This window comes from Paenimyroides ummariense, assembly GCF_900115115.1.
GTDB classification, from domain to species: domain Bacteria; phylum Bacteroidota; class Bacteroidia; order Flavobacteriales; family Flavobacteriaceae; genus Flavobacterium; species Flavobacterium ummariense.
Map to the genome: position 1 here is coordinate 1 of NZ_FOVI01000011.1, position 106,496 is coordinate 106,496.

General features: G+C 34.3%; 91 protein-coding genes and 6 tRNA genes. 47 read left to right on the forward strand and 50 right to left on the reverse strand.

Features of this window, described 5'->3' with window-relative positions:
- Positions 1 to 120 precede the first annotated feature (120 nt).
- Positions 121 to 468, forward strand: coding sequence for an FEKKY domain-containing protein (locus tag BM253_RS09340; RefSeq protein WP_091522815.1), 348 nt, complete (start codon positions 121 to 123; stop codon positions 466 to 468).
- Between the two features lie 50 nt (positions 469 to 518).
- On the opposite strand, the gene BM253_RS09345 is transcribed toward BM253_RS09340, so the two are convergent.
- The 4 genes from BM253_RS09345 to BM253_RS09360 all read right to left on the reverse strand — a co-directional run bounded on the left by BM253_RS09345 (position 519) and on the right by BM253_RS09360 (position 4,708).
- A complete protein-coding gene (locus BM253_RS09345) occupies positions 519 to 2,663 on the reverse strand; it encodes a M3 family metallopeptidase (RefSeq protein ID WP_091522818.1) in 2,145 nt (714 codons plus the stop codon).
- 99 nt (positions 2,664 to 2,762) lie between these two features.
- Complete coding sequence (locus tag BM253_RS09350; protein ID WP_091522822.1) at positions 2,763 to 3,284, reverse strand: YceI family protein; 522 nt, start codon at positions 3,282 to 3,284, stop codon at positions 2,763 to 2,765.
- 17 nt (positions 3,285 to 3,301) lie between these two features.
- A complete protein-coding gene (locus BM253_RS09355; protein WP_091522826.1) occupies positions 3,302 to 4,018 on the reverse strand; it encodes a pirin family protein in 717 nt (238 codons plus the stop codon).
- 108 nt (positions 4,019 to 4,126) lie between these two features.
- Positions 4,127 to 4,708, reverse strand: coding sequence for a Crp/Fnr family transcriptional regulator (locus BM253_RS09360; RefSeq protein WP_091522830.1), 582 nt, complete (start codon positions 4,706 to 4,708; stop codon positions 4,127 to 4,129).
- 93 nt (positions 4,709 to 4,801) lie between these two features.
- Between BM253_RS09360 and BM253_RS09365 the strand changes: the two genes are divergently transcribed.
- Positions 4,802 to 5,251: a GNAT family N-acetyltransferase gene (locus tag BM253_RS09365; RefSeq protein WP_091522833.1), complete on the forward strand. Its 450-nt coding sequence runs from the start codon at positions 4,802 to 4,804 to the stop codon at positions 5,249 to 5,251.
- Between the two features lie 13 nt (positions 5,252 to 5,264).
- Entirely contained in the window at positions 5,265 to 6,608 is a 1,344-nt protein-coding gene (locus BM253_RS09370) for a L,D-transpeptidase scaffold domain-containing protein (protein ID WP_091522836.1), read from the forward strand.
- Here BM253_RS09370 and BM253_RS09375 read toward each other — a convergent pair.
- A complete protein-coding gene (locus BM253_RS09375) occupies positions 6,597 to 7,406 on the reverse strand; it encodes a murein L,D-transpeptidase catalytic domain family protein (RefSeq protein ID WP_245758483.1) in 810 nt (269 codons plus the stop codon). The two genes, BM253_RS09370 and BM253_RS09375, sit on opposite strands and share 12 nt — an antisense overlap.
- A gap of 181 nt (positions 7,407 to 7,587) precedes the next feature.
- Between BM253_RS09375 and gpmI the strand changes: the two genes are divergently transcribed.
- From gpmI to BM253_RS09405, 6 genes are all read left to right on the forward strand, one after another.
- The gene (gpmI, locus tag BM253_RS09380; RefSeq protein WP_091522839.1) at positions 7,588 to 9,105 is read left to right on the forward strand and encodes a 2,3-bisphosphoglycerate-independent phosphoglycerate mutase; all 1,518 of its coding nucleotides are present in this window, start codon (positions 7,588 to 7,590) and stop codon (positions 9,103 to 9,105) included.
- An 87-nt stretch (positions 9,106 to 9,192) separates the two neighbouring features.
- On the forward strand, positions 9,193 to 10,233 hold the full coding sequence (locus tag BM253_RS09385; RefSeq protein WP_091522842.1) for a T9SS type A sorting domain-containing protein: 1,041 nt from the start codon (positions 9,193 to 9,195) through the stop codon (positions 10,231 to 10,233).
- 130 nt (positions 10,234 to 10,363) lie between these two features.
- Positions 10,364 to 11,104 carry a hypothetical protein gene (locus tag BM253_RS09390; RefSeq protein WP_091522845.1) on the forward strand — a complete coding sequence of 247 codons (741 nt, stop codon included), beginning with the start codon at positions 10,364 to 10,366 and terminating at the stop codon, positions 11,102 to 11,104.
- Between the two features lie 17 nt (positions 11,105 to 11,121).
- On the forward strand, positions 11,122 to 12,786 hold the full coding sequence (locus BM253_RS09395) for a T9SS type A sorting domain-containing protein (protein ID WP_091522848.1): 1,665 nt from the start codon (positions 11,122 to 11,124) through the stop codon (positions 12,784 to 12,786).
- Positions 12,787 to 12,897: 111 nt separating this feature from the next.
- Complete coding sequence (gene map / locus BM253_RS09400; protein WP_091522852.1) at positions 12,898 to 13,719, forward strand: type I methionyl aminopeptidase; 822 nt, start codon at positions 12,898 to 12,900, stop codon at positions 13,717 to 13,719.
- 3 nt (positions 13,720 to 13,722) lie between these two features.
- Positions 13,723 to 14,487: a class I SAM-dependent methyltransferase gene (locus BM253_RS09405; protein ID WP_091523097.1), complete on the forward strand. Its 765-nt coding sequence runs from the start codon at positions 13,723 to 13,725 to the stop codon at positions 14,485 to 14,487.
- 44 nt (positions 14,488 to 14,531) lie between these two features.
- Here the strand turns inward: BM253_RS09405 and BM253_RS09410 are convergent, their stop codons facing one another.
- From BM253_RS09410 to BM253_RS09430, 5 genes are all read right to left on the reverse strand, one after another.
- Entirely contained in the window at positions 14,532 to 15,401 is an 870-nt protein-coding gene (locus BM253_RS09410; RefSeq protein WP_091522857.1) for a YitT family protein, read from the reverse strand.
- Between the two features lie 12 nt (positions 15,402 to 15,413).
- Positions 15,414 to 18,074: an adenylate/guanylate cyclase domain-containing protein gene (locus BM253_RS09415; RefSeq protein ID WP_091522860.1), complete on the reverse strand. Its 2,661-nt coding sequence runs from the start codon at positions 18,072 to 18,074 to the stop codon at positions 15,414 to 15,416.
- Position 18,075: 1 nt separating this feature from the next.
- A complete protein-coding gene (locus BM253_RS09420; RefSeq protein ID WP_177205758.1) occupies positions 18,076 to 20,076 on the reverse strand; it encodes an adenylate/guanylate cyclase domain-containing protein in 2,001 nt (666 codons plus the stop codon).
- A gap of 177 nt (positions 20,077 to 20,253) precedes the next feature.
- Entirely contained in the window at positions 20,254 to 23,067 is a 2,814-nt protein-coding gene (locus tag BM253_RS09425; RefSeq protein ID WP_091522866.1) for a M16 family metallopeptidase, read from the reverse strand.
- Positions 23,068 to 23,188: 121 nt separating this feature from the next.
- Entirely contained in the window at positions 23,189 to 24,922 is a 1,734-nt protein-coding gene (locus BM253_RS09430) for an aromatic amino acid hydroxylase (protein WP_091522870.1), read from the reverse strand.
- Positions 24,923 to 25,110: 188 nt separating this feature from the next.
- Between BM253_RS09430 and BM253_RS09435 the strand changes: the two genes are divergently transcribed.
- On the forward strand, positions 25,111 to 25,818 hold the full coding sequence (locus BM253_RS09435) for a hypothetical protein (RefSeq protein WP_091522873.1): 708 nt from the start codon (positions 25,111 to 25,113) through the stop codon (positions 25,816 to 25,818).
- A 403-nt stretch (positions 25,819 to 26,221) separates the two neighbouring features.
- Here BM253_RS09435 and BM253_RS09440 read toward each other — a convergent pair whose 3' ends face one another.
- Positions 26,222 to 26,740 carry a hypothetical protein gene (locus BM253_RS09440; RefSeq protein WP_091522876.1) on the reverse strand — a complete coding sequence of 173 codons (519 nt, stop codon included), beginning with the start codon at positions 26,738 to 26,740 and terminating at the stop codon, positions 26,222 to 26,224.
- Between the two features lie 137 nt (positions 26,741 to 26,877).
- Between BM253_RS09440 and BM253_RS09445 the strand changes: the two genes are divergently transcribed.
- The 4 genes from BM253_RS09445 (at position 26,878) to BM253_RS09460 (ending at position 30,742) form a co-directional block, all read left to right on the forward strand.
- The gene (locus BM253_RS09445; RefSeq protein ID WP_177205759.1) at positions 26,878 to 28,113 is read left to right on the forward strand and encodes a type IX secretion system plug protein; all 1,236 of its coding nucleotides are present in this window, start codon (positions 26,878 to 26,880) and stop codon (positions 28,111 to 28,113) included.
- Positions 28,114 to 28,147: 34 nt separating this feature from the next.
- Entirely contained in the window at positions 28,148 to 28,534 is a 387-nt protein-coding gene (apaG, locus tag BM253_RS09450; protein ID WP_091522883.1) for a Co2+/Mg2+ efflux protein ApaG, read from the forward strand.
- Between the two features lie 14 nt (positions 28,535 to 28,548).
- On the forward strand, positions 28,549 to 30,174 hold the full coding sequence (gene pruA, locus BM253_RS09455; RefSeq protein ID WP_091522886.1) for an L-glutamate gamma-semialdehyde dehydrogenase: 1,626 nt from the start codon (positions 28,549 to 28,551) through the stop codon (positions 30,172 to 30,174).
- A gap of 127 nt (positions 30,175 to 30,301) precedes the next feature.
- The gene (locus tag BM253_RS09460; protein ID WP_091522889.1) at positions 30,302 to 30,742 is read left to right on the forward strand and encodes a hypothetical protein; all 441 of its coding nucleotides are present in this window, start codon (positions 30,302 to 30,304) and stop codon (positions 30,740 to 30,742) included.
- A 44-nt stretch (positions 30,743 to 30,786) separates the two neighbouring features.
- Here BM253_RS09460 and BM253_RS09465 read toward each other — a convergent pair whose 3' ends face one another.
- From BM253_RS09465 to BM253_RS09490, 6 genes are all read right to left on the reverse strand, one after another.
- The gene (locus tag BM253_RS09465) at positions 30,787 to 31,479 is read right to left on the reverse strand and encodes an AIM24 family protein (protein ID WP_091522892.1); all 693 of its coding nucleotides are present in this window, start codon (positions 31,477 to 31,479) and stop codon (positions 30,787 to 30,789) included.
- A 111-nt stretch (positions 31,480 to 31,590) separates the two neighbouring features.
- Entirely contained in the window at positions 31,591 to 31,797 is a 207-nt protein-coding gene (locus tag BM253_RS09470; RefSeq protein WP_091522896.1) for a CsbD family protein, read from the reverse strand.
- Positions 31,798 to 31,916: 119 nt separating this feature from the next.
- Positions 31,917 to 35,123: an efflux RND transporter permease subunit gene (locus BM253_RS09475; protein ID WP_091522899.1), complete on the reverse strand. Its 3,207-nt coding sequence runs from the start codon at positions 35,121 to 35,123 to the stop codon at positions 31,917 to 31,919.
- A 73-nt stretch (positions 35,124 to 35,196) separates the two neighbouring features.
- Positions 35,197 to 36,255: an efflux RND transporter periplasmic adaptor subunit gene (locus BM253_RS09480; protein ID WP_091522902.1), complete on the reverse strand. Its 1,059-nt coding sequence runs from the start codon at positions 36,253 to 36,255 to the stop codon at positions 35,197 to 35,199.
- Between the two features lie 19 nt (positions 36,256 to 36,274).
- On the reverse strand, positions 36,275 to 37,597 hold the full coding sequence (locus tag BM253_RS09485) for a TolC family protein (RefSeq protein ID WP_091522905.1): 1,323 nt from the start codon (positions 37,595 to 37,597) through the stop codon (positions 36,275 to 36,277).
- Between the two features lie 6 nt (positions 37,598 to 37,603).
- Positions 37,604 to 38,212, reverse strand: a complete 609-nt coding sequence (locus BM253_RS09490) for a TetR/AcrR family transcriptional regulator (protein WP_091522909.1) — start codon at positions 38,210 to 38,212, stop codon at positions 37,604 to 37,606.
- A gap of 134 nt (positions 38,213 to 38,346) precedes the next feature.
- On the opposite strand from BM253_RS09490, the gene BM253_RS09495 reads away from it, so the two are divergent.
- The gene (locus BM253_RS09495) at positions 38,347 to 39,318 is read left to right on the forward strand and encodes a polyprenyl synthetase family protein (RefSeq protein ID WP_091522911.1); all 972 of its coding nucleotides are present in this window, start codon (positions 38,347 to 38,349) and stop codon (positions 39,316 to 39,318) included.
- Between the two features lie 51 nt (positions 39,319 to 39,369).
- On the opposite strand, the gene BM253_RS09500 is transcribed toward BM253_RS09495, so the two are convergent.
- Positions 39,370 to 39,915: a hypothetical protein gene (locus tag BM253_RS09500; protein WP_091522914.1), complete on the reverse strand. Its 546-nt coding sequence runs from the start codon at positions 39,913 to 39,915 to the stop codon at positions 39,370 to 39,372.
- 332 nt (positions 39,916 to 40,247) lie between these two features.
- Here BM253_RS09500 and BM253_RS09505 point away from each other — a divergent pair, with 332 nt between their 5' ends.
- Together BM253_RS09505 and odhB are read left to right on the forward strand one after the other, a co-directional pair.
- On the forward strand, positions 40,248 to 43,013 hold the full coding sequence (locus BM253_RS09505; RefSeq protein ID WP_091522918.1) for a 2-oxoglutarate dehydrogenase E1 component: 2,766 nt from the start codon (positions 40,248 to 40,250) through the stop codon (positions 43,011 to 43,013).
- A 47-nt stretch (positions 43,014 to 43,060) separates the two neighbouring features.
- Positions 43,061 to 44,284 (forward strand): 2-oxoglutarate dehydrogenase complex dihydrolipoyllysine-residue succinyltransferase, encoded by a 1,224-nt coding sequence (odhB, locus tag BM253_RS09510; protein WP_091522921.1) that lies wholly within the window; start codon positions 43,061 to 43,063, stop codon positions 44,282 to 44,284.
- Between the two features lie 224 nt (positions 44,285 to 44,508).
- Here the strand turns inward: odhB and BM253_RS09515 are convergent, their stop codons facing one another.
- A complete protein-coding gene (locus BM253_RS09515) occupies positions 44,509 to 44,778 on the reverse strand; it encodes a hypothetical protein (protein WP_143095614.1) in 270 nt (89 codons plus the stop codon).
- A 104-nt stretch (positions 44,779 to 44,882) separates the two neighbouring features.
- Between BM253_RS09515 and BM253_RS09520 the strand changes: the two genes are divergently transcribed.
- The 3 genes from BM253_RS09520 to dgt are packed head-to-tail and all read left to right on the forward strand — an operon-like array spanning position 44,883 to position 48,146.
- Positions 44,883 to 46,100 (forward strand): TCR/Tet family MFS transporter, encoded by a 1,218-nt coding sequence (locus BM253_RS09520; protein ID WP_091522928.1) that lies wholly within the window; start codon positions 44,883 to 44,885, stop codon positions 46,098 to 46,100.
- A gap of 1 nt (position 46,101) precedes the next feature.
- Positions 46,102 to 46,797, forward strand: coding sequence for an AAA family ATPase (locus BM253_RS09525; protein ID WP_091522930.1), 696 nt, complete (start codon positions 46,102 to 46,104; stop codon positions 46,795 to 46,797).
- A gap of 17 nt (positions 46,798 to 46,814) precedes the next feature.
- Complete coding sequence (dgt, locus tag BM253_RS09530; RefSeq protein ID WP_177205761.1) at positions 46,815 to 48,146, forward strand: dGTP triphosphohydrolase; 1,332 nt, start codon at positions 46,815 to 46,817, stop codon at positions 48,144 to 48,146.
- Positions 48,147 to 48,214: 68 nt separating this feature from the next.
- Here the strand turns inward: dgt and rpmA are convergent, their stop codons facing one another.
- Together rpmA and rplU are read right to left on the reverse strand one after the other, a co-directional pair.
- Positions 48,215 to 48,475, reverse strand: coding sequence for a 50S ribosomal protein L27 (rpmA, locus tag BM253_RS09535; protein WP_091522933.1), 261 nt, complete (start codon positions 48,473 to 48,475; stop codon positions 48,215 to 48,217).
- A 42-nt stretch (positions 48,476 to 48,517) separates the two neighbouring features.
- Positions 48,518 to 48,829 carry a 50S ribosomal protein L21 gene (gene rplU, locus BM253_RS09540; protein WP_091522936.1) on the reverse strand — a complete coding sequence of 104 codons (312 nt, stop codon included), beginning with the start codon at positions 48,827 to 48,829 and terminating at the stop codon, positions 48,518 to 48,520.
- A gap of 189 nt (positions 48,830 to 49,018) precedes the next feature.
- On the opposite strand from rplU, the gene BM253_RS09545 reads away from it, so the two are divergent.
- Together BM253_RS09545 and BM253_RS09550 are read left to right on the forward strand one after the other, a co-directional pair.
- Complete coding sequence (locus BM253_RS09545) at positions 49,019 to 50,344, forward strand: M16 family metallopeptidase (protein WP_091522940.1); 1,326 nt, start codon at positions 49,019 to 49,021, stop codon at positions 50,342 to 50,344.
- Between the two features lie 13 nt (positions 50,345 to 50,357).
- Positions 50,358 to 52,406 carry an insulinase family protein gene (locus tag BM253_RS09550; protein ID WP_091522943.1) on the forward strand — a complete coding sequence of 683 codons (2,049 nt, stop codon included), beginning with the start codon at positions 50,358 to 50,360 and terminating at the stop codon, positions 52,404 to 52,406.
- A 129-nt stretch (positions 52,407 to 52,535) separates the two neighbouring features.
- Here BM253_RS09550 and BM253_RS09555 read toward each other — a convergent pair.
- The 3 genes from BM253_RS09555 to mce form a co-directional block, all read right to left on the reverse strand.
- A tRNA-Ile gene (locus BM253_RS09555) sits at positions 52,536 to 52,609 on the reverse strand.
- A gap of 26 nt (positions 52,610 to 52,635) precedes the next feature.
- Positions 52,636 to 52,709, reverse strand: a tRNA-Ile gene (locus BM253_RS09560).
- A 67-nt stretch (positions 52,710 to 52,776) separates the two neighbouring features.
- The gene (gene mce, locus BM253_RS09565; protein ID WP_091523104.1) at positions 52,777 to 53,178 is read right to left on the reverse strand and encodes a methylmalonyl-CoA epimerase; all 402 of its coding nucleotides are present in this window, start codon (positions 53,176 to 53,178) and stop codon (positions 52,777 to 52,779) included.
- Positions 53,179 to 53,245: 67 nt separating this feature from the next.
- Between mce and rbfA the strand changes: the two genes are divergently transcribed.
- The 5 genes from rbfA to BM253_RS09590 all read left to right on the forward strand — a co-directional run bounded on the left by rbfA (position 53,246) and on the right by BM253_RS09590 (position 57,685).
- Positions 53,246 to 53,638, forward strand: a complete 393-nt coding sequence (rbfA, locus tag BM253_RS09570; protein ID WP_091522947.1) for a 30S ribosome-binding factor RbfA — start codon at positions 53,246 to 53,248, stop codon at positions 53,636 to 53,638.
- A 2-nt stretch (positions 53,639 to 53,640) separates the two neighbouring features.
- Positions 53,641 to 54,840, forward strand: a complete 1,200-nt coding sequence (locus BM253_RS09575) for an FtsX-like permease family protein (protein ID WP_091522951.1) — start codon at positions 53,641 to 53,643, stop codon at positions 54,838 to 54,840.
- A gap of 52 nt (positions 54,841 to 54,892) precedes the next feature.
- Entirely contained in the window at positions 54,893 to 55,276 is a 384-nt protein-coding gene (locus BM253_RS09580) for a hypothetical protein (RefSeq protein ID WP_143095615.1), read from the forward strand.
- Positions 55,277 to 55,363: 87 nt separating this feature from the next.
- Positions 55,364 to 57,124 (forward strand): MutS-related protein, encoded by a 1,761-nt coding sequence (locus BM253_RS09585; RefSeq protein ID WP_091522957.1) that lies wholly within the window; start codon positions 55,364 to 55,366, stop codon positions 57,122 to 57,124.
- 12 nt (positions 57,125 to 57,136) lie between these two features.
- Complete coding sequence (locus BM253_RS09590) at positions 57,137 to 57,685, forward strand: HutD family protein (RefSeq protein ID WP_091522960.1); 549 nt, start codon at positions 57,137 to 57,139, stop codon at positions 57,683 to 57,685.
- Positions 57,686 to 57,757: 72 nt separating this feature from the next.
- Here the strand turns inward: BM253_RS09590 and BM253_RS09595 are convergent, their stop codons facing one another.
- Both BM253_RS09595 and BM253_RS09600 read right to left on the reverse strand, forming a co-directional pair.
- On the reverse strand, positions 57,758 to 59,347 hold the full coding sequence (locus tag BM253_RS09595) for an ABC-F family ATP-binding cassette domain-containing protein (RefSeq protein WP_091523107.1): 1,590 nt from the start codon (positions 59,345 to 59,347) through the stop codon (positions 57,758 to 57,760).
- A gap of 125 nt (positions 59,348 to 59,472) precedes the next feature.
- On the reverse strand, positions 59,473 to 59,973 hold the full coding sequence (locus BM253_RS09600) for a MepB family protein (RefSeq protein ID WP_091522965.1): 501 nt from the start codon (positions 59,971 to 59,973) through the stop codon (positions 59,473 to 59,475).
- A 107-nt stretch (positions 59,974 to 60,080) separates the two neighbouring features.
- On the opposite strand from BM253_RS09600, the gene BM253_RS09605 reads away from it, so the two are divergent.
- Positions 60,081 to 62,963, forward strand: coding sequence for a serine hydrolase domain-containing protein (locus tag BM253_RS09605; RefSeq protein WP_091522967.1), 2,883 nt, complete (start codon positions 60,081 to 60,083; stop codon positions 62,961 to 62,963).
- A gap of 20 nt (positions 62,964 to 62,983) precedes the next feature.
- Positions 62,984 to 64,111, forward strand: a complete 1,128-nt coding sequence (bshA, locus tag BM253_RS09610; RefSeq protein ID WP_091522971.1) for an N-acetyl-alpha-D-glucosaminyl L-malate synthase BshA — start codon at positions 62,984 to 62,986, stop codon at positions 64,109 to 64,111.
- Positions 64,112 to 64,125: 14 nt separating this feature from the next.
- On the opposite strand, the gene BM253_RS09615 is transcribed toward bshA, so the two are convergent.
- From BM253_RS09615 to BM253_RS09640, 6 genes are all read right to left on the reverse strand, one after another.
- Entirely contained in the window at positions 64,126 to 65,679 is a 1,554-nt protein-coding gene (locus BM253_RS09615) for a M28 family peptidase (RefSeq protein ID WP_091522974.1), read from the reverse strand.
- 61 nt (positions 65,680 to 65,740) lie between these two features.
- Positions 65,741 to 66,787, reverse strand: coding sequence for a peptidylprolyl isomerase (locus BM253_RS09620; RefSeq protein WP_091522977.1), 1,047 nt, complete (start codon positions 66,785 to 66,787; stop codon positions 65,741 to 65,743).
- 10 nt (positions 66,788 to 66,797) lie between these two features.
- Entirely contained in the window at positions 66,798 to 67,859 is a 1,062-nt protein-coding gene (locus tag BM253_RS09625; protein WP_091522980.1) for a peptidylprolyl isomerase, read from the reverse strand.
- Positions 67,860 to 67,862: 3 nt separating this feature from the next.
- Positions 67,863 to 68,399: a gliding motility-associated peptidyl-prolyl isomerase GldI gene (gldI, locus tag BM253_RS09630; protein WP_091522984.1), complete on the reverse strand. Its 537-nt coding sequence runs from the start codon at positions 68,397 to 68,399 to the stop codon at positions 67,863 to 67,865.
- A gap of 1 nt (position 68,400) precedes the next feature.
- Positions 68,401 to 69,414, reverse strand: coding sequence for a DHH family phosphoesterase (locus BM253_RS09635; protein ID WP_091522988.1), 1,014 nt, complete (start codon positions 69,412 to 69,414; stop codon positions 68,401 to 68,403).
- A gap of 48 nt (positions 69,415 to 69,462) precedes the next feature.
- Positions 69,463 to 70,143, reverse strand: coding sequence for a Crp/Fnr family transcriptional regulator (locus BM253_RS09640; RefSeq protein WP_091522992.1), 681 nt, complete (start codon positions 70,141 to 70,143; stop codon positions 69,463 to 69,465).
- Between the two features lie 97 nt (positions 70,144 to 70,240).
- Between BM253_RS09640 and BM253_RS09645 the strand changes: the two genes are divergently transcribed.
- Positions 70,241 to 72,613, forward strand: coding sequence for a heavy metal translocating P-type ATPase (locus BM253_RS09645; protein ID WP_091522995.1), 2,373 nt, complete (start codon positions 70,241 to 70,243; stop codon positions 72,611 to 72,613).
- Between the two features lie 29 nt (positions 72,614 to 72,642).
- On the opposite strand, the gene BM253_RS09650 is transcribed toward BM253_RS09645, so the two are convergent.
- Entirely contained in the window at positions 72,643 to 73,440 is a 798-nt protein-coding gene (locus tag BM253_RS09650; RefSeq protein ID WP_091523110.1) for a DUF2797 domain-containing protein, read from the reverse strand.
- A gap of 80 nt (positions 73,441 to 73,520) precedes the next feature.
- On the opposite strand from BM253_RS09650, the gene BM253_RS09655 reads away from it, so the two are divergent.
- Together BM253_RS09655 and BM253_RS09660 are read left to right on the forward strand one after the other, a co-directional pair.
- The gene (locus BM253_RS09655) at positions 73,521 to 75,035 is read left to right on the forward strand and encodes a GH3 auxin-responsive promoter family protein (RefSeq protein ID WP_091522999.1); all 1,515 of its coding nucleotides are present in this window, start codon (positions 73,521 to 73,523) and stop codon (positions 75,033 to 75,035) included.
- Positions 75,036 to 75,051: 16 nt separating this feature from the next.
- Positions 75,052 to 75,495, forward strand: coding sequence for a hypothetical protein (locus BM253_RS09660; RefSeq protein WP_091523003.1), 444 nt, complete (start codon positions 75,052 to 75,054; stop codon positions 75,493 to 75,495).
- Positions 75,496 to 75,740: 245 nt separating this feature from the next.
- On the opposite strand, the gene BM253_RS09665 is transcribed toward BM253_RS09660, so the two are convergent.
- Positions 75,741 to 75,977 carry a hypothetical protein gene (locus BM253_RS09665; protein ID WP_091523006.1) on the reverse strand — a complete coding sequence of 79 codons (237 nt, stop codon included), beginning with the start codon at positions 75,975 to 75,977 and terminating at the stop codon, positions 75,741 to 75,743.
- Between the two features lie 117 nt (positions 75,978 to 76,094).
- Entirely contained in the window at positions 76,095 to 78,257 is a 2,163-nt protein-coding gene (locus BM253_RS09670; protein WP_091523009.1) for a S46 family peptidase, read from the reverse strand.
- A gap of 94 nt (positions 78,258 to 78,351) precedes the next feature.
- Between BM253_RS09670 and BM253_RS09675 the strand changes: the two genes are divergently transcribed.
- The gene (locus BM253_RS09675; RefSeq protein ID WP_177205760.1) at positions 78,352 to 78,732 is read left to right on the forward strand and encodes a ribosomal maturation YjgA family protein; all 381 of its coding nucleotides are present in this window, start codon (positions 78,352 to 78,354) and stop codon (positions 78,730 to 78,732) included.
- Here BM253_RS09675 and BM253_RS09680 read toward each other — a convergent pair.
- Both BM253_RS09680 and BM253_RS09685 read right to left on the reverse strand, forming a co-directional pair.
- The gene (locus tag BM253_RS09680; RefSeq protein WP_091523013.1) at positions 78,715 to 79,155 is read right to left on the reverse strand and encodes a GNAT family N-acetyltransferase; all 441 of its coding nucleotides are present in this window, start codon (positions 79,153 to 79,155) and stop codon (positions 78,715 to 78,717) included. The genes BM253_RS09675 and BM253_RS09680 overlap by 18 nt on opposite strands.
- A 12-nt stretch (positions 79,156 to 79,167) precedes the next feature.
- Complete coding sequence (locus tag BM253_RS09685; RefSeq protein WP_091523017.1) at positions 79,168 to 80,406, reverse strand: 3-deoxy-D-manno-octulosonic acid transferase; 1,239 nt, start codon at positions 80,404 to 80,406, stop codon at positions 79,168 to 79,170.
- A gap of 126 nt (positions 80,407 to 80,532) precedes the next feature.
- Here BM253_RS09685 and BM253_RS09690 point away from each other — a divergent pair, with 126 nt between their 5' ends.
- Positions 80,533 to 80,994 (forward strand): SRPBCC family protein, encoded by a 462-nt coding sequence (locus tag BM253_RS09690; RefSeq protein WP_091523020.1) that lies wholly within the window; start codon positions 80,533 to 80,535, stop codon positions 80,992 to 80,994.
- A 52-nt stretch (positions 80,995 to 81,046) separates the two neighbouring features.
- Positions 81,047 to 82,177, forward strand: coding sequence for a DegT/DnrJ/EryC1/StrS family aminotransferase (locus BM253_RS09695; RefSeq protein WP_091523024.1), 1,131 nt, complete (start codon positions 81,047 to 81,049; stop codon positions 82,175 to 82,177).
- Between the two features lie 75 nt (positions 82,178 to 82,252).
- On the opposite strand, the gene BM253_RS09700 is transcribed toward BM253_RS09695, so the two are convergent.
- The 11 genes from BM253_RS09700 to BM253_RS09750 form a co-directional block, all read right to left on the reverse strand.
- The gene (locus BM253_RS09700) at positions 82,253 to 82,591 is read right to left on the reverse strand and encodes a GIY-YIG nuclease family protein (RefSeq protein WP_317040947.1); all 339 of its coding nucleotides are present in this window, start codon (positions 82,589 to 82,591) and stop codon (positions 82,253 to 82,255) included.
- A gap of 21 nt (positions 82,592 to 82,612) precedes the next feature.
- On the reverse strand, positions 82,613 to 82,996 hold the full coding sequence (locus BM253_RS09705) for a DUF3037 domain-containing protein (RefSeq protein ID WP_091523030.1): 384 nt from the start codon (positions 82,994 to 82,996) through the stop codon (positions 82,613 to 82,615).
- The gene (locus BM253_RS09710; RefSeq protein ID WP_091523033.1) at positions 82,986 to 83,759 is read right to left on the reverse strand and encodes a HipA family kinase; all 774 of its coding nucleotides are present in this window, start codon (positions 83,757 to 83,759) and stop codon (positions 82,986 to 82,988) included. The genes BM253_RS09705 and BM253_RS09710 overlap by 11 nt, the downstream gene beginning before the upstream one ends.
- A 20-nt stretch (positions 83,760 to 83,779) precedes the next feature.
- A complete protein-coding gene (locus tag BM253_RS09715; protein WP_091523036.1) occupies positions 83,780 to 84,319 on the reverse strand; it encodes a hypothetical protein in 540 nt (179 codons plus the stop codon).
- A 59-nt stretch (positions 84,320 to 84,378) separates the two neighbouring features.
- The gene (gene fabD, locus BM253_RS09720; RefSeq protein WP_091523040.1) at positions 84,379 to 85,251 is read right to left on the reverse strand and encodes an ACP S-malonyltransferase; all 873 of its coding nucleotides are present in this window, start codon (positions 85,249 to 85,251) and stop codon (positions 84,379 to 84,381) included.
- 93 nt (positions 85,252 to 85,344) lie between these two features.
- Positions 85,345 to 87,462, reverse strand: a complete 2,118-nt coding sequence (locus BM253_RS09725; protein WP_091523044.1) for a peptidylprolyl isomerase — start codon at positions 87,460 to 87,462, stop codon at positions 85,345 to 85,347.
- Between the two features lie 94 nt (positions 87,463 to 87,556).
- Positions 87,557 to 88,783, reverse strand: a complete 1,227-nt coding sequence (locus BM253_RS09730; protein WP_091523047.1) for a transporter associated domain-containing protein — start codon at positions 88,781 to 88,783, stop codon at positions 87,557 to 87,559.
- A 4-nt stretch (positions 88,784 to 88,787) separates the two neighbouring features.
- A complete protein-coding gene (locus BM253_RS09735; protein ID WP_091523050.1) occupies positions 88,788 to 88,973 on the reverse strand; it encodes a hypothetical protein in 186 nt (61 codons plus the stop codon).
- Positions 88,960 to 89,511 carry an LPS export ABC transporter periplasmic protein LptC gene (gene lptC / locus BM253_RS09740; protein ID WP_091523053.1) on the reverse strand — a complete coding sequence of 184 codons (552 nt, stop codon included), beginning with the start codon at positions 89,509 to 89,511 and terminating at the stop codon, positions 88,960 to 88,962. Before lptC ends, BM253_RS09735 begins: the two co-directional genes overlap by 14 nt.
- Positions 89,512 to 90,795: a BamG family beta-barrel-assembly machinery protein gene (locus BM253_RS09745; RefSeq protein WP_091523056.1), complete on the reverse strand. Its 1,284-nt coding sequence runs from the start codon at positions 90,793 to 90,795 to the stop codon at positions 89,512 to 89,514.
- Positions 90,788 to 91,522: a type III pantothenate kinase gene (locus tag BM253_RS09750; protein ID WP_091523060.1), complete on the reverse strand. Its 735-nt coding sequence runs from the start codon at positions 91,520 to 91,522 to the stop codon at positions 90,788 to 90,790. The genes BM253_RS09745 and BM253_RS09750 overlap by 8 nt, the downstream gene beginning before the upstream one ends.
- Positions 91,523 to 91,641: 119 nt before the next feature.
- On the opposite strand from BM253_RS09750, the gene BM253_RS09755 reads away from it, so the two are divergent.
- The 3 genes from BM253_RS09755 to BM253_RS09765 all read left to right on the forward strand — a co-directional run bounded on the left by BM253_RS09755 (position 91,642) and on the right by BM253_RS09765 (position 91,908).
- Positions 91,642 to 91,714, forward strand: a tRNA-Phe gene (locus BM253_RS09755).
- A 24-nt stretch (positions 91,715 to 91,738) separates the two neighbouring features.
- A tRNA-Phe gene (locus BM253_RS09760) sits at positions 91,739 to 91,811 on the forward strand.
- 24 nt (positions 91,812 to 91,835) lie between these two features.
- Positions 91,836 to 91,908 (forward strand) — tRNA-Phe (locus tag BM253_RS09765).
- Positions 91,909 to 91,980: 72 nt separating this feature from the next.
- Here the strand turns inward: BM253_RS09765 and BM253_RS09770 are convergent.
- Positions 91,981 to 92,715 (reverse strand): CDP-alcohol phosphatidyltransferase family protein, encoded by a 735-nt coding sequence (locus BM253_RS09770; RefSeq protein WP_091523115.1) that lies wholly within the window; start codon positions 92,713 to 92,715, stop codon positions 91,981 to 91,983.
- 156 nt (positions 92,716 to 92,871) lie between these two features.
- Between BM253_RS09770 and BM253_RS09775 the strand changes: the two genes are divergently transcribed.
- The 4 genes from BM253_RS09775 (at position 92,872) to BM253_RS09790 (ending at position 96,590) form a co-directional block, all read left to right on the forward strand.
- Positions 92,872 to 93,906 (forward strand): putative type IX sorting system protein PorV2, encoded by a 1,035-nt coding sequence (locus BM253_RS09775; RefSeq protein WP_091523119.1) that lies wholly within the window; start codon positions 92,872 to 92,874, stop codon positions 93,904 to 93,906.
- Entirely contained in the window at positions 93,899 to 95,011 is a 1,113-nt protein-coding gene (locus BM253_RS09780; protein ID WP_091523065.1) for a lipoprotein N-acyltransferase Lnb domain-containing protein, read from the forward strand. Before BM253_RS09775 ends, BM253_RS09780 begins: the two co-directional genes overlap by 8 nt.
- Positions 95,012 to 95,021: 10 nt before the next feature.
- Positions 95,022 to 95,753, forward strand: a complete 732-nt coding sequence (locus tag BM253_RS09785; RefSeq protein ID WP_091523069.1) for a tyrosine-protein phosphatase — start codon at positions 95,022 to 95,024, stop codon at positions 95,751 to 95,753.
- A 180-nt stretch (positions 95,754 to 95,933) separates the two neighbouring features.
- On the forward strand, positions 95,934 to 96,590 hold the full coding sequence (locus tag BM253_RS09790; protein ID WP_091523072.1) for a hypothetical protein: 657 nt from the start codon (positions 95,934 to 95,936) through the stop codon (positions 96,588 to 96,590).
- 94 nt (positions 96,591 to 96,684) lie between these two features.
- Here BM253_RS09790 and gldJ read toward each other — a convergent pair whose 3' ends face one another.
- Positions 96,685 to 98,307, reverse strand: a complete 1,623-nt coding sequence (gldJ, locus tag BM253_RS09795) for a gliding motility lipoprotein GldJ (protein ID WP_091523076.1) — start codon at positions 98,305 to 98,307, stop codon at positions 96,685 to 96,687.
- Between the two features lie 190 nt (positions 98,308 to 98,497).
- Between gldJ and porU the strand changes: the two genes are divergently transcribed.
- The 5 genes from porU (at position 98,498) to BM253_RS09820 (ending at position 106,485) form a co-directional block, all read left to right on the forward strand.
- A complete protein-coding gene (gene porU / locus BM253_RS09800) occupies positions 98,498 to 102,322 on the forward strand; it encodes a type IX secretion system sortase PorU (RefSeq protein ID WP_091523079.1) in 3,825 nt (1,274 codons plus the stop codon).
- Positions 102,323 to 102,379: 57 nt separating this feature from the next.
- Entirely contained in the window at positions 102,380 to 103,594 is a 1,215-nt protein-coding gene (porV, locus tag BM253_RS09805) for a type IX secretion system outer membrane channel protein PorV (RefSeq protein WP_091523083.1), read from the forward strand.
- Positions 103,595 to 103,653: 59 nt separating this feature from the next.
- Positions 103,654 to 104,136, forward strand: a complete 483-nt coding sequence (gene cdd / locus BM253_RS09810; protein ID WP_091523086.1) for a cytidine deaminase — start codon at positions 103,654 to 103,656, stop codon at positions 104,134 to 104,136.
- 70 nt (positions 104,137 to 104,206) lie between these two features.
- A complete protein-coding gene (locus BM253_RS09815; protein ID WP_091523089.1) occupies positions 104,207 to 105,598 on the forward strand; it encodes a nucleotide sugar dehydrogenase in 1,392 nt (463 codons plus the stop codon).
- An 812-nt stretch (positions 105,599 to 106,410) separates the two neighbouring features.
- Positions 106,411 to 106,485, forward strand: a tRNA-Val gene (locus BM253_RS09820).
- The last annotated feature ends 11 nt before the right edge of the window (positions 106,486 to 106,496 follow it).

Sequence of the window (106,496 nt, forward strand, 5' to 3'; positions counted from 1 at the left end):
CCTCAAGTTAACAAAATTTGAGGACAATAAAAAAAATCCCCGACAAAAAACATGTCGGGGATTATACCAAAGACCTTTTTAGACAGCCTCTTTTTGTTATATTGCAGAAAATTTAAACTTATGAATAAATATGTTTTAATTATCGCTTTGCTGACTTTGCAGTTAAGTTATGGTCAAAATCAAGAACAGCAAGCAACGCAACAAAATATCGAAAACACAAAACCAAAAGCATTAGCAAGCTTTATTGTTTTTAGCATTACCGATCAAAGTAATGCAGAAGAATATCTCAAGTTTAAAGAAAAATATAACGTGAATATTAAGTTTGAAAGTTGTGCTGTTGATGTTTCTTTATTTAGTAAAGCTAAAAAAAATAATAAAGAATTAGCTAATCTTTTAACCGAACAATATGGCACAGCTTGGATGGAAGAACTTCCTTGTGGTTTAGTTGGTGTAGATTTGGAAAAATAAAAACCTTAAAGAATAAAAAAGCTCGATTGCAAAATCGAGCTTTTTGTTTATTAATTCAATCCGCGTTTTTTTAACAACGGTTCAATTTTAGGGTCAGCACCACGGAATTTTCTGTATAACTCTGCTGGATCTTCCGTTCCGCCTTTTTCCAAAACATATTTACGGAACATTAATGCTTTTTCAGAATTGAATAAGCCGGCTGTTTTAAATGCTTCAAACGCATCGGTATCTAAAACGGCACTCCAAATGTAGCTGTAATATCCTGCTGAATATCCGCCTGCAAAAATATGACTGAAATAGGTGCTTCTGTAACGCGGAATAATTGCATCAATCAATCCTGCTTCTTTCATTGCGTTTATTTCAAACGTATTTACATCGTCTTTAATTTCTTCGGTTGCTGTGTGGTATTTCATATCTAAAAACGATGCTGCTAAATATTCTGTTGTAGCAAAACCTTGATCAAAAGTTCCGGCTTTTTTCATTTTTTCGATTAATGCATCAGGAATAACTTCACCCGTTTTGTAATGTTTTGCATACATTTTCAATACTTCAGGTTCGGCAGCCCAGTTTTCCATAATTTGCGATGGAAGTTCAACAAAATCTCTTGGAACGTTTGTTCCTGCCAAACTTCTGTAATTTACGTTCGATAGTAATCCGTGTAACGCATGACCAAACTCGTGAAAAAATGTAGTTGTTTCATCAAACGTTAGTAAAGACGGAGTTGTAGCTGTTGGTTTTGTGAAGTTACAAACGATTGAAATTACCGGCATTTTGCGTTTACCGTTTTCCATTTGCTGGTCGCGGTACGATGTCATCCAGGCACCACCACGTTTTGATTCGCGCGGATGCATATCCATATACAATAATCCCAATGTTTTTTTATTGGCATCGAACACTTCCCAAACCGTAACATCGGCATGATATTTAGGCACGTTCGTTAATTCTTTATAAGTTAATCCCCACAATTTGTTGGTTACATCGAAAATTCCTTTACGAACATTTTCTAAACTTAAATAAGGTTTTAATTCCTGTTCATCTAAATTGTAACGCTCCTTACGAATTTTCTCTGCATAATAACGCCAGTCTGCAGGTGCCACATCTTCATTAATTCCTTCTTTACGCATTAAAGCCTGAATGTCTGTAGCCTCTTGCTTAGCTTTATTTACAGCCGGTGTCCATAATTTCATTAGCAAAGTATTCACAGCTTCAGGATTCTTCGCCATACATTCTTCCAACACATATTCTGCGTGGTTTTTATAACCTAACAACTGTGCTTTCTGCATACGCAAATTGGCAATTTTAAGAACGTTTTCTTTATTGTCGTTTCCGTTGTTTTGATTTCCACGGACCTGATACGCATTCCAGATTGTTTTACGCAGCTCGCGATTATCAGCATACTGCAAAAACGGCATTACACTTGAATTGCTTAAAGTGAAAACATATTTACCTTCTTTATTTTTTGCTTTGGCTTCTTCGGCAGCAGCTTCGATTAATTCGGCTGGTAAACCTGCCAAGTTTTCTTTTTTATCGATAACCAGTTCGTAATTGTTGGTTTCGTTCAATAAATTATCACCGTATTTTAATGATAAAACCGATAATTCGCTATTCAATTTTTTAAGTTGGTCTTTATTTTCTGCCGAAAGATTTGCACCACTGCGAACAAAACGCTTGTAAGTTTCATCTAACAACATTTGTTGTTCAGCACTTAATTTTAAAGTTTCTGGTTTTGTGATTTGATATTGATTATAAACGGTTTTTACTTTCTGGAAAAGCGCATCGTTTAAATAGATGTTGTCATTATGTTCGGAAAGGGCAGGAGCCATTTCTTGCGACAATTTCTGCAACTCGTCATTCGTATTGGCGCTTGTTAAATTGTAAAGTACGGTGGTAACTTTGCTTAATGTTTCGCCCGAATTATCAATAGCCACAATAACATTTTCAAATGTTGGTTGTTCTTTGCTATCAACAATTGCCTGAATGTCTTTTTGGTGGTCTTTAATTCCTTCTAAAATAGCAGGTTTAAAATGACTGTTCTGTATTTTATCGAACGGAGGAACTTCAAACGGAGTGTTCCATTCTGCCAATAAAGGGTTTTCTTGTCCTGAAGTCATTGCGGTATTTTCCTTTTTGTTACACGATTGTTGTGCAGCTGCGCCAACTAATAAGCACAGCATAATGATTGTTTTACGATTCATTACTTATGTTTTGTTGCAATTTACTAAAACTATCGGCATAAAAAAAGTACAATCTGTTGAAAGATTGTACTTTACAAAAAACAATTAATAACGAACTCTTTATTTTTGTTCAACAAGCTGAATTTCTGCGTTTAACTTAACATCTTCGCCTACTAAAACACCACCGGTTTCTAACGCTGCGTTGTACGTTAAGCCAAAATCTTTACGGTTAATTTTACCGTCTAAATTTAAACCTACTTTGGTATTTCCCCACGGATCGGTCATTAAACCGCTAAATTCTGCATTTAAAGTAACCGGTTTTGTAATACCTTTTATAGTTAAATCGCCAGTGATTTCGTACTCGCTTCCGTTTCCTTGAATATTTGTTGATTTAAAATTTAAGGTAGGATATTGTTCTGCATCAAAGAAATCGGCACTTTTTAAGTGGTTGTCTCTGTCTGCATTGTTTGTAAAAATCGAATTGATTTTTGCTTCAAACTGTAAATTTGCCTCCTTTAAATCATCGTTAAAATCGATATCAGCCGAATAATCGTTGAATAATCCTTTAACGTTAGTAAACATCATGTGTTTTACTTTAAAACCCACTTCGCTGTGCGTTGGGTCAATTGTCCATTTTTTCATATTATAAATTTTTTAAATTAATTTTGATTCATTGGAACTTCAATAACAAGAAATTCGCTTTTATTGTTTGTTTTGATTGTTACATTTTCGGCTTCCCAGATTCCGATTGCATCGCGGGTTTCTAATTGATTTCCATCAACTTCGATCGATCCATTCAAAAGAAAAATATAAATTCCGTTGTTTTTAGGATCTTCCACAGTAATCGTAGTTTCTTTACCAGCATCGAATTTTGCCATTTTAAACCAAGCATTTTGCTGTAATCTTAAAGTGCCTTCGGCTGTTTCTGGCTGAATCAACGTTTTAATTTCATTATCGTTTACGGCATATTCCATTTGTCCGTAACGTGGAGTAATGTTCATTTTGTTTGGAATGATCCATATTTGAAGGAATTTTACAGCTTCGGTTGCACTGCCGTTCATTTCGCTGTGAGTTACACCTGTGCCGGCACTCATAAACTGAATTTCGCCTTTTTGAATGATACCTTCAGATCCGGTACTGTCTTTATGAGCCAGTTTTCCTTCTAAGGGAATAGAAACAATTTCCATGTTTTGGTGCGGATGTGCGCCAAAGCCTCTGCCTGCTGCTACATAATCATCGTTCAGAACCCGTAAAGCTCCAAAATGAACGCGCTCCGGATTAAAATATCCTGCAAATGAAAAAGTATGATAAGATTTTAACCAATCGTGATCGGCATATCCTCTTGATGCTGCTTTATGAACTGTATATTTTGCCATTGTTGTGCGTTTTTTTAATTTTATAATGTAAAGGTACATTACCCAGATTAATTGGCTGTTAATCTATATTAAGAAATAAAAAAAACGCTGATTTCCAAAGGTTTATTTTTACTTTTTACGCAGCAGGTTGCTTTTCATTTTACTGAAAAACTCGGGCGTAACACCAATAAACGACGCTATGTATTTTTGTGGCAGGCAATTAATAATATCGGGATATTTTTGCAGAAATTTTTCGTAACGTTCTTCGGCAGTTAATGCCATTTTATCTAAAATGCGCTGTTGGTTGGCAATTAAATTGTTTTCGGTAAGTATTCTAAAAAAACGTTCTAATTTAGGAACTTCGGTAAATAATCGTTCTGCATCGCAACGTTGTAAAATAAGTACATCGCAATCTTCCATTACATCAACATATAGTACGGCAGGTTTTCCCGTTAGGTAACTGTACATATCAGCAACCCACCAACCCGGCGTGGCAAAACTTAAAATGTGTATGGTTCCATTATCGTCAATAGTGTAACTGCGTAAAATTCCCTTTAAAACAAAATAGGTAAAATGCGCTTCGTCGCCTGGTTTTATTACAATTGTTTTAGCTTTAAAACTGGCCTTTTCAAAAGCATTAAAAATAATATCTTCTTCTTCTGAAGTTAGCGAAACGTGTTTGGATATATTTTGAAGCAGTAAATTTTTCATTTGTGCGACTTGTTTATTTTACGATCATAAAAATAGCGATTAATTATGAAATCATCTATTTTATTTAGTATCTTGTTGCAAATATAAATTTACATGTTAACATTTAAACAGATAAAAGCAGACGATGTTATCAACATTCGTCATACCGTATTAAAAGAAGGACAACCCATTGAAGTTTGTCATTTTGAAGGCGATTTAGATGAAGGTACCAAGCACTTTGGCGCATTTTTAAATAATGAATTGATTGGTGCAGTAACCATGATGTTTAAAAAAACAAACAATTATAAAGTATATCCGGTGTATCGATTAACGGGCTTGTCTATTTTGCCGGAACATCAGCACAAAAATATTGGCAAACGCCTGCTGCATTTCGCCGAAGAAAACATTTCTCGCAAAGGATCTGTTATGATTTGGTGTTTTGCTCGTGATTATGCCGTAAATTTTTACAAAAAAAATGGTTATAGGTTAAATGTTCAGCAAGTGGTAATTCCGTACATTGGTTCTCACAGAATTATGTTTAAATTTGTAGCGAAAGAAGATTAACCGTTTTTATAGAATGAATATTAGAAAAATTATTGTTGGGGCACTTATTTTTTCTGCATGTACAAGTAACAATTCTAACAAGAATTTATCAAACGCAGAAAAAACAGTAAGGGTTGAGAAGATTATGCTGTTTGGGAAAGATGAAAATGTGGTACAATTTTATACCGACAATAATTTTGAAACAATTTGGCAAGACAGTTTAAGCAGAAATCAACTGATTTCGGCTATTATTGATAGCAGATACGATGGCGTTTTGCCCGAAAAATATCCTTTAAAAAAATTAATTGCTGCGCATTTTAACTATAACGTTTTGAGTATTGCTGAACTTCAAAAAGCCGATGTTGCTTTTAGCGAAAACTTTTTTCGTATCGCAAAACAATTGGCTACGGGTAAGGTAAATCCTAAAAAAATGTATGGCGATTGGGAACCTTACATCCCGGAAAATGATTACATAGCATTATTGAACAAATCGTTGGCAGATCAAAACGTGTATGCTGTTTTAGAGGATATTAAGCCTAAAAGCGAATTATACAAGAAATACAAAAAAGCATTTGCTAAATATGTACCTGTAACTTCAAAGGATACATTGTCTGCCGAAGGATTACTGCGTAAAAAAGTGTGGGTGAATTTTGAACGAACCAAGTGGTTAGAACCCGATTTAGGTGAAAATTATGTTTGGATTAATTTGCCGCAATATGATTTACAGGTGGTTGAAAATGGATCGATTACCGATTCGTACAAAGTGATTATTGGCAAGAAGGATCGAAGAACACCAATACTTTCGTCAGCTTTCAACGGAATCATCGTAAATCCTAAATGGACGGTTCCTCCAACAATTCTTAAGAATGATGTAGTGCCAAAAGCATCTGCTAACCGAGGTTATTTTGCATCGAACCGTTTAACTATTTTCGATAAAAAAACAGGGAAACAAGTAAGTCCTGATAATTGGAATCCGGCTAATTATTCATCGTATCGTTATGTACAACAAACCGGTCGCTTAAATTCGTTAGGTCAGATAAAATTCGATTTCCCCAACAAACACATGGTTTATTTGCACGATACCAATAACAGAACACGTTTTGTAGAAAGCAATCGTGCGTTGAGTTCGGGCTGCGTTCGTGTGGAAGATCCTTTTAGACTGGCAGAAAAAATATTTAAGATCGAAGGAAAAAATATATCAAAAAGCGAAATTGATACCTTGGCGGTAAAAGAGAAGACTAAAAACTTTAAATTAAACAAAAAAGTAAACGTCCATCAAGTGTATTTTACAGCCGTAATCAACGATGCCGGCGATGTAAAAATTCTTAACGACGTTTACTCTTTAGATAATAAACTTTATAAAAGATTAATTCAATAAATTAGATGTTGTAAGATAACCTTTTTGGTCTGCATGGTAAATAAACAAACAACTTTCGTTTTTAATAAGGTTAATAATATCATGCGCAACTTCGTAAGGTAAAGCCGGGCAGCCTAAGCTACGTCCTAAATATCCTTGGTTTTTTCCTAAGTTTTCGTTGGCATAATCGGCAGCATGTATTACAATATCGCGCTCTCGAGCATTGTTGTTAATACCTGCTTCTAAACCATCTAATCGTAACGATAAACCGTGTTTTCCCATATAGGTTTCGGCAGTGGTATAAAAACCAAGGCTGCTTTTGTACGATTCACGTGCATTAGAAAAATCATTCGCATATTCTTTTCCGCTGTTTCTTCCATGAGAAACCACTGTTTGGTAAAGAATTTCATGCGATTTCATATCAATAACCCACATTCTGCGTTCGGTTGATGATTTGGTAAAATCAATAATTGTAAGGATTTCTTTATTTAGTTTTCCTTGGTCTTTTAGTTTGTAATAACCTTTAAAAGCCGCTTTAAAGCTTTCCATTTCAGGTTTTTCAAACTTTTTTTCGTCTAAATCTAAATATTCCGATAAAACCAGTTTATCAAAAGCACTTAAATTACTTGTTGTATTAGATTTTAAATTTGTTTTTGTTACAGCGGCAATTTCTTTCGATTTTATAGTAGAAGATTTTGTAACTACTGTAACTTTTTTACCATTTCCATTCCCATTGTTATCTCCGTTCGGGTCGTTAATTGTCATTGGTTTGAACGATAACAGACCCACCATCATTATAGGCAATAATTTAAAATTCATTTGTTCTTATATTAATGTTGTTTAAACTTCTGAACGTAAATATAATAACTTTATTACAAACCAAACCGTTAATTTAATGTTTAATAAACATATTTAACATTTAATTTTAGTAAAATGTTAAAAAAACAGTCCGAAATCTAAAATTCTATGAGTAAATTTGAACTATATTTTTAATTGAAAAATGAACAAAAAAGTCCTTTTAATGATATTAGATGGGTGGGGAAATTCACCCGATCCAAAAGTATCTGCCATAGATCATGCAAATACCCCTTTTATAGATAGTTTATACAAAAAATATCCTTTTGCACAGTTACGAACCGATGGTTTAAATGTTGGTTTGCCCGAAGGACAGATGGGAAATTCTGAAGTTGGACACATGAATTTGGGTGCCGGTAGAATTGTATATCAAGATTTGGCAAAGATTAATCTGGCGGTTCAAAACAAAACATTAAATGTAGAGCCTGTTTTGCAAGAAGCATTTACTTTTGCTAAAGTTCATAACAAAAAGGTGCATTTTTTAGGTTTGGTTTCCGATGGCGGTGTGCATTCACACATTAATCATTTATGTGGCTTGTTAGATGTTGCTAAAGAATTCGATTTACAAAATGTTTTTGTGCATGCGTTTACCGATGGGCGAGATGTAGATCCTAAATCAGGTGCCGATCATATTGCTTCATTGGTCAAATACATGGATCAATCTACAGGAAAATTAGCCTCGGTTATAGGTAGATACTACGCAATGGATCGCGATAAACGTTGGGAACGCGTTAAAAAAGCCTACGATTTATTGGTTAAAGGTGTGGGAATGCCATCGCATAATGCCGTTTTAAGCATAGCGGATAGCTATATTAACGATGTTACTGATGAGTTTATTGAACCAATTGTAATGATGAATGAGGATAATACACCCGTTGCAACAATTAGCGAAGGTGATGTAGTTGTTTTCTTTAACTTTAGAACAGATCGCGGCAGACAGCTAACCGAAGTTTTATCGCAGGTAAATTTACCCGAATTTGGTATGGAAAAGTTAGATTTGTATTACGTTACTCTTACTAATTACGACGAAAGCTATAACAATGTAAAAGTTGTTTACAATAAAGATAATATTACCAATACGTTGGGCGAAGTGTTAGAAAGTGCCGGGAAAAAGCAAATACGCATGGCAGAAACAGAAAAGTATCCTCATGTAACCTTTTTCTTTTCGGGCGGTCGTGAAGAACCTTTTGTTGGAGAATCGCGTATTTTGTGTCCGTCGCCAAAAGTAGCTACTTACGATTTAAAACCCGAAATGAGCGCTTACGATTTAAAAGATGCCTTAATACCCGAATTAAACAAAGCCGAAGCCGATTTTATTGTAATTAATTTTGCGAACGGCGATATGGTTGGGCATACAGGCAGTATGAGTGCAGCAATAAAAGCTTGTGAAACGGTTGATATTTGCACAAACCAAATTGTAGATGCTGCTGTTTTAAATAATTATACAGTTATTATTTTGGCAGATCACGGTAATTGCGAAACCATGTTTAACGAAGATGGTAGCCCAAACACGGCACACACCACAAACCCGGTGCCCGTAATTTTAATTGATAAAGACATTCAAGAAATTTACAATGGTGTTTTGGCAGATATTGCCCCAACCGTATTAAAATTAATGGGTGTCGCCCAACCCGATGTTATGACAGCGAAAGCACTAATATAAAAAAACGTAGGTAAATGTTTTTTATTTAGAAAAAAATATTACTTTTATCATTAAATTTAATTAACTCAATTTTAAATACAATAAATTATGAAAAAACTTTTACTTTCCGTAGCATTTGTGTTAGCTGCTTTTAGCAATGTAAATGCTCAACAATTATTGTCAGATGATTTCAATTCTTATACTGTCGGTAATGTAGGAACAGATTTAACTGGTACTACAGCGGGACAAGGGAATTGGTATACATTAGTACCTGCTGGAGGTAATAATAGTAATTTTCAGTTTGTCGCTGAAACTGGTCGTGGAAATGTTTTTAGTATTGAAAGCACCAATCAGCCACCAGCGACAGCCCCAGCCCCAGCGAATTATAGACTAGCAACCAAAATGGATTTTAATACTGCTCTATGGAATACCAAAACTACGGGTAATAATATTTTAAAGGTAGAATATGAATTCTTTACAGGCGCAGCAACTACTAGTAAAGCAGTTCATAGAATGGCTGTGTCATCTGCTAACAGAGCAATTGGTGGCTTAACCTATGTACCAGAAACAAGAACTTTGGCTGGATTGGCTTACGCTAATCCACCAGGAGGTTCAGGTCCTGGTCTTTATAATATTACCTTAGGATCTACCCCTTTAGTTTTAGATGCAAATAAATGGTATAAAGTTATTTTTTATGTAGATTATACTACAAACAAAGCAACATGGCAAATCCCGGATAAAAACATTAATGTTAATTTTGATATAGTTTCTGTTGCAACTGAAGCTCCGGATGAAATTTCTTTCTTGGCAATTGCAGGAACTGGTAATGCTATGTCTTCAACTCTTAAATATGATAATTATATGGTTTCAGCAGTAAATAATACAACTGCTAGCGTTGACGATGTTATTTCAACTAAATTTAATATTTACCCTAATCCTGCTAGTGACATTATAACAATTTCTAATCAAGAAAGCATTGGGGTTGAGAAAGTTTCAATAGTTGACATGAATGGAAGAGTGGTTAAAACACAATCGTTTACTAATCAATCAGAAATTCAATTAAACATCTCAGATTTAAGAGCAGGTGTTTATATTTTTAATATTTCAACAAAAGAAGGTAATGCCTCTAAAAAAGTTATTAAAAAATAATATTTTCAAAATATTAAGATTAAAGCCCGAAATTATTTTCGGGCTTTTTTTGTTATAATAATTTTATTTTGCTAATTATAGTTAATTTTTTTACATATATTTACTTAATTAACTTTAAATATTATATAACATGAAAAACAAAATTTTTACTATTGCATTAACCCTTATGGGGTCTTCGTTTTTATTTGCACAACAATGGACAGGTGCTAATAACACAACAAGTAATATTTCAAGAACAGGAAATGTAAGTATAGGGACTTCAAATACGACAGATAAATTAAATCTCAATGGTAGTTTTGGAATTGCCGCCTCTTATGGCTCTGAATTTAATCCCCCAATAAAAAAAGTAATCTTTTACGATTCAAATTCTAATCCTGTACATTTTATAGGAACAAGGACTAATACAATAGGAAGTGGACTTAGTAATCCTTCTATATCATACTTAGCTAATTCATTATATATTGGGTCGGCATCTCATGAAAATACGTTGGTCATTACAGATGGAAAAATTAGTATTGGAACTAATGTGTCATTCCATTCAGATGGCTATCGACTGTATGTTAAGGACGGTATACGTACCGAGAAAATTAAGGTAGATATAGCAGCAAACAACGGTTGGGCAGATTATGTTTTTGAACCTGATTATAATTTAATGCCACTAGCAGAAGTAGAACAGTTTATTAAACAAAACGGACATTTACCTGAAGTACCTACAACAGAACAGGCTATTGCAAATGGTATAGAATTAAAAGAAATGAACATTTTACTGCTTAAAAAAGTAGAAGAATTAACCTTATACAGTATTCAACAGCAAAAAGAACTAGAAGAATTAAAAGCTCAGGTAGGTGATCTTCTAAAAAGCAAAAAATAATCTAAACCTTTGAAATTATGAAAAATAAATTTTTAATATGGTTTTGGATATTATTTCCTTTACTTGCGTTTTCGCAAGGCGAGAACGACAACTGGTACTTTGGTAATAAAGCCGCGGTTAATTTTTCAGGAACTACACCACTTGTTTTAAATAATAGTGTAATGAATACTTTAGAAGCTGTTGGATCTATAAGTGATTTGAATGGTAATCTATTATTTTATACTGATGGTTTAACAATTTGGGATCGCGAGCATAACATTATGGTTAATGGTACAGGCTTAACAGGTGACAGTTCTAGTCAGCAATTAATAATAGTAAAAGATCCGGGTAATTTAAATAGGTATTATGTATTTACAACTGCACTATCATTCCCACCAACGTCTTATATTGCATATAGTATTGTTGATATGTCTTTAGGACCTATAAGTTTAAATGATGGATTACCCCTAGGTGAAGTTGACAATCTTTATAAAAACTTTCCTATTTTTGATAGTTCTAATAATTTTATTCAAACGGAAGCTATAACAGCAATACCTCATTCTGATGGTTCTTCCTATTGGATTTTAATACCATTTGAATCTGAATTATATAGCTATCTTTTAAATAGTAATGGACTATCTAATGTTCCAGTTGTAAGTTCTTTAGGAAATGTAACTTTGCAATATTATTATTATGGTATTAAACCTTCTCTACGTCTAAATAACTCATTAAACTACAGTCATTTTATAACAATAAATCAATGGGTTTCACCTGGATTTAGTAATACATACTCATTTGATAACAATACAGGAAAAATTACAAATGATTATTTACTTGAAATTTCAACTATTGGACCTTATTTAAGTGAGTTTAATAAAGATGCATCAATTTTATATTTAAGTAGCCGTTATAATGCAGAAGTTTTTGCAATAGATATTCCAAATTCAATAGGAAGTGTAGTTTCAAGATTAATATATTCTAACAGCAGTATCACTAATGATGCATGTGGGATCCAAAGAAATACACAAGGAGATATATATGTAAGTATAGAAGATCGAGATTATTTGGCTAAAATTGTAAACCACAACTCATTTTTGAATAGTTATGTTGACGAAAACAATATTTATCTTAATGGGAATAGTACTCGCATGGGATTACCGCAACGTACACCATTACATGATGGATGTATCAGTGATATTTTATTAAATAGTCCTGAAACAAATAATAATTTCTTGTATAAAGTTAGTAATACAATTACAACTCAATCAAATTATTTAATAAATGGTCAAAATATATCAATGAAAGCTGGTAATAGCATTACATTTTTACCAAATACTGAAATAGTTAACGGTTCTGATTTTTTAGCAACAATAGAAACTTGCTATTCTTCAAAACCTAACATAAGTAATTGGCCAGAAAAACCACTTCATCTTAAAACCACAATCGGAACTGTTAAAACTAGTTTAGTATTAGATGATAAAGAAATATATGTTTTCCCAAACCCAACAACAGATATTTTAAATATTTCATCTAAAAACGGTTTAGAAATGAAAGAAATTAAAATCACCGATTTATCTGGAAGAATTGTAAGAACACTAAATAATGCTTCAACAATTAATGTTTCTGACCTTTCGGCTGGTACCTATTTAATAGATATTACAACAAACGAAGGAAAAGCTTCTTCTAAGTTTATTAAAAAATAATGTTTAGAAAAGATTAAAGTTTAAAGCCCGAAATTATTTTCGGGCTTTTTTTATAAAAAACAAAAATTTAATTTATAAACCGTAAATTTGCATCTCAAAACAATAAAGTAAATGATTGTAATTAAATCCAAAGAAGAAATAGAGATCATGCGCACGGCTGCGTTGTTGGTTTCTAAAACTTTAGGAATGTTAGCTTCAGAAATTAAACCGGGTGTAACCACCTTACATTTAGATAAATTAGCAGAACAATATATTAGAGATCACGGCGGCGTACCAGGCTTTTTAGGTTTGTACGGTTGCCCTTGCACATTGCTTACAAGTGTTAATGAACAAATTGTTCATGGTTTACCAACAGATAGACCTTTGCAAGATGGCGATGTTGTTTCTTGCGATTTAGGTGCAATTGTAAATGAATATTATGGCGATCATTGCTATACTTTTGAAGTTGGCGAAGTTGCTGCCGAAACAAAAAAACTATTACAGGTTACTAAAGAATCTTTATACGTTGGTATTCGTGAATTTAAAGCCGGAAACAGAGTAGAAGACGTTGGTTCTGCGATTCAGCGTTATGCCGAAGGCCACGGGTATTCTGTGGTACGTGAATTGGTAGGTCACGGATTGGGTAAAAAAATGCACGAAGGTCCGGAAATGCCAAATTACGGTAAAAAAGGTCGTGGAAAATTATTTCAAGAAGGAATGACAGTTGCAATTGAGCCGATGATTAATATGGGAACTAAAAATATTAAGCAGTTAAAAGACGGTTGGACGATTGTTACCCGAGATGGCAAACCAGCTGCACATTTTGAACATGATGTGGCGTTAGTTGACGGAAAACCTGAACTGCTTTCAACATTTGCTTATATTTACAAGTCTTTAGGCATTGTGTCAAACGAAGAAGATGAGTTTCGTAAACAGCCTTTAGTTTTATCTTAAATGATTAAAAAAGTTTTTAAAACGATATTAAATACCATACCTCGCCCCATTTTAATTCGGGCGAGTTATTTTGTTAGACCTGTTTTGGCTTTTGCTTTAAAAGGTAATCGTTTTACAGATCCGATCGACGGAAAATCGTTTAGAACTTTTCTACCGTACGGTTACGGAAACCAGCGTAACAACGTGCTTTCGCCAAGCACCTTATCTTTAGAACGTCATCGTTTATTGTGGTTGTATTTAAAAAATGAAACCGATTTTTTTTCGAAACAATTAAAGGTATTGCATTTTGCTCCGGAACAGGCATTTTATAATCGATTTATAAAACAGAAAAATCTAGATTATACCACAACCGATTTAGAATCGCCTTTGGCTGATGTGAAAGCCGATATTTGCAACCTGCCTTTTGAAAGTGATTTGTACGATGTTATTTTGTGCAATCATGTTTTAGAGCATATTCCTGATGATACCAAGGCAATGCAAGAACTGTATCGTATTTTAAAGCCGGGCGGAATGGCAATTTTACAGATTCCGCAAGATTTATCAAGAGAAAAAACGTTTGAAGATAATTCGATTATAGATAAAAAGGAGCGTGCAAAAATTTTCGGACAATATGATCACGTTCGGGTTTATGGTCGAGATTATTTCGATAAATTACGACGTATTGGTTTTAAAGTTGATGAGGTAAATTACACTGCAAAATTATCAAAAGAAGAAGTAGAAAAATACTGTTTGGCAAAAGGAGAAATTATTCCGGTTTGCTATAAATAAAAAATAAAAAGTCCTGATGCTTTATTGTATCAGGATTTTTTATTTTAATGTGCATGTTTTTTCTTTAAAATTCCACCAGCAGTTTCTTTAATAGAACTTGAGAATATAAATGCTTTTTCGTCAATTTCATGAATGGCATTCTTTAATTTTCTAACTTCTAAACGCGTAACAACAGTGTACACAATATCGGTTTCGGTACTTACCTCAAAACTATCTTTCATAAAACCACGTTCGCCTTTGTAAACGGTAATTCCTTTGCTCATTTGTAATACTAAAAAGGCTTTAACTTCTTCGCTTTTCGATGAGATAATGGTAACACCTGTAAATTCTTCAAAACCTTCCACCACATAATCAATTGTTTTTGATGCTACAAAATAGGTCAACATCGAATAAAAAGCAGCTTCCAATCCAAAGAAAATTCCGGCAATTAAAAAGATCAAAATATTAATTCCCAAGATAATCTCGCTCATAGAAAAGCCAACTTTTTTTCCTGTGTAAACTGCTAACACTTCAATTCCGTCTAAAGCAATTCCGCTTTTCATACCAAAGCCAACTCCTAATCCAATAAAAAATCCTCCGAAAACAGAAACGATTAATTTATCGTGCGAAACTTCCGGGAAAGGAATAAATAACAAGCAAAGTCCAAGGACTATTACCGAAATAATTGATTTTATTGCAAACGATTTACCAATTAATTTTCCACCCAAAAGCAAAAATGGAATGTTTAATGCTACAAAAATTAATGCGATGTTTATGTGGTATTTTTTGTATAAAAGTAGCGCGATACCCGTTACACCGCCATCGAAAAAATGATTGGGAATTAGTAAACTTTTTAATGCGAAACTAATGCAAAGAATTCCCAAAAGCATGAATAGGTAATCTTTAAAACTGTCTTTCGATAAAATTTTGTCCATTGGTTTAGGTGGCTAAAGTAATTGTGATTTTATTAGTTGTAAATTTTCTTGTTTTTTGGCGTTGCGCAATCTTTTGGCAGATTCGGTAAAATAACTGTGTTTTTCAAAGAACGAAACCTGAATTTTATTCCAAGTGTCTAAATCGGAGATTTTATTTTCTGCCTTTAGCTCTTCAAAAAGTCCGTTTGAAATTTCTTCAAAATCAGCTCTTCCCAAATAATCCAAATCGGCATCAGCCAAAATCTGTTCCAAATGATTTTTCGGAGTTTGCGGAATTCTCGTTGCCATAATCATTCCTTTAATCTTTTCGATCTGATTAAAACTGTAACCAAAATCAGGTAAATATTCTTCGGCAAATCCGCACGAAATCATTTCATGTCCGTCTGCTTTTACAATAAAGCCCGAATCGTGGAAAAGCGCAGCAACTTTAAGCAATTCGGTGTCTTCGGCACTAATTCCTTCTAATTTTGCATAACGCATGGCAGCATCATAAACATCTAAAATATGGCTGATGTTATGATAATGCAAATGCTTTGGCAACTCTTGCGTTAGCTTGTTTAATATAAATTCTTTTGCCCTTTCTAAATTCACGCTTTTTTCTTTAATTTCTGCAAAGTACATATTTACTTGAGAATCTTCCAATTTTTCGGGACGTAATTCTGTACTAAAATTTTTATGAACCAATTTATAGGTGTTTTCGCTGATGTTGACCTTTCCAATACAACCATTAACTTCCATTTCAGAAGCAATGTTTACTGCAGTTCCCCAAACATCATAAGCGAATTTTTTAATGCCGACAATTCCCGCAACTACTTCGCCGGAATTAATTCCAATACGCATTTCAAAATATTCTTTACCTTCGGTTATGCGCTTTTGCTTGTATTCCTCCATAAAATCGCGAATTTCTAAAGCAGCATAAACCATTTTAATAGCGTGCTTTTCGTCTTTGACAGGTAATCCGCTTACCGCCATGTAGGCATCGCCAATGGTTTTGATCTTTTCGATACCATATTTGCTGATGATTCTATCGAATTCCTTAAAACAATAGTTTAGTTCTTCGATTAATTCGGTAGAAGAAACCTTTTCGGTTAGTTTGGTGAAATCTTTAAAATCGGTAAAAAGAATGGTAACGCTGTCAAAAAATTTTGATTGTGTTTTACCTTTTTCTTTTAATTCTAACGCAATTTCTTCGGGTAGGATGTTTAGTAAAAGTGCTTCAGATTTTAATCGTTCTACTTCTAATTTTTCATTTTGAATTTTGATTTCACTCTTTTGAATTTCGATTTCGTTTTTACGATTTTCAACCTGAACTTCTAATTCCTGATTGATGTTTTCTATGATGGTTTGTTTTTCTTTTTCTTGATCAAGATTCTGTGCGGTAAGATTTTTTACTTCCATTAATTTTTCTTCGTTTTCTGTATTGATATACGAGAAATACCATGCCAGATAAGCCGACATTGAAAACGGAATGCTGAAAATTGAAAGTGCAAAACCAACAAAAGATATCCCTACCAAGACATTGGTAAAGTCGTTTTGGTTATCACCTAATTCTAAATTTCCGTTCTTAGAGAATATAGAAAAAGCAATAATAATTATTAACGTGAAAAATAAGGTAAATAAAATACCGCTGGCTAAAATACGTGCGCCTTTTACTTTTTTCAAAATGGCTTTTATTAACAGTATGCTACATTCTATACAAGCAAATGCAAACAAAAAAGGTACAATGGCGCCGCTAATATCAATACTAAAAAACAGAATAAGAATGGTTATTACAGAAAGTGCCGTAAAAATTTTAAAGCGCAATTGTTTTTTAGAAAAAAGGGTGTTTACCAAACCGCTTAATGCAAAACCAGACAAACATGTTAAAAACACAATGAATTTATAAACCCACTCTTCGCCTTTTACATCTGAAACCATTAAAAAGTATGAAATAGATACAAAAACACCGCCCATACTAAAGCTGAATAAACTAAAGTATAAGTTAGGTTTAAATTGGCGGTAAAATAAGAACAATATCAAGTGAAACACGAAAAGCGTCATAAAAACAGAACCAATAATCATGACAATAGAACTGGTTTGGTTTTTTTTCTGTTTTAAGAGCAGCGCGTTTTCTGTTTTAGTGATTCTAAAATCGAAATCAAAAAATGTATCGGTAGCTTTTATTTGGCTGTTTTCGTATTTTATGGCAAAAGTATGCTTACCGGGTTTTGTAAAAACAAAATTGGTATAGGGGCGTTTTAGTTCGTTAAATGTAAAAAAAACAATTGTGCCGTTACTGCCATTAGAAAATGCACCGAAAGTTTTAAGTAGTTTTCCGTCTAAATAAATAGAATAAGCACCGGTTAAATCTACCGATAAACTTAAAGGAATGCCCACCAAAGTAGAATCTATTTCAAATGAATTTCTAAACCAACCCATTTTATTAAAATTCATTTCTTGCTTGATTATGTTGCCTAAACTGTCTGTCTTAATCAAAGTCCAATCATTATCAACTAAATCAGGATTCTTCCATTGATCATTGGTTCCATGTTTAAACTTCCATCCGTGTAACAATTTAAAATAGGCTTCTTCATTGGCAATAACTTCTTTGGTATATCTTGGCAAAGAATCAGTGGTTTGTGCAAACGAAGTAATACATAGCAAAAGCAGTATAAATGTTATGAACTTTCTCATTTTAATTTGTTTTAGTTTCTACAAAATACATTTTTGCCAAGCCTTTGCCTTTAATTTCCAATTCGCCGCGGTAACTGAAATTGAAATATGATTTAGCTAACTCATACGTTGTGTGCCCCACGTTAATTTTTCCATTTTCGCTTCGGGCTTTCATGCGTGCCGCAGTATTTACGGCATCGCCCCAAATATCGTAAGCGAATTTTTTAATACCGACAATTCCGGCAACAACTTCGCCGGAATTAATTCCGATCTTAATCTCAAAATAAGGCTTGTCTGCTTTTTTTCTTTCTTCTTGATAGGCTGTAATGAAATCACACATTTCTAACGCCACTTCGATCATTTTCTTCGCGTGATTGTCATTTACCAACGGAAGTCCGCTTACTGCCATGTATGAATAACTGATGGTTTTAATTTTTTCGATCTGATGTTTGGTTGTAATATGATCAAATGCCTGAAAACAATGGTTTAGTTCGTCTAATAATTCCTGTGAATTCAATCGTTGTGAAACCGAATCCAGATTAGTGAAATCAGAAAATAAAATAGACACGCTGCTGAATTGTTTTACCTTACTTTCGCCACTTTCTTTTAATTCGTCGGCAATATCTTTTGGAAGGATATTTAACAGTAAATCTTCTGATTTTTGTTTTTCAGAAAGCAATTCTGTCTGCTGTTTTTCAATTTCTTGTTTTTGAATTTCAATTTCCTTGGTACGTTCTTTAACTTCGGTTTCAAGAAAACTCATCTTGTTTTCTAAAAGTCCTTTATGTTCTTGTTGCTGCTTTAATGTTTGTGCCGATAGTTGCTTCACTTCTTTTAACTGTTGATTTAACTTGCGACTTACAGCAGCAAAATTTGAAGCTAAAAACGCCGACATAGCAAATGGAATGCTAAAGAAAGAGAATGTACCTAATATTATTAAAATGCTAAGTAAAATAGCGTTCATGGTTTGTGTTGCGTAAAGTATTCCTACAAACATACCAAGTAAAATGGCAAAACCAAAACTGCAAATAAGCCCAAAAGCAATGATTTTTGAACCTGGTTTTTTATTAATTGTCGCAATTAGTACAATAATAATTGCTTCGAATAACAAAAGTGTGGTGAAAACAGATCCTACAAAAGAAAAATCCATAGAAACAACATACATTAAAAACAAAGCGATCCCTACGCAAGCACTTAAAATAATTAGGCGTAATTTGTTTTTACTGAATAGAAAATTTACTGTGGTACTAATTGCCAAACTACCAATTAATGAAAAAGTAATTGATGTAGGATTGTTGAGCTCTGTAAACTGAATACCGTCGATTCCGGAATGCAGCATTGGAGCATATCCTAACAAAATGCTTAATCCTGAACAAAAATTAAAGATACCAAAAAACAAATTTGCAATGAACTTTCTGTAAAAACCAAACAACATTAAATGTATAACACCCAATGTAATAAATATAAAGCCAATGGCAGTAATGGCTAACCATAAGTAGTTGTTAAGGTCTGCTTTTTCGCTGTAGTTATCAACAGTTACTAAAGAGAATTTAAAACCTTTTGGTTGAAATACCGATAATTTTTGATTATGTAAAACATCTTTATAATGAACAGCAAAAACATGTTCTCCAGGTTTGGAAAAGATAAAAGTTACCGGTTGGTTTTTAAATTCTTTGGTTTTTTCATCAACCTTGCCAAAGCTCCCTAAATATAAACCGTTTAAGTAAACACCGGCATTTGCTTTAGAAAACACTAACAACGAAATAGGAACGTTTACTAAAGTAGAATCTACCTGTATTTTTTGTCTGAACCATATTTCACCCTTGTATGCTGAATCATTCAGATTAAAAAAAACAGCTGTTTGTGGTTTCCATTCATCATCGTTAAAATCAGTTTCTTTCCATGATGAATTAGCACCAATTTTAGATTTCCAATCTTTTTTCAGATCAATTCCCTTTTCAAGATCTTGTAAAGAATAGATCTTTTTTGTTTGAATACTGTCTTGCGAAAAACAGATATTCATTACAAGAAACATTAGAAATAGTAGTATTTTTTTCACTTTATATAGATGAATTTATGTATAAAAACCGAATTGTTAAAGAAACTATAAAAATAACTAAATAACCTATAACTAAGTTCTTTTTAAAAGAAAAACTCCGACTGAAATTTCAATCGGAGTTTTTTGTTGATTTATATAAAACTACTTTTTAGCAGTTTCTGGTTTTAATACCGCAATAACACGGTTTTTAGTTAGATACTTTTTAGCAACATCTTGAACGTCTTTCGCTGTTAAAGCTTTTAAGTTCTTTTCGAAATCTAAAGCTTTTTCCGGATTTTCTTGTTCGTTAAATGCTTTAAGCATAACGTTTAACCAGTAGCTGTTTTCTTTTAAAGATTTAGTGTAATCGGTCATTTCACCTTCTTTAAATTTGTTTAAATCTGCTGCTTCTGGTCCGTTTTGCTGAATTTTCTCAACTTCTTTTAAAGTCAATTCAATTAATTTGTCAGCGTCTTTTGGATTTGTAGGATACGAAATAGAGAAGTTGTATGAACCATAAGGTAATTTGCTTAAACCGCCTTGAGCACCGGCACCATAAACGCCACCTTCTTTTTCACGTAATTCTTCGATTAACTTAATAGTTAAAATTTCTCCTAAAGCTTCCATTGCTAAATTTTCTTTTGCAGAATAGGTTGTTTCACCAGCGTAAGAAATTCTAACGGTAGCTTTATCGTCGTTTCCTTTGAAAACCTCTTTTTTATGAACACCAGTTTTACCACGGAAACCTGTATCTTTAAATGTTTCTTTACGGTTTAAAGCTGGTAACGAAGCTAAGTATTTTTCAGAGAACGTTTTCATTTGCTCGTCGGTTACGTTTCCAACAAAGTAAAATTCAAAGTCGCTTGCATCGGCGAAACGCTCTTTAAACAATTCGTATGCTTTTTTGTAATCGGTATTATCCCAATCTTTTTCGGTAGGAATTGGCGACGAATAACGTGCATTGTGCCCGTACATGAAATCAGAAACTTCAATTTGGAAAAATACTTCCGGCATAGCCATAATGTTTGCCATGTACGATTTCATTTTGTTCTTCTCAGACTCAAACGCTTTTTCATCATAATTTAAATCAGTGAAATACGCATGAACCGATTGGAACAAGAATTCTAAATCTTTTGGAGTTGCATTTCCAGAGAAACCTTCGGTGATACCACCAACAAAAGGCGAAACACGGTACAATTTACCTGTATTGAATTTAGTTAACGCATTTTGATCCATACCAGCAATACCTGCCTGTGGCACAGCGCTTGATGCATGTTGCGTTTTCTTATATGTATCGTTGTCTAATAAGTTAGATCCACCAAAACTTCTTGCACCAAATAAAATTTCATCGTTTTTAAAGTCGGTTTTTTTGTACGTTACTTTGGCACCGTTTGATAGCGTCAACGTTGTTGTTCCTAATTTATCATTTTTGGTTGTATTGGTAACTTTACCAGGTTTAATTTCGTTACGAATTAACGATTCTGCAACAACTGCATCTTCGTAAGGTGTAATTTCTACTTTTGATACATCTAAAGCTGCTAAAACATCTTTTTCGGTAGGTGTTTTTAAACCTTCTTTTTCAGGTCCGGTTAAAATAATTACACGGTTTTCGTCTTTAATGTACGATTGAATTACGTTGTTAACATCTTTTAATGTAATGGTAGGTAGTAATTCTTTTGCTAAATTGTATTCGTAAGAGATTGATGGCATTGCTTCACCTTCTAAAAAGTGACTTTGGTAAATACCTAAATATCTTGATGAATTGTTTTTATCGCGATCGTTAAATGCTTTTTCGTAATAAGCTAATGTTTCTGTTTTTGCACGATCTAATTCAGATTGTGTAAATCCGAATTTTCTTGCGCGCTCATTTTCAATCGCTAAAACTCTTAAAGCTTCTAACTGCTTGTCTTCAGCCGTCATTGCTCTTGATTGAAAAGCTTCTTTACCACGACCTAACAATCCGCCATGAAAGCTGTATCCATAAACAAATGGTGGAGTAGGGCTGTTGGTATATTCTTCTAAACGAGCATTTAACATACTTGAGAATAAGTTATCAATAAAGTCGGTTTTATAATCGCCAACAGTTGTTGATGGTTTTGGCTTTCCTTGATCTTTATAGTAAATTTCTACGTTAGAAGAAGTTGCTTCTTTATCGGTATTGATAGATACAAAAGTTTCTTTGTGGTTAGGAATTTCAAATTCCTTACGCTCTTTTGGATTTGCTGGATTTTTATATTTTCCGAAATGGCTTTTGATTTTTCCTTCCATTTCATTCACGTCAATATCCCCCACAACAATAACCGCCATTAAGTTAGGACGGTACCAATCTTTATAAAACTGACGAATTTCTTCGTGTTTAAATGTCTCTAAATTTTCTTTGGTACCAATAGGTAAACGTTTTGCGTATAACGAATTGTGAAGCATTTTTGGTAAATAGTTCTTCATCATACGTTCGTTTGCACCTAAACGCGTACGGTATTCTTCAATAACAACGCCACGCTCGTCGTCGATATCTTTACTCTCTAAATTAGCATTAAAAGCCCAATCTTCTAAAATTTGGAAACCTTTGTCTAATTTAACAGGATCGTCTGAAGGAATAGGTAAGAAATAAACCGTTTCGTCAAAATTTGTATAAGCATTTAAATGCTGACCAAATTTTACACCAATACTTTGCAGGTAACTGATTAATTCGTTTTTAGGGAACGTTTTTGTTCCGTTGAAAACCATGTGTTCCATAAAGTGCGCTAAACCAACTTGTTTGTCGGTTTCTAAGATAGATCCGGCATTTAAAACCATGCGTAAATCTACTTTTTTCTCTGGTTTTGCGTTTTTACGGATATAGTACGTTAAACCGTTTTCTAATTTGCCAATGCGAACATCGGGATCATTTGGGATTTTTTGGTTTAAATCTGCAACTTGTGCCCAAAGTGATGCAGGTAAGATCAAAAGACCTAAAGTAATTTTTTTTAAGTTCATTTGTGGTGTTTTAAATTTCTCAAAAATATAAACAATTATTTTAAAACAAAATTAGAAAGTAATAAGAAAGTGTTAAAAAACAAAAAAGACTTTCTAAAATGAAAGTCTTTTTAAGAAAATGCTATAATAAATTTAAACCGTTAGTTACTAAATGCGCTATTTCGGGTCTGTTTTCTTTTACACTTAATAAATGATCTAATGCTTTATCGTAAATATCTAAATTGTTTTGTTTGCCTAACTCAACGATCTCCAATGTTAATAACCAATCTTGGGGATGGTTTTGCATCAAATCAGATAAAATAGCCTCTAAATCTTCGGTTGAATTTTGTTCGCGATGCAATCGTACTTTTTCGTACAGATTTTCTAAAGCAACGCGTTCATCATTCTTTTTAGATTTTATGGTTTTGGTTGATGGAACATGCGTAATCATATCAAAACTTTTAATATCAGCAGGTCCTGAAAAAGCAGAAACTATTTTCTTGCCCACAGCCATATCGTAAGTTCCCCATTCTGGTTGAAACAACATGGTATCATTATGAGTAACCGTACAGTTTTTAAAACTGATTAAAATGATTTCACCTTGAAGATTTCTTGATCCAGTGATAATTTCACCCGAAACCTTAATATCGCCTTCAAATTCTAGTTCAATATGCTTGCCTTCATATATATTGTATGCCTGCAGATCGCGCGGACTCATATCTTCTATGGTAAGATTGATGTTTTTTAGTCGGCCAATAGGGCTTCCAAATCCTTCCGAATGATATTCCGTTCCATGATTTACCAATTCTTTTTCGCGGTAAGCCAATGCTGTTTTTCCTGTTGTTTGAATGTAAACGGGTTTTCCTTCATGTTCAATTACATTTGTGAAAACACCAGAAATCTGCAAACCCGTAGAAAGTTCAATAGTTCCCAAGGCTTTAGACTGAATAAGTTTTTTAATACCGCTTAGCCCGCCAGTACGTAATGCCATTTTATTGGCAAATTCTTCTAAAACCATGCTTAATTCGGCAAAATCTTTTGTTACATATAATTGCGGTTGCGGTTTGGTAATATCGAACCCTTGGTAAGCAGCTTCTATGCTATAAGGTAATTTTTTAACTTTATCGGTCATACACCATTCGCTTTCACCAATCGATGACAATAAACCTGCACCATATATTTTTGGATTTTCGACAGTACCAATTAAACCATATTCAACCGTCCACCAGTGTAAATTACGAATTAATGCCATTTCAGATGGTTCTGTTGATTTTGCCTGTAACTCATCAACTTTAGATCGAATTCTAATCAATTCGCTTTCGGGAGTTCCTTCTGCTTCTTCTAAAATAGATAATTCACGGATTGCTTCGTAAATTTCATAATCGTGTGCAGATGAAATCGCTTTACAGCCAATTTCGCCGAATCTGCGTAAATATTCTGCATATTCCGGATTAGCAATGATAGGTGCGTGACCGGCACCTTCGTGGATAATATCCGGTGCTGGGGTATATTCTATATTTTCAAGTTGCCGAATGTCTGAAGCAATTACCAATACATTATAAGCCTGAAATTCCATAAAAGCATTCGGTGGAATAAAGCCATCAACAGCAACGGCAGCCCAACCAATTTCTTTTAAAATACGGTTCATACCATACATGCTAGGGATGCTTTCGATTGAAATTCCTGTTTTTTGTAAACCTTCTAAATAAGAAGAATGCGCAACTTTAGATAAATAATCCACATTTTTACGCATTACGTAACGCCAAACCGCTTGATTAATCGGAGAGTATTCCTCGTAATTCTGTGGTTTAATAAACTGTTTAAGGTGTTTAGGTAAACGATCAATTAACGGATTGGTTTCAAAATGCTCGTTCATATTTATTGTTGTTAGTATTTTAATGAGTTTGTGATTTTCAAAAATAGTGTATTTTTATTACTTTTCAATTATTAAACACCTATTTGAATTGTGTTAAAAAACGCATTTTTTTTTACCAAGTATTGTTTTTTAAAAATTAATACTTAAATTAGCCTTGTAAATTAACAATAAAATAATATAAATCTATTATGAAAAAAGTATTTTTATCTTTAGCAACAATTGCTTTTGTTGCTGCAGGGTCTTTAACAGTAACTTCTTGTGGAGGTGATGATTCAACACCAGGTGGTGGTGGTGGTGGTGGTGAACCAATTACATCAAACGGAAAAATGAAGTATAACAATCAAGATTTTGCTTTAGATACAGCAGTTTCTCAAATTTATGCTCAAAAAAATGCACAAGGTCAAAATGTAGCATCTGCTTTTAGGTTACCAATTAATAATGGTCAAGATACTATTACAGTAACTCGTTGGAATATTATTGCTCATAACGGTGAGGATGCACAAACTTCGGAAAACTATCATCAAGTTAGTATCTTTGTGCCTGTAAATGGTAACAGTATTGTAAAACCAAACGCGGCTGAAACTATTTATCCGGCAGGAATTGCAATTTATGCGGGTAGTGTAGATACTCCTCTAGATTTAGGTCAAATAAGTGCATTTGATATTAAGTTTAATAATTTTGTTGATACTGGTGACGATTCAGCTACTATTAACTATACAAGCAGTGTTACTGGAGCTAATGGAACTGTAACTACTGAATACGATGGTAAATTAAATGGAACTTTTGCTTATATTCCAAGTGCTGCTCCTAAAGGCAAAAACGTTAAGTTTTCACAAGGAGAGAAAATTGATTTAAATAATATTACTTTATCAAAGGATGCTATTTTAGCAAAATAATAAAGCTAATACAGAAAAAGGTCGGAATTTATTCCGACCTTTTTTGTTTGTTGAAAACTTGGATATATTATTGTAACTTGACAATACATTTATCATGAATTTTAGTTTTTTTTGTATGGTGATGGATAATATGTTTTGTAAAAGCCCATTTTATTTGAAGCCAATTACCCATTTAAAAAATTTCGGAATACCTTTATTGAATAAAAGGTAGATTTTAAATTGTTGTTATTAATTATTATAGTTACTGAATATTAAAATGTAAAGAGTAATAATAAATAAAGTGTGTCCAACAGAGTTTAAATTCTTTTTATTTGTTCAAAATCTATTCAATTCATGATTTTGAAATTAAAAAAAGCCAGAAAATAATATTTTCTGGCCGTATTTATTTTCAGTTGAAGAACTGCTATTGTAATTTCATTTGATCTGTATTAACTCTCTCCCCTGCATTGTTAACTTTCTTTTCAACTTTTGTTTCAAGTTTTGTAGCTTCTTTTACTATATTATCTTTAGCCTTCTCAACTTTCTTTTCAACTTTTTTCGCAACGTTGTTAGTAGTTGTTTTTGCAGCAGCTCCAGCTTTGTTTGCAGCAGCGGTAGCTTCTTGTTTAACTTCTTCTGCAGTAGAAATTGCTTCGCCTTTTAAAGTTGCCAATGCAGCTTTTGCGTCGTTTAATTTTTTAGTTGCAGCTTGTTTTTCTTCTACAGTTACAGCATTTTTCAATTCTTCTTCAGCTTCTTTGATTTTAGCTTCTAAAGATTCTACTGTTTCAGCTACTTCTTCTTTAACAACGTTTAAAGTGTCTTTTGCTTGTTCAGTGATTGAATCTAATTTGTTGTCTAAATTTTCTTGTGCAGCATCTTTCTTACAAGAAGTGAATACTAATCCACCAATAACTGCTAATGATAAAACGATTTTTTTCATAATAAATATTTTATTTAAATTTAAATGCAAAATAAAACAATTATTTCGAGTGTTTTTTAAAAATCGAAAAAAAACTTTTAAAATACAACGTTTTATAAATGATTAGTATCTTTACAATAATCAGAATTTTATCAACTATGAAAAAAAATCTACTTCTCATTTTATTATTTCTGTCCCTAATTCCTGCGTTTTCTGCTGGTGATCCTTATTATATTAAGTCGGTTTCTTTCAATCAAGGGAATGAATCGCTTATTCCGATTTTTAGATTGAACGAAAATTTTCGATTTTCGTTTGATGATTTAATGGGAAGCGAAACCGATTATTACTACAAAATTGTGCATTGTACGCGTGATTGGAAGCAATCTGATTTAAAAGTGACCGAATATTTAAGCGGAATGCAGAATTTACGTATTACTACTTTTGAAACATCATTTAATACATTACAGGCTTTTGTTCATTATAAACTTTCGTTGCCAAACCGTGATACCAGATTTTTGATTTCTGGAAACTATAAGATTGAAATTTATAATAATGTGAATGAGAAAGTTATCGAGCGCCGATTTGTTTTGTACGAAGATTTGGTTACGGTTTCTATGGAAATTAAAAAAACTCGAGATTTAAAGGTAGCAGCTACAAAGCAAAATGTTTATATGACGATTGATTTTGGAACTGCTGTGCTGCAAAATCCAAAGCGAAATGTAAATGTCGTGTTGTTGCAAAACGGACAATGGTACAATGCGTTAACGGGTTTAAGTCCACAGTATGTGATTGGAAATCAGTTTCAATATCAGTACGATCAAGAGACAAATTTTTGGGCGGGTAATGAATACCTTTTTTTTGATAACAGTGATATTAAAATGGTAACAAATACGGTTGAAAAAATAACTCGTCAAGATTTGTTCGAAATTACCCTAAGAGCGAGATATCCTTTGAAAGAAAGCAATTTTTATACTTTTTATCAGGATATAAACGGTGGATTTAAACCAAGAAACGCTCTACGCGAAAATCACAATACCGAAGCCGATTATGCTTGGGTTTACTTTAATTATCATTTAGATAAATTGCCATCATCACAAAAATTATATATAGTGGGTATGTTTAATAATTACCAATTAAATAGCGATTACGAATTAAAGTTTAATGAAGCAACACAAACCTACACCACTGCATTGCTTTTAAAACAGGGTTTTACCAATTACAAATACATAATAGCAAACACCAACGGCAAAGTTTTAGAAGAGTTAAACCCCGACGGAAATTACTTTGAAACCGAAAACCAATACAATGCTTTGGTTTATTATAAGAACGATTCAGATCGGTACGAAAGAATAATTGGGCTTGGTAAAGCAGATAGCAAATTGATTACCAATTAAAAATTTATTCGTAATTTTGAATAAATTCTAAAATATGGTTTCAAAAATCACAAGAGGAATAAAAATTATTGTAAAAGTGCAGTATGTAAAACAAAGTTTGCATTTAAATAATCTTGTGAACTTTTTTAACTACGAAATTAGTATAGAAAACCAAGGGAACGATGTAGTGCAGCTTTTACGCAGATACTGGCTTATAAAAGATTCGTTTAATAATGATGAAGTTGTAGAAGGCGACGGAGTAATTGGTCAAAAACCAATTGTAAATCCAAACGAAACCTTTCAATACACATCAGGATCATATATTTTAGGTTTTATAGGCAGTATGCAAGGCTATTTTACCTTTGTTAACTTTAGCACATCGCAAATATTTCATGTAAGAATACCATTGTTTAATATGAGTGTTCCGTATATATTCAACTAAAATAGTAAAAACAAATGTCAACAGGATTTTTTAACGTTCCAGTGGCTGTAAACGAGCCGGTTAAAACGTATGCTCCGGGAAGTCCAGAGCGTGAACAAGTGCAAAAAGCATTTAAAGAAATGTATCAATCAACGGTTGATATTCCGTTATATATTGGTGGAAAAGAAGTAAGAACAGGATCTACAAAAAATCTTTTTCCTCCGTTTGATCACCAACATCATTTAGGAACATACCATACAGCAACGCAAGATTTAATTCAAGATGCAATCAATGCAGCTTTAGAAGCACGCGTAAAATGGTCGCAAATGGCATGGGAACACCGTGCATCGATCTTTTTAAAGGCAGCAGAATTAATCGCAGGACCTTACCGTGCAAAATTAAACGCTGCAACAATGATTGCGCAAGGAAAAACGGTTCATCAGGCAGAAATTGATTCGGCTTGTGAATTGATCGATTTCTTACGTTTCAACGTGCAGTATATGACCGAAATATACAAGCAACAGCCTATTTCTGCTAAAGGAATTTGGAATAGAGTAGAGCAACGCCCTTTAGAAGGTTTTGTCTATGCAATTACACCGTTTAACTTTACAGCAATTGCTGGTAACTTACCTTCTTGTGTAGCAATGATGGGTAATGTTGTGGTTTGGAAACCTGCTGCAACACAAATTTATTCTGCAAATGTAATTGTAGAAATTTTCAAAAAAGCAGGATTACCAGACGGTGTTATCAATGTAATTTATGGCGATTCTTCTATGATTACAAATACTATTTTAGAGTCGGCTGATTTTGCAGGAATCCACTTTACAGGATCAACAGGCGTATTTAACGATTTCTGGAAAACTATTGGAAATAACATCCACAAATACAAAACATATCCACGTATTGTTGGAGAAACAGGCGGAAAAGATTTCGTTTGGGCACATCCATCATCAAATGCAAAAGAAGTAGCAACAGCTTTGTCTCGCGGTGCTTTTGAATACCAAGGACAAAAATGTTCGGCGGCTTCTCGTGCTTATATTCCTGCATCTTTATGGGAAGAAATTAAAAACTTTGTGATAGAAGATGTAAAATCTTTCAAAATGGGATCTACCGAAGATATGAGTAACTTTGTATCAGCAGTAATTTCAGAAGGGTCTTTCGATAAATTAGCAAAAGCAATCGATGACGCAAAAGCATCAACCGAAGCAGAAATTGTTGTGGGTGGTGGTTACGATAAATCTAAAGGTTGGTTTATTGAACCGACTGTGATTGTAACAACAAATCCAAAGTATGATACAATGGAGCGTGAATTGTTTGGTCCGGTTTTAACTGTTTATGTTTATGAAGATGATAAATGGGAAGATAGCTTGAAATTGGTTGACAGTACATCTGAATACGCGTTAACAGGTGCCATTTTCTCTGGATGCCGTTATGCAATTGAAACAGCTACTAAAGCATTGGAAAATGCTGCGGGTAACTTCTATATTAATGATAAGCCAACAGGTGCAGTAGTAGGGCAGCAACCATTTGGTGGCGCAAGAGGATCGGGAACAAACGACAAAGCAGGTTCTATGATTAACTTATTGCGTTGGGTTTCTCCACGTACAATTAAAGAAACATTTGTACCAGATACAGATTACAGATATCCATTTTTAGGATAATATCTTATAAAAAAGCCAGCTGAAAAGCTGGTTTTTTTAATAAAGACATTACGATTTTTGTAGTCTATTACAATTTATAAGATGAAAACAATATATTTAGCATCAAGAACACAAGAACTTTTTATCAATGGAAGATGTAATAAAGCATAATGAAAATCTTATTTCAATTAAGGGAATCTTTAACAGGCTTTTTTTCTATCAATTGCTTTCGAAGTATTGCTTTAATAATTTTTTTTCTTATATGTATTCTTCTTATAATGAATATTTGTTAAGCAAAGAAGATTGTAATTATATTGATTTAGAGAAAGATGAACAATTTGTTTTATTAAGTGAATATAATCATAGCGTTGTTGCAGATATTTTAGAAGCATCTTTTCATAATTATCAATTTTTTAAAATTATTTTATCACAAAAAAGCTTAAGTTATCATGAAGTTAGATCGATAAAGGCAGTTAATAAAACCTTGGAATTTCATAATGAAATAAACTTCTTTTTTTATAAATCTGTAGAAAATGATGTTTTATGGATATTAAAAGATAAAAATATTCCTTTTCCAGACGATTTATAGAAGTAGTATCATAAAAAAACCAGCTGAAAAGCTGGTTTTTTGTTTTATTTCTGTTGGAAATATACTTCTTCGTAAGGTTGAATTAAAACCCAGCCTTCGCCTTGAAACATCATTTGGAATTCTTCGCCGCTGCCACGTCCTAATAAACTTTTAAACGAAACATTGGTTTTTAATTCAGGTTTTAAATTACCGCTCCACGCTACCGTTGCATTAGGATCTGTAAATACAGGCTCACCTGGTTTTACCAACAACGTTAACGGATCGCCGTGTGTTGAAATTGCTACGTGACCATTTCCGGTTAATCGAACTTGAAACAATCCGCCAGACATCATGCCGGCAATGCTTTTAAGCATCGTAATTTCGTTTTTAATGGTTTGATCGTGTGCTAAAATATCGTTTCCGTTTACACAGATCGATTCACCTTCAAGTTTTAAAATCTGTACTTTTTTACCAGAATCGGCAACATACAAACGACCAGTTCCGCTGGCTTTCATTAGTTTTGCACCTTCGCCTGTAAGTGTTTTCTTTAAAAGGTTTCCTAAACCACCAGAAAGCATACCTTCACGTTCAAATTTAATGTTACCAACGTATCCAACCATACTTCCATTCTTCGTCCAAACGAACTGGTTGTTCAAATTGATTTCTAACATTTGAGGTTTTTCTAACTCAAAATAATCGTGTTCTCTTTCGTTTTGACGCGTTTTTTCAACAAACGCTGCCAGTGTGTACTCGCCCATAGTCTTTTTTTATTAATTGATTGTTTATTAAAAGTAGCAAAAAAAAGATTTGAAAAACAAAAAGAGATAACAATTTGTTATCTCTTTTAAAATTAAGTATTTAATGAACCGTTAAAGATGGTTGTCTTCGTCTTGCCAATCTCTAATCTCTTGTTCAATGTCTTCTTTTGTTCTGCCGGTTTTTTCTTGAATTCTACCAACGTATTCATCAAATTTACCTTCGGCAAACGCTTGGTCATCATCAAACCACTCTCCGTATTTTTGTTTAACGGATCCTTTGATTTTGTTCCATTTTCCTTCTAATTCTAATCTGTTCATAGCAATATGATTTAAAATTAATAATACTAAAGTTAGAAAATGTAATTTAAAGTGGCTGTTAAAAAAGTTATAAATAAAAAACGACCCGAAGGTCGTTTCTTGAAAATATAGAGAAAAAATTAGTTTTGTTTTTCACCGAATTCATCAACGAAATTCTCGTTTTCATCGTAATCGGCTACCATTAATTCTGCGTAATCGGCTTTTTTACCTTTTCTGAATCTTCTACCAATTCCATCGAAAATAGCATAAACAACCGGTACAATAATTAAGGTTAAGAATAATGATGATAACAAACCACCGATGATTACAATTGCCAAACCGCGGTTAAAATCAGATCCGTCTCCTTGTGCCATTGCAATAGGTAACATACCTATAACCATTGCAATTGTGGTCATTAAGATCGGGCGGAAACGTGCGTGGTTGGCTGCTACCAAGGCGTCGTACGTGCTGTAACCCAATTCTTTTTTATGGTTGGCAAAGTCCACAAGCATAATGGCGTTCTTGGCTACCAGACCAATTAACATAATAATACCCAAAATGGTAAAAATATTTAATGTTTGGTTTGTTAATGCCATGAATAATAATGCCCCAATGAACGATAATGGAATAGAGAACAAGATGATGAATGGTTTAGAGAAACTGTCATATAACACAACCATTACTGCGTAAACCAATAAGATCGATGCTACTAAAGCAATTCCTAAAGTACCAAAACCTTCGTCTTGGTTTTCTTTGTTACCACCCCATTTAAAGGTTACACCCGGTTTTAATTTTAATTTAGAGAATTCTGCTTCCCATTCTGTAGCAATTGTTCCTTCTGATTTACCTACAACTTGTGCCTGGATTGAAACCGATGGTGATTTATCGCGACGTTCTAATAATGTTGGACCGGAACCATAAGTTACATCTGCAAACTGCTCTAACATGATTGATTGTCCGTCTTGATTGATGAATTTCAATGTTTTAACATCGTCAATAGTACCACGACCAATTTCATCGTAACGTAAGTTAATATCGTACTCAGTGTCTTCGGCACGGTATTTCATGTCGGTATTTCCGGCAAATGCTGTCTGCATGGTCATACCCACAGTTGCAACATTTAAACCTAAAGCATTCATTTTATCGCGGTCTAATTTTACAACAACTTCAGGATTTCCATCTTCAGAAGTTAAACGAACCTCACGCGATCCAGGAATTTTCTCTAACAAATCGGCTGCTTTTTTAGCATACTCCAAAGCGTCTTCTTGACTCGATGCAATTACGGTTAACATAAGCGGCGCTTGTTCTGCACCCATAATACCAACTTCAACGGTTTTTACTTTTACGCCAACCAATTCACGCTCCATTTCACGTTTTAGTTTAGCAGAATATACTTTGGTAGATTCTTTGTGTTTGTGACCGTCTTGAAGGTAAATTTGAATTTCAGATTTGTATTTTGTTCCCGAAGCTGTCATCATACCATCTGAAGCCTGACCAACCGTAGTAATCATTTTTTCGATTTCAGGTTTTTTCGATAAGTAAGCTTCCGCTTTCTGTGTTAACAAGTTGGTTTGTTCAATAGAAGCATCTTTAGGTAATTCAAACTGAATTAAAAATTCTTCTTTATCACTTGTAGGGAAGAATCCACCACCAATGTATCCACCAACTGCTAAACCAATCGAAGCAAAGAACAACACCAATGTTAATAACAAGGTAATGATTTTGTTTTTACGGTTTTTTAACGACCATTCTAAGATACCTGAAATTCCGTTTGTTAATTTGGTTAATCCGGCTTCAAATCCGTATAAGATCTTTCCGAAAAAAGAATGTTTACTAATGTGCGATAATTTTCCGAAACGAGAATACAACCAAGGAACTACTGTAAACGATACCAATAACGATAACATTGTAGCGATAACAACCGTAATACAGAACTGACGTAAAATATCGGATACCAAACCGGTTGACATGGCAATTGGTAAGAATACCACCACGATTACCAAGGTAATTGCCGTAACGGTAAATCCAATTTCTTTAGCGCCATCAAAGGCAGCACGAACTTTGTTTTTACCCATTTCCATGTGGCGGTGAATATTTTCGATAACCACAATGGCATCATCCACCAGAATACCAACCACAAGCGATAAACCTAACAACGTCATTAAGTTTAACGTATAGCCTAATAAATTTAAACCAATAAAGGTTGCAACTAACGATAACGGAATGGCGATGGTTGCAATGGCAGCATCGCGCAAACTGTGTAAAAAGAACAACATGATAAACGCTACCAAGGCTACCGCAATACCTAAATCTACCATTACGTGGTCTGCAGCACTAATAGTATAATCTGTAGAATCGGATGCAATTGAAATTTCAATTTTTTGCTGTTCGTAATCTTTTTCAACACCACTTAATAATTTTCCGTCTTTATCTTTAACAGCAATAGTGTTTTTTACAGCTTCTGAAACTTCTACTGCATTCGCATCAGACTGTTTAAACACCTGCATTAAGATGGTGTTTTTCTGATCGATACGAGCAATTTTTTCTGGATCTTTAACACCGTCTTGTACATCGGCAATATCGCTTAAACGAATAGATGTACCTGTTGGCGTTGTAATTGGCAGGTTTCGCATTTGATCTAACGAAGCAAATTTACCAGATAAACGAATGGTTGTTTGGTTGCTTTGTGTTTTAATGCTTCCGGTAGGGAAATCCATGTTAGACTGCCCTAAAATCTGTTGGATCTGACCGATTGTTAATCCGTAACCGGCTAATCTTTCAGGATTCACGCTTACTTGAATTTCACGTTCTTCACCACCAACCAAATCTACTTTTGCCACACCATTAATACGTGCGAAAACTGGCTGTATTTTTTGGTCTAACAAATTGTACAATTCTTTTTCTGTAAGGTTTGATGTTACCGAAAGGTTCATAATGGCAACGTCATCTAACGAGAATTTACTTAACGAAGGCGTTTCGGCATCGTCGGGCAAATCGTTAATAACCGCATTAATTTTTCGCTGGGCATCGGTGAGCAAAAAGTTCACATCAGCACCGGTGTTAAGTGTAATCATTACTACCGATACACTTTCCATAGATTTTGATTCGATCTTTTTAACGTTTTCCAACGAAGAAACGGCGTCTTCAATTACTTTGGTAACCGAAGTTTCAACCTCAGACGGAGCTGCTCCCGGATATATTGTTTGAACCGTAATTACGTTTACGTCGAATTTTGGGATTAATTCGTACCCCATACTAAAGTACGAAGCAATACCCCCAAGAATCAGCATCAAAAATACGATGATGATGATACTGGGTCTTTTTATTGATATTTCAGATATTTTCATTGATATTTTTGCTTTAGGCGATAAGCTTAAGGCAGTAAGCTAAATGCTTACCACTTATAACTTACAGCTAATTTTATTTAATGATTTGAACAGCAGTGCCGTTAGCTAAATTTATTTGACCCGAAGTGATTACTTGTGTTCCTTTTTCGATTCCTGAAATTACTTCGATCTTATCTCCAAAAGTTCTACCTGCAACAACTTTAGTTAACGCCGCTTTACCATCTTTGTGAACAAAAACCTGGCTGCTGCTTACACTTCCAACAAACGCTGTACGCGGAATGGTTAAAACGTTTGCCATTTGGCTGTTTCCAAAATACGCGTTACCATACATACCAGCTTTTAAATCGTTGGCAGAATTGTTTTGAATTTCTAATTCAACCGGGAAATTTAAACTTTCGTCTGCTTTTGGTGCAATAAATGAAACTTTACCTGTAAATTCTTTATCTGCAACAACCGGTGACTGTACTTTTATAGACTGACCAATTTTTAAAGAACCAATGTTTTTCTCGTCAACTTTTACCTTTAATTTTAAGGTTGATACATTTACGATTTCGAATAATTCAGTTCCCGGATTAGCATAAAAACCAGGTTCTACGCTTTTTTTGTTTACGATACCCGAAAACGATGCTTTAATGTTCACGTCACCCGCATTTAGTTGTGCACTTTGCAGGCTGTTTTTAGCGTTAACCAATTGCAGCTTCATTTGATCTAACTGTTGTTTGGTTACACCACCTGTTGCATAAGCACTTTCAAAACGAGCCACTTCTGCTTTCGCATTATTGTAATTTGCCTGCGCATTGCTAAGATTTACATTTTGCTGATCTGCCTTAATAACCGCTAATGTTTGTCCGGCACTAACGCGAGATCCTTCAGAAACTAAAACGCGCGTTACTCTTCCCGGAACTTCGGTCGAAATTTTAACCTCTTGTTTAGGAACAAATACTCCGTTTGCAATGTATTCTCCGCTTACATCATTAAAATCGGCTGTTTCTACACGTACTGCAACAGCACTATTTTTTTGTGCAACAACCGCAGTTTCTGCTTCGTTCTTTTCTTGGTTTTTATTTAAAACGAACATAATTCCTGCTAATGCTGCAATGATTACGATTCCTGTTATGATAACTTTTTTCATCTTTAATATGCAATTAGTTTTATTCTTGTGTTAATGATTTTAATTCTCCTTTTGCCTTAATTAACGCTATTTCGGCAACTTTATAATCTAGTAAAGCATTGGTGTGGTTGTTTTGTGCGTCGGCATACTGCGTTTCTGCATCTAACAAATCGGTTAAGGTTGCCAAACCAAATTTGTAATTGTTTTCTATGTTTGTTAATACTTCTTTTGCCAAATTCACATTCTCTTTTTGGATGTTCAATGTAATTAAAGAGTTGTTTAACTGTGTTACGGCATTTTTAAGTTCTAAATCTAATCCTAAACGAGTATCGCGTTTGTCTGCTTCTAATTTTTCAATATCAATCTGTGCTTGTCTAACTTTCGCTTTAACAGATCCACCATTGAAAATAGGTATGTTTAAATTTAAACCTATTGCAGAAGCTCCTGACCAATACACGCCATCTGCCGGTTTAGCAAACCAAGGAAGTACTTGTCCAAATCCATTGTATCCAAAATTAGCGTTCATACTTAAGCTTGGATATGCTTGTGCCTCAATTGCTTTTTTATTTAATGCTAATAATTCGCCTTGTTTTTCCAATAACAAAATTTCGGTTCTGTTTTCAATGTTTACAGATTCATCAACTAATGCGTGTTTGGTAACTTCAAAAGTATTCTCAGGCAATTCAATGTCTTGGTTCATATCCATACCTATTAAATACTTTAATGCATTTTCTTGCAATTGTAGTGCGTTTATAGTTTGTTGGCGGTTACTTTTTAAGTTGTTTAGGCTAACTTCAATTCGATCTAAATCTATCTTTTTTGCCAAACCATTATCAAACAAACTTTTAATAACATCACGAACACGGCTTGTATTGTCGATCGTTTTATCGATTGTAGTCAATTGCGATTCTGTTTTGTAAGCTTCGTAATAGCTGTTCGCAACTTTCTCGATAACCTGTTCTTCTGTTAACTGCGCGTTTATTTTGTAAAACTCACGTGTGCTTTTTGCTGCTTTTAAGCCTGTAAACACCGCCTGATTAAATATTTGCTGATTTAAAGAAACTGTTGCGTTTGACTGCCAAGGTGTTCCCATTTGAATAACCTGAACCTGATCTCCCATTACCAATGCCATTTGAGGAATGATAGCATTATAGGTTAAACCACCTGTTGCACTGATTTGAGGTAAAGCATTAGCACGTACTTCATCTATCTGGTATTCACTGTTTTGTACATCTAGACGCGCTTTTACAGCTTCTGCTTTATTTTGCAAAGCGTAATTAACCGCATCTTTAAGCGTTAACCGTTCTTGTGCCTGGGCAAAGAATCCTAAAAACGCTAATAAAATTGAAATTCTATATTTCATTGCTATTTATGATTTTTGTAATAATTGTTCTAATATTTCTAAACCTTTCGGGGTAACTATTCCTCTTAAATGATATTCCAATAATTTGTAATTTAATTCTTCTAAAGATTGAGTGCTTTGTAGGTTGATAAAAATTTCATCGTTAAAAAAAGCAGTTGTACTTGCAAAGAAGATTTTTCCTACAAAATCAATATCAATATCACTTCGGTAATAACCTTGTTCAACGCCGTCTCTTAAGTTTCGAAGAATTGTAAAATCGTAATTTTCATGTTTTTTTTGCTGGATACGTTCAGCTAGTTTCGGGTAATATTTGTTAAACTGATATATAGTACTCGCTTGAATATTCTGCCCGAACAAATCGCCTAAGCAGCTTTTCATTTCAAAATGCTCATGAATTGGTGTTTCGCAATTGCCTGCAATACTTTCCATTTTATCGGTTGCAGATTTAAAAACATAATCAACGGTTGCTTTTACCAATTCATCTTTCGCAGAAAAATGCTGATAAATCGTTTTTTTTGATATTCCCAATTCTTTAGCAATATCATCCATAGTAACAGCTTTAAAGCCATTTTTAATGAATAATTCTAAAGATTTTTTTAATACAGTCTCTTTCATTCAGTCAAAAAGTTTCGGCAAATGTACGTAGGAAACTTTTAATACCAAAAAAGTTTCCAAAGTTTTTTTTAAAATTTTATTTACATGATTAATTAGCTTACATTTGTATTGTTGAAACGAAGTTTATACCTTTTATGAATAATTTCATTGAATACAAAAGCGCTGTTGCCGATTATATAAATCAAATTAATTTTACGAAAGAACCAAAGGAACTTTACGAACCAATAGGTTATATTGCCAATTTAGGTGGTAAACGTTTGCGTCCGTTACTTACCCTTTTTGCAGCCGAAGTTTTTGGTGCCAAATTTAACGATGCCATCCATGCGGCAGTTGCTATTGAACTGTTTCATAATTTTTCGTTGATTCATGATGATATTATGGACGAAGCGCCTTTACGAAGAGGTAATAAAACTGTTCATGAAAAATGGAATTTGAATACCGGAATTTTATCGGGCGATGCCATGTTGATCTTGGCTTATCAGTATTTCGAGAATTACGAACCTGCGATTTTTAAGGATCTTGCAAAGTTGTTCAGTAAAACGGCATTAGAAGTTTGCGAAGGACAACAATTGGATATCAATTTTGAAACCCGCAACAACGTTAGTATTCCCGAATACATTAAAATGATTGAATACAAAACGGCGGTTTTAGTTGGTGCTGCTTTAGAAATGGGAGCTATTGTTGCAAAAACTACCGAAAATAATAAGGTTGCGATTTATAATTTTGGTCGAGATTTAGGAATTGCCTTTCAGTTGCAAGATGATTATTTAGATGCTTTTGGAGAAACGGCAACTTTTGGAAAACAAATTGGCGGTGATATTTTAGAGAATAAAAAAACCTATTTGTATTTAAGATCTTTAGAAAATGCTTCGCCTGCTGATAAAACCGAATTGTTAAACTGGTTTTCATCAAAAGAGGGTGGTCAAGAAAAAATTGAAGCTGTTAAATCGTTATTCGAAAAAACAAATGCTACAAGCGATACCCAACGTTTAATTGAAGAATATACACAGAAAGCATTATTACAATTAGAAGCATTAGAAATTCCTTTTCATTTTAAAGAAGAACTAAAAGAATTTGCTTTATCATTAATGAGCAGAACCGTATAAATGAAAAAACCGAAACTTTTGTTTCGGTTTTTTATGTCAATATATATCATTCTAAAAGAAAACGCGGATAAAAGGCATCCAAGCCTGATTATAAACTAAGTCACCTTCTTTATATAAAACATTGTAACGAACCCCAATTGTTACATTACCTTCGGTATAACCAGCTCCTAAAAACAAAGCAGTGTTCCAAAAGTTACTTTTTAAATTACCGTTAAAATTGTTTATATCATTTTCAAACCACGTATTATTTACACGTAATTGTTCCAATTCTGCAGAAAGTTGAATCATTTCTGCCGGACTGTAAATTCCCAAAATATTCGCACCGTACGATGTACTTTCATAAAAACCTTTCGATTTCATATAATTAAACTGCAATCCCAAACCAGCCGAAAATTGTTCGGTAATTGGCTTTAAAGCCATGGGCGAAACCGAAATGTTGGTAAAACCGCTGCCAAAAGCCAAACCTAATCCGCCACCAAATTGCATATCGCTAAAAAAAGTAGTGGTGCGTGGTGTGTAGGTGTCCTGATTTTCTTGTGCAAACGAATTAAATCCTATTAAAAAGCAAGTTGTAACTGTGTAAAATATTTTTTTCATAAGGGAATCAAATTTTCGCTAAGATATTAATTAAACAGTTAAATGTATCTTAATTGTTAAAATAGTGCATCAATTACTAAAAAGAAACCCACTGCGAATAATGAAAAAATAAATTTAAAAAAGAACAATAAACAATAAAGTTCGTAAAAATAAAGCAATTAAAAACGGTATCCGTAAAAAACTATTTTATAAGCACATACTATAAAAATCTAAAAATAAAATTCGCGTAAAAAATAAAGTATAAAACTATTTAAAATGTTGTAATATTAATTGAAACTGTTGTATTTTTGTGAAAATTTTTTAACAAAAAAAAGAGTCATTAGACAAATATTATGGATAGGTTTTCCTTTTTAAACGCTGCACATACCTCATTTTTTGCCGATTTATACGATCAGTACCTAACAAGTCCTGACAGTGTTGAACCAAGTTGGAGAAGTTTTTTTCAGGGGTTCGATTTTGCAAATGAGTACAATGGCAGCCCGGTAGAACAATTATCAAATGCATACCAAAGTTCTGGCGAATCGGCAGTTATAACTGATTCGGTTAAAAAAGAATTTGCGGTTTTAAAGTTGATCGATGCTTACAGAACACACGGTCACTTACTTACAAAAACAAATCCTCTAATTGAAAAAACGGGTGAAGCTCCCGATTTTTCTATCGAAAAATTTGGTCTTACACAGGCCGATTTAAACGTTACTTTTGATGCTGCACAAAGCATTCACTTACCAAAAAGTACCTTACAGCAAATTATAGCTCATTTAGAAAATACCTATTGCACTACTTTGGGTATTGAATATATGTATATCCCAAGCGAAGAAAAAATTCAGTGGATATCTAAATATGTAGAATCTAAAGTTTCAGATTTAACTACAGACCAGCAAAAACATATATTAGAAAAACTGGTTCAGGCTGCGGCTTTCGAGAATTTCTTCCATACAAAATATGTTGGTCAGAAACGTTTTTCGTTAGAAGGGTTAGAAGCTACCATTCCTGCATTAGATGCAATGATAGACGCTGCCGGAACTGCCGGTGTAGAAGATGTTGTAATTGGAATGGCGCACCGCGGACGCTTGAATATTTTGGCAAACGTAATGCAAAAACCTGCCAAGAAAATTTTTACGGAATTCGACGGGAAAGATTATGCCGATGTTGCCGATACGTTTGATGGCGATGTAAAATACCATTTAGGATACACATCGGAACGCGAAACACGTTCAGGAAATAAAATTACTTTAAATTTAGCACCAAACCCTTCGCATTTAGAAACTGTTGGAGCAGTTATTGAAGGTGTTGTACGTGCAAAACAAGATAAATTATACGCAGACGATTTTTCTAAAGTTTTACCGGTTGCCTTACACGGTGATGCTGCAGTAGCAGGGCAGGGTATTGTGTACGAAATTGTTCAAATGAGCAAATTACGCGCTTACCAAACAGCCGGAACCATTCACGTAGTTTTAAACAATCAGGTTGGTTTTACAACAAGTTATAAAGATGCACGTTCGGGCGTTTATTCTACCGATATTGCAAAAGTTGTTGCTGCACCGGTTGTACACGTAAATGCAGATGATACCGAAGCAGCGGTTAAAGCCATGTTGTTTGCTTTGGCTTACCGTATGGAATTTAAGGAAGATGTTTTTGTTGATTTGGTTGGATACCGTAAATACGGACATAACGAAGGTGATGAACCTCGTTTTACACAGCCAATTTTATACAAATTGATCTCTAAACACCAAAATGCACGCAACATTTACAACGCTCGATTAATTGAAAATAAAGTGATCGAAGAGGGGTATGTTGGATCTTTAGAAGATAAATACAAAGCTGTTTTAGAAGAAAACCTGGCTGAAGCTAAAGAAACCGAAAAAGCAATTGTGATTCCATTCATGCAGAAAGAGTGGGAAGGATATCACATTGCAGATGTTAACCGCATGTTGCAAACGTATGATACCAAAGTATCACGCGAAATGTTAGACGATGTAGCACCGGCATTAACCGCGTTACCTACCGATAAAAAATTTATAAGCAAAGTATCAAAATTAATAAAAGACCGTTACACCATGTACTATGAAACCAATCGTTTAGATTGGGCAATGGGCGAATTATTGGCGTACGGTACATTAATTTCAGAAGGATATGATGTGCGTTTTTCAGGACAAGATGTTCAGCGCGGAACGTTTTCGCACCGCCATGCCGTTGTTAAAACAGAAGATACAGAATACGAATATGTGCCTTTAAACAACATAAAATCGCAAAACGGACAAATGCGTATTTACAACTCGCATTTATCAGAATATGCTGTTTTAGGTTTTGAATACGGATATGCAATGGCAAATCCAAAAGCATTAACCATTTGGGAAGCACAGTTCGGAGATTTCTCTAACGGCGCTCAAATTATGATCGACCAATATATCGCTGCTGGCGAAGATAAATGGGGCAACCAAAACGGAATTGTTATGTTATTGCCACATGGTTACGAACACCAAGGAGCTGAACATTCATCAGCACGTTTAGAGCGTTACTTGCAACTTTGTGCAAACCACAATATGTATGTAGCAAACTGTACAACGCCAGCAAACCATTTCCATATGTTGCGCAGACAAATGGTTACTGATTTTAGAAAACCATTGGTAATTATGTCGCCAAAATCATTGTTGCGTCACCCGGAAGCTACTTCAACTATAGAAGAATTAACAAACGGATCGTTCCAAACAATTGTAGATGATCCAAAGGTTCAAGATAAATCGGCAGTAAAAACACTGGTTTTTGTTTCAGGTAAATTCTATTACGATTTGCAGGCAGAAAAAGAAAATTTAGGCAGAAACGATGTTGCTTTTGTAAGATTAGAACAATTGTTTCCGTTAGATAACGATAAATTAAAAGAAGTAATAGCTTCGTACCCGAATGTTGATGATTACGTTTGGGCACAAGAAGAACCTAAAAACATGGGCGCTTACGGTTATATGCTAATGAATTTCGATTTGGTTAAATTCCGTTTGGCATCACCAGCACCAGCAGCTGCACCGGCAGCAGGTTCATCAGTTCGATCTAAAGCAAGATATGCAAAAGCAATTGCTAAAGTATTCGGTAAAAATTTATAATTTTAGAAACGCATTTTAAATAAAAACAAAATTAAATTAATATACTCATGAGTATTTTAGAAATGAAAGTTCCTTCGCCAGGAGAGTCAATCACAGAAGTGGAAATTGCTACTTGGTTAGTAAAAGACGGAGACTATGTAGAGAAAGACCAAGCAATTGCTGAGGTTGATTCTGACAAAGCAACTTTAGAATTACCTGCTGAAGCTAGTGGTATTATTACTTTAAAAGCAGAAGAAGGTGATGCTGTGGCTGTTGGTCAGGTAGTTTGTTTAATCGATACAGGTGCTGCAAAACCATCGGGTAGTGCACCAGCTGCTGAAGCTCCAAAAGCCGAAGAGAAAAAAGAAGAAGTTAAAGCTGCTCCGGCTGCTGCATCTGCACCAGCTGCTACGTATGCAACAGGATCTGCATCGCCGGCTGCTAAAAAAATATTAGACGAGAAAAGCATCGACGCTGCATCTGTTCAAGGTACAGGTAAAGATGGTCGTGTAACTAAAGAAGACGCGTTAAACGCAACACCTTCAATGGGAACACCAACCGGCGGACCTCGTGGAACAGAGCGTAAAAAAATGTCTATGTTACGTAGAAAAGTAGCAGAGCGTTTGGTTGAAGCTAAAAATACAACAGCGATGTTAACTACTTTTAACGAAGTTAACTTAACCGAAGTAAATAAAATACGTGCCGAATTTAAAGATGCGTTTAAAGCAAAACACAATGCATCGTTAGGTTTTATGTCGTTCTTTACAAAAGCGGTAACTCGTGCATTACAGTTGTATCCAGATGTAAACTCAATGATCGATGGTCAAGAGCAAATTAAATTTGATTTTGCCGATATTTCAATCGCAGTTTCTGGACCAAAAGGATTAATGGTTCCGGTTGTTCGCAATGCAGAATTACTATCTTTCCGTGGTGTTGAAGCAGAAATTAAGCGTTTGGCAACAAGAGCACGTGACGGACAAATTACGGTTGATGAAATGACAGGTGGAACTTTTACAATTACTAATGGTGGTGTATTTGGATCTATGTTGTCAACACCTATTATCAACCCACCGCAATCAGGTATTTTGGGAATGCACAACATCATTGAACGTCCGGTTGCAGTAGACGGACAAGTGGTTATTGCTCCAATGATGTACATTGCATTATCTTATGACCACAGAATTATCGATGGTCGTGAGTCTGTTGGTTTCTTGGTAGCTGTTAAAGAAGCTTTAGAAAACCCAATGGAGTTGTTAATGAACAACGATCCTAAAAAAGCTTTAGAACTATAATATTTTATTGTTTTTATATTGCAAAAAAGTCTTTCCAATTGGGAAGACTTTTTTTATTGAAGCAACTTTTCAATAGTTAAAACATTTTCATCTGTCATCAATCTTTTCTCATTACTAAAAGAATCGAGATAATTTAACTGCGAACATTCAAAACAAATTTTAAAGATTCCTACGGTTTTATTCTTCTTTTTTAGAATTAAAAAATCACGATAAATAGGTAAACATTAACTGTTGTCTTTTGTGTTTTGGTTAGATGTTAATACTTGGTGTAATTTTATATAATCAGATTCATTAACTTCTGATTTCACAAATCCAGATTCTGTAAATTGATCAATAATTAATGTGTCAGATATATTTTGAATGACTTCTCCAGATAAAATGTCGTTAATATCAATTTTATCAACAGCTAAAGTGTCTAATTTATAATGAATTAATTCATCAAATTCGGCAGTTTGTAATTGTTTGTCTTTGCAGGAAATCAAACAAAAAATCAAAAGTATAAAGTGTAAATTCTCATAATAAATATCAATACTTTAAAACGCTAATTTATAAAAAGTGCTTGCGTTTTCGTAGCTTTGTTTTCTAATTTTTAAAAGACATGAGTTCCAAAAAATCAGCTGCGATTGGTTTTATATTCATTACAATGTTAATCGATATTATAGGTATAGGCATCATTATTCCTGTAATTCCAAAGCTTTTGCAAGAGTTAAATCATTCCGATATTAGCGAAGCGGCACAATTAGGTGGTTGGCTGGCATTTGCATACGCATTTACGCAGTTTTTGTGTGCCCCTTTAATGGGCAGTTTGTCTGATAAATACGGCAGAAGACCTGTTTTGTTGATTTCTTTAATGGCATTTGCGGTCGATTATTTGGTTTTGGCATTAGCACCAACGGTTGCTTGGTTGTTTGTGGGCAGAATTATTGCAGGTATTACCGGTGCCAGTATTTCTACTGCAATGGCTTATATTTCTGATGTTAGTACACCCGAAAACAAGGCAAAAAACTTTGGTTTGGTTGGGGCAGCTTTTGGTATTGGTTTTATTATTGGTCCGGTAATTGGCGGTTTATTGGGGCAGTTTGGTTCTCGAGTTCCGTTTTACGCTGCAGCGGTTTTATGTTTTGTGAATTTTGTTTATGGATATTTTGTTTTACCAGAATCATTAACGCCCGAAAGACGCAGGATTTTTGAATGGAAAGCAGCAAACCCAATCGGTGCTTTGGCTCGATTAAAAAAGTTCCCGAACATTATAGGTTTGGTTGCAGCTATGTTTTTTATGTATTTTGCATCACATGCCGTTCACGGAAATTGGAGCTTTTACACCATGTACCGATACAATTGGGATGAACGCATGGTTGGTATTTCGCTTGGTGTTCTTGGTGTTTTGGTTGCAATTGTTCAAGGTGTTTTGGTTCGGTTTGTCAACCCAAAAATAGGTAACGGAAAAAGTATTTTAATAGGATATTCCATAAATTCATTAGGTTTAATGTTAATTGCATTTGCATCGCAAGAATGGATGGTTTTTGTATTCTTGATTCCTTACTGCTTGGGTGGTTTGGCAGGTCCGGCAATTCAGTCCGAAATCACTAATCATGTACCGCCAAACGAACAAGGGCAAATTCAAGGAACATTAGCCAGCTTAAATAGTGCAACCGCTACTTTTGGGCCGTTGGTAATGACAAGTATTTTTTATTTCTTTACGCACGATTCGGCTCCGTTTAAATTTCCGGGCGCACCTTTCATTTTGGCATCAATCTTAATGGTTTGCGCGTTTTTCATGGCTTACAAAGGATTAAAAAGAACACAATCTATATAAAATGAGTAGTTATTATTATATCGACAGAAGCAGCGTTTCGTTTGAAGATTTCATTGCTTCGCCCGAAATTAAAAGTCATTTAATGGCGTTTTTGCACGAACAGCAGTTTAAGCATTTGTTCGATCAGTATAAAATACCCATTTCAAACAAATTGTTGCTGTATGGAGATAGCGGTACGGGAAAAACCATGACTGCGAAGGTAATCGCGAATCATTTGAACAAAAAACTAATGATTGTAAATCTGGCAACCATCATCTCATCGAAATTGGGCGAAACCGCTAAAAATTTAGATTTGCTTTTTAAAGAATCTCAGTACGAAAGTATGGTTTTGCTTTTAGATGAATTTGATTCTTTAGGGCAGATCCGCGATTATGATAATAAAGATAATTCGGAAATGAAACGTGTGGTAAATGCTATTATTCAGTTGATGGATTATTTTCCGCAAAAATCGATCTTAATTGCAGCAACCAATCAGGTTCACATGATTGATGAAGCGTTAAAACGCCGATTTGAATGGCAGATTTCGTACGAAAAACCATCAAATGAATTATTAGATGATCTGTATGAGACCCTTAAAATTCCCATTCCAGAGAAGTATCATCCCAAAAAACGTTTATATCAGGTATCGTACGCGCAGGCGAAAGACGATTTTTATAAACAAGTAAAACAAAATATTATAAACGAACAATTGTCTTAAAAATGACAAACACCATAATGGACTGGAAACAGTTACTTTCTTTGAAAAAATTTGGCGATACAAAAGTTCGCGAACGTAAAAACGAAAATCCATCAAGAATAGGTTTTGAAGTGGATTACGATCGAATTATTTTCTCGAACGCATTTCGCAGTTTGCAAGATAAAACACAGGTAATTCCGCTATCAAAAACCGATTTTGTGCACACACGTTTAACGCACAGTTTGGAAGTTTCGGTTGTTGGTCGATCTATCGGTCGGTTGGCTGGTGCACAGATTATCGAAAAATATTCAGAATTATCAGAATTAGGTTATACGATAAATGATTTTGGAGCCATAGTTGCCGCGGCTTGTTTGTGTCACGATATTGGAAATCCGCCGTTTGGACATTCGGGTGAAAAAGCAATCGGTGACTTTTTTAAACATGGAGCAGGCGAACAGTTTCGATTAGATTTAGAACCGGCACAGTGGCAAGATTTGATTGATTTTGAAGGAAATGCCAACGGATTTCATATTTTAACCGATTCACGTCCGGGTGCCGAAGGTGGTTTGCGAATTTCGTATGCAACGTTGGGTGCTTTTACGAAATATCCAAAAGAGAGTCTTCCTAAAAAACCGACCAACGAAATTTCAGATAAAAAATACGGATTTTTTCAGGCAGATAAATCAAGCTTTTCAGATGTTGCCGAAACACTTGGATTATTGAAAAGAGAAGGGGAGACGTTGCGTTATTTGCGTCATCCGCTAACGTATTTGGTAGAAGCTGCCGATGATATTTGTTACACGATTATTGATTTTGAAGACGGAATTAATTTAGGCTGGATTCCCGAGGAGCACGCATTGGAATTTTTAATTAAGATTGTAAAAGACAACATTAATTCGGTAAAATACGCGCAACTGCAAACAAAAGCCGAACGTGTAAGTTATTTGCGTGCCTTGGCAATTGGCAGTTTAATTAACGATGTGGTGCGTGTGTTTATGGAAAACGAAGAAGAAATTTTAAAAGGAAATTTCCCGTTTGCATTAACAGATAAATGTGCGTATGTGGCACAAATGAAAGATATTATTACCATAAGTATATCAAACGTTTACGAAAGTAAAGAAGTGATAGAAAAAGAGGTGGTTGGTTATAAAGTACTGCACACGTTATTGGAAAAATTTATTGCTGCAACCAACAATAAGTTCAACGGAACAGCTACACATTACGACGAACTGATTTTAAAATTGTTGCCGGAACAATATCAAACCGAAAATGAAAGTCTGTATTTACGATTGTTGAATGTGTGCCGATTTATTTCGTTGTTAACAGACGGTAAAGCGTTAGAATTGTATCATTCAATTGTGGGACGATAAACTACAAAATTTATAAAATAAAAAAAGCATCTCATTGAGATGCTTTTAATTTTTGTTGTCTAAGAAGATTAAGCTTCAAATGGTACAATAGAAACGAAAGATTTGTTATCTCTCTTTTTCACGAATTGTACAACTCCGTCAACTTTAGCATGTAAAGTATGATCTTTCCCCATGTAAACGTTTTCACCTGGGTTATGTTTTGAACCTCTTTGTCTTACAATGATGTTACCAGCAATAGCTGCTTGTCCACCATAAATCTTAACGCCTAAACGTTTCGATTCAGATTCTCTACCATTCTTAGAACTACCGACACCTTTCTTGTGAGCCATGATGTTTGGTTTTTAAAATTGTTAATATTTTCTAGTTACAGATTAAATAGTGATTCCCTCGATTACGATTTGAGTCAATGCTTGTCTGTGACCGTTTTTCTTTTTGTATCCTTTTCTTCTTTTCTTTTTGAAAACGATAACTTTGTCACCTTGAAGGTGTTTTAAAACTTTCGCTCCTACTGAAGCTCCTGTTATAGCTGGGGCGCCTAAAGTAATAGCTCCTGCGTTGTCTACTAAGAATACTTTATCAAACGTTACATTTGATCCTTCTTCAGCAGCCAAACGGTGAACATACACTTTTTGGTCTTTGCTAACTTTGAATTGTTGCCCTGCTATCTCTACGATTGCGTACATAACAATTAAATTAAGATTAATTTTAAGAGTGCAAATATACAAAAAATATCTATAAATCAAATGTAAGTACTTCGTTTTTAAAAAATTAATCGATCAAAATAAAAATAGTAAAAAAAATACAAATATAAATGTAACAAAATCACGAAATTGCGCACTAATTAAAAAATCAAATTAATTTAAATCGAAGTTATGAGAAAATCTTTAACGGCTTTAGCGTCTGCACTTTTACTTAGTAGTGTTGCAGTTGCACAGAAAGTTGAGTTTGAAGAGTATACACTTGACAATGGTTTGCATGTAGTTTTACATCAAGACAAATCGGCGCCTGTTGTAGTTACTTCTGTAATGTACCACGTAGGTGCAAAAGATGAAAACCCAGAGCGTACTGGTTTTGCGCACTTTTTTGAACACCTTTTGTTTGAAGGTACCGAAAATATTGAAAGAGGTGAATGGTTTAAGTTGGTAACTTCTAACGGAGGGCACAACAACGCTAATACATCTGATGACCGTACGTACTATTATGAGGTATTTCCATCGAACAATTTAGAATTGGCTATTTGGATGGAATCTGATCGTTTATTACAACCAGTTATCAACCAAATTGGTGTTGATACGCAAAACGAAGTTGTAAAAGAAGAAAAACGTTTACGTGTTGATAATCAACCTTACGGAAACTGGATCACTGAGGTTAAGAAAAATCTTTTCAAAAAACACCCTTACCGTTGGGCGCCAATTGGTTCTATGGATCATTTAGATGCTGCTACTTTAGAAGAGTTTCAGGCATTCAACAAAAAATTCTATGTACCTAACAATGCTGTTTTAGTAATTGCTGGTGATATCGAGTTTGCAAAAACAAAAGATTTAGTACAAAAATATTTCGGAGTGATTAAAAAAGGAGCAGCTGTTCCTCGTGTAAACATTCAGGAAGATGCAATCACCAAAACAATTCATGCAACGGCTTACGATGCTAACATTCAAATCCCAATGTACATCACTGCTTATAGAACACCATCTATGAAAACGCGTGATGCAAGAGTTTTGGATATGATTTCATCTTACCTTTCTGGCGGAAAATCATCGCCAATGCAAAAGAAAATTGTTGACGAGAAAAAAATGGCATTACAATTATTTGCATTTAACTACGCACAAGAAGATTACGGTATGTACTTAATCGCTGGTTTACCAATGGGCGATACTACGCGTGAGGCTTTACAAACAGAAATTGATGCTGAAATTACTAAATTACAAACCGAGTTAATTTCTGAAAGAGATTACCAAAAATTACAAAACGATTTTGAAAACCGTTATGTAAGCCAAAATTCAGATTTAGAAGGCTTGGCAGAGAACTTGGCTACCAACTATTTATTGTACGGCGATATCAATTTAATTAACGAAGAAATCGAAATTTACCGTTCAATTACAAGAGAAGAAATTCGCGATGTTGCTAAAAAGTATTTACAAAGCAATGCTCGTTTATTATTAGATTACGTACCAGCAAAAGAAGATTCAGCTAAATAAGAAAGTAAACAAAATGAAAAAAATATTAGTATTCGCATCAGCTTTGTTACTAACTATTAGTGCCGAAGCTCAAATAAAACGCCCGCAACCGCAACCAGGTCCAATGCCAACGGTTCATGTACAAAAACCGCAAGAGTTTACCATGAAAAACGGGTTAAAGGTAATGGTGGTAGAAGATCACAAATTACCACGTGTAAGTTATATGTTAACTATTGATACACCACCTTATGTAGAAGGAGCAAAAGCAGGTGTATCAAGCTTAACAAGTGCTGTTGTTGGTAACGGAACAGCAAAAACATCTAAAGAAAAATTTAACGATGAAATTGATTTCTTAGGAGCAAGCGTTAACTTTTGGAATACCGGAGCATCTGCAAGCGGTTTATCAAAATACAGCTCTCGTTTGTTAGAATTAATGGCAGAAGGATCTTTAAGCCCGTTATTCTCTCAAGAAGAATTCGATAAATCAAAACAACAAGCAATTGAAGGATTAAAATCAGATGAAAAATCGGTTTCTTCAGTAGCAAGTCGTGTTACCAATGCGTTATTGTTCGGAACAAACCATCCAACAGGTGAATTTATCACAGAACAATCTTTAAACAATGTTACTTTGGCAGACGTTAAACAAAACTATGCATCGTACTTTGTACCAGAAAACGCTTATTTAGTAGTTGTTGGTGACGTGAAGTTTAAAGACGTTAAAAAACAAGTAGAGAAATTATTTAAAAATTGGAAAAAAGCATCTGCACCGGTTTCTAAATATCCAGAGCCAGTAAACGTTGCAAAAACACAAATTGATTTTGTTGACATGCCAAATGCGGTTCAGTCTGAAATTGCTTTAGTTAACACCGTAAATTTAAAATTAACAGATAAAGATTATTTTGCCGCTTTAATTGCTAACCAAATTCTTGGTGGTGGTGGCGAAGGTCGTTTATTCTTAAACTTACGTGAAGCACACGGATGGACGTATGGAGCTTATTCTTCATTAGGTTCAGGTAAATACACTTCTAAATTTACATCATCTGCATCGGTTCGTAACGTAGTTACCGATTCTGCTGTGGTTGAATTTGTAAACGAATTACAAAAGATCAGAACACAACCTGTAACTCAGGCAGAATTAGATCTTGCTAAAGCAAAATACATTGGAAACTTTGTAATGGAAACGCAAAAACCTGGTACAATTGCAAGTTTTGCATTAAGAACAAAAACGCAAAGTTTACCTGCAGATTTCTATGAAAACTACATTAAAAACATTCAAGCTGTAACAATTGCCGATGTACAACGTGTAGCAAATACTTACTTTAAGAAAGATAACCAGCGTATTGTAATTGTTGGTAAAGGTGCCGATGTAGCTGGTACTTTAGATCGTTTAGGATACCCGGTAAATTACTACGATCGTTATGCAAACCCGGTAGAAAAGCCAGTTTTCAAAAAAGCAGCTCCGGCGGGTGTAACTTCAAAATCGGTTATCGAAAACCATATTAAAGCAATTGGTGGTGAGAAAAAACTAAGTGAAGTTAAATCGGTTTCTACTATTGCTAAAGGATCTATGCAGGGAATGGAAATTACTATGACTCAAAAACAAACTGCGAAAGGGCAAATGATGGCTTCTTTAAACGGAATGGGTATGGAGTTAATGAAACAAGTAATTACTCCTACAATGGGTTACATGTCTGGTCAAGGACAAAAACAAGAATTAAAAGGTGAAGAGTTAAAAGAAGCACAAGCATCTGCTAAATTGTTCGATGAATTAGAAGATCTTAAAAATGCTGCTACTTTTGAATTATCAGGAATTGAAACTTTTAATGGTGAAGAAGCTTATGTTTTAAAGAAAGATAAAGAAACTGTTTATTACAGTGTAGCATCTGGATTAAAAATTGCTGCTTCAGAAACAATGGAAGCTCAAGGACAAACAGTTGAAATGACAACATCTTACAAAGATTACAAAGAAGTAAAAGGAATTAAACTTCCACATACTTTTACTATGCCAATGTTAGGTGGTGCAGAATTTAAAGTATCAGAAATTAAAATAAATGAAGGCGTAACAGACGCTGATTTTAAATAATATTTCTAAAAGGATATAAAAAAACCAGTAGTGAAAACTACTGGTTTTTTGTTTTTAATTTGTAACCTCTTAAGAAAATACCTCTAACCAAATAAAAAAAGCTCCACATTTCTGTGAAGCTTATAAAAGTGGTCCCACCTGGGCTCGAACCAGGGACCACCTGATTATGAGTCAGGTGCTCTAACCAACTGAGCTATAGGACCGGCATTTTTACAACTTTGGTTTGTTGTGGTCCCACCTGGGCTCGAACCAGGGACCACCTGATTATGAGTCAGGTGCTCTAACCAACTGAGCTATAGGACCGGCTACTTATCGTTAGCGAGTGCAATATTAAGCCAAATTCTTATTTTTTACAAATAGTTTAAGCTTTTTATTTTATCTCTTGGCACAATTCAATTAAAACTCCGTTTGTGGTTTTCGGGTGCAAAAACGCAACTAATTTATTATCAGCCCCTTTCTTAGGTGTTTCGTTTAAAACCGTAAAACCTTCAGTTTTTAGTCGATCAATTTCAACCAAAATATCTTCCACATCAAAAGCTATGTGGTGAATTCCTTCCCCTTTTTTTTCTAAAAATTTTGCAATTGGCGAATCAGGATTTGTAGCTTCCAAAAGTTCAATTTTGTTGGGTCCGTTCATAAAAAAAGATGTTTTTACACCTTCGCTTTCAACTTCTTCTTCTTTATAAGCCGGCTGTCCCAATAATTTTTCAAACAGAAGGTTCGATTCTTCCAAACTCTTTACAGCAATACCAATATGTTCAATTTTGCGCATCATAAACTAAAAATTTTGTTTCTGTAAAGATAAATATATATCTGTATGAATTTCGTATTTTTGCACAATGGAAACAAACAGACAAAAAAAAATGGGGGCTTTATTACAAGCCGACCTAGTTGATATATTACAAGGTGAAGTTCGTAAAAACGGAGTGTCGAACTTAATCATCACGGTTTCAAAAGTGAATATTACTACCGATTTATCAATCGCCAAAGTATATTTAAGTATTTTTCCAACCGAAAAAGCCGGCGAATTGTTAAAGGCAATACAATCTAACGCTCCGTTAATTAAGCATGATTTGGCGCAGCGTGTTAAAAATCAATTGCGAAAAGTTCCGAACCTTATTTTTTATGTTGATGATAGTTTGGATTATATAGAGAAGATCGATAATGCTTTAAAAGGCGACGAAAACCCAATTGAAAACCGTGAGTTGTTGGCTCGCAGAAAGAAAAAATAAGTTTGAATACCGTTTTTTACATAGCCAAACGATACGCTTTCAGTAAAAGTAAAACGAAAGCCATAAATATTATTACGCGAATTTCGGCTATCGGAATCATTGTAAGCAGTATGGCTTTGTTTGTGGTACTGTCGGTTTTTAGCGGCTTGGAAAACTCGTTGGTTTCGTTCACCAATGTAATTGATCCCGATTTGGTGGTGCTTCCATCGAAAGGAAAGAGTATCAATTTAACTATAGATCAACAGGAAAAACTGAAGTCATTAGGTAAAATTGCAAATTATTCAAACATTATTGAGGATCGCGTTATTTTTACTTATGGCGATAAACAGATCGTTGCCATTTTAAAAGCCGTTGACAGTAATTATCCTAAAACGGTTGCTATTACAGAGAATATTCCACACGGAAAATGGATTCAGCCTAATACGAATGATGCCGTTATGGGGAATGTTTTAGCCGATGAACTTTCGGCTGGAATGTATTCTAACGACAAACTTTTAGAGGTTTTAGCCATGAAACCGGGTAAAGGAATGATTACGATGCCCGAAGATGCTTATATTAAACTGCCTTTGTACCCTTCAGGAATTTACAGTTTAAATAATATCGATACAGATAACAAATACATTTATGCCGATATTAATGTTGGAAAAGATCTGTTAGGTTTTAAAGCAAACGAATTTTCTAAAATTGAATTTAAGCTTACAAACGGAACTTCAGAAAGAGAATTGACTTCTGCTTTAAAAGATATTTTTCCGAATGAAACAATCAAAAACCGATCGCAGTTAAACGAAGGTTTATATAAAATGTTGAAAACCGAAAGTTTGGCAATTTACCTTATTTTCACGTTAATTATTATTGTTACGTTGTTTTGTTTAACAGGTGCCTTAATAATGATTATTCTTGAAAAGAAAGCCCATATTAAAACGCTGTATGATATTGGTTTTTCGCAAAAAAAACTAAAACATATTTTTCTTTATCAAGGTTTGATTCTTTCTGTTGGCGGCGTTATTATTGGATTGATTTTAGGAATTACCATTACTTTACTGCAGCAACATTTTGGTTTTGTTAAGGCTAACGGTGATTTTCCTTATCCTGTTGTCTTCCGTTGGAAAAATGGAGCAGTAGTTACTATAATTATCTTAATTTTAAGCATAATTGCATCTTATATCGCTGCAAGTAGAATAAAAATTTTGATGAATGAATAATTTTTGTATTTTTATAACTTTATTTTAATAATTAACCCACTAATGTAATAAAATGAAAAAGATCTTATTCTTTATCGCGATAGCATTATTCTCAACAACTGGATTTACTTCATGTTCAGAAGACGATGCAGTTATGGAAATACCAACGCCTAACCCAAATCCTAATGTGAACCAGCAGTTAAAAATAGCAACTGACGCAATGTATATAAAAGATAAAAATATGTACTTTAAGGAATTGGGCAAAGGACCAGTAAAGTTTACTACAACAAGTGGTTCTACTACAATTGCTGATGTTGTCTATTATGTAGACGGTGTTAAAATTAATGGAAATACTTATACACATACAACAATTGCAACTTTAAAAGTACAAGCCAGACGCGCAGGTTTTGTTGATAGTGAAATAATTACTTTACAATTTGCACAAAAACCATATTAATAGTAATATTAAAAGATAAACTAAAAACCATCTCATTTGCGAGATGGTTTTTTTGTGCGTAATTTTAGTCGATTTTAAAACCAAAATATGTACGCTACTATAAGCCAAAAACAGACAGAGATTCTTAAAAAATTATCAAATAAAAATAACATATTAAGTTACAGTAGAATTATGCTGCTTTTGGTAGCAATTTATTTTCTGTATTTAATGATGTATGAAAAAAATCATTTGTACGGATTTGTTGCGTTAGCGCTCATTATTGTCTTTATAATTGTTGTAAATATTTATTTAAAAGTACAGTCAAAAATTGCGTATCATAAAACGTTGAAGCAGATAAATACCGATGAAATTTCTTTTTTAGAAGGCAATCATCAGTTTAATAATGGTGTTGAATATCAAAATCCGCAACATGCTTTTTCGTACGATTTAGATTTGTTTGGATCTAATTCAATCTTTCAGTTTACCAATCGTACCGGAACTTTTTTAGGAAAAGATGCCTTAGCAAAAAGTTTACAGGAAATCCCTACAGAAGCATCAATACTAAAAAAGCAAGAAGCTGTAAAAGAACTATCACAAAAATTGAATTTTCGTCAGCATTTTCAAACCTTATCATTGTTGGCAGGAACTACCGAAAAAGAAGATCTTGCAATAAAAAATTGGACGGAAACTATTTCTGAGAAACCAAAAGCTTTTATGCAGTTTTTCACTGTTTTAATTCCTATACTTTTATTGATCTCAATCGCTGGATCGGTGTTCAACTGGCATCCTGTGTTTTCAAAATTAACGGTGTTTTTCTTCACGTTGAATTTATTGTTGATAGGATATTTTAGTCAACATATTTTAAAAGAAATCGGTAAAAGTGATCGAATTGCCAACAGTTTACAGCAATATTCAAAAATGCTTCACGCGTTTGAAACCGAAAAATTTCAATCGGTTTATTTAAACGATCTTCAGTCCAAAATGCAATCAAACCAAAAAACGGCTTATCAAATCGTTACCAATCTGGCAAATTGCTTTGAAAAACTAAATACCATTGCCAATTTATTCGTCTTTATCGCTTTAAACGGAACTTTTCAATATCATTTTTGGGTCTATAAAAAATTGTTGAAGTGGAAAGATAATCATCAGCTAGAATTATGGCATTTCATGCAAATTATTGGTGAAGTAGAGGCATTGAATAGTTTGGCGAATTTTGCATACAATAATCCGGAATATCAGTATCCAACCATTGCATCGAACCAAATTATGATGGAAGATTTAGGACATCCGCTGATTTCAAAGGATAAACGGGTACGAAATACGATTGATTTCAGCCAGAAACGATTTGTGATTTTAACGGGAAGCAACATGAGTGGTAAAAGTACTTTTCTGCGAACCGTTGGAATTAATTTGGTGTTGAGTTACGCTGGCGCACCGATCGATACCAAACAAGCAGTCGTTTATCCACTGCCGTTGTGGGTTTCTATGAGATTGACAGATTCATTATCCGACAGTGAATCATTCTTTTTTGCCGAAGTTAAACGCCTAAAGCAAATTGTTACCGAAGCTGAAAAACAACCAATTTTTGTATTGTTAGATGAGATTTTAAAAGGAACAAATTCCGATGATAAGAAAACAGGAACGGTTGGTGTGATTGAAAAACTGCACAATTTGAATGTCACAGGAATGATTGCTACACACGATTTAGAAGTTTGTAAAACTACCGATAATCACTTGGAAACTATGGAAAATAAGTGTTTTGAAGTTGAGATTATCAATAACGAACTCCATTTTGATTACAAGTTAAAAGAAGGCATTTGTCAAAATAAAAACGCTACGTTTATTATGAAAAAAATGGAAATTATTTAATGCTTTGAAGAAATGAAAATTACTAAAATTTCAAAAGATACGCTAATTCCAACAATTTGGGATGGTGGCGAAACATTTGAATATTACATTTATCCGGAAAAGACATTGTATGCAAACCGCGATTTTTTGTTTAGGATAAGTGTAGCAACCATTAAAAAAGTTCCATCTACCTTTACAAAGTTCAACAATTATCAACGATTTTTAGTGATGTTAGATAATGATCTGAATATAAACAATAACGGAAAAAAAGAAAGTTATACTCCAAATGATGTTTTTAAATTTGATTCGAACAGTGATATTATTTCTTACACAAAAGGAAACGATTTTAATTTAATGGTAAGTAAAAATTTAGAGGAAGCAGATGTATTCTTTTTAAAAGATACGGTTCAATTAAACGAATCATTTATTTTCCTTTTCGCATTAAATGATACTTCTATTGAGGTAAATAATGAAAAAATCGATTTAAAAAAGACTGATTTATTACTGATTGAAAATAAAGATAAAGCGGATGTTCTAATTAAAACAGAACATTCCGTTTTGGTTGGAAGTTTGATTGTTTAAGAACAGATAGTTTATCAATTATAAAAAACTCCTCTTTATTATTTTAAAGAGGAGTTTTTATTTAATAACATTCTACAAATTCACTATTTGATCAATATTTATCTGCTCTAAAAAAGTTTCATCGTGTGATATTACTACTAATGTTCCCTGATAATCGTTAATTGCGTTGGTAAGAATTTCTATATTTTGAATGTCCAGATTGTTGGTTGGTTCATCTAAAATAATAATATCCGGCGATTGACTACCGATGCTCAAGCAGCATAACATTAAACGCATACGTTCGCCACCGCTTAAAGCGCTACAAGGTTTATCCCAAGTATTTTGTGGAAATAAAAAACGATTCAGTCTGATTTTTATTTCATGTTCTTCCAAATTAAAAGTATTAAACTGTTGAGCTTGTTCATACACTTTTAAGTTGTTATTGATTAAAGAATAATCCTGATCAATATAAACTGATTTACTTTCTTTTCGAAAAGCGGTTCCGTGTTGCGGTTTCAAACTTCCTAAAAGTATTTTTATAAAAGTTGTTTTACCAGATCCATTACTGCCTTTTACTGCAATGCGCGATCCACTTAAAATCTGCACATTTAAATTAGTCTTCCATATAAAAACGCTGGTTTCGTACTTGAAATTTATATTTTCTGCCGTAAAAAGTACTTTTCCTCTATGAAGCGCTGAACTGTTAAAACCGAATTTCATTTGCTCAGTTGATACTACAGCTGATCGTAAGTCTTGAAGCTCGTCTCTAATGTTTCCAATTTTTTCTGTGTGAACACTTTTTAGCCTCGCCGTACTGTTTTCGGCGTTATTTCGTAGCGTATTCATCATTATTTTGGCAACACCCGATTTTTCTTGTTTGCCTTTTCCTCTGCTGTCTAATTTTTGCTGACGTTCAATGGTTTCGCGTTCTTTTTCACGGGCTTTCTTCAATGCTTTTTCTTTGCTGTGAATATCTTGAGCCAATGCATTTTTTTCGATCTGTTTCTGTTCGGTATAAAAATCGAAATTTCCACCGTAAGCAGTAATTCCGTTCTTTGTTAATTCGCAAACCTTATTCAGAATATTCAGTAGTTTTCTATCGTGACTTACGACAATCAGCGTGCTTTTGGTAAATCTGATAAAATCGTACAAAAGTTCGCGACTTTCAAAATCGAGATGATTGCTGGGTTCATCCAGTAAAATCAGTTCGGGTTTATGAATCGAAATCCCTGCTAAAAAAACCTTTGTTTTTTGTCCGCCACTTAACGTTTCCATTTTTTGCGATAAATCCAGATCATTTAACTTCCAATGCTTCAAAACTTCATTACAACGATCTTCGATAGTCCAGTCGTCGTTTAATATTTCATAGTTTTCTTCTGAAATATTTCCCTTTAAAATTTCATGTAAGGCAGTCAGTTTTTTATCGATTCCTAAAGCTTCAGCAATAGTAAAGTCATTATATTGACCGAAAATCTGTGGAATATAATAGGGTTTTGAATTAATATTAAGCGAGCCGCTTAAAGGCTTTAGCAAACCTGATATTATTTTTAGCAAAGTTGATTTTCCGGAACCATTGTTGCCGATTAGTGCGATTTTTTCGCTTGAATTTACTGTAAGATTTATGTTGCCGAAAAGTAAATCCTTGTTTGGATGTGTATAGGATAAGTTTTGAATAATAAGCATGATTTCTTTCGTTGAAGATGTAACAATACAGCGAACCATTTTGTGGTTTACCGCTTTTGAAAGTCTGAAAGAAATTGTTTTTTACATTTTATTGCTTATTTTTTGTGGTACAAAGTTAGTGTTTTTTATGATTTGTTCAGCAAATTATTTAGCTTCTCACTTATTATATGGTTGTTTTGGCTACAATTGATAAAATAATTGGTTTGCCATGCTTTGGTTTTTGTTGCCTGATTGTTTTCAGTTTCTGTCCAATCGGGATAAACTCTAAAGCCTCTTTTTCCTTCTTTTTTACTGTTTATTAGTATGTTTTTCTCACTTAAAATATCTTTCGAAAAAATAAAAAAACCGAAATGATCTTCTTGTTGTGCAGCGATAATATAAAAATCAAACGGATCATTTACACTCAAAGGTTCGGTTTTGTTTTCGTTATTTCGTTGCCAAAGGGTTACGAACAAACCAACTTTTTTCGGAGTCACCTTTGCTTGGCGAAATTTTACTTTTAGATCATCCAATTTAAAACTACAGCCAGAATATTCCAAACATTCAGCGTCTGTAGCAAAATTGGTAATATTTTTATCGGTTAATTGTGAAAGTTCTAGTTGTATCTGTTGGAAATCGTTTGTCATTTTTCTTGTAAATGTATAGTTAAGTTTTTTAACGGAAAATTCCGAATTTATATTATTAATTTCATGTTCAAAAGTTTATTTTTGATGATGTTTTATTTTTAACAGTTATGAAAAAAATCTGGTTAGCGTTTTTATATATTCCCTTAACAATATTTGCACAACCCAAACAAAAATTTCAGCCTGCACAAAAGTGGGTAGATAGTGTTTACAACCAAATGTCGTTCGATGAAAAAGTGGGGCAGCTTTTCATGGTGGCAGCTTATTCTAATCGTGATGAAAAGCATGTTCAAGAACTTTTAGATTTAGTGAAAACTAAAAATATTGGTGGTGTCATTTTCTTTCAAGGTGGTCCTGGGCGTCAGGCACACATGATCAATAAATTACAGCAAGCATCAAAATTACCTTTGTTTGTTGGGATTGATGCCGAATGGGGATTGGGAATGAGGTTAGATTCTACTTATGTTTATCCATGGAATATGACGTTGGGTGCCGTTCAGAAAAATGATTTGATCGAACAAATGGGAACGCAGATGGCAGCACAATCTAAGCGTATGGGCATTCATTTTATGTTTGCACCGGTTGTAGATGTCAACATCAATCCGCTAAATCCTATCATCGGAAACAGATCTTTTGGTGAATCTAAAGAAAATGTTGCTGATAAAGCAGTAGCATTAATGCGCGGAATGCAAGAAAATCAAGTGTTTGCAACAGCAAAACATTTTCCTGGGCATGGCGATACCGCAACCGATTCGCATCACGCACTTCCGAACATCGATTTCGATAAAAGAAGATTAGATAATATCGAACTATACCCTTACAAAAAACTGATAAAAGAAGGCTTAGCATCCGTAATGGTGGCACATTTGTCGGTTCCTGCGTTAGAACCTAAAAAGGATGTTCCAACATCATTGTCATACAATACCATAACCAATCTTTTAAAAGACGATTTAAATTTTAAAGGGCTGATTTTTACCGATGCCTTAAATATGAAAGGCGTTGCGAATTTCAAATCTCCAGGAGAAGTTGATCTGGCAGCATTTTTGGCAGGAAACGATGTGTTGCTTTTTGCAGAGAACGTTCCATTGGCAATTCAGAAATTTAATGATTCGTTTGCAAAAGGCGAGTTTACCGAAGATCGTTTGGCACATTCGGTTAAAAAGATTTTACTTTACAAATACAAAGCTGGTTTAAACAACTACAAACCAATTGAAACTAAAAATTTATATCAAGATTTAAACAAACCGGAATATACCGATTTAAGCTATAAACTGTACGAAAATATTGTTACCGTTGTAAAAAACAATAAGAACACGTTGCCTTTTAACAGCAGCAAACAGCAGAATATTGCCTATGTAAAATTGGGGGACGATGTAAATGATACTTTTATTGATGCGTTGCAAGCAAACCAGCCGGTTACGGTTTTTAATCATTATCAGATCGAAGATCATTTGGAAGATTTAAAAGCGTTCGATTTGGTTATTGTAGGTTATCACAAAGCAGACGGAGTTTGGAAAAAACACGATATGACTCCGGACGAAATTACGTTGCTTGATAATATCGCCAACACCAATAAATCTATTTTTGTATCGTTTGTAAAACCGTATGCGTTAAGTGCGGTTAAGGATTTTTCGAAGTTTGAAGCGGTTGTTTTAGGATATCAGAATAACGTAATCGCACACAGAAAAGTGACCGACGTTCTTTTTGGAATGCAGCCTGCAACAGGAAAATTGCCGGTTTCTATCGGCAAATTCTTCAAAGAAGGCGATGGAATTGATGTAAAAGCAAATAAAAATATTCGTTACGGTCGTGCTAGCGAAGAAGGTTTTAACGAAGCGAAGTTGAAAGAAATTGATGCTTTGGTTAATACTGCAATTAAGAATAAATATACACCGGGAGCGCAGGTTTTAGTGGCACGTAACGGTAAAATTGTCTATAATAAATCGTTTGGAAAAATGACGTATAATGACAATGTTTCGGTTACCAATCAAACGATTTACGATTTAGCATCGCTTTCTAAAATGTTGGGAACACTGCCAATGGTCATGAAAATGTACGATGACGGAAAGCTGCGTTTCGAGCAGAAATTAGGCGATTTATTACCTGAATTTAAAAGAACCGACAAAGCTAACATAAGTGTTAAAGAATTATTGACACATAATTCGGGTTTGGTAGCGTGGATTCCGTTTTACAAAGAAACGTTAGACAGTAACGGAAAACCGAAGGCCGATTTGTATCAACCAACATTTTCAAAAGAATTTAATTTGCAGATAAACGATAATCTGTTTTTAAAATCAGATTACAAAAAAAACATCATTGAAACCATTGCAGAATCAAAATTAGGGAAGAAAGAATACAAGTACAGCGATTTAAATTTCATTTTATTATCAGAGATTGTTGAAAGATCGTACAAAAAGCCTTTGAACGAACTGGTTAATGAATATTTTTACGAGAAAATCGGAGCGAAGACCTTAACGTATCTTCCGCAGACAAAATTCGATTTATCGCAGATCGCTCCAACCGAAATCGATAATTATTATCGTTACACAACCGTTCAAGGTTATGTGCATGATATGGGAGCTGCCATGTTTGGTGGTGTTGCAGGTCATGCAGGATTGTTCGGCAATGCGTTGGACGTATCTAAAATGATGCAACTTTTTTTAGACGGAGGCAAGTTTAACGGCGAAGAAATCATATCGCAAAAAACCATAAACGATTTTAATACTTGTTATTATTGCAAGGAAGGAAATAGGAGAGGAGCGGGTTTTGATAAACCACAATTAGGTAAAAGCGGACCAACATGCGGTTGCGCTTCAAAACAAAGTTTTGGTCACACAGGATTTACAGGTACAATGGCTTGGGCAGACCCGGAAAACGATTTAATTTACGTTTTTCTATCGAACAGAACCTTTCCAAGTGCCGATGACAACAAGCTTTCAAAAGCAAATACAAGAGAAGATATACAGCAGGTAATTTACGATGCTTTAAAATAATTAATTTTCCACATTTAAATATGAAAATAGCCATAGTTTGCTATCCAACCTTCGGAGGAAGTGGAGTAGTAGCAACAGAATTAGGTATTGAATTAACAAAACGCAATCACGAAGTACATTTTATAACCTACAGTCAGCCGGTTCGTCTGGCGCTTTTAAATAAAAATATTCATTACCACGAAGTTGTGGTACCCGAATATCCTTTGTTTCACTATCAGCCTTATGAGTTGGCTTTGTCAAGCAAAATTGTTGATACGGTAAAAGAATACGGTATCGATCTTTTGCACGTACATTACGCCATTCCACACGCTTTTGCAGGTTATATGGCAAAACAAATGTTGGCAGAACAAGGCATTTCGCTGCCTATGGTAACCACTTTGCACGGTACCGATATTACGTTGGTAGGAAACCATCCGTTTTACAAAACCGCAGTAAGTTTCAGTATCAACCAGTCTGATTATGTGACTTCGGTTTCGGCAGATTTGAAAAAATCGACTTATGAATTGTTCGATACTACCAAAGATATACACGTTATACCGAATTTTATCGAGGATAAAAATGTTACGCATGTACAATGTAAACGGAATTTGTTTGCAGAAGATGGCGAGCGAATCGTTACACACGTTAGTAACTTTAGAAAAGTGAAACGAATTTTAGATATTGTGAAGGTTTTTAACGGTATTCAGAAAGAAATGCCTGCAAAACTAATGATGGTGGGCGATGGTCCGGAACGATTGGGAGCTGAAGAATTAGTAAAAGAATTAGGCATTGAGAATAAAGTGATTTTCTTTGGAAATTCATCAGAGATCGACAGTATTCTGAAATATTCCGATTTGTTTTTACTTCCGTCCGAAACCGAAAGTTTTGGTTTGGCAGCATTAGAAGCCATGGCAAATAAAGTTCCCGTGATTTCATCGAACACCGGCGGATTACCCGAAGTAAATGTTCAAGGTGTTTCCGGTTTTATGGACAACATTGGTGATATAGACGGAATGGTTCAACACGCTATAGAAATTTTAAAAGATGATGTTACGCTGCAACAATTTAAAGAACAAGCGTATGCGCATTCAAAAAACTTCAGTGTAGATAAAATTGTTCCACTATACGAAGCCATTTACAATAAAGCATTAAAAAACACGCTTGTTTAAGCGTGTTTTTTTTTTTAATAATCTTTAGAATTTCGTTTTGGCTCTTTTATTGTTGGCCATTCGGTAGTTGCTGGTAAAACTCTTTTTTCGTTTGATATTTCGTTGGGATCGTTTGCGGCTTCTAAAGTTAAAATTGTAGTTGTAATTACGTTTCGCTCTAATTCTTCAAAAACAATTTTATCATAGGTATCTCGGTTGGTATGCCAAGTGTATTGACCGTAATCCCAATTTTGAGTTCCTAAGTTAAAAGCCGGAACACCTGCAGCTACAAACGATGCGTTATCTGTTCCGCCACCTTGCGGCATTCCCGGATAATCGGTTTTAATGTGTTTTCTGTTGTTTTCAGGAACATTCTGTAACCAGGTTCCTAAATAATTATAAGCCTGTGTAAAACCTTGTCCGCCAATGTAATTGATACGACCGGTTCCGCTGTCTTGATTAAAAAGGACTTTTATTTTTTGAACTTCGGTTGGGTTATCCATAATATATGCACGTGAACCATTCAACCCTTGTTCTTCGCTTCCCCAATGTCCAATTACAATGGTTCGGTCGTTATTCGGAGCATATTTCTGAATTAAACGGGCAACTTCCATCATTAAAATAGTTCCCGTTCCGTTATCGGTAGCACCTTGCGCGCCATCCCAAGAATCTAAATGTGCCGAAAGCATTACATATTCGTTTGGTTTAGTTTTTCCGGGAATCGTCGCAATTGTATTAAAGGTTTTAGCTGTTCCTAAATTTTTAGATTGCGTATTAATCTTTAATTTCGGAGCTTTTCCATGAACCTCTAAACGATGAAGCAAACCATAATCTTCTAAACTAACATCAACCATTGGTGTGTTTTTAGCAAAACTATAAAAAATACGGTTGCTGCCCATTGTACCAGTGTAAAACGATTGTACAAAGCCAACAGCGCCCTTCTTTTCTAAATATTCAACGATTTCGCGTGTAGTTTTTCCGGTCATTTTTATACTGTTGTTCCAAGCGGTTAAATCATCGCTTTTTTCTTTTTTGAACGATGTAAAATCTTCTTCGGTTGCGTGTTCTTTCCACTGATTTTCTGGTCTGCCTGATTTTTGATATGGAGAAATTAAGACGATTTTTCCTTTAACCGAATTAGCCCATGTTTCAAATTCTGCTTTAGATTGAAAAAGTGGCATCGCAACAACTTCTGCTTCAATTGCTTTTTTAGTATTGGCATTCCAAGCAAGCTGCATTCCGTCTATGGATTTAATTCTCGGATGTGTCATTTCGATCTGTGTTGTGCCCCGCTGCCATGATTTCCATTCGCCATAAGCAACATTTTCAGCAGAAATATTCCATTTTTTGTACGTGTCAACAACCCAATTGTGAGCCTGTTGCATTTCGGGAGATCCTACCAAACGCGGACCAATTTCATCTAAAAGTTCAAATGCCAAATTTTCAAGCTGACTGTTATTTTCAACTTCATTGATGATTTCGCTATAGATAGATTGCTTGTTTTGCTGAAATTTATTCTGTGCTGAAACAGATAGACTTAATACAGAAAACGAAAGTAAAAAGGCAGATTTTAAATAGTTTTTGTTCATTGTTGATTTTTAAGGATAGATTAGGAATTTAAAAGCAAAAGAGGCAAAAGCCTCTTTTATATTATTTTGAAATATGCAATTCAAAAATTAAATTTGTGTTTGGTGGAATGGCACCAGGATAACCTTGTTCGCCATAACCCAAATGCGATGGAATAAAGATGTACGCTTTGTCACCAATGCCCAATTGTTCGATACCTTCGATAAAACCTGGTATCATTCCTGTTTTCTGACCATATTCAAAAGGAATTGGAATGTATTGGTTTGCTGCTTTGCGCTGTGCATTTAATACATTGTACTTTGTTGCAACATCTTCTAAACTGGTATCAAACAAACGTCCGTCTTCAAAATATCCTGCATACGCCACATTAATTTTGTCGCCTTGCTTTGGTTTTTCGCCGTTTCCTTTTTCAAAAATATAATAAGATAAACCGCTGTTAGTAGTAGTAGCTTTTGTTTTTGCATCTTCTAAAACCGCTTTTGTTTCGTTTGGAACTTTGTTAGCTTGTTCTTGTTTTTCTTTGAAAACTTTAGCCGCATCAAAAGCTTTTGCTTTATCGCCCGAACGAATAATTTTTATGGTTTCTATTTTATCGCCTTGTGCAATGGTGTTAACAATTTCTTGCCCTTCAATAACATGACCAAAAACACTATGCATACCATCTAAATGTGGCGTAGCAACGTGCGTAATGAAAAATTGCGAACCGTTTGTTGTTGGTCCGGCATTTGCCATAGATAAAATACCCGGTTTGTCGTGTTTTAAATCTGCATGGAATTCATCAGCAAATTTATAACCTGGTCCGCCTTCGCCTGTTCCTGATGGATCACCACCTTGAATCATAAAGTTTGCAATAACGCGGTGAAAAGTCAATCCGTCGTAAAAAGGTTTGTCTTTGAATTTTGCTTCAACAAACGGGTTTTTACCTTCTGCCAAACTTACAAAGTTAGCTACCGTTAACGGAGCTTTTTCATACTCTAATTGAGCTGTGATTGTTCCTTTGTTCGTTGTTATTTCGGCATATAAGCCTTCTGGTAAATTGGTTTCTTCTTCTTTTTTACACGCTGTAAATAAGGTTGCCGTTAATACAGCTAATGCTAAAATTTTCTTCATTTTATAGTAATTAAGGTTTGATGTCTACGTAAAAAACTAGGTTTGAATTTGCTGGAATTGGTCCCATAGCGCGTTCGCCATATCCTAAATTCGATGGAATAAAGATGTATGCTTTATCTCCTTTGTTCAATTGTAATAAGCCTTCGGTCATTCCTTCAATAAATCCACCTTTATTTCCAAAAGTATAATCTAAAGGCTGGTAAGCGTTTGCGTTTTTTCTTTGCGGATTTAAAATTCCGTGTTTTTCTGCCAAAGCTTCAATACCTGTATCAAACAAAGTTCCGTCTGCTAAATATCCTGCATAATCAAAATGAATGTTTTCACCTTCGGTTGGTTTGATACCTGCACCTTTTTCTACAACATACATTTTAATTCCCGATGGATATGCCGTTGCTTTTGCAAGATAATCATCGAACATTTTTTTTGATTCGATTTTTAAAGCTTCTGCTTGTTTCTTTTTAAGCTCATCTGCTTTTTTTGCTTTTTCTAAAGTCTCTGTAAATGTTTTAGCAGCATTGAATTTTTTAGCATCTTTTCCTACACGAACGATTTCTACTTTTTCAATAACATCGTTTTGTTCAATAGCATCCACAATTTTTTGTCCATCAACAACTTTTCCAAAAACGGTATGACGACCATCTAAATGAGGCGTAGCAACATGTGTAATAAAAAATTGCGATCCGTTTGTTGCTGGTCCGCGATTTGCCATAGATAAAACTCCAGGACCATCATGTTTCAAAGTTGGAACAATTTCATCTGCAAATAAATATCCCGGTTCTCCAGATCCATCGCCTTTAGGATCGCCTCCCTGAATCATAAAATTAGCAATAACGCGGTGAAATTTCAATCCGTTATAAAAAGGTTTTCCTTTGTATTCTGATTTAACCTGCGGATGTGTTCCTTCTGCCAAAGCAACAAAATTTGCTACGGTTAACGGCGTTTCATTGTAATATAGTTGGGTGGTAATGGTACCTTTTTTGGTAACAAAATTTGCGTACATACCATCGGCTAACTTGGTTTGTGCAAAAGCTTGCGTGCTAATTAACGCAAAAGCAAATAATAGTTTTTTCATTTTTTATTCTGGTTTAATATCGTTAAGGGTTACTTTACAGATTAGCGGAACGTTGGTTCCAATTTTTTCTTTATCGCCCAAATAGCCATATGCCATGTGCGATGGAAATATAAACGAAACCGTTTCGCCTTTGTGCATTAATTTTACGGCGTGGCGCAAACCAACCATAATTTCCTGCTTATCTACTGCGTAAACTTTTGGGGTTGTTTCGGCTTTTGTATAAATTAAATTGCTATTGATGTCGTAAATTTCAAAATCTAATTTAACAATATCTCCTTTTTTAGGAAGTAAGCTGTCTGTCGTAACAGCAACATCGTATTTATACCAAAATCCTAAAGTTGATTGGTAATAATGATGAGCCGAATCTTTTTTAATGACGTTTTGAATCAGTTTTTCTTCGTCTTGAACAATATTCTTGTTTCGCTGAACAGATTCCTTTATAAAAGTTCCCGAACTGTAACTCACCGGTTTGCGAGGCTCGGGCTGTTTACAGGCAAACAATAAGCCGGTTAAGGCAAAACATGCAATTATTTTTTTCATATTACTGTTTGTTGATATTGTTTAAAATGGTTTCAAAGTTTAGAACGGTTTGTTCCAAGGTATCGAACGATTTTCCGCCGGCTGCATTAATATGTCCGCCACCGTTAAAATAACTGCGGGCAAATTCGTTTACATCAAACTCACCTTCAGATCTAAAAGAAATCTTAATCATTCCTTCTTCTTTATTTTCGATGAATATTGCCGCCAGATTAATTCCTTTTAAAGATAATCCGTAATTTACAATTCCTTCGGTATCGCCTTTCTGATAATCGAATTCGTTTAAATCGTCTTGAGAAAGAAATGTGTACGCCGTACTTTTTTCGGGCATTACCTTTAAATGCTGTAGCGCTCTGCCCAATAATTGCAACTGATTGAACGATGCCGTGCTGAAAAGTGAATTGTGTACTTTTGGGTTATCTACACCTAAATCAATCAAATCTGCAACTACGCGGTGCGTATCGCCGGTTGTTTTTACGAATTTAAACGAACCAGAATCTGTTACAATTCCCGTATAAATACATGTTGCTGCATCTCTATTAATATATTGTTGAAGATTTAATTCTTCTAAAAAACGATATAATAATTCGCAGGTTGATCCAAAAGAAGTATCAGAAACCGTGATTTTTGCATACGCATCGGGCATTTGATGATGATCAATCATTACAAACGGTTTGCGCAGTTTCTCTAAATACGATCCCATTTGATCGCCTGCACGGTGCAACGCATTAAAATCTAACGTAAAAACCAAATCACTTCCTTGTAAAAAAGTTTTGCAGGCATCGAAGTTTTTTTCGAAAACTAAAACTTCTTCCGAAGCCGGAAGCCAAGAAATAAATTCAGGAAATTCGTTCGGTGAAATTACTTTTACGTTGTGGTTAAGCTGTATTAAAACGTGGTAAAGACCTAAACACGAACCTAAAGCATCACCATCGGGGTTGCGGTGCGGAACAATTGTTATTTGTTTGGGCGTTTTTAAAAAATCGGTTAAAAATGCTGTATCGTTTGTATTCATCATAATGCGAAAATACACAAATTAGCATTTACTTTAAAAGGCTTTATAAAATTATTGTGCTAAACTTTTTAATTCGTTCAGCTTTAAAATTTTTATTCTTTTTGCTTTTAAATCTATAATTCCCAGTTTTTTTAATTCGGCAAGCAGTCTTATGCAGCTTTCGGTAGCAGTTCCAACCATACTTGCAATTTCATCGCGACTTAATTGCAGGTTTAAAAATCCTTCTGCATCAGTTCCGGCAGAATCTAAAACATCGAGCAAAGCTTGTGCTAAACGTTCTTTTACGGTTTTGTGTGTATGGTTTATGGCAAAATCGGTTGCGTAGTTAAGGTTTTGGCAAACGTCTTTTGTAACTTCAAACGAAAAATTTTTGTTGTTGCCAATAAAGCCTAATACTTCATTTTTCGGAATAAAACAAACCTGCATGTCTTCAACAGCAACGGCACTTAAAGTAGCTTTTCCTTCGGTTAAGATCGATGTTTGTCCTAACAAATCGCCTTTGGTAATCAGTTTTAGAATAGTGTCTTTTCCGCTGGAATTCATTTTAACCAATTTGCATGTGCCTTGTTTAATGCAGTAAACGCCGTTCATTACATCGCCTTCGCTAAAAATAACGTCGCCTTTTTTTATAAGAAAACTGTCTTTACACTTCGCTAAATGAATCAATTCGTCTTTAGACAAAGCCTTTAACGAACTTAATTCTCTAACGATGCACTGCTCACACTTGCTCATTAAATTAGTTTTTACAAATATACGGTTATTATGACAATTATCATTTTTTTTGACAATAGACCTTCGGAATTTTGTACAAGGTATAAAGCAAAAAGAAATGTTGAATTGTTATCATTGTGGAAATGATATCGTTAAAAATGAGGTAATTGTTTTTAATGATAAGGATTTCTGCTGTAAAGGCTGCCAAACAGTTTACGATTTATTTTCGGAAAACGGTTTAGGCACTTATTACGATTTTGAAAAAAATCCGGGAGCCGCACCAAAAGATTTTGGTTCTAAATATAATTATCTGGATAATACAGATATTGCCGACAAACTGCTTGATTTTAAGGAAGGATCCACGCAGATTATCCGTTTGTACATTCCGTATATTCATTGCAGTTCGTGTATCTGGATTTTAGAAAACCTGAATACTTTAAACCCTGCCGTAACTCATTCACAGGTAGTTTTTTCGCAAAAAAAAGTAAGTATTACCTATAATAGCGAAAATATATCATTGAAAAATCTGGTGTTGCTTTTGGCGTCAATCGGTTACGAGCCTTACATAAGTCTAGAACAATACGATGCAAAACCAAAGTTGATAGATCGCGGTTTACTTTACAAAATTGGCGTGGCTTTTTTTGGTTTCGGAAACGTTATGCTGCTTTCATTTCCCGAATATTTTAATGTAGAAGATGTTTGGATGCACCAATACCGCGATTTTTTCAGATATTTCAACATACTTTTGGCATTGCCCGTTTTTCTTTATTCGGCAACCCCTTATTATAAATCGGCTTATCACAGCATAAAAACCAAGGCATATAATATTGATATTCCTATGGCATTGGGAATAATCGTCATGTTTGTACGCAGTTTGGTTGATATCTTTTTTCAAGACGGCGCCGGATTTTTAGACAGTATGTGTGGTTTGGTTTTCTTTATGCTTTCGGGCAAATTAATCCAGCAAACAACTTATAATTTTTTATCGTTTGAACGAGATTACAAGTCGTATTTCCCAATTGCAGTAACAAAAATAGATCAGCAAAAGGAAATTCCCATTCAGGTTTATGAAATCGAAAGAGGAAATCAATTGTTGATTCGCAATGAAGAATTAATTCCTGTTGATGCTATTCTGCTATCTGATACCGCTTTTATTGATTATAGTTTCGTAACGGGTGAGGCCGTTCCGGTTGAGAAAAAATCGGGTGATAAAATTTATGCGGGCGGGAAGCAGGTAGGTAACGCCGTGACTGTTGAAGCCATAAATACGGTTTCGCAAAGTTACCTGACGCAGTTGTGGAGTAATGAGGTTTTTCAGAAAAAAGTTTCTCAAAAAATACAGACTATTACCGATAAAGCCAGCCATATTTTTACGCCGGCTTTGTTAACCATTGCTATTATTGGTTTTATTGGGTGGAGTTTTACAAGTTTTAACAATGCGTTTAATGTTTTAACCGCCGTTTTAATTGTTGCATGTCCGTGTGCTTTGGCATTAACTGCGCCTTATACCTGGGGAAATGTGATTCGATTAATGGGAAAACGAAAGTTTTATTTGAAGAATACCGCCGTAATTGAACAGCTTTCTAAAGTTGATACAGTTGTTTTTGATAAAACGGGTACGCTGACATCAAACACAAACCAGCAGATTAAATACGTGGGCGATCCGCTTTCAAAAGATGATTTAACAGCTGTGAAAAACATTGTGCGAGGTTCAAACCATCCTTTAAGCCGACGGTTGTATTTGATTCTTCCGGAAACGTCTATCGAAAAACCTGTGCATTATCAGGAAGTTGCAGGAAAAGGTATCGAAGGATCTTTTAAGGATCAAACGTTGAAAATTGGTTCGGCAAATTGGGTAGGAGCGACAGATGCTTCTGAAATCAATCAAACTAAAGTTTATATCAGCATAAATAATAAAATCAAAGGTTTTTATGTGTTCGAAAACAAATACCGCGAAGGAATTAAGGAATTATTTGATACACTGAAAAACAGAAATTACAAATTATATGTGCTTTCGGGCGATAATAACGGCGAACAACGTATGTTGGAACGATTGGTTCCTGAAAATACCCGTTTGATTTTTAATCAGAAACCTGATGATAAACTGAATTTTATTAAAAATTTACAGCTTGCAAACCATAACGTATTAATGATTGGCGACGGTTTAAACGATGCCGGTGCATTAGCCCAAAGTGATATAGGAATATCGATTTCAGAAAACGTAAATGTTTTCACTCCAGCCAGCGATGCTATTATTGATGCATCGGTTTTTACTAAACTGCCTTACTTTTTAAATTTTGCAAAAAATGCCATGAAAACCATTAAAATGAGTTATTGCTTTGCAATTACTTATAATATTGTCGGGTTAAGCTTTGCATTGTCTAACAATTTATCGCCATTAGTTGCTGCGATTATTATGCCGGTAAGTACTGCAACTATTATAAGTTTTGTAACGGTTATGAGTAATTATTTTGAGAGGAAAAGTAAGTAGTGCTTTGTGACACCTTTAAAAAGATACAATCACAAAACACTCACATTTACTTTATAGCCTTCATAGCTTCTAACATTAAAAACTGTTCCGTCTTCAAACAATAAATATTGTCCTTTAATACCGATTAATTTGCCGGAATAATTCGGAGTTTTATCTAAATTTAAACTATTACAGCTTGTAAGGTATTTTTCAACCGGATAATTCAATTCATAAATTTCGTGATTGGTTTCTTTATAATACGGAATAATTTCGACAGGTAAAAACTGTTCAATATTCTTAACAGCCTCATTCAAATCAACATTAAAAATTTGATTCAGCAACATTTTTCGCCAGTTGGTTTTATCGGTATAATGATTTTTTAAAGCAACTTCTGTAATTCCTGCTAAATATCGGTTAGGAACTTCGGTAACTGCAATCGCAAACGATGCACCTTGATCAATCCATCTTGTAGGAACCTGAGTTTTTCTAGTCACACCAATCTTTAAATCGCTAGCAACAGCTAAATAAACAATATGTGGTTGCAATTGCACTTTTTCTTCATACGCTAAATCTCGGTCGGCAATACCTAAATGTGCAGTGCTTAATTCCGGACGCATGATCCAATCGCCGGCAGCAGCACTTTTCATAAAACAATCGTAACAAAAACCTTGTCTAAAAATTTTTTTCTCTTTTTTGCAATTTAAACATTGGTAACCAATATGCTGAATTTCAATCTGTTTGTTAATAACTTGATTCATATTAATAAACGCTTGTTCAAAAACCAGATAATATTGTATAGGATTTAAAAATTCGGTGTGCATTTTATTTAAAACTCCTTCGTATTGCATTAGATTTTTTTTATTTTTGAATGAATTGTAAAAGTACAAAGTAATAAGCATATTTTGCATTTTAGCACAATTAAAAGCACATGGCATTATCTATTATTAACTCTATTGTTTCGTGGATTTTAAAAAAACGTATTCATCAGATTGAATTGTTTATGAAATATCCGCACGAAGTACAAAACGAATTGCTGTTGAATTTAATTCAGCGGGCAAAGCATACCGAAATAGGGAAGAAGTACGATTTTTCATCTGTTTTAACCTACGAACAGTTTGCAGACCGCGTTCCGGTTGCAGCCTACGAAGATGTAGAGCCTTTAATTGAACGTAGCCGCAAAGGCGAAGCAAACATTTACTGGCCAGAACCAATTAGGTTTTTTGCAAAATCGAGCGGTACAACCAATGCTAAAAGTAAGTTTATTCCGGTAAGTTCCGATGCTTTAGAGAATTGTCATTACAAAGCCGGTAAAGATATGCTGTGTTTGTATTTGAATAATAACGAGGAATCTCAACTTTTCACAGGAAAAAGTTTACGTTTAGGCGGAAGCAAGCAGTTGTACGAGGATAACAACACGGTTTTTGGCGACTTGTCTGCCATATTGATTGATAATTTACCGTTGTGGGCAGAATTGGGATCAACACCAAGCCATAAAACATCTTTAATGAATGAGTGGACAGAGAAAATGAAAGCCATTGTTAAAGAAACCAAAAACGAAAATGTTACCAGTTTGCTTGGTGTGCCTTCGTGGTTAATGGTTTTGCTGAATAATGTTTTGCAAGATACCGGAAAGAACAATTTACTGGAACTTTGGCCAAATGCCGAAGTTTATTTTCACGGCGGAATTAGTTTTGAACCGTATCGCGATCAGTACAAAAAAATGTTTCCTAAAGATTCGTTCCGTTTTTACGAAAATTACAACGCTTCCGAGGGATTTTTTGCCATTCAGGATCGAAATAATGCCGACGATATGTTGCTAATGTTAGATTATGGAATTTTTTATGAATTTATTCCAATGGATACCTTTGGTACATCTAACCAAAAAACAGTATCTTTAGCGGGTGTTGAAATCAATAAAAGTTACGCCGTAGTAATAACCACCAATTCCGGGTTATGGCGTTATTTAATTGGCGATACCGTTCGTTTTACATCGTTAAGTCCGTATCGAATTAAAATTACGGGCAGAACCAAGCATTACATTAATGTTTTTGGCGAAGAATTAATGATCGAAAATACCGATACAGCCATAGCAAAAACAGCGAAAGAATTTAACGTAGATATTGTTGAATATACGGTAGCGCCTGTTTTTATGAAGGATAAAGAAAAAGGCGCACATGAATGGATGATTGAATTTAAAAAAAATCCTGATGATTTAAAGGCTTTTACAAAAAGACTCGATGAAAATATACAGGGAATAAATTCAGATTACGAAGCCAAACGTTACAACAGCATGACCTTGAATGAATTGGTTTTAAATGTAGCACAACCGGATCTTTTTCATTTATGGTTAAGCAAAAAAGATAAATTGGGCGGACAAAATAAAATTCCACGATTATCAAACGATCGATGTTATCTGGAACAATTAAAAGAATTGAATAATTAAATATCAAATAAATATTATGAGTGAACAACCGGTAAATATTAATTTCAGATTAATTAATATTACAACAGAAGAATTTAAAGTAAATGAAGTTGACACAGAAAACGGAACTTTAGATTTAAATTTTGATTTTCAGTTTGGCGTTAACAATGACAAAAAGTTTGTAAAAACTATTGCTAAATTCAAGTTTTTATTAGACAAAGTTGAAGTTATTGATGTAGCTGTTTCTTGTGAATTTGAATTTGAACCTGCAGGATGGGAATTCTTCGTTAAAGGCGAGCAATTAATTTTACCTAAAGGCTTGTTACAAGAGTTGGCAATGTTTACAATGAATACAACACGTGGTGTATTACATACTAAAACAGAAGGTCACAAATACAACCGCTTGTTTATTCCAATGATTGGTGGCGAGTTTATTAAGCAAGATTTGGCAATACCGTTAAACCCAACAACGGTTAACTAATAAAAAAGGATGTTTCAATTGAAGCATCCTTTTTTATTTGATTTTATTTTATTTAATGATTGATTTTAAAACCTTAATTTCTATAATCTTTATAAGTTGATTTTTTCAGTCATTCTGAACGAAATGAAATGAAGTGAAGAATCTTTAAAAAGATAAATTTCCGACAGGTTTTTATAATCAGAATTTAATCCAACAAAAAAGCCTTGCAATGCAAGGCTTAATTAGTTTTCTATCTTAACTAGAAATTACTTAGCTGGAGCAGCCTCTGTAGCTGGAGCAGCTTCTGTAGCTGGAGCAGCTTCAGTAGTAGTTTCTGTTGTAGTAGTAGTTTCTTCAACAACTGGAGCCTCTTCAACAACTGGAGCTTCTGTAGTTGTAGTTTCAACTGTAGTTTCTTCAGTTGTAGTTTCTTTAGCTGTATCTTTACAAGATACGAATGCAACTGAAGCTACTAATACTAATGATAATGCTAATTTTTTCATTTTTTTAATTATAAAAGTTAATTATTAATTCTCTACAAAGATATGAATTTTTTAATACCACAATATTTTTTTGTATTTTTTTTTATAAAATATTTATGGTGCGTAAAAAGCTGTTTTTTAGCGCTTTGCTTTCTTTGTTTCTTTAGGTTTTACTATTTTCATCTCCTCAATAAGGTGTTTTGCACCCGCATATTTATCAATAACGAACAAAATATAGCGAGCATCAACCATAATGTTTCTGCAAATAGCCGGATCGTAATGAATATCGCTCATAGTTCCTTCCCAAACACGGTCAAAATTTAAACCTATTAAATTACCGTGCGCATCAATTGCTGGTGAACCAGAATTTCCGCCTGTTGTGTGGTTGGTAGCAATAAAGTTTAGAGGTAATTTCCCGTTTTTATCTGCATACGGACCAAAATCTTTGGTGTTATACAAATCAATCAGTTTTTGCGGAACATCAAATTCATAATCACCCGGAACATATTTTTCCATCACCCCATCTAAATAAGTAACATGGCTGTAAGTAACAGCATCACTCGGTTGGTAGCCGTTTACTTTTCCGTAAGTAACGCGTAAAGTTGAGTTGGCGTCTGGGAAAATACGGGCATCAGGAAACAATTCCAATTGCGCTTTCATATACGTACGTTGCAAACTTTCTAGTTCTAAAGCCATTTTATCGTAGTTTGGTGCAATGTTGCTAAAATAATTGTCTGCTAAACTTTTAGCTAATGCATAACCAGGATCTTTCTGCATGTTTTTCACCACATCGGCAGCTTTTCCGTTCATTAATTTTTTTAAACCGTCGTAAGATGTTAATGCAGATTTGCTGTAAATATCGTTACCTAAAGCAACATAATCTTTATCTTTAATAGATGAAGGCGTAAGGTTTGCAGGCGCTTTAGTTCCGTACAATTTCACTGTTTCATTGAAAATTCCGTGGTCAACATCTTTATTATAATCTTTATATAAAGATTCTAATCCTTTAACTAAATTGTCTTTACGGTCGTTAAAAGCTTGCTCACCACCTTTTGTAAAAGCGTTTTCTAACTGATACAAACGGAAACCAACCGATAATAATTCGTTATTTCTTAAAACAACTTCTTGGAAATAATCGCGTGCTAATGTATAAGGAGTGATTTCTTTGTAGATTTTTTCGAACTGTGGCAGTAAATTACCGTATTCGTTCATTTTATTTTTTTCGTTTGCACGTTTAATGAACTCTTGCTCAAACGATTTTTTAATCGCAACGGCATTCGATTTTTTTAAACCTTGACTTTCGCCAATCCATTTTTTCCAGTAGTTTGCGATGCTAGCGTATTTTGAAGCATACTGAATTTTGATTGCCTGATCCTGACGCATAAATCCATCGGCAACTTTCAACGCTTTGTCACGGATTTCAATTTTTGCCGGATTTAAATCGTTCACAATTTGTTCCACTGCAAAAGAAGGAAGGTATTCTTGCGTTCTGCCCGGATAACCGTAAACCATTGTAAAATCGTTTTGTTCTACACCGTTAATCGAAACTGGTAAGAAATGTTTCGGTGTGTAAGGCACGTTATCTTTAGAATATTTTGCAGGTCGGTTGTTTTTATCGGCATAAATTCTAAACAAAGAGAAATCTCCGGTATGACGTGGCCAAACCCAGTTATCAGTATCCGATCCAAATTTTCCGATGGATGATGGTGGTGCACCAACCAAACGAACATCTTCAAAAGATTCAGTTACAAACAGCATGTATTGGTTTCCTTCAAAAAAGGTACGAATCATAACACTTTGCCAAGCTTCGCGTTTGTATGATTTCTGTAAATCGTTAATGTTTTTCTGAACCGCAGCTTTCTTTTCAGCTTCACCGTTTATAGCATCAACACCGTTCATTATTTCTTTGGTAACATCGTGAATGCTTACAATAAAAGTAACTTCAAGATCTGGATTTGGTAATTCTTCTTCGTAAGATTTAGCCCAAAAACCGTCTTGTAAATAATCGTGTTCTACCGTTGAATGCGATTGGATTTCGCCGTAACCACAGTGGTGGTTTGTAAGCAATAATCCTTTAGATGAGATAACTTCTGCGGTACAGCCGCCGTTAAATTGCGGAACCGCGTCTTTTAAGCTAGAATTGTTAACATCATAAATATCGGTAACCGACATTTTCATTCCAAGGCTTTTCATTTCCTTTTCGTTCATTCCTTTTAATAAAGAAGGAACCCACATGCCACCTTGTTGGGCAAAAATTGGAAACGAAACTAATAATACGATAGCTCGTAGTAATTTTTTCATTTTTTAGATTTGTTAAAAGAGTGAAAAATTTGAATGCCCAAGGTACGAATTTTAAAACGATTTTTTTATGTTTGATGTTTATTAGCCTGCATTTATGAAGTTTTTAAGATTTAATTTGCGCTATTTTGTACTAATGCTGGTCATTTTTGCGGTAGAAGTTTGCATTGCGCTTTTTGTACACGATAATTTTATTCGTCCGTTTGTGGGCGATATTATTGTAATTTGGTTTGTGTATTATTTTATAAGGGCTTTTGTAAACTGCAAGCCTATTTATATTGCGTGGTTTACCTTGACATTTGCCTTTGCTGTAGAAATTGGCCAGTATTTTAAATTGGTAACTGTTTTAGGATTAGAAGATAACAAGCTGGCGCGAATTGTTATAGGAACATCGTTTTCGTGGTGGGATTTACTTTGCTATGTAATTGGTTTTGGATTTTTGTTTTTACTGGATAAAGATTTAAGGAAAAATCATTAAATCGCGTTTGTGTTTTTTAAACTGTTCTTTTTCGTATAGTTGGATAGCACGTTGATTGTGTGGCTCCACCTCTAAAACAATTTTCTTGTAGTTGTTTTCTTGTGCGAATTGTTTAATGAATTCCATTGCTTTTTTACCGATTCCTTTTCCCTGATAATTATTGTCGATATACAGTTCATCTAACAAAAGCACATTTCCGCTCATTTCAAAACTAAAAAACTGAACCAAAATTGTATAACCACAAATTTCGTTGTTGTATTTAATTACAAAACATTTACCGGCTTCAGGTTTATTTATAAATTCTAAAAAAAGGTTTGTAGTGTTTTCTTTATTGATAGGATATCCGTCAATTGCATAAAAATCAATCATTAGGTTTACAACTGCAGGAATGGTTTCGGTTTTTAAGAGTTCGAATTTTATCATGAATTGAATTTTTTATAAGTTTTGAGTTCGTTCAACAAAATCCATAATAACTTTAGTAGCGTTTTTATTTTTCAGAACAAACTCTCGATTTTTTTGTCCTAATTCCTTTCTGTAATTAAGATCAGAAATTAAACGGTTAAAAGTCAAAACTAATTCTTCTGTATTGTTCACAACCAAACAACTTCCTAAAGCAACCAAATCTTTTGCTTCTTGAAATTTTGAAAACTTCGGACCAATAACCACAGGTGTTCCATAAGTTGCAGGTTCTAAAATATTATGTAATCCGGTTTTAAAAGCACCGCCAACATACGCAATATCTGCATAAGCGTAAATCTGCGTTAAAATTCCAATAGTATCAATAATAAAAACATCGGCATCTTTCAAATCTTCGGTTTTGTAATTAGTATATCGAACCGTTTTTTTATCAATTTTAGAAATCAGTCGAGTAATTTCTTCTTCTTTAATATTATGCGGTGCAATAATAAATTTAATGTTTTTACTATTGTAAAGGTACGGCAGATAAATTGTTTCATCATCGATCCACGAACTGCCAATAACAATTGTTGTGGTATTGTTTTTAAATTCCGCAATAAAATTTAGCGGTTGTGCACGTTCTACAATCTGTGCCACACGGTCAAAACGTGTATCGCCATTTACGATTGAATTATTAAAATTGATCGATTTAAGCAGTTGAGCAGACGCATCGTTCTGAACAAAAAAATGATTGAAACTTTGCAACGCTTTTCTGTAAAAACCACCATACCATTTAAAAAATAATTGATTTTTACGGAAAATCCCTGAAATTAAATAAGTAGGAATATTTCTGTTTTTAAGTTCGTACAAATAATTCGGCCAAAATTCATACTTAATAAAGAACACCATTTTAGGCTGCACAATATCTAAAAATCGTTTTACATTTTGCGTTGTATCTAACGGAAGATAAATAGTGTAATCGGCAACTTTGTTGTTCTTTCTGATTTCAAATCCCGACGGAGAAAAAAATGTCAGTAATAATTTATATTCGGGATATTTTGTTTTGATTTCTTCCATCACCGGCAAACCTTGTTCATATTCGCCTAACGAAGCTACATGAAACCAAATGAATTCTTGATTTTTATCGATCTTATTTTCTAAAACAGCAAAGGATTGCTTTCTGCCATCGACAAACAATTTCATTTTCGGGCTGAAAAATCGTGAAAAAGGCAGTAAAAATGCCGCTAAATTGATGCCTAACTGATAAAGAAATTTCATGTAAATTTATTATTGCTGTAAAAATACAAATTACCTAATAAATTGTCTTATGAAAAGATTTTAAAGATGATAATTTATTAAATTTGAGTTACAATGAACATTTAAAGTATCACAAAAATTATTATAATGGAAAAATTACAGTTTACAATTGATATTCCGGCACCAGCACAGAAAGTTTATGAAGCAATGCTTGGTTTGAATGATAAAAGCACCTACGAAAGCTGGGCATCGGTTTTTAACCCAACATCAACTTATGAAGGCAGCTGGAACAAAGGCGCCAAAATTTATTTTGTTGGAACCGATGAAAAAGGGGAGAAAGCTGGGATGATTTCGCAGGTTGAAGAAAATAATCCTGCAGTTTTCGTATCAGTTCGTCATTACGGTTTTGTTCAGGGTAATGAAGAAGTTACTGAAGGCGAAATGGTTGAGAAATGGGCGGGAGGTCACGAAAATTATACGTTTACAGAAAATAACGGTAACACAAAAGTTACTGTTGATATTGATGTAATCGATGAATATTTAGACTATTTTAAGAACATCTATCCAAAAGCGTTAGAAGCTTTAAAAAATGTTGTTTTAAACGGCTAACTATAAAATAATTCGAGCGGTTTTTTTACCTTTGCGTATCAAATTTTCAATAATGAAAAAACTACAAATGGTTGACTTGAAAAGTCAATACGATGATATAAAAGAAATTGTAAACGCCGGTATTCAAGAAGTGTTGGACACAACAACCTACATTAACGGACCAAAAGTTCATGAGTTTCAAAAGAATTTAGAACAGTATTTGGGCGTTAAACACGTAATTCCATGTGCTAATGGAACTGATGCTTTGCAAATTGCCATGATGGGCTTGGGTTTAAAACCGGGAGATGAGGTTATTACTGCCGATTTTACTTTTGCTGCAACGGTTGAAGTTGTTGCTTTGTTAGGATTGGTTCCCGTTTTGGTTGATGTGGAAGAAGATTCTATGAACATTTCGGTAGATGCCATTAAAAAAGCCATTACACCAAAAACCAAAGCTATTGTTCCGGTTCATTTATTTGGTCGCGCTGCAAATATGGACGCGATTATGGATTTAGCAAAAGAACATAATTTATTTGTGATAGAAGACAATGCGCAGGCAATAGGGGCGAATTATACGGCAGCAAACGGTACTAAAACAAAAGTTGGCGCTATTGGTCATATAGGAGCAACATCGTTTTTTCCTTCTAAAAATTTAGGATGTTATGGCGATGGCGGTGCGATCTTTACAAACGATGACGAGTTGGCGCATACTATTCGCGGAATTGTAAACCACGGAATGTACGAACGTTATCATCATGATGTTGTAGGTGTGAATTCACGTTTAGACAGTATTCAAGCAGTAGTTTTAAATGCTAAATTACCACTTTTAGATAAATACAATACAGCTCGAAAAAATGCTGCAAAGGCTTATAACGATGCTTTTTCTGTAAATGAAAACATTATTACACCGGTATTTGATATCGATGGAGACGATCACGTTTTTCACCAATATGTTATGAGAATTACCAACGGAAAACGCGATGCCCTTTTAACGCATTTACAAGAGAAAGGAATTCCGTGTGCTATTTATTACCCAATTCCGTTACACAAGCAAAAAGCGTATGCCGATGCTCGCTATAATGATGTTGATTTTCCGGTAACCAATATGTTTGCAGATCAGGTTATTGCCTTACCAATGCATACCGAATTAGGAAAAGATCAGATTGATTTTATAACTTCAACGGTTTTAGAATTTGTTAAATAGTAAAAAGTCCTCAATTGAGGACTTTTTTTTATGAGTTCTTGTCATGCTGAACTTGTTTCAGCATCTCACAAGTAACTAAAATAATTTTAGGGTTTCTAAATTAGGATTGGTGGATTTTATCAAATTCAGTTTCCACTCTTTTTTCCAATTTTTAAGTTGTTTTTCTCTAATAATAGCTTGATTAATTTCATTAAAAACTTCAAAGTAAATCAAATCTGTTAGATTATATTTTGATGTGAATATTGAACCGTCATGATTATTATGCTGTGAAATTCTATTATTTAAATCATTACTTACACCAACATAAAATGTTGTTCTGAATTTATTAGTAATGATAAAACATAGTATTCTTTCATAGTTTATTATTGTGGTGAGACCCTGAAATGAATTCCGGGTGACAAGATTGTGCTTTATATAAAAGTATTTCGACTAATATTACAAAACCAATTCTTTATACAATTTATCAAACGTAGCATTTAAATCTGCTGATAAACCGGGATGTGGGCGTGATGATTGAATGCTTGAACTTTTTACAGCAGTAATCCATCGGAATTTTTCATCGGCTTCTAAAGTAGCAATTGGTCCGCCATCTTTTGCACCCGAGCAAATTTTAGCAAACGATTCTAAATTTTCTTTTAATTGAATTAAATCGAATTCGTTGCAGAAACTTCTTATTTTTTCTTCATGAATATGATATTCAAACCGAATGTATCGTTTTCTTTTACTGAATAAAATCAAACCGATATTTATAAATTCTTCGCGTTCAACCTTAGGAACAACTCGAATCACAGCGTATTCGTAAACAACTTTATCTTGCATCTTGAGCAGCTTTTAGAAAGATATCGGCATGCGCCAATCGGTTCGACAAAAATTGATAATACACTTCGCGAATTTCTTCGTTGCTAGGACCTTCTTCCCAGTTTAAAAATTCATCGGGAATAATATTTACCAATTCACGTAACACATTGTTGTTCAATTTCGCAGTGAATTCATTATGTGCTTCCTGAAGTTTAGTTGCCTTTTTAATTAGCGCATGATCTTTTATCAATGTAAACGGAGTTACCGATGTTTTCTCCCAATTATCCCACGAATGATGAAAATAAAACGATGCACCATGATCTATCAGCCATAATTCTTTATGCCAAATTAACAGATTGGTGTTGCGAAAGGTACGATCCACATTGGTAATAAAACTGTCTAACCACACAATTTTTGACGCCAGCAATTCGTCGCAATCATTAGTCGCAACATCGTAAGTAACAGCACCAGAAAGATAATGCAGACCTAAATTCAATCCTTTGCTGAATTTTAATAAATCTTGAATTTCTTCGTCGCCTTCGGTTTGTCCAAAAGCTTCGTCTAATTCAATAAAAACCAATTCGGGTACAGGTAGTCCTAAATATTGTGCAATAACTCCACCCAATAATTCTGATATTAAGGCTTTAACACCGTGACCTGCACCACGAAATTTTATCACGTATTTAAAATCGTCACAAGCTTCTGCCAAAGCGGGTAACGAGCCGCCTTCACGCAAAGGCGTAATATATCTGGTAACTGTTACCGTTCGTAAGTTTGGAATCATAGTTTTTTCTATTCAACTGCTTAATGAAAGTACTCTATATACTTTTTATTATTGGTTGATTTTGTATGTTTTTTTAATATTCTCATAATTTCATATATCTTAAGCTCGTTATCAGAGTCTAAAATTAAAAAATCATCAGTAGCAAATTTAGTTGAATCTTTTGCAAAGTTTACTCTATATCTCTTACCTTCATCAAATATATAATCATCAGAATTTATATTTTTAAGATATTCTGTATTAAATTTTTGGATGTCAGATACAAATTGTTTACCAAACAATACTTTGATATCTTTAAATTCATTTTCGTTTAATTTGACATATTCAAAATCAACAGATGGTTTTAAGATTTCAAAAGCACAAGCGCAATCTTCTGGGATTACGGTCATTTGAGATAAATCACTAAAAGTGATGGATTTGCTTTTAAAATCGACTGTGATTGATGAGGGAATATGAAGTTGCCCAGAAAAAATATCAATCTTCACGAAATCTAATTCTGGTTTGGTTTCTTTGGGTTCGCAACCAATTAATAACATCAGAAATATCAAACTAAAAAACTTCATAATTATTTTTCTTTAAAGATATAAAAAAACGACTTCTGTTTTTGAAGTCGTTTTTAAGTTTAAGCTTTTATCGTTTCTACGTCTTTATTGATTTTGTTAATCAAGCCCATTAAAACTTTACCTGGACCAACTTCGGTAAACGATGTAGCTCCATCGGCAATCATTTGCTGTACAGATTGTGTCCAACGAACCGGAGCTGTTAATTGCGTAATTAAGTTTTTCTTGATTTCGGCAGGATCTGAAACTGCATTTGCCGTTACATTTTGATACACCGGACAAATTGGCGTATTAAAAGTTGTAGCTTCAATAGCAGCAGCCAATTCTTCGCGTGCAGGTTCCATCATTGGCGAGTGAAATGCACCACCAACAGGTAAAATCAACGCGCGTTTTGCTCCGGCTTCTTTCATCTTTTCGCAAGCCAATTCAACCGCTTTTGTTTCGCCTGAAATTACTAATTGTCCAGGACAGTTGTAATTTGCTGCTACCACAACACCATCAATCGATGCACAAATATCTTCCACTATTTTATCATCTAAATTTAAAACTGCCGCCATTGTAGAAGGAGTAATTTCACAGGCCTTCTGCATTGCCATGGCACGTTTTGATACCAATTGCAAAGCATCTTCAAAAGAAAGTGTTCCGTTTGCAACCAAAGCAGAAAATTCTCCTAACGAATGCCCTGCAACCATTTCCGGTTTAAAATCGGTTAAGGTTTTTGCTAAAATTACCGAATGTAAAAATACCGCAGGCTGTGTTACTTTGGTTTGTTTTAATTCTTCATCGGTACCGTTAAACATGATTTCGGTAATATTAAAACCTAAAATTTCATTGGCTTTATCGAACAATTCTTTTGCAACTGCCGATGTTTCATATAAATCTTTACCCATTCCAACGAATTGGGCACCCTGTCCAGGAAATACGTATGCTTTCATTTGTTATTAGTTTGTTGCTACAAAAATAGCAAATTAATAGATAAAAAAAGTCCGTTTTAAAACGGACTTTTATATGTTGTACTCACTTACATTTTATTGTAAAACTTTTGCACGGTTGTCTTCGATCTTCGCGTTTTGATACATTGCGCTGTAAACCATGTTCTGTGCCATTTGGCGGTTGTTTGTTCCTACTTTTTGTTTGTACGTTAAATAGTTAGGTAAATCAACTGCTTTTGTAACATTTTTGGTTTTAACCATGTAAACTCCGTTGCTGCCATCGATTAATTTCGATGTTTCGTTTGGCTTTTTACCTAATGCTACACCAACAACCAAAGGCTCTTGAAAACCGTTAACCATTGGGTTTGCACCTGTAACTTCAATAGCATTTACAATTCCTGCTTTGGCATTTTTAGAAACTTCTTCTAAAGTATTTCCTGCCATTTGTTTGCGGATAATGGCTGCTTTTTTCTCTTTAATTAAAATTGGTTCAACCGTTTGGCGTGCATCATCAGCATCCATAACTTCAGAATCGTTAATGCTTACTAATTTAACTACTAAATATCCATCAGCAGAATCAAATTTCTTAACATCGCCAACGCTTGTTTTTTTGTTAGATGCCCAACGGATAGCTTCAGCTTGTGTTCCTTCAACACCTGTTAACTGATCATCGAAAGGATCAATTTTTGTTGCAGGGAACGAGATTAAACCTTGCGCAGTTGCTTCTTTGGCAAAATCTTTATCGCCAGCTTCAACGCTTTCTAAAAACTTGTTAGCTTGGCTGTAAAGAATATCTTCTGTTTTCTTAGATGATTCAATTTTTTTAGCGATAGTTGCTAATTGAACACCTTCTTTTTCATTGATTTTATCAACTTTTAAAACGTGGAAACCAAAATCAGATTCTACCATTCCTAATTTTCCTACAGGATTATTAAAGATGTATTGATCAAAAGTTGGAACCATTTGTCCTTTGTTAATGTTTGGATATTTACCCCCATTAGCTTTAGAACCCGCATCGTTTGTATTTTCTGTTGCCAATTTAGCAAAATCAGCACCACCTTGTGCTTGTTTCAATAATGCTTCAGCTTTAGCTTTAGCTTCTTCTTTTGTTAAACTAACAGTAGCATCTGCTCTGTCTGCACCTTTGTAAGCAATTAAAATATGTGAAGCATCAACTGTTTCTGCTGTGTTTTTCTTAGCAACTATTTTTGATACCGCATAATAATCGTTAAATAAATACGGTCCGTAAATAGATCCTGTTGGTGCAGCAAATAATTTTTCTGCATGTTCTACCGGTAACTGCTCTTTTGCATAGTAAGTAGAATCAAAAGGAACATCAGAATTTTGGTTCACGAATGCTTTGATATCTGTAGCTTTTGCAAAACCAGAAATAGTATCGTTTTTACCAGTTGTTTTGTTGAAAACAACAGATGGTTTCAATAAATCGTCGATGATTTGTTTTGATGCCGCTTCATCTTCTTTAGAAGGTTTGTTAGCAACAAAAACATATTCTACTTTACGCGATGGCGTTGTTTTAAACTGTTTTGCGTGTTTTTTAACGTATGCGTTGATCTCATCGTTAGTAACTTTTGCCTGATCGTCGTTGATTGAAGAAAAAGGAATAGTAACATAATCAAAAGATACTTTTGTAGCTTCGTTTTTGTAAACCATTTTAGCTTCGGCAGTTGTAGTAACAATTGCTCCTTTTATCATGTTAAGATACATTTGCTCTTTTGCAACTGTTTCCAACTGTTTTTCGTAAGCCAACCAAGCATTCCACTGTTGTGGACCTTGAGCTTTCATTTGAGCTAAAAACGTGTTGAATTTGTTGATATCGAACTTACCTGCGTCATTTAAGAATTGAGGATTTTGAGCGAAACTTGGATCTGTTTTTAAAACATTTATTAATTGGTCTTTTCCTAAACGTAATCCGGCTTTATCTAACTGTTCGTTAAATAAAATGGTACGAACTTCGTTGGTCCACACCTGATTGTGCAGCTGTGCGCCTTTGCCGCGACCGCTTTGTTCTAAATTTTGAATTTTATTGGTATAATCAGCCGAAGAAATCGAAACTCCGTTTACTTCTCCAACATTACGTGAGCTGATGTTCATCCCACCGTTTAATAAATCTCCAGCAACAAATGCCAAAATACAAAACCCGATTACGCCAATAAGTAAACCTGATCTCTCTCTAATTTTCTGTAAAACTGCCATTTTATATAATGTGTAATTTTTTCAATGAGCGAAAATACAATTATCTGTTAAATAAAAAAAGGGAATAAAAAAAAATGCACCTTATTTAGGTACATTATTTTATTATTGATAGCGCAACCGTTTTAATTCGGGTATTTGTGGCTGCCAGAATTTTTATTTTGAACGATTTAATAGTAATTGTTTCTTTTGCTTTTGGATGACGTTTTAAATGATGAAAGATAAATCCGCCTAATGTGTGATAATGTTCTGATTCGGGGATTATTACATCAAACTTTTCTTTTAAATCGTCGATATCCAAACTTGCCGAGAAAATAAAATCGGTGTCTGAAATCTGTTTGGCAATCAGCGTATCATCATGCTCATCGACAATTTCGCCAAAAAGTTCTTCAATAATATCTTCTAAAGTAACCAAACCAATAATATCGTTATCGGAATTTTTTATCAGCGCGATCGATTTTTTACGAATTGTTAAAGTGTTCAACAAATCTTTAATTAAAACATCGTCATAAACATACACAAACGGACGAATAAAATTTTCGATAGGTTGTTGCAGTTGAAGTAAATCATAAGTGTGCAGATAACCAATAAAGTGTTCGTTGGTATCGTTTATAACCAAGATTTTAGAAAAACCGGTATCTACAAACTTTTTACGAATGGTTTCAATAGCATCGTTTTCATTAATGTATTCAAACTCGTTTCGCGGCGTCATGATTTCTTTTACCTTGACTTTAGGAAACGATAAGGCGTTTTTCAAGATTTCGAATTCGTTTTCCAACTGTTCCTGCTGGCTGCTGGCTTGTATCTGCTGTGAAATATAAGTTCCTAAATCACCTGTGCTTAAAAGGTTGAATTCGGTGTCTTTTGCGTAAGGATATTTCCGTTCTAACGATTTTTCGCTTATCGAAATAAAAAACTGGGCAATGGTTCCGAAAAGTTTTAAGATAACCTGAATAAACGGTTTTGCTGTTAGAATGATTTCATTTGCAAACGGTTTTACAAAGGTTTGCGGAAGAAATTTAGAGATAATGTATAGCAGAAATAGAAAAAGAAGTACTTTCCATAAATCATCAAACTCGTACGAATTTAGAAAAGTAGTAAAAAACAGCAGACTTAAAATCGTAATAAAAATACTGTTGCCTACTTTTAAAGCGCCGATAAATAATCGAGGCTGTTCGGTAACGGTTTTTAAATAATGATTGTCGGCGTCTGTTTTTTTAGACTCTAAATTAAGGTAGATTTTATTTGCGTTAGAATAGGCAACCATTAACCCCGAGCAGATTAATACGGCAATACTAAGAAATATAAATCCAAAAGTAATCATTCAGTTATTGTTTGTTTTGCGGCAAACGGTTAATGCTTCGTAACCTAAATATAAACATAAAAATAGCAACACCAGCTAATAAAAGTCTAATTAAATAATCTTCGCCATTAGTGTATGCACGATACGCTTCGTAAATAAAAAATAAGGCAAATACTAAATAAATATAAGCTATAATTTTATAAATTTTCATCTTTAACGTCTTTTAATTCCGCACGATTTTGCTGTGCATTAACAATTTTAAAATTTTGATCGAAATCAACGCCGGTTCCATCAAAAAAACTTTTATTCTTATCGGTTACCTTAAAATAGTATTCGGTAAAAAACCAGTTGTTCTTTTGGTCGTAATACAACTGCTGTGTCTGCATTACTTTGCCATCGTGCGAGGTAATTTTTACATCGCCCATCAAATTAATGATTCCCGTTTTATTATAAACAGTTGCTTGTTTTGCAACTATGAAATTTTTATTTCTTTTACTATCGTAAACCGTAACTTTAATACCGTTTGGAAAATGATTGAACGAATACTTTGCCTTTCCGTAATCTAACATTTTTACAGCATACAATTCGGCTTTTATTTTGGCAGAATCGGTATATTTAACATTGATAGAATCTGCTTCGCCGGTAGGATACAGTTGCTTTTTGTTTAAATTCTGAATGTCTTTCAAATCGTTATTACAAGCAGAAAAAACGAAAGCAAATACGATAATATGTGCAAAATATTTTTTCAATTAATTAAATTTTCTGCGTTTAAACCAAACATCGCTAAAAGAAAATCCAACGTGAACACCGTAATAATTTTCTTTTATCAAGCCCATATTCGTGTTTCCTTTTTGTCCGTATTCAAAACCAATATTAATATTAGAATTGCTCATCATAGTTTTACTGAAAGGAACAGGTAAGCCAATACCTATGTTTGCGTTGTAACCTTTAATTTCTTCATTGTTTATTACCAAACCGGTATTTTCGTAATTTATACCGGCACGGTACGAAATTTTTTGAAAATAATTTTCAAATGAATTGTATTTCGGAGTGTAAAAACCTCCTAATCCAATTTTCATGTAATCGTTATAACGTGCGTTTGAGTAATTGTAGAAATTATTATATTTTGATGTTTGTGTTGCCGTATATTCTGCCCCAACAAACCATTTTAAATGATTACCAATACCTAAACCAATAGAATAATTCATTGGTAAAAGTATTTTTTCATCATAATCTGTAGTTATTCTGGAATCAATTTCAACAAAACCTAAATTGCTGTCTGCTTTAACGGTAGCCAATATGCTTTCTTGATCGTTTTTCAACTTCATTTCTGGACTAAAGGTAGCCGTTGCAAACAAAGACATTTTTTTGTTTAAAGGCTGTTCATAATTTACCGCTGCGTTAATAGCAAGTCCGCTGTAATTGTTCTTGTTACGTAAACGACTTCCGCGATCTAACGGAACACCGTCACCATTATCGGTTATAAATGTTGTAGCGCTGGTTTCGGTATCACCAAAAATATAAGCTCCATCAACACCAATGCTTAAGTTTTTACTGATCTTATAACTCAAACCTAAAAAGGTTCTGTTTAAACCACCTTCGCCAATAAACTGATTTGCTTGGGTAAAATTACCTGATTTGCTTGTGTTCTGAATATTATATCCAACAAAAGAATACGGCATAATACCTACCGCTACTCTAAAATCACCTGCAGGGAAAGCCAATGCCAGATAATCAAAAGATCCACTTGTGGTTTTTTCTTTGCTGTTTGCGTTTGATAAGTTGGTTGATTTGTACGATGCACCTAATGAAAAAGTTGTGGCTTGTAGCTTAGCGTACGATGCGGGATTTAATGTGTTCATGTGTAAACTATCACTGAAAACAGCTAAAGAACCCATAGATTTTATTTCATTTGATCCTCTAAATTGTTTCTCGCCAAAACCATAATAAGAATAAGGAGAAGCAGTACCTTGTTGCGCATAAGTATTTGATATACCTGCCAAAGCTACTCCTAATATAATTTTTTTAATCATTTGATACAATGTGTTGATGTAATAAAAATAAACTTTCTAATAAGAAGTTTGGATTGGCAAAGATGCTATTTTTTAAACGGTTTACCAAAAATTCAGAATTTCCGCCCGTTAAAATTACTGTTAAATTTTCATCTAGGTGTTTAAAATGATCTATAAACGCTTCTATTTCTGCAATAACACCGTTTAAAACACCCGATTGAATAGAGGTAGAAGTAGAATTTCCGACGAACGGATGCAGCTCCGAAATCTTTTCTAAAGGCAGATTTGCCGTATAATCGTTCAAACTTTTGTACCGAAGACCGATGCCCGGCGAAATAGCACCACCATGATATTGATCAGAATTATTAATGAAATCGTAGGTAATGCAAGTTCCGGCATCAATAACCAATCTGTTTTGGTTGGGATATTTCAAAGTAGCACCTGCAGCCAGCACAATTCTATCAATTCCTAAAGTAGTAGGCGTACTATATAAATTTTTAAAAGGAAGATGCGTTTCGTGCGTAACCGTTATTAAATTGCCCAATTTTTTAAGATCTTCAATAGTTTCCACAGATAAATCACCAACCGAAGAAAGAATAATATCTACACAATTCTCTATTCCTTGAATTTGTTTCGATATATTTTTTATCAATTTTTCGTTATTGGTAATAATTAGCTCTTTCAGCGTACTGTTTTCATACACAGCAACTTTAGTGCGTGTGTTACCAACATCAATACAAATAATCATAATTTATCAGGCATATTTGAACAAAGGTAGGTAAATTTTTTTTGGAAAAGATTAGGATATTATTAAAAAAAGCCTCTATATTTGCAATCGCTTTTGAGAGGTAGTTTACCTAGCAAAACGGTACCTTAGCTCAGTTGGTAGAGCAACGGACTGAAAATCCGTGTGTCCCTGGTTCGATTCCTGGAGGTACCACAAAAATACAGAGTGTAATTACTCGGTACCTTAGCTCAGTTGGTAGAGCAACGGACTGAAAATCCGTGTGTCCCTGGTTCGATTCCTGGAGGTACCACAGAAATACAGAGTTTAATTACTCGGTACCTTAGCTCAGTTGGTAGAGCAACGGACTGAAAATCCGTGTGTCCCTGGTTCGATTCCTGGAGGTACCACAAAAGAAAAGCTGAAGATAAATCTTTGGCTTTTTTATTTTATATCAATTTAAGCAACAAAAAAATCGGTCTTTAAACCGATTTTTTTGTTTTATTCAGTACAACTGAAAGTATAATATAAAAGATTATAATCAGCGGAATCGCTTCAAATCTAAAGAATAATAGCAGTAATGCACAAATTCCCAAAAACAAAAGCGTTAGCTTGTTATCGCTTAAATTTTTGTTCTTCGTTTTTAGTGAAAAAAGTGGTAATTCGGCATTCATAATAAACGCACTAAACAAACTTATTACTACCAAAACGTACGGATTGCTAAAAAAGTTAAAAACAAAATCACTTTCTGTAGTGTTCATTATTAAAGGAATACTCAATATAAACAAGGCGTTTGCAGGTGTTGGTAATCCAATGAAACTGTCGGTTTGGCGGGTATCAATATTAAATTTTGCCAAACGCATACAGGCACCCAACGTAATTACAAAACCAGTAAAAGGTACCAGTTTCATGAAAAAAGTATCTTCGGTAATGGTGTATTGTTCATAATTTTCCTGAATATGTGCCAACATTTGATACATTACAACACCAGGAACCACACCCGATGTTACCATATCTGCCAAAGAATCTAACTGAACGCCTAACGGACTTGATACTTTTAAAACGCGTGCTGCAAATCCGTCCCAAAAATCAAAGAAAATTCCCAAACAAACCCAGAAAAAAGCCATTTGCAGGTTATCGTCAAAAGCATAAACTAACGCAACTAAACCAGATAATAAATTTAAAAGTGTAATTACATTAGGAATGTGTTTTTTTATTGTCATCAATTGTATAATTTTATTATAAAAACAAAAGTAAACAATAAGTTGTAAGTATTTTGAGTTTATATATTGTAAATTTTTGTAATATTTGTAAAAATTATCTACGTGAAAAAACGTTTTTTACTATTGCCTTTACTTTTTAGTACGGCTTTAATGCAGGCGCAAACTGCAAGAAAATATTCTAACGAGTTTTTAAATATTGGGGTAGATGCCGCATCATTTGGTATGGCTAATAGCGTTATTGCACAAACTGGAGATGTTAATTCGGGGTATTGGAATCCGGCAGGATTGATTCATTTGCAAGATAAACAGATCAGTTTAATGCACGCAAGCTACTTTGCAAATATTGCACAGTACGATTATGCTGCTTTTGCAATGCCTATTGACGATAAAAGTGCGCTGGCAATTTCTGCAATTCGTTTTGGGGTAGATGATATCATGAATACCACCGAATTGATCGATCAAAACGGAAACATTGATTATAACAGAATTTCATTATTCTCTGCTGCCGATTATGCTTTTAATATATCGTATGCCCGAAAATTATCTGTAGAAGGTTTATCGTTAGGTGCAAATGCAAAAGTTGTTCGCAGGGTAATTGGCGATTTTGCAAAATCGTGGGGCTTTGGGTTGGATGTTGGTTTGCAGTATCATACCGAAAACTGGAAATTCGGATTAATGGCGCGAGATATTACTACAACGTATAATGTTTGGAATATTAACGAAGCAGAATTTGAAAAAATACGAGGTGCAGTTGAAGGTCAAAATCAAACGTTGCCTGAAACTACCGAACTTACGTTACCTAAACTACAATTGGGTGTTGCAAGAGATTTTGCTTTAACCGAAAAATTTAATTTAACCACTGCGGCGGTTCTTCATACCGAATTTTATCAGACAAATGCCGTAATTTCAACATCATCTTTCAGTATTCAGCCATCGGTTGGTTTTGAGTTTGGATACGATAGAATGGTTTTTGTACGTGCTGGTGTGGGGAATTTTCAGAACGAATTACAGATCGATAATTCCGAAAAAGTTACCTTTCAACCCAACGTTGGTTTAGGATTTAAATACAAAGGAATTCAGGTAGATTATGCCTTAACCGATATTGGCGATCAAAGTGCATCGCTTTACTCAAACATCTTTTCACTGAAATTAGATTTAGGAATTTTTACAAAATCAAATGAATAATTTAGTATCAGAATTTAAACAGCAAATCGTATTATTGGTTTGTTGTTTTTCTTTTATAACTGCAGCAGCACAACCCGAAACCTTATCAGAAAATGCCGAGATTAGCGTATTAACCTGCGGAACTGCTAACGAAATGCATACGCTTTTTGGTCATACAGCTTTACGAATTAAAGATGTTGATCAAAATTTAGATGTGGTTTACAATTGGGGAATGTTCGATTTTAGAACGCCTAATTTTTTAGCAAAGTTTGTTAAAGGAAATTTACTTTATTATTTAGATGTTGATTCGTTTAACGATTTTTTATACAATTACACGGTTGATAATAGGGAAGTGGTTGAACAAGTTTTGAATTTGTCTTCTGCTGAAAAATCAAAAATTTGGACAGAAATTAATCGACAATTAAAAGGAAATGATCGATATTACACCTACGGATTTATCAGAAATAACTGTACTACGAAGGTTGTTGATGTGATTAATAAATCGATTGAAAAACCATTAAGTGCCGATTTTTCATCAAATAATCATTCATACCGATACATTTTGAATGAAGGATTAGATCAGCATTATTTCGAAAAATTAGGAATTAATCTTCTTTTTGGATATTCAACCAACAAGCAGGCAGATCTAATGTTTTTACCCGTTAAACTAAAAGATGGAATTGCTTTTAATAAAAGTATTTTAAAATCAGAACAAACCATACATAAGGTAAATAATATCAATGCTAAAAGTTCTTTGAATTCCATTTACACTTTATGGCTTATTGTCGCGATTGCATTATTAGGTGTATTCAACAGAAAAAGCAGATTGATTTACTTTTTATTAACTGCCGTTTTTAGCTTGTTTTTAGTTGCAGTTAGTGTATATAGTAATCATTCCGAACTACAGTTTAACGCTTTAATTTTATTTTACAATCCTTTATTCTTTGTTGGATTAATATTAAAAAATAAAAAAATAATATTTTTAGCGACTTTTTTAACGGCTATAAGTTTGGTATTTATGGGGTTAGAATTAATTTTGGTTGCCGCACCATTAATTGTGTTAAATTTGGGTTATATAATGGTATTGTTTTTGCGAAATAATGCGTGTAAATTTGCAAAACCTTAAAAAATAACACATGTTTAGTTTTTTTAAAAAGAAGAAAACTCTTAGAGAAATTATACCACAGAACTTTGTTGATATGCATTCGCATCTTTTGTACGGATTAGATGACGGAGCAAAATCATTAAATGAAACCCAAGATTTAATCTCCGATTTAAAATCGTTTGGCTTTGCGCAGTTTATTACAACTCCTCACACAACTCCTTTAGTTTGGGAAAACACAAAAGAGCAGATTTTAGATCAATACAGAAAAGTTGGAAAAGAATTAAATATGTCTGAAGTTGAACTTCGTGTGGCATCAGAATATTTAATTGATGATTCATTTTTAAAGCGATTAGAAAATGAAAAGCTATTAACTGTAAAAGATAATTATGTGTTGATAGAAATGTCGTATATAAATCCTCCAATTCAGTTGTACGAAATCATTATGGAATTAAATTCGCAGGGATATCAACCTATATTGGCTCATCCGGAGCGGTACAATTTCTACAAAAATGATTACGATAGTTTCAAAAAATTAAAAAGTGCCGGCTGCTTGTTTCAAATAAATATGTTAAGCAGTACAGGTTATTACGGAGCTGGCATTACAGCAGTTGCCGATTATCTTTTAAAAGAAAATATGTACGATTTTGCAGGAAGCGATGTGCATCATCAAAAACACATTAGCGCATTTAACGCCGAAATAAACCTTAAAAATGTTGATGCGTTTGAAAGTGTTCTGAATAAAAATGAATTCTTTAGACAATAATTATAAGCTTACATTATGCTGTAAAATATTACAAGGCTCGCACATTGTGCGAGCCTTTGTTTTTTGGAGTTAATTGTTAATGAAATCTTATAAAAATACTGAAAATCAACGTTTTGTATTTTTATTTGTATCTTTGGAAAGGAAATTCAAATAGTGACAGGGTTTGAGAAATGATATTGAATGATAAAAAAATGTTCTTATTTTATTGTAACTGCCAGTGCAATTGCTTTAATAACTATGGCTTTTAAAGGTGTTGAAACAACTTTAATAACTAACGATTATTATAAGGTTAGTGAACCTTTAGCGTACAATGTTTCAACAAACGATAGAGTTTTGAGTGAAATTAATGAAGAACTAGGCGAAACTAATTTTTCTATTGAAACTACTAATACTTTTATAGATTTTAAAGAAGCATTAGCAGTTAAGGAATCGGATGGAGATTATAAAGCGGTGAATTCATACGGATATATGGGTAAATACCAGTTTGGGAAAGGCACATTGAAATTTATCGGTTTAAAAAGCACACAAGATTTTCTGAACAATCCGGCATTACAAGAAAAGGCGTTTGTTGCTTATGTACAAAAAAACAAATGGATTTTACGAAGAGAAATTCAAAAGTATGCAGGTAAAACAATACGCGGAATTTTAATTACAGAATCTGGTATTTTAGCAGCAGCACATTTAGGTGGAGCAGGTTCGGTTCAAGATTTTTTAAGATCGAATGGAAATGTTTCGTTTGTAGATGGCTACGGAACAGATATTAAAACCTATTTAAAAGCATTTGCTAATTACGATTTAACAACAATTAAAGCAGAAAAGAATCCGAAAGTAATATGAAGTTAAATTTTTATTCTGTACAATAAAAAAGTCCTAATCAATAAAGATTAGGACTTTTTTATTTATTAAGGTTACTTTTATAATGAAGATTTAATTAACCTCTTGCTTTTTTCTTGCTGTTAGATTTAGTGTTACCTACTTTAGTCATTGCATTTCTAAATCCAACGAAATCAGATGCAGAGTACTGATCAATAAATCTGCGTGTTGCAGGATCTAACCAATAAGCTCTGTCTTTCCAAGATCCACCTTTAATAACACGTGAATTGTTGTTAATTAAACTTGTTCTTGCAGCATCATCTAATGTATATGTTAAGTTACCATCGGCATCGTAAGCAGCTTGATCTTGTGGCGAATTGTACATTCTTGATTGAGCTGATCCAACTTTTTCAAATGCGTCGCCGTCATTGTAAGCAATACTATTTGTTCCTTGGAAATTTCTTCTCTGGAAAGTATCTTCAGCTCCAACCGCTTCTTTTTGAACTTCACCAGGTAAAGCTCGTGGACGTAATCTTCCGTTTGGCAAGGTATCGTATTCAACATTAGTACTTACCACTTGTACAGTTCCGTCTGGACCAATAACGCTTTTATTGTAAACATTTCCACGGAAATAGTTCATATCGTTAACTTCAGAAGAAATTGCCGGACGGTAAACGTCTGCAACCCATTCTGCAACGTTTCCTGCCATATCGTACAATCCCCAATCATTTGCAGGGAAAGATTTTACAGCAGTAGTAATTTCACCAGCATCGGTAGACCATCCTGCGATACCGCCATAATCTCCACGACCTTGTTTAAAGTTCGCTAAATAATCTCCTTTTGATTTACGTGAGTTTGTACGAACATCGTCAGATCCCCAAGGATATTTGTTTCTACCTTGTTGGTTGTTATACACACGGTCTGATTTTCTTACACTTGCTGCATATTCCCATTCAGCTTCTGTAGGTAAACGGAATTCAGCAGAAATAATACCATATTCCATTTTTGCGTATACTCCATTCTGACCAGGTTTAGCACGGTTTTTAACACCTTTAAAAACAATACTGTCATTTCCAGCATAAGCTTTGCTTGGAGCATTTAAGTAAGTATCGGTAGAAAAAGATTGTTCACCATATACTTTATCTGTTTTAGCACCTTTGGCAATGTAGCCGGCGCGCTCTAAATTTAATTCATTAACACGGTCGGTTCTCCATTTAGAGAAGTCGTTTGCCTGTACCCACGAAACACCAACTACAGGGTAGCTTTGGTACGCAGGGTGGCGTAAATAGGTGTTTGTTAAAGTTTCTGTGAAACCTAATTGATTGCGCCATACTAAAGTGTCTGGTAACGCAGAAGAATATATCTGACGGTATCTTGCTTCAGTTGGTGGGTAAACCGCTTTGGTCCATGAAAGATATTCTGTGTACATAAGGTTGGTTACCTCAGTTTCGTCCATAAAAAACGATTGTACATATTGTTGTGTAGCGCTGTTGTTCCACTCGCCCATAACGTCATCTTGTACGCGTCCCATTGTAAATGTACCCCCTTCAATAGCAACCATTCCGTAAGGAACTTCGGTGCCATCGTATGACGTGTTATATTGGAAACCACCTTTTTTATCGTTTATCTTCCAGCCGGTTGCCGAAGACGAAGTAGCGTTACTGTTTCCACAACTTGTTAGTCCAATTGACGCTGCCATTACAGCTATCAATTGTAGTGTCATAATTTTATTAATCTTCATTGTTAAAGTAGGTAATAAATTTCGTTGCAATATAATAATTAGCTTTTGATTAACAATATTAAAATCAAAAATATTTAAAAAAAACTTAAAAAATGAAAAATATTAAAGTCTTCCTATACGTTGTACTCATAAATGTAATTATTTTAATTATTTTTATCAAATTATTAATAGATGTTTATTTTCTAAATAAATGAAAAGACTGTTACCTGTTTTTGCTTTCTTGGGGTTTTATACCGTAAATGCCCAAACTAAAGATGTTCAATTACAATGGACCGAGCAAACGATTAAAATAAGTAGTGAAGAAAGCTTTTTTGTTCCGAGTTTTCAAAAGGAACATTTTACCTATAATTCCAGCAATAAAGTTTTGACTGCGAGTGTCATTATTAATAATGCACAAGGCAATAAAGTGCGAATTGTTTCTCAAAACCTACAAGCTATCGATATTTCTAAATATAAAGATATCAATCCTAAAAATATCCCAACTGAAATTAATCCGAGTGTAAGGATTTTTATTACAAAAGGTGTACAGTCTGCGATTGTAGATTTTAACCCGATTATTAAGACTGCGGGAGGATACAGTAAAGTAACTAATATTGTTTTTGAAGTTTTAGGAGGAAGAAATAATCAGGCAAAGGATACAAATTTTACTATTCAGAATTCTGTTTTGGCTCAAGGTAACTGGTTTAAATTTAAAGTTAACGAAACGGGTGTTTATCGATTAGATCGTAACTTCTTTACGAAATTAGGAATTCCGAACGATGTTGATCCACGAACAATTAAGGTTTACGGCTACGGGGGAGATATGTTACCGCTTGCGAATAGTGAAAACTTACATTTTGATTTGCCCGAAGTTGCGATTCAGTTTCAAGGTGAACAAGATGGCACTTTAAACGATAGCGATTATGCGCTTTTTTACGGTGTGGGAACAAAAGGTTGGAGTTCCGAAAACGCAACACATTTAAATCTTTACAGTAACGATGCTTACTATTATGTTACGTATGGTGGAACGGTAGGTAAACGTATGCAAACATATATCGAGCCTGCTGGTGCTGCAACGGTTAACTATACCGATTATATTGCACGATCGTACGATGAAAAAAACATTGAAAACATTGTGCAGTTAAGTAGAAAAACCTTTGGAGAAAATTTCGGGCAGAGTTTTAGTAAGCAAATTGTTTTGCAAACACCCATGTTAAACTCTTCAAAGCCGGCAACAATTGGTGTGAATGTAGCAGCTATCTCGCAAAATCAATCCTTTTTTAATATTGCTTTGAACAACCAGCAAATCGGCACCCAATCGGTTAACGGAAGATCAAGCAGTGTTTTAGGTGGCGAAGGTTATTTTTCGCATCAAATGAATTTAAACAGCGAAACCAATAACTTTACTGTTACTTTTAATAATAACGGAGTTCCTTCTGCACGCGGATTTATGGATTTTGTAGCGATTGATTACTACAAACATTTGGCTGGATACAACAAACAGTTTAAGTTTAATTTTGTCGATGCTGTTTCGCAAGTTGGGGTAGGATCTTTCCAAATTAACAGTGCGCAAAGTATTACACAGGTTTGGGATGTTACCGATCGTTACAATGCTACTTTTAAACCAAATGCTGCGGCAACTATAAACTTTAAAATGCCTTTGGGCGAATTACGAGAGTATGTGGCGGTAGATCAGAACGATTTTTATGTTCCTGCCGATGCTCCGAATCCTAAGGTAGTAAATCAAAATTTAAAAGGAACCATTTTATCGGGCGGAAACGTAGATTATATCATTATTACTACTAATGAACTGGTTTCTGCTGCAAATCGTTTGGCAAATCTTCATAAAGCACAAAGTAATTTAAATGTAAAAGTTGTGCCGTTAGATGTTATTTATAACGAATTTTCATCGGGTCAGCAAGATATTGTTGCTATACGTAACTTTATTCGCTATGTATATTTTGCAGGAAATCAAACACTGAAGTATGTCAATTTAATGGGCGATGCTTCCACAAATTATTTTGAAACATCATCTAACTTTGTGCCGATTTTCCATTATCTGCAAAATGATTTTAATAATCTAACTTCACAGAATTTTAATGATTGGAATACGTTTGCAACTGATGATTTTTATGCGTTGTTAGATGAGCCTGAAAATATTTTAGCTGGTAGGTATGAAAATAATAACTATATACCTGGTTGGAACTACGGGGGAATCGATATAGCTATTGGTAGAATGCCCGTTACAACTTTGCAGGAAGCTAATGCAATGATTGGTAAAATAGAACAATATTTAAGTAAAGATAATGCCGGTAGATGGAAAAATGTTTATACTTTGCTTGCAGATGACGTTGATAGTGACAGCGATAAATTTTTACAGGTTGCATTGAATGAAATGGCTGATGAATTGGTTGCAAGTAAACCTTATTTTAATGTTAAAAAAGTTATTGCCGATTCGTACCAACAACAAGTAGTGGCAGGCGGTCCAAGATATCCTAAAGCAAAAGAAGATTTTTTAAACGGAATAAATAACGGAAGTTTGGTTGCAAGTTATCTGGGACATGGATCTGCAACCGGTTTGGGTGGAGAACGTTATTTTGAAATTCCTGATATTGAAAAATTAAATAATATTGATAAATATCCGTTGTTTGTAATTATGACGTGCGATTTTACACGTTTCGATGATCCTTCACAAAAATCAGGTGGTGAATATCTGTATTTACGCGAAAAATCAGGTGCTATCGGTATTTATGCAACTACCAGAAAAATTGGAATTTCTAATGCAGAAGAGGTTACAAAAGTAGGTGCAAAGTGGTTGTTTGATTACGATAATAATTTACCGGACACCACCATGGCAGAAGCTTTGATGAACACGAAAAATGAGAATTTTTCAGAATCTGGGATGATTGCTTTTATTGGCGATCCGGCTTTAAAACTTGCAATGCCTAAACCAAATATTGTTATTACGCATGTTAACGAAGAGCCAATTGAGAATTTTACAGGAAGTTTGCGTGCTTTAGATCGAGTGAAGTTAAAAGGTCAGGTTACAACAGAAAGTGGTCAGGTAATTTCAAACTTTAATGGAAATCTGGCGGTGCAAATGTTCGATAAAAACCAAGAAAAAACTACTTTGGTTAACGATGGTGTTGGTTCTCCTATGACTTTTACTACATTGGGCGAAACGGTATTCCGTGGAAATGCATCGGTAACAAACGGCGGTTTCGAAATTGAATTTGTTGTTCCAAAAGATATTAAAATTGCAGTGGGCGAGGGTAAAGCAAGTTTTTATGCTGTGAAAGAATCAAATGTTTTAGATGATTATACGGGCGCCAATACAACCATTAAAATTGGTGGTGTAAATGAAAATGCAGCCGAAGATAACAAGCCACCGCAGATCAAATTGTTTATGAACGATGAAACGTTTATTTCGGGTGGAATTACTAATAATTCGCCATTGTTCTTGGCACATTTAGAAGATGAAAACGGAATGAATACAGCCAGCGGAATTGGTCATGATATGGTGGCAATTTTAGACGGCGATGAGAACAATCCTATTGTAATGAATGAGTTTTACGAAACCGAACCTAATAATTTTATGAAAGGTTTTATTAACTATCCCTTCAGTAATTTAAAAGAAGGCTTACATACTATTACATTTAAAGGTTGGGATGTGTACAATAATTTGGCAACTGCAACGTTAGACTTTGTAGTGGCTGCCGATACAGGTTTGGTTTTAGACAGAGTTTTGAATTACCCTAACCCGTTTGTAGATTATACCGAGTTTTGGTTTCAACACAACCGCCCTAACGAAACATTACAAGCACAAGTTCAAATATTAACTGTTACTGGTAAAATTGTAAAAACAATTAATCAAACCATTGTTTCCGACGGAATTTTATCAAAAGATATTAAATGGGATGGGCGCGATGATTTCGGTGACAAAATCGGTAAAGGTGTGTATATCTATCGTTTAAAGGTAAAATCAACCGTTTCGGGTCAACAGGCAGAAAAAATTGAAAAATTAGTTATCTTGTAGTTTGATAAATCTATTTAAAAACTAATTTTTATATTTGTTCAATATAATAAAATATACATGAGAAAAATTTCAATAGCAGTTGTTAGTTTGTTTGCAGTAAATTCAACATTTGCACAACAACGAGTTTCTGTCCCTTTAGAGAGTGACTATTACAACCCGGCAATCACAACAGGGGTGTCTTTTTTAACGATATCTCCAGATGCGCGTTCGGGTGGATTGGGTGATATGGGGGTTGCAACTTCGGCTGATGCTTTTTCCCAGTTTTACAATCCCGCAAAATATGCCTTTGCAGAAAAGCAGCAAGGTTTCGCGGTGTCTTATACGCCATACATGTCCAAAATTGCAAGTGATATATCTCTAATGGGTGTAAGTTATTACAATCGTGTGAACGAACGTAGTGCTATTGGTGCTAGTTTGCGTTATTTTACGTTAGGAGAAATTAACTTAACTGATAATCAAGGTCAGTTTCAAGGGGTTGAAAAACCAAATGAATTTTCTGTTGATGTTTCTTATACCATTAAGTTTTCAGAAAATTTTGGTATGGCAGTTGCAGGTAGATACATTAGTTCAAATTTAAAGTTGCGCGGAGATGCTGAAACAAGTGCAAGTACATTTGCTGTTGATGTAGCTGGTTTTTATGAAAGTGATCGTATCCAAATGAGTAATTCTGAAGGAAGAATTCGTGCGGGTTTCAATTTCCAAAACATGGGGCCAAAAATTAACTATACAGGTGATCCACAACGTTCAAGCAACATTCCAACAACCCTGCGTTTAGGTTTAGGTTACGATTTTATTTTGGATAATTACAATACGGTAACCGTATATGGAGAGGCTACTAAACTAATGGTTCCGTCTAACTTATTACCAACATTTGTTGATTATGATAATAATGGTGAAGTTAATGGAACAGATGAAATTAATAGCGTAGATTTAAGAAGACAAGAATACCGAGATATAGGTTGGTTTTCAGGAATGTTTAAATCGTTTGGCGATGCTCCGGGTGGTTTTGGCGAAGAAATGCGTGAATTTACTTGGGCATTGGGAGCAGAATATTGGTATCAAAACTCGTTTGCTTTCCGTTTAGGATATTTTAACGAAGCAGAAGATAAAGGTGCACGAAAATTTGCAACTTTAGGTGCCGGCTTTAAATACAACATTGTAAATATCGATGTTTCGTACTTGGTAGCAACCGGTAAAGTTCAAAACCCGTTAGAAAACACACTGCGTTTTTCTTTAACCTTTAATTTTGGTAGAGATTACTTTAAAAACTAGTTTATAATTAATTTTTTTATAAGTCCAAGCGTTTACGTTTGGGCTTTTTTTATCTGTTTATGAAAGCAATCAACATACAAACTACATTATATTCTTTTAATTCTATTGATGATTTGCCTAATGATGTTCATGATTTAATGAATCAGGCAATCGAAATCAGATTAAAAGCCTATGCGCCCTATTCAAAATTTCAGGTGGGTGCAGCTTTATTGTTAAAAAGTGGAACGGTTGTTTTAGGATCAAATCAAGAAAATGCAGCTTATCCATCGGGTCTCTGTGCCGAACGAACCGCGGTTTTTGCAGCTGGAGCTAATTATCCTAACGATGAAATTATCTGTATTTGTATTTCGGCATCATCAACTTTAAAAGATACATTAGAGCCAATTCCGCCATGTGGAGCCTGCAGACAATCGTTGTTGGAATATGAAAACAAACAAAAAAGCAATATCCCAATTTATTTTATGGGTAAATCGGGCGAGGTAATTCAATCACCATCAATCCAAAATTTATTGCCTTTTATTTTTAAAGAAGATAGTTTGTAAACCTAAATTAAAAATCATTTCTTACTTTTGATTTTTAAAGCGGCATTTTTGTTGCGATAGTAAAAATTTTATGATAAAATCAATTTGTTGTATTGGTGCCGGATACGTTGGTGGTCCAACAATGGCAGTCATTGCATTAAAAAATCCACATATAAAAGTTACGGTTGTCGATGTAAATCAAGATCGAATCAACGCTTGGAATTCCCAAGATTTAGATCTTTTACCTATTTACGAACCAGGTTTGGCAGATATTGTTGCTAAAACGCGAAACGTAAATTTATTTTTCAGCACAAATGTTGACGAAGCGATTGATCAGTCTGATATGATTTTTATCTCGGTTAACACACCAACCAAAACTTACGGAATAGGTAAAGGAATGGCTGCCGATTTAAAGTATATCGAACTTTGTGCGCGCCAAATTGCACGTGTTGCTACGACCGATAAAATTGTGGTTGAAAAATCTACTTTGCCGGTTCGTACTGCATCAACCATAAAAAGTATTTTAAAACAATCGCACAATAATGTAAAATTCGAGATACTTTCAAACCCCGAATTTCTTGCCGAAGGTACCGCAATTACAGATCTTTTAAATCCAGATCGAGTTTTAATTGGCGGCGATTATCATACCGAAGACGGTAAAAACGCCATTGCAGCTTTAAGCGGTATTTATCTAAATTGGGTTACGGGCGATAAAATTATCACCACAAATATTTGGTCAAGCGAGCTGTCTAAGCTTACAGCGAATGCATTTTTAGCACAGCGAATTGCCTCTGTTAATGCCATGTCGGCAATTTGCGAAGTTACCGAAGCAAATGTTGATGAAGTTGCGTATGCCATTGGGAAAGATACCCGTATCGGCGAAAAATTCCTGAAAGCATCGGTAGGTTTTGGTGGGTCTTGCTTTCAAAAAGATATTTTAAACTTGGTTTACATAGCAAAATCTTTCGGTTTAAACGAAGTTGCCGATTATTGGGAACAGGTAATTTTAATGAATAATTACCAAAAAAAGCGTTTTGCGCAAAAGGTAGTTCAAAAAATGTTCAATACCGTTTCTGGAAAAAAAATCGTGCTATTGGGTTGGGCGTTTAAAAAAGATACAAACGATTCCCGTGAATCTGCAGCAATCGATATCGCAAATTATTTAATCGAAGAACAAGCCGAACTGCATATTTACGACCCAAAAGTTACCGCACAACAAATTTTTTCCGATTTAGAACGAATCACGGGCGATAATTTACAGCAGTTACAAGAAAAAATACACGTATATAATAGTGCCGAAGCGATTTTTAACAACGCGCATGCCATAGTAATTCTAACCGAATGGGATGAGTTTAAAACATACAATTATATAGACATCAAAAACCAAATGTTAGAACCTGCCTTTATTTTTGATGGTCGAAACATTTTAAATCCAGCCGAAATGCACCAGATTGGTTTTCAATATTACGGTATAGGTAAGTAAATAAATTAAATCCCGTTAGTTCACTAGCGGGATTTTTTTTGTTTTTGGGCGTTCCCCTTACATCAAGTTTCAAAACAAAATTTAAGAAAACTCACCATTCATACAAACAGACAATTGAAGTAAACATTCGGGTCGGGTGAACTTCGTTCGCAAGTTTCGTTAAAGCAACATTTAGTTGCTTCTTCTCACTTGTGCTTCAAGTCCTCGCTCGTCGTACCTCCTCGCTGCGGGCTATCCGCTGCTATCCCTAACGCAGTTTTTGTTTAAAGTTTAAAAGTTGTAGGTTTTAAGTTGTAGGTTTAAGTTGTAAGTTGTAGGTTGTAGGTTTTTTAAATCATAAAAATAAAATTTGTGAAAATCCGTGCAATCAGTGGTTAAATGATTTGAAGTTTAAGGTTTAAAGTTTTACGTTTCAAGTTATTTTGCTAAATCAATTGCCTCGAACTTTAGTTCGAGGGTTGTTGTTAATTTTGAGTAGGCTTTAGCCAAATTTTATGTATTACAGTAAAGCTGTAAAATAAATCTGCGATAATCTGTGTCATCTGTGGTAAAAAAATTAGAGCTTCACCCAAACACTCATGCGGTCAGTGAGCCTGTCGAACTGCCAAACATCCCTCACTAAACACATATTCAGCTTCTTACAAAAAAGAATAAAAAACTTTGCAAAACCATTTGCAAAGTTCCAAAAAACAGTACTATATTTGCAACCGCTTTCAAGGTAACGAAAGCCACGTTCATAGAAAAAAAGTAAAAAATAAATTTGGATAGTATTGCAAAAGGTTTGTATCTTTGCAGTCCGTTCAAAAAAGAAAGGGCGATTAGCTCAGCTGGTTCAGAGCACCTCGTTTACACCGAGGGGGTCGGGGGTTCGAACCCCTCATCGCCCACAGAAAAAAAA

Bases quoted from the DNA above. Each gene is read 5' to 3' on its own strand.
- BM253_RS09340 (WP_091522815.1), top strand. From the start codon at position 121: ATGAATAAATATGTTTTAATTATCGCTTTGCTGACTTTGCAGTTAAGT.
- BM253_RS09345 (WP_091522818.1), bottom strand. From the start codon at position 2,663: ATGAATCGTAAAACAATCATTATGCTGTGCTTATTAGTTGGCGCAGCT.
- BM253_RS09350 (WP_091522822.1), bottom strand. From the start codon at position 3,284: ATGAAAAAATGGACAATTGACCCAACGCACAGCGAAGTGGGTTTTAAA.
- BM253_RS09355 (WP_091522826.1), bottom strand. From the start codon at position 4,018: ATGGCAAAATATACAGTTCATAAAGCAGCATCAAGAGGATATGCCGAT.
- BM253_RS09360 (WP_091522830.1), bottom strand. From the start codon at position 4,708: ATGAAAAATTTACTGCTTCAAAATATATCCAAACACGTTTCGCTAACT.
- BM253_RS09365 (WP_091522833.1), top strand. From the start codon at position 4,802: ATGTTAACATTTAAACAGATAAAAGCAGACGATGTTATCAACATTCGT.
- BM253_RS09370 (WP_091522836.1), top strand. From the start codon at position 5,265: ATGAATATTAGAAAAATTATTGTTGGGGCACTTATTTTTTCTGCATGT.
- BM253_RS09375 (WP_245758483.1), bottom strand. From the start codon at position 7,406: ATGAATTTTAAATTATTGCCTATAATGATGGTGGGTCTGTTATCGTTC.
- gpmI (WP_091522839.1), top strand. From the start codon at position 7,588: ATGAACAAAAAAGTCCTTTTAATGATATTAGATGGGTGGGGAAATTCA.
- BM253_RS09385 (WP_091522842.1), top strand. From the start codon at position 9,193: ATGAAAAAACTTTTACTTTCCGTAGCATTTGTGTTAGCTGCTTTTAGC.
- BM253_RS09390 (WP_091522845.1), top strand. From the start codon at position 10,364: ATGAAAAACAAAATTTTTACTATTGCATTAACCCTTATGGGGTCTTCG.
- BM253_RS09395 (WP_091522848.1), top strand. From the start codon at position 11,122: ATGAAAAATAAATTTTTAATATGGTTTTGGATATTATTTCCTTTACTT.
- map (WP_091522852.1), top strand. From the start codon at position 12,898: ATGATTGTAATTAAATCCAAAGAAGAAATAGAGATCATGCGCACGGCT.
- BM253_RS09410 (WP_091522857.1), bottom strand. From the start codon at position 15,401: ATGGACAAAATTTTATCGAAAGACAGTTTTAAAGATTACCTATTCATG.
- BM253_RS09415 (WP_091522860.1), bottom strand. From the start codon at position 18,074: ATGAGAAAGTTCATAACATTTATACTGCTTTTGCTATGTATTACTTCG.
- BM253_RS09420 (WP_177205758.1), bottom strand. From the start codon at position 20,076: ATGAATATCTGTTTTTCGCAAGACAGTATTCAAACAAAAAAGATCTAT.
- BM253_RS09425 (WP_091522866.1), bottom strand. From the start codon at position 23,067: ATGAACTTAAAAAAAATTACTTTAGGTCTTTTGATCTTACCTGCATCA.
- BM253_RS09430 (WP_091522870.1), bottom strand. From the start codon at position 24,922: ATGAACGAGCATTTTGAAACCAATCCGTTAATTGATCGTTTACCTAAA.
- BM253_RS09435 (WP_091522873.1), top strand. From the start codon at position 25,111: ATGAAAAAAGTATTTTTATCTTTAGCAACAATTGCTTTTGTTGCTGCA.
- BM253_RS09440 (WP_091522876.1), bottom strand. From the start codon at position 26,740: ATGAAAAAAATCGTTTTATCATTAGCAGTTATTGGTGGATTAGTATTC.
- BM253_RS09445 (WP_177205759.1), top strand. From the start codon at position 26,878: ATGAAAAAAAATCTACTTCTCATTTTATTATTTCTGTCCCTAATTCCT.
- apaG (WP_091522883.1), top strand. From the start codon at position 28,148: ATGGTTTCAAAAATCACAAGAGGAATAAAAATTATTGTAAAAGTGCAG.
- pruA (WP_091522886.1), top strand. From the start codon at position 28,549: ATGTCAACAGGATTTTTTAACGTTCCAGTGGCTGTAAACGAGCCGGTT.
- BM253_RS09460 (WP_091522889.1), top strand. From the start codon at position 30,302: ATGGAAGATGTAATAAAGCATAATGAAAATCTTATTTCAATTAAGGGA.
- BM253_RS09465 (WP_091522892.1), bottom strand. From the start codon at position 31,479: ATGGGCGAGTACACACTGGCAGCGTTTGTTGAAAAAACGCGTCAAAAC.
- BM253_RS09470 (WP_091522896.1), bottom strand. From the start codon at position 31,797: ATGAACAGATTAGAATTAGAAGGAAAATGGAACAAAATCAAAGGATCC.
- BM253_RS09475 (WP_091522899.1), bottom strand. From the start codon at position 35,123: ATGAAAATATCTGAAATATCAATAAAAAGACCCAGTATCATCATCATC.
- BM253_RS09480 (WP_091522902.1), bottom strand. From the start codon at position 36,255: ATGAAAAAAGTTATCATAACAGGAATCGTAATCATTGCAGCATTAGCA.
- BM253_RS09485 (WP_091522905.1), bottom strand. From the start codon at position 37,597: ATGAAATATAGAATTTCAATTTTATTAGCGTTTTTAGGATTCTTTGCC.
- BM253_RS09490 (WP_091522909.1), bottom strand. From the start codon at position 38,212: ATGAAAGAGACTGTATTAAAAAAATCTTTAGAATTATTCATTAAAAAT.
- BM253_RS09495 (WP_091522911.1), top strand. From the start codon at position 38,347: ATGAATAATTTCATTGAATACAAAAGCGCTGTTGCCGATTATATAAAT.
- BM253_RS09500 (WP_091522914.1), bottom strand. From the start codon at position 39,915: ATGAAAAAAATATTTTACACAGTTACAACTTGCTTTTTAATAGGATTT.
- BM253_RS09505 (WP_091522918.1), top strand. From the start codon at position 40,248: ATGGATAGGTTTTCCTTTTTAAACGCTGCACATACCTCATTTTTTGCC.
- odhB (WP_091522921.1), top strand. From the start codon at position 43,061: ATGAGTATTTTAGAAATGAAAGTTCCTTCGCCAGGAGAGTCAATCACA.
- BM253_RS09520 (WP_091522928.1), top strand. From the start codon at position 44,883: ATGAGTTCCAAAAAATCAGCTGCGATTGGTTTTATATTCATTACAATG.
- BM253_RS09525 (WP_091522930.1), top strand. From the start codon at position 46,102: ATGAGTAGTTATTATTATATCGACAGAAGCAGCGTTTCGTTTGAAGAT.
- dgt (WP_177205761.1), top strand. From the start codon at position 46,815: ATGGACTGGAAACAGTTACTTTCTTTGAAAAAATTTGGCGATACAAAA.
- rpmA (WP_091522933.1), bottom strand. From the start codon at position 48,475: ATGGCTCACAAGAAAGGTGTCGGTAGTTCTAAGAATGGTAGAGAATCT.
- rplU (WP_091522936.1), bottom strand. From the start codon at position 48,829: ATGTACGCAATCGTAGAGATAGCAGGGCAACAATTCAAAGTTAGCAAA.
- BM253_RS09545 (WP_091522940.1), top strand. From the start codon at position 49,019: ATGAGAAAATCTTTAACGGCTTTAGCGTCTGCACTTTTACTTAGTAGT.
- BM253_RS09550 (WP_091522943.1), top strand. From the start codon at position 50,358: ATGAAAAAAATATTAGTATTCGCATCAGCTTTGTTACTAACTATTAGT.
- mce (WP_091523104.1), bottom strand. From the start codon at position 53,178: ATGCGCAAAATTGAACATATTGGTATTGCTGTAAAGAGTTTGGAAGAA.
- rbfA (WP_091522947.1), top strand. From the start codon at position 53,246: ATGGAAACAAACAGACAAAAAAAAATGGGGGCTTTATTACAAGCCGAC.
- BM253_RS09580 (WP_143095615.1), top strand. From the start codon at position 54,893: ATGAAAAAGATCTTATTCTTTATCGCGATAGCATTATTCTCAACAACT.
- BM253_RS09585 (WP_091522957.1), top strand. From the start codon at position 55,364: ATGTACGCTACTATAAGCCAAAAACAGACAGAGATTCTTAAAAAATTA.
- BM253_RS09590 (WP_091522960.1), top strand. From the start codon at position 57,137: ATGAAAATTACTAAAATTTCAAAAGATACGCTAATTCCAACAATTTGG.
- BM253_RS09595 (WP_091523107.1), bottom strand. From the start codon at position 59,347: ATGCTTATTATTCAAAACTTATCCTATACACATCCAAACAAGGATTTA.
- BM253_RS09600 (WP_091522965.1), bottom strand. From the start codon at position 59,973: ATGACAAACGATTTCCAACAGATACAACTAGAACTTTCACAATTAACC.
- BM253_RS09605 (WP_091522967.1), top strand. From the start codon at position 60,081: ATGAAAAAAATCTGGTTAGCGTTTTTATATATTCCCTTAACAATATTT.
- bshA (WP_091522971.1), top strand. From the start codon at position 62,984: ATGAAAATAGCCATAGTTTGCTATCCAACCTTCGGAGGAAGTGGAGTA.
- BM253_RS09615 (WP_091522974.1), bottom strand. From the start codon at position 65,679: ATGAACAAAAACTATTTAAAATCTGCCTTTTTACTTTCGTTTTCTGTA.
- BM253_RS09620 (WP_091522977.1), bottom strand. From the start codon at position 66,787: ATGAAGAAAATTTTAGCATTAGCTGTATTAACGGCAACCTTATTTACA.
- BM253_RS09625 (WP_091522980.1), bottom strand. From the start codon at position 67,859: ATGAAAAAACTATTATTTGCTTTTGCGTTAATTAGCACGCAAGCTTTT.
- gldI (WP_091522984.1), bottom strand. From the start codon at position 68,399: ATGAAAAAAATAATTGCATGTTTTGCCTTAACCGGCTTATTGTTTGCC.
- BM253_RS09635 (WP_091522988.1), bottom strand. From the start codon at position 69,414: ATGATGAATACAAACGATACAGCATTTTTAACCGATTTTTTAAAAACG.
- BM253_RS09640 (WP_091522992.1), bottom strand. From the start codon at position 70,143: ATGAGCAAGTGTGAGCAGTGCATCGTTAGAGAATTAAGTTCGTTAAAG.
- BM253_RS09645 (WP_091522995.1), top strand. From the start codon at position 70,241: ATGTTGAATTGTTATCATTGTGGAAATGATATCGTTAAAAATGAGGTA.
- BM253_RS09650 (WP_091523110.1), bottom strand. From the start codon at position 73,440: ATGCAATACGAAGGAGTTTTAAATAAAATGCACACCGAATTTTTAAAT.
- BM253_RS09655 (WP_091522999.1), top strand. From the start codon at position 73,521: ATGGCATTATCTATTATTAACTCTATTGTTTCGTGGATTTTAAAAAAA.
- BM253_RS09660 (WP_091523003.1), top strand. From the start codon at position 75,052: ATGAGTGAACAACCGGTAAATATTAATTTCAGATTAATTAATATTACA.
- BM253_RS09665 (WP_091523006.1), bottom strand. From the start codon at position 75,977: ATGAAAAAATTAGCATTATCATTAGTATTAGTAGCTTCAGTTGCATTC.
- BM253_RS09670 (WP_091523009.1), bottom strand. From the start codon at position 78,257: ATGAAAAAATTACTACGAGCTATCGTATTATTAGTTTCGTTTCCAATT.
- BM253_RS09675 (WP_177205760.1), top strand. From the start codon at position 78,352: ATGAAGTTTTTAAGATTTAATTTGCGCTATTTTGTACTAATGCTGGTC.
- BM253_RS09680 (WP_091523013.1), bottom strand. From the start codon at position 79,155: ATGATAAAATTCGAACTCTTAAAAACCGAAACCATTCCTGCAGTTGTA.
- BM253_RS09685 (WP_091523017.1), bottom strand. From the start codon at position 80,406: ATGAAATTTCTTTATCAGTTAGGCATCAATTTAGCGGCATTTTTACTG.
- BM253_RS09690 (WP_091523020.1), top strand. From the start codon at position 80,533: ATGGAAAAATTACAGTTTACAATTGATATTCCGGCACCAGCACAGAAA.
- BM253_RS09695 (WP_091523024.1), top strand. From the start codon at position 81,047: ATGAAAAAACTACAAATGGTTGACTTGAAAAGTCAATACGATGATATA.
- BM253_RS09705 (WP_091523030.1), bottom strand. From the start codon at position 82,996: ATGCAAGATAAAGTTGTTTACGAATACGCTGTGATTCGAGTTGTTCCT.
- BM253_RS09710 (WP_091523033.1), bottom strand. From the start codon at position 83,759: ATGATTCCAAACTTACGAACGGTAACAGTTACCAGATATATTACGCCT.
- BM253_RS09715 (WP_091523036.1), bottom strand. From the start codon at position 84,319: ATGAAGTTTTTTAGTTTGATATTTCTGATGTTATTAATTGGTTGCGAA.
- fabD (WP_091523040.1), bottom strand. From the start codon at position 85,251: ATGAAAGCATACGTATTTCCTGGACAGGGTGCCCAATTCGTTGGAATG.
- BM253_RS09725 (WP_091523044.1), bottom strand. From the start codon at position 87,462: ATGGCAGTTTTACAGAAAATTAGAGAGAGATCAGGTTTACTTATTGGC.
- BM253_RS09730 (WP_091523047.1), bottom strand. From the start codon at position 88,783: ATGATTACTTTTGGATTTATATTTCTTAGTATTGCCGTATTAATCTGC.
- BM253_RS09735 (WP_091523050.1), bottom strand. From the start codon at position 88,973: ATGAAAATTTATAAAATTATAGCTTATATTTATTTAGTATTTGCCTTA.
- BM253_RS09745 (WP_091523056.1), bottom strand. From the start codon at position 90,795: ATGATTAAAAAAATTATATTAGGAGTAGCTTTGGCAGGTATATCAAAT.
- BM253_RS09750 (WP_091523060.1), bottom strand. From the start codon at position 91,522: ATGATTATTTGTATTGATGTTGGTAACACACGCACTAAAGTTGCTGTG.
- BM253_RS09775 (WP_091523119.1), top strand. From the start codon at position 92,872: ATGCAGGCGCAAACTGCAAGAAAATATTCTAACGAGTTTTTAAATATT.
- BM253_RS09780 (WP_091523065.1), top strand. From the start codon at position 93,899: ATGAATAATTTAGTATCAGAATTTAAACAGCAAATCGTATTATTGGTT.
- BM253_RS09785 (WP_091523069.1), top strand. From the start codon at position 95,022: ATGTTTAGTTTTTTTAAAAAGAAGAAAACTCTTAGAGAAATTATACCA.
- BM253_RS09790 (WP_091523072.1), top strand. From the start codon at position 95,934: ATGATAAAAAAATGTTCTTATTTTATTGTAACTGCCAGTGCAATTGCT.
- gldJ (WP_091523076.1), bottom strand. From the start codon at position 98,307: ATGAAGATTAATAAAATTATGACACTACAATTGATAGCTGTAATGGCA.
- porU (WP_091523079.1), top strand. From the start codon at position 98,498: ATGAAAAGACTGTTACCTGTTTTTGCTTTCTTGGGGTTTTATACCGTA.
- porV (WP_091523083.1), top strand. From the start codon at position 102,380: ATGAGAAAAATTTCAATAGCAGTTGTTAGTTTGTTTGCAGTAAATTCA.
- cdd (WP_091523086.1), top strand. From the start codon at position 103,654: ATGAAAGCAATCAACATACAAACTACATTATATTCTTTTAATTCTATT.
- BM253_RS09815 (WP_091523089.1), top strand. From the start codon at position 104,207: ATGATAAAATCAATTTGTTGTATTGGTGCCGGATACGTTGGTGGTCCA.